A 114,354-nucleotide genomic window follows, 5' to 3' on the forward strand; every position below is an offset into this window, starting at 1 on the left:
CATTGCAGTTTCAGACTACAACAAAAAATGAGATAGGCAACCCTTTCGGGGAAGTCTATCTCATTTTTTTCATTTTAGGCTATTTTGCAACAGCCCCTTTTTTGTACCCGCGCTTATTGCGGCGAAAAAGTTACAAATGATTTTGCAAAAACCGGGAGTTTTTGTCCAAACAGGGAGAAACTGTCGCGCAATTGCTGCAAAAAGATGTGGCAATCCCGTGAAAAAATCATGAAAAAAGACAAAATTTTTACAAAGACAAAAATACACTTGCACTTTTTTGGGATAAAGTGCTACAATGTTACCAAGCCAATCGCAGCGGACACAATTGTTCGCAGTGAAAAAACACTTCGCTCCGGCCCTTGCGGGGCAGAGCGGAAAAGGGTAAAACCAAATTCAGGAGGAAAGCAACCATGAAAAAGATGTTAGCTCTCGTGCTGGCTGCCGTGATGGCGTTCAGCATGGCTGCCTGCGGCGGCGGCTCCGGCTCCACTGCAACCAGCGGCGCTACCAGCACCGATTCCACCGCGGCCAGCGGTTCTGCCACTGCCGCTACCGGCGTTACCGTTCAGGTAGGTCCCAACCCCGAGACTCTGGACCCCGCGCTGAACAGCGCCATTGACGGCGCCAACATGCTGATCACCGCTTTCGAGGGCCTGCTGATTGTGGACGAGAACAACCAGGTTCAGCCCGGCCAGGCCGAGAGCTATGAGGTCAGCGAGGATGGCCTGACCTGGACCTTCCACCTGCGTGAGGGCCTGAAGTGGTCTGACGGCACCGATCTGGATGCCAACGACTTCGTGTATACTTACAAGCGCGTTGCGGATCCCAACACCGCTGCTCCCTATTCCGCCACTGCCGTGGGCATGATCGCCGGCTATGAAGAGGCCATGAACGGCAATCCCGACGCTCTGCAGGTTGAAGCTCCCGATGCTCTGACCTTCGTGGTACACCTGAGCTACCCCTGCACCTACTTCGATAAGCTGGCTGCCTTCGCTACCCTGAGCCCCGTGCAGCAGGAGACCATCGAAGCCAATGGCGATTCCTGGGCCACCGCTCCCGAGACCTACGTCTCCAATGGCCCCTACTACATGACTGAGTGGACCGTTGGTCAGCAGATCGTGTTCAGCAAGAACCCCTACTACAAGGGCGGCTGGGACACCAGCAAGATCGTTTCCGAGACCATCACCTTCCTGCTGATGGAAGACTCCACCGCTGCTTACACTGCCTATACTACCGGCCAGGCCCAGCTGATCAAGGACGTTCCCACTGAGGAAATCCCCAGCCTGACCAAAGCCGAGGATGGCGGCGACTTCTATGTTGATCCCATCATGGGCACCTACTACCTGAGCATGAACGATCAGGTCGAGCCCTTCAACGATGTGAATGTACGTAAGGCTCTGAGCCTGGCCATCGACCGTGAGTATGTTGCCAACACCCTGATGCAGGGCACCTACTCCCCCGCTTACAAGCTGACCGGCCCTGGCATCACCGATGCTGACGGCAGCTCCTACATGGATAATTCCGATTACGATGTGATCCCCACCGATTACGAGGAAGCCAAGAAGCAGGCTCAGGAGGCTCTGGCTGAGGCCGGTTACCCGAACGGCGAAGGCTTCCCCACCATCACCTACTCCACCAACGATTCCGGCTACCACAAGGCCGTGGCTGAGTACCTGCAGCAGTGCTACAAGGATGTTCTGGGCATCAACCTGGAGGTTGAGGTTGTAGAATGGTCCTCCTTCACCCCGCAGCGTCGTGCTGGTGACTACCAGATGGCCCGTAACGGCTGGGTATTAGACTACAACGATCCCTCCAGCATGCTGGAGCTGTTCATGACCGGCAACGGCAACAACGATGGTAAGTACTCCAACGCCGAATACGACGAGATGATGGAGAACACCAAGATCGCCGATAAGGACGAGCGTTTTGCCAACCTGCACGCCGCTGAGAAGATCGCCATGGAAGATTACGCAATGATCCCCCTGGCCTTCTACAATGACTTCTGGCTGCAGAGCTCTTCCCTGAAGGGCAGCTGGCACAGCCCCTACGGCTACTGGTACCTGCAGTACGCCTACGTTGAGTAAGGCTGTATGAGCTTCGGCTCTTCCAGAGAGCAAAGTTTCTCTGTTCAACACACAGAAGAAAAAGACCCCGGATGCTTCCGGGGTCTTTTTCTGTTGTGAAGCAGGATTGTAGCCTTTGTCCATTTGGACAAAGGATTGTGAAAGGTGCATAAGTTAGAACATGTTCTGAAACATAGAAAATACAGGTTGACGAACAAAAGAAACAAAAAAGTTACAAACCGCACATACCCATTGCACTTTTTTGGGGTAAAGTGCTACAATTCGAATAAACACCCAAGAAATTTGAATATTTATTCAAACATTCAATGGGGAAAGGCTGCTGCCCGCATCTGGAATCTGCGGGAAAAACAGCAGCCCGCAGCCGGAAAACGAGCTTACCGCGGAGCGCGTAACCGGCCGCAGGAGAAACTTTGCAAACTGCTTGAGGAGGAATACCAATTATGAAAAAAGCCTTGTCTCTGGTGCTGGCTGCCGTGATGGCATTCAGCCTGGTGGCTTGCGGCGGCAGCAGCTCTTCCACTGCCAGCGCCGGCAACGCCGGCTCCGCTTCCGGAAGCGCCACCGCCAGCAATGTGACCGTACAGATCGGCCCCAACCCCGAATCCATCGACCCGGCGCTGAACAGCACCATCGATGGCGGCAATATGCTGATCACTGCCTTTGAGGGCCTGCTGATCGTGGACGAGAACAATCAGGTTCAGCCCGGTCAGGCCGAGAGCTGGGAGGTCAGTGAGGACGGTCTGACCTGGACCTTCCACCTGCGCGAGGGCCTGAAGTGGTCCGACGGCACGGATCTGGACGCCACCGATTTTGTGTATACTTATAAGCGCGTTGCCGATTCCGACACCGCTGCTCCCTACTCGCAGACCGCCGTGGGCATGATCGCCGGTTACGACGAAGCCATGGCCGGCAATCCGGATGCTCTGCAGGTGGAAGCGCCTGATGCCAACACCTTCATCGTGCACCTGAGCTACCCCTGCACCTACTTCGACAAGCTGGCTGCCTTCGCTACCCTGAGCCCCGTGCAGCAGGAGACCATTGAGGCCAACGGCGACGCCTGGGCCACCTCTCCCGAGACCTACATCTCCAACGGCCCCTACTACATGACCGAGTGGACTGTGGGCCAGCAGATCGTGTTCAGCAAGAACCCCTACTACAAGGGCGGCTGGGACAGCGATAAGATCGTGACCGATACCATCACCTTCCTGCTGATGGAGGACTCCACCGCTGCCTACACCGCTTACACCACCGGTCAGGCCCAGCTGATCAAGGATGTTCCCACCGAGGAAATCCCCAGCCTGACCAAGGCCGAGGATGGCGGTGAGTTCTATGTGGATCCGGTTATGGGCACCTACTATCTGACCATGAACGATTCCATCGAGCCCTTCAACGATGTGAATGTGCGTAAGGCTCTGAGCCTGGCCATCGATCGTGACTACATTGCCAATACCCTGATGCAGGGTACCTACTCCCCCGCTTACAAGCTGACCGGCCCCGGCATCACCGATGCGGACGGCAGCGCCTACATGGACAAGTCCAGCGGCGAGTGGATTCCTGAGGATTACGAGACCGCCAAGGCCATGGCTCAGCAGGCTCTGGCTGATGCCGGCTACCCGAACGGTGAGGGCTTCCCAACCATCACCTATTCCACCAACGATGCAGGTTACCACAAGGCTGTGGCCGAGTATCTGCAGCAGTGCTACAAGGAAGTTCTGGGCATCAACCTGGAGATCGAGATTGTGGAATGGTCCTCCTTCACCCCGATGCGCCGTGCCGGTGACTACGAGATGGCCCGTAACGGCTGGTCCTTCGACTACAACGATCCTTCCAGCATGCTGGAGCTGTTCATGACCGGCAATGCCAACAACGACGGTCAGTACTCCAACCCCGAGTTCGATGCGATGATGGAAAACACCAAGATCGCCGACAAGGAGCAGCGTTTTGCCAACCTGCACGCTGCTGAGGAGATTGTCATGGCGGATTACTCCATGATCCCCGTGGCCTACTACAACGACTTCTGGCTGCAGAGCCCGGATCTGCAGGGCACCTGGCACAGCCCCTACGGCTACTGGTACCTGCAGTACGCTTACATCGGCGAGCCCGCTGAGGACACCACTGCCGAGAGTGAGAGTGTAGCCGACAGCACCGCTGCTGAGAGCGTCGCTTCCGAGGCCGCTTCTTCTGAGGCTGCCGAGAGCGCCGTGAGCGAGACTGCCGAGAGCGCTGCTTCCACGGAAGCTGCTGCCAGCGAGGGTGCCGAAAGCGCCTCCGCCAGCGCCGCCTGATTGGGCACGGAATACAAACACCAAAAAGAGCCCCGCAAACGCGGGGCTCTTTTTTCATACCAGCTGGCCTGTTGGCAAAAATCAGCACTCCTCTTGTTCAAACAAACAACGAGTTGTGAAAACTATATAAAAGAGGTGTGAAAAAAGAATCTTTCGGTGGAGAACTTTTCCAGAAAAGAAAACAAATTTTTTACAATTTTACAAGAGTCATTGAGCTTTTTTGGGGTAAAGTGCTACAATGCGTTCAAGACACCCGCTGCGCGCCGTGTATTTTATGAACAGACAAACAGCGGGGCCGGGGTTTGTATCTGGAACCTGCAAACCCGAAAAACGGCATGTGTGTTTGCCGGTTCTGCCTCTTCCGGGGTTGAATCGGCGCAGAGAAACTTTGCTTATCTGTAAGAGGAGGAACCGCAACATGAAAAAAGTGTTAGCACTGGTGCTGGCCGCTGCCATGGCGTTCAGCATGGTCGCTTGCGGCGGCAACAAGACTGCCACCAGCGGCTCTGCCGAGGGCACTGCCACCGGCAGCAGCAATGTGACTGTTCAGCTGGGCCCCAACCCTGAGACCCTGGATCCCGCGCTGAACAGCGCCATCGACGGCGGCAACATGATCCTGACCGCTTTCGAGGGCCTGCTGATTCTGGACGAGAACAACGAGATCCAGCCCGGCCAGGCTGAGAGCTACGAAGTGAGCGAGGACGGCCTGACCTGGACCTTCCACCTGCGTGAGGGCCTGAAGTGGTCCGACGGCACCGACCTGGATGCCAACGATTTCGTTTACACCTATAAGCGTGTGGCCGATCCCGCCACTGCCGCTCCCTACTCCGCCACTGTGGTGGGCATGGTTGCCGGCTACGACGAGGCCATGGCCGGTAATCCGGACGCTCTGCAGGTGTCTGCTCCCGATGCCAACACCTTCGTGGTGACTCTGGCTCATCCCTGCACCTACTTCGACAAGCTGGCTGCTTTTGCCACCCTGAGCCCCGTGCAGCAGGAGACCATCGAGGCCAACGGCGATTCCTGGGCCACCTCTCCCGAGACCTATGTCTCCAACGGCCCCTACTACATGACTGAGTGGACCGTGGGCCAGCAGATCGTGTTCACCAAGAACCCCTACTACAACGGCGGCTGGGATACCAGCAAGATCGTTACCGACACCATCACCTTCCTGCTGATGGAGGACTCCACCGCGGCTTACACCGCGTTCCAGACCGGCCAGGCCTCTCTGGTGCGTGACGTTCCCACCGAGGAGATCCCCAGCCTGACCGGCACCCCCGAGTTCCATGTGGATCCCATCATGGGCACCTCCTACATGAGCATGAACCTGCAGAACGAGCTGTTCCAGGACGTGAACGTGCGTAAGGCCCTGAGCCTGGCTCTGGACCGCGATTACATCGCCAACACCGTGCAGCAGGGCACCTACCTGCCTGCTTACGAGCTGACCGGCCCCGGCATCACCGATGCGGACGGCACCACCCCCTACATGGACAACTCCAACAAGGAGTGGATCCCCACCGATTACGAGGAGTCCAAGAAGCAGGCTCAGCAGGCTCTGGCTGACGCCGGCTACCCCAATGGCGAGGGCTTCCCCACCATCACCTACACCACCAACGATTCCGGCTACAACAAGGCTGTTGCTGAGTACATGCAGCAGTGCTACAAGGAAGTTCTGGGCATCAACCTGGAGATCGAGATCGTGGAATGGTCTTCCTTCACCCCGCTGCGCCGCTCCGGTGACTACGAGATGGCCCGCAACGGCTGGGTATTCGACTACAACGATCCCTCCAACATCCTGGAGCTGTTCATGACCGAGAACGGCAACAACGACGGTAAGTACTCCAACCCCGAGTTCGACGAGCTGATGAACAACACCAACATCGCCGACGTGGAGCAGCGCTTTGCCAACCTGCACGCTGCTGAGGAGATGCTGATGGGCGACTACGCCATGATCCCCATCGCTCACAACAGCGACTTCTGGCTGCAGAGCACCGATCTGCAGGGCACCTGGCACAGCCCCTACGGCTACTGGTACCTGCAGTACGCCTACATCGGCGAGCCCACTGAGGACACCACTGCCGAGAGCGAGAGCGTAGCCGACAGCACCGCCGCCGAGAGCACCGCTTCCGAGACCGCTTCTTCTGAGGCTGCCGAGAGCGCTGTGAGCGAGGCTGCTGAGAGCGCCACCTCCGAGGCTGCTTCCTCCGAAGCTGCCGAGAGCGCTTCCGCCAGCACCTCTGCTGCCGCCTGATTTGGCATCAAAACAAATCAAAGGACCTGCCCAAACGGGCAGGTCCTTTTTTGTCTGTTCAGGGAATCATGAAGTGGTTACCGGGATGACTGATTCCCCGATGGTGATGCTTTCGATGGTATCCAGCGGAAGGATTCGGTCAAATACGCCGCTGATCTCGCAGCGGGTGCTTTCCCCTTCCGGTCGAATACCGCCGCCAAAGCCGGTCAGATCGATTTGGCTGCCGTCGGTGAGGGTAAGATAGACCGGCTGCGGGGTAAGGGCGCTGTCCGGTGTGCCGGAGCTTTCGTTTTCGCGCTGCTGCAGCGGTGTGTTTACCGTGTAGTCGATTCGCAGAGACAGCGGCGAGATGGACACGCTGTTCAGCACGGCGGTTTCTCCGTTTACGGTGAAGCTCTGCCCGCCGGCCAGCTCCAGTGAACTGTCCTCAAAGGCAAAGTCGAACCGCAGCTCCCAGGTGCCCCGGGCCAGAAGTGCCGCATCCTCGCCGATTCCCTGCTTCAGGTCGGTCAGGCGCACGGTGGCGGTGCCCGGCTTCAGCGGGGCATCTGCGGTGAGCAGCTGCACGAACTGGACGGCATTGTCGGTGGGGTTCTCGTCAAAGAACCAGGCAGTTCCGTGTGTGCCGCCCAGGTGGCCCACGTCGGTGTCCCAATCGCCGAAGCGAAGCGCCAGCGCTCCATCCCGGTTGGGGTCCGGGTCCGCAGTGATGGGCGCACCGTCCTCCCGATAGAGGGAATAAACGATGGCGTAGCTGTAAGTGTCGCCGATGATGGCGTCGGCCTGGACGGTTACCCCGCCCACGGTGGTGCGGGCGTCCAGCGGGTGGCCGATCCGGTCGATGATTTCGGTCTGGGCGGGTGCGGTGCCGAACACCGCGCCAAAGGCCTGTGCCGCGGGTTTCAGTGCGCCGCTGGCAGCCGCACCCAGACAAAGGGCCCCGGCAAGAGCCGCCGCCGCACCCAGGGCGCAGACCCGGCGCAGTGGGATGGCCCGCCCTTTGGAGGGCTGGGAGGGCTGGGCCGATTGAGCGGATTGGGTCATCAGGCGATCAATCATTTCCTGTTTCTGCTGTGGGGAAAACCGCAGCTCGTTCATGGCGTCCTTATAGGTTTTCATGCCAGTTCCTCCTGTTCCAGCAGGGTGCGCAGCCGCGCCCGGCCCCGGTTCAGCCGGGTGGAGATGGTGGCCGGGTTTTCTCCCAGCAGCCGGGCGATTTCCTTTGCGGCGTAACCCTCATAATAGTACAGATAGATTACCGCCCGGTACTTGGGCGGCAGCAGCTGCACGGCGGCCAGCAGGCTTCCCTCCTCCGTCGGTGGGGCGGGTACCGGTGCGGCCTCATCCATGGCCACGGTGGTGCGTCGCCAGTGGCTCTTCAAAAGATCTTTGCAGGCGTTGGCGGTGGCGCGGATGATCCATGCTTTTTCGTGTTCCGGGCTTTCAAAGCTCCGGGGGCTGGTGAGCAGCTTGAGAAAAACGGTCTGGCAGATGTCCTGTGCGTCGGCGGTGCTTTTCAGGTAGGTATAGCTCAGCCGGAGGATCAGGTCGGAATAGGTATTTACCAGCCGCTCTGCCTGGCGGCGGTCCATGGGAGGATTCGTATCGCTCACTTCCTTTGCTGTGGTGTGGAAAAGCGCTTTCACCGGGAATACGACTGAGAGGGCGCGGATCTTTCAGTAAAAATAAAAAAATGCCCACTGGATGTTCCAGTGGGCACAATTGTTTGAAGAAATCAGCCGGGCACGCTGTCCAGCACGGCCTGAGCGATGGCGCCGCCCTCGGACCAGAGCCCCTCCAGCGTGGCGCAGCTCTCGTACTCCGCCGGGTTGCTCACGAAGCCCAGCTCCAGCAGCACCGCGGGGCAGATGTTGGATCGGGTCACATAGAAGGCGGAATATTTCGGCCCACGGTCGTTGCGGCCGGTGGTCAGGCTCACATTTGCCGAAAGGGCGGTGGCCAGCGGTTTGCCCTCGGTGTAGAACCAGTAGGCCTCGGTGCCGCCCACCTGATTTAGATCCGCGTTCATGGCGGCACTGTTGTGGTGGATGGCGATGAAGAAATCCGGTTTCTGGCTGTTGAGCATCTCCATCCGCTCGGCCAGCGTGTAGAACACATCGGTATCCCGGGTCATGGTCACGGTGGCGCCCAGCTGCTCCAGCCGGTATTTGGCGGCCAGTGCGGCGGAAAGGTTCAGCTCGCTCTCCTGGGGGAAATCCTCCACCGGCGAGCCGGGCGCGCCCATGTCGTCGCCGCCGTGGCCCGGGTCAAGCAGCACGGTCACACCGGCCAGCGGAAGAGCCGGGTCACTGCTGCGCACGGGCTGGTGCTTCAGGGCAATGCGGCTGCCGCCCTCCGCCGTGTAGTCCACAAAATAGCCCCACAGGGGATCGCTGTCCTGGAAGGTGAAGTGCAGAGAGAAGCCGTTTTCTTCCGGCTCCACGGTCACACTGGCGCCCTCAAAGCCAAAGTTCTGCGGAAGTTCACCGGAGAAGGTGGCGGAATAAAAATGCAGCGTAAACTCGTTGCCTTCCCAGATATGGGTGTAATAGGGCGTGCCGCTGCCCGTGAAGGTCAGATATTCGATTCCGTTCTCTTCGCTGGCAGAAAGGCCGGTGAAAGCGGCCTGCGCGGTGCCTTCCTCCAGCAGCTCACAGTCCGCCGCTTTTATGTAGTTGCCATCGGGCAGCTGATAGGCGTAGGTGCGTTTGCTGCCGCTCACAAAGGAAACGCTGTCTGTTACCTCTGCCACCGCGCCCTCATAGGCGGTCATGGCGATGGTGCTGGTATCCTGATAGTCGGGAAGGGCGCTGGCCAGCGTGGAGGTCACCCGCAGCAGCTGGCCGGGCTGTGCTGCCACCGAGCCATCGGAGACGATCTCCGGTGTACCGGAGCCGCCGGAACCACTGGTGGGTGCGGGCTTGGTCAGGGTGATGGAAACCGAGGATTCCCCCTGCTGGGCGGTGAACACATTGTCGCCCTCGGCAAGGCTCACTTCCAGGCCCCACATGCCGTAGGAGCTGTAGCGCTCCACATTCTGGCCGTTCACGGTCAGGGGTTGGTTGGGGTCGGAAGTGCCCATCAGAAAGATGGTGTCGGTGTAGACCTTGCTGGCCGGATCCGGGGAGACGATGGCCAGCGTCTGGGAAAACTGCTGCTGGGCAATTTCGGGCAGACCGTCGCCGGAAAGGTATTGCAGGGTCACTGCGGCGCTTTCGGTGCCGTTCACAAGGCCGGAAAGGCTGCCCAGCACCACGCCGGTGCCCGGCTGCAGCTGGCATATCGCGACGGCAAGAGCGGGGCTCTGCTGGGCCAGGGTCAGCTCCGGCTGGCCCTCGGCGGTGTAGCGGGCGGATACCCCCTCGCCGCTGGGCTCATACAGCGTCAGACCATACCGATCGGCGGTTTCGGTCATCCAGTCCTTTGCAGCCAGCTCTTCCGGCCGGTACAAAGCCACCAGCATGCCCCGCTGGGAAGCCTGCTGCATCAGGATTCGGATGGGGTCGAAGGAGGAGAACAGGCTGTCCGACTCGCTCACCATGGGGGCAGGCTCGGCGGAGTCCAGCTTGCGGGCCAGCACACCGCCGCCGGGGGTCTGGCCGGTGAGCAGCACCGTGTTGGCGCCCTGTGCGGCTGCCTCGTCCAGCGTGCTGGACAGGAAGGTCTCCTGCTCCTGACGGGTATGACTCTCGTCGAAATATGCGGCCCAGGCATCGTCCAGCAGAACGGCCCGGATCTGGTCCGGGGTCTGCATGTGGGGCATGGCCAGGCCGGCAACACCCCGGATCAAAAGAACGATGGCAAAAATCAGAGCCGCCAGCGCAGCAGCGGCAAGAACAATCATCCCCAGGGCAAAGGGGCGACGGGTTTTTACGGGCATAATGGTTCCCCCTCTCGTGGCTGCCCCGATTGGCGGGGCTTTGAACTCATTATAGCACGTTTGCGGAGGGCTGCACAGGAAAAGCATCTGCCAATTTTTGCGTCGGGGCTTGCGGGAATGTGGTATACTGAAAGGGATACTAGGGCAACCTCGCACAATTCACGCCTGCCGGCTCAGGCGGCGTATCACGCCAAAATTTTCCGTGCTATTTTCCAAAAATGCTCGCCAATCCACCAAGGATTGGCTGCGTTTTTTGGTTCATATCACAAAAAATTTTCTGGCGCACTCCACCACCTGGAATTGTGCGGGATTGCCCTGACAACAAGAGTGTGAGGATGGATTCCATGAGCATGCAAGTACCCAAAAACGGTTTTACCCACGGCGGCAAGTTCCACGCGGACGATGTGTTCAGCACCGCGCTGCTGCGCATCCTGCGGCCGGACTTCACCGTGACCCGTGGCTTCTCTGTGCCGGAGAACTTCGACGGCATTGTTTACGACATTGGCAACGGCCCCTTCGACCATCACGCGGCGGATCGGGCCGAGCGCCCCAACGGGGTGCCTTATGCGGCTTTCGGCTTGCTGTGGCGGGAGTTCGGCGCACAGCTGGTGGGGGAAAATCAGGCCCGTCTGCTGGACGAGAACTTTGTGCAGCCGCTGGATCTGAACGACAACACCGGCGAAAGCTGTCTGCTGGCGGATGCCATCGGCGGTTTCAATCCCCTGTGGGATCAGCCTCGGGATCCGGATGAGTGTTTTGCACGGGCAGTGGATTTTGCCCAGGTGATTCTGGAGAATAACATCGAAGCGGCCCGGGCGGTGAACCGGGCGGACGCGCTGGTGCAGAAGGCCTATGCGGAAAGCAGGGATGGCATTGTGATTCTGCCCTGCTATGCCCCCTGGAAAAACGCCCTCTACCGCAGCGACGCGCTGTTTGTGGTGTATCCCAGCCAGCGGGGCGGCTGGTCGGCCCAGTGTGTGAACGACCGGTTGACCAAGCGGCCCAAGAAGCCCTTCCCCATGGGCTGGGCAGGCCAGCCGGAGGAGCATCTGCGCAAATCCTCCGGCATTGCCACCCTGCGTTTCTGCCACGCCAGCCGGTTTCTGATCACCGCCGAGACCAAAGAGGACGCCATCGCCGCCTGCTATTTTGTGCTGCGGGGCGGCAAAAAATAAGTTTGCAGAATAAGGACGGAACCTTCCATGGAACAGAACAATCTGCCGGCTCCCGCCTATGTGTATATGATGCGCTGCGCCAACGGTGCGCTGTACACCGGCTGGACCAATGACCTGCTGCGCCGGCTGCGGGCCCACGCCAGTGGTAAGGGGGCAAAATACACCCGGGGTTTCGGGGGCGAGACGCTGGCCTATGCCGAGCTGCTGGAGGATAAAACCGCCGCGCTGCGCCGGGAAGCAACCCTCAAAAAGTGCAGCAAGGAGGAAAAGGAGGCGCTTGCCTCCGGGTTCGATCCGGCCCGCTTTGTGCTGCTGCGGCCGGCTCGCCCGGCGGACGCCGAGGCGGTGCTGGGCATTTACAGCCACTATGTGCTGCACTCCACCGCATCCTTTTTGTATCAGCCGCCCAAACTGGAGGATTACCGACGGGAGATGCGAGCCCTCTGCCGCCGCCTGCCCTTTTTCCTGGCGGAGAACGCACTGGGGCAGGCGCTGGGTTACGCCTGTGCCCATCCCTGGCGCTACGGCACCGGCGCTTACGCGTGGGACACCGAGACCACCATCTACCTTGCCCCGGAGGCCCGGCGGCTGGGTGTGGGCAGTATGCTGTATCACGCGCTGCTGGCGGCGCTGTGCCGCCAGGGCTACTGGAACGCCTATGCGGTGCTGGCGGATCCCAACCCCGCCAGCGAAGCCTTTCATGAGCGGTTTGGCTTTGTGTGCGAGGGGCGGCAGGCCCGCTGCGGGCTGAAAAACGGCTGGCAGGGTGTGAGCTACTGGCTCATGGATCTGGCCCCCGGCCGCACCGACCCGCCCGCAGAAGAGCCCCGCGCTCCGCTGCCCGGAGAGCTGGCCGCGCTGGCTGCCGCCACCCGTCAGGGCGCGGACTGGAAGCAGCTGGCCGGGCTGGAGCCGGATGAGAAGAATAAGGAGCAGTGAATCGGATGGAACGGGAAATTACGCCGGGGCGTTACCGGCACTTCAAGGGCAATTATTATCAGGTGGAGGGCGTTGCCCGTCACAGTGAGACCGACGAGCGGCTGGTGGTATATCGGCCGCTGTACGGCGAGGGTGGCCTGTGGGTGCGCCCCTACGAAATGTTTGCAGGCCCGGTGGACCGGGAAAAATACCCGGACGCGGACCAGACCTGGCGCTTTGAGCGGGTTGGAGACTGAGCCCTGCCCGAAAATGAAAAAAGCGCAAAAGCCATTTTGGCTTTTGCGCTTTTTGTCAAACCGATTCCTTCAGGATGCGGCCGTCCGTGCTGATCACGGCAACCTTCACATCCAGTGCCTTGCCGCTGGCGGCCACCGCCCGCTGCACGGCGTATTCCATCCCGCCGCAGCAGGGCACCTCCATGCGCACTACGGTCAGGCTGCGGATGTTGTTGGCCGCCAGAATGGCGCCCAGCTTTTCGGAATAATCCACCATGTCCAGCTTGGGGCAGCCGATCAGGGTTACCCGGCCGGCCATGAACCGGCTGTGCAGGCCTGCGTAGGCGTAGGCGGTGCAGTCGGCGGCGATGAGCAGGTCGGCCCCTTCAAAATAGGGGGCGTTCACCGGAGCCAGCTTGATCTGTACCGGCCACTGGCGCAGGCAGCTGGCGGGCTCCTCACTGGGCACAGCGGCTGCGGGCTGCGGGTTCAGCGCCCGGCTGCGGCTGCCGGGGCAGCCGGTGTGGGCGGGGGTGCCGGTCTTTGCCTTGTTGGCCAGTACGGCGGCTTCGTCGTAAGCGGCGGCCTCCCGCTCTTCAAAGGAGATGGCCCCGGTGGGGCAGGCGGGCAGGCAATCGCCCAGGCCATCGCAGTAGTCGTCCCGCAGCAGGCGGGCCTTGCCGTTTACCATGCCGATGGCTCCCTCGTGGCAGGCCGCGGCGCAGGCGCCGCAGCCGTTACAGGCGGCTTCGTCGATTTTAATGATTCTACGGATCATAGCAGCAGTTCCTTCCTTTCACGCCCACCGGGCGCAGCTCACAATCAGATTCTGTACCCAGTATACCCGGTGGATGTCAAATATTCTGTTTGAAATCAAACAAAATGAAAAGAATATAATCCTATTGACAAGATGGGAAATATGGCGTATCATATCGCTATCCTGAATTTTCCACGGAAAGGCGGCGTGTGCAATGAATCGGATGTATCTTTGCCCGGCGGCCGGAGGTCTGGCCCGATGTTGAACCGGCCGGGCGCGGGGCCCGTACCAGATGCAGTCCAATCGAACCAGAAACAGAAAAGGAGAATGAACCATGTCCAAGATCTACACCGCAGCGGATCAGCTGATCGGCCGCACTCCCCTGCTCCGCCTTGTCCGCCTGGAACAGCAACTGGGCCTGAATGCCGTGCTGCTGGCAAAGCTGGAATCCTTCAATCCCGCCGGTTCGGTGAAGGACCGGGTGGCCAAGGCCATGCTGGATGATGCCGAGGCGAAGGGCCTGATCGGCCCGGGCGGCACCATTATTGAGCCCACCAGCGGCAACACCGGCATCGGCCTTGCCTCGGTGGCGGCGGCCCGGGGCTACCGGGTGATCATCGTCATGCCGGACACCATGTCGGTGGAGCGTCGCCAGCTGATGATGGCCTATGGGGCCGAGCTGGTGCTCACCCCCGGCGCCAGGGGGATGACCGGCGCCATCGAAAAGGCAAAGGAGCTGGCGAGCCAGACCCCCGGCAGCTTTATCCCCGGCCAGTTCGAAAATCCCGCCAACCCGGACGCCCACTACCGCACCACCGGCCCCGAGATCTGGGAGGATACCGATGGCAAGATCGACCTGTTTGTGGCCGGTGTGGGCACCGGCGGCACCATCACCGGTGTGAGCCGTTACCTGAAGGAACAGAATCCGGCCATCCATGTGGCCGCGGTGGAGCCGGCGGATTCGCCGGTGCTGTCCGGCGGGAAGGCCGGCCCCCACAAGCTGCAGGGCATCGGCGCGGGATTTGTGCCGGATGCTCTGGATCAGAACGCCTATGATGAGGTGCTTACCGTGACCACCGAGCAGGCCTTTGAGGCCAGCCGGGCCCTGGGCCGGGCAGAGGGCGTACTGGCGGGCATTTCTTCCGGCGCGGCGCTGGCGGGCGCTATCCGGCTGGCAAAGCTGCCGGAGAATGCGGGCAAGACCATCGTGACCCTTCTGCCGGACACCGGCGACCGGTATCTGTCCACCGGGCTGTTCACCGCAGAGGGCTGAAAAACAGATTTTCCATAACAAAAAGGGAGGAGCGTTTTTAACGCTCCTCCCTTTTTGGTCCAAATGGCCCGCCGCACACAAACGGCCAGGAGGTCTTATGGCGGGCCTTACGGCAGAGAAAGAGAGAACAGAGACCGACGGCTCACAGCAGATGCACCGCAACCACCAGACCGGCAAACACGATGGAAACCATGCTGGTGAGCTTGATCAGGATGTTGATGGAGGGGCCGCTGGTGTCCTTAAAGGGATCGCCCACGGTGTCGCCCACCACGGCGGCCTTGTGGCAGTCGCTGCCCTTGCCCCCATGGGCGCCGCTCTCGATGTACTTTTTCGCGTTGTCCCACGCGCCGCCGGAGTTGGCCATCATCACGGCCAGCACAAAGCCGGTAACGGTGGTGCCTGCCAGCAGGCCGGCCACGCCTTCCACGCCCAGGATCAGGCCCACCACAACGGGCACGATCACCGCGATCAGGGCGGGGGCCAGCATCAGCTTCTGGGCGCTGCGGGTGCACATATCCACGCAGGAGGCATAGTCCGGTTCAGCTTTGCCTTCCATCAGGCCCTTGATTTCCTTGAACTGGCGGCGAACCTCCACCACGATGCTCTGGGCCGCCTTGCCCACCGCGTCCATGGTCAGAGCCGCGAACAGGAAGGGCAGCATGCCGCCGATGAACAGGCCGATCAGGGTGGTGGGATTGGTGATGGACAGATCCAGCACAATGTCCGGATCAATCTGGTGAACCTTGTCGATGTAGGAGGCAATCAGCGCCAGTGCGGTCAGGGCCGCGGAACCGATGGCGAAGCCCTTGCCGGTGGCGGCGGTGGTGTTGCCCAGGCTGTCCAGCGCGTCGGTACGCTGGCGAACCTGTGCGGGCATGTGGGTCATCTCGGCGATGCCGCCCGCATTGTCCGCAATGGGGCCGTAGGCGTCGGTGGCCAGGGTGATGCCCAGGGTGCTCAGCATGCCAACGGCGGAAACGCCCACGCCGTACAGACCCATGTTGAAGTCCTCGGCGCCGCCGCTGCAGAAGTAGCTCAGCAGGACGGAAATGCCCACGATCACAACGGGAGCCACGGTGGAAAGCATACCCAGAGACAGGCCGCTGATGATTACGGTGGCGCTGCCGGTCTCACTGGAGGCCGAGAGCTTTCGGGTGGGAGAATAGCTGTCCGAGGTGTAGTATTCGGTGAGCGCGCCGATGATCACACCGGCGGCCAGACCGCTGATCACCGCGATGAACACGCCGGTGGCGTGCTCGGCGGGCAGCAGCCAGTGGATGGCGAACCAGGCACAGATGGCGATCAGCACGCTGCTGATGTATGTACCGGTGCGCAGGGCGGTCAGCAGATTCTTCTGGCTGGCGCCCTCCTTGGTCTTTACGAAGAAGGTGCCCGCGATGGAGCACAGCACGCCCAGCGCGGCCAGCAGCATGGGAACGCCCACGCCCTGCATGCCGAAGCCGGCAGCCACGGCCAGCGCGCTGGTGGAAACGATGGAGCCCACATAGGATTCATACAGGTCGGCGCCCATGCCGGCCACGTCGCCCACGTTGTCGCCCACGTTGTCTGCGATAACGGCGGGGTTGCGGGGGTCATCCTCCGGAATGCCCGCTTCCACCTTGCCCACCAGGTCGGCGCCAACGTCCGCCGCCTTGGTGAAGATGCCGCCGCCCACACGGGCGAACAGCGCCATGGAGGAAGCGCCCATGCCGAAGGTGAGCATGTTGGAGGTGATGTTCTGAATCAGGATCTCCTGGCTGGCCACCGGATCAATGGCGGTGTACCAGAAATGGAGGAAGAAATACCAGACGCTCAGGTCCAGCAGGCCCAGGCCCACCACGGTGAAGCCCATGACCGAGCCGGCGCTGAAGGCCACCCGCAGGCCCTTGTTCAGGCTGTTCGAGGCGGCGTTGGCGGTGCGGCAGTTGGCCATGGTGGCGGTGCGCATGCCAATAAAACCGGACAGGCCGCTGAAGAAGCCGCCGGTCAGGAAGGCGAAGGGGGTAAAAAAGCTCAGAAAGCCCAGAGAAGCCATAATCAGCAGGATCACAAAGACCACCGCGAAGAAGATGGCCACGCCCTTATACTGACGCTTCAAGTAGGCGGTGGCACCGTTGCTCACCGCGGCCGAGATCTTTGCCATCTGGGCGGAGCCCTGAGGTTCTTTCTTTACCCGGGCAAACATGGCCGCCGCAAACAGCAGGGCAAGCACGGAGCCTGCCGTAACAAAGTACATCGCGCTCATGATCGAATGATCCCTCCTTGTTCAAAACACCGGCAAAGCCGGGGTGTACCACGCGAAAAACGCTTCAGGGGTAACGAAGCGAAAATTCCGCTGTTGCCTTCATTATAGAACGAAACCCCCGGAAAAACAAGAATGATGCACAAAATATTTTTTAAGCTATAAAATATTTTGTAAAAATAGTTGAAAACGTATTTCCTTTACTGCAGGAAAGGATTATAATAGACTAAACACAATGGACGACCATGCGATTCTGCCGTTTTTTACGGAAAAGCAGTTGCGTCCCCGGAAAGTTTTCTGCTACAATGTGTTAAAGCGAAAAAGTGAGCGAGGGCGAAAAGGCATGAAGCGAGGGCTAGTACTGGCGGGCGGCGGAGCCCGCGGCAGCTACCAGGTGGGGGTATATCAGGCGCTGACCGAGCTGGGCTGGCGGCCGGATGTGATTACCGGCACCTCGGTGGGCTGCCTGAACGGCGCCATGTTCGCCACCGGTCAGTGGGCCACCGCCCGGGACATGTGGCTCACCATCGACACCCGTCAGGTGATCACCGATCCGCCGGACCCGGAGCAGGGGGTGCTGAACTTCTGGCAGGAAACCATGCGCGGCGGCGGGCTGGATGTGACCCCACTGGAGAGCATCGTGGATCGGGTGCTGGACGAGGATGCGCTGCGCACCTCCCCCATTGAATTCGGTCTGGTCACCGTGAACAAGCGCAACCTGCGCCCGCTGGAGCTCACGGCGCAGCAGATCCCGCAGGGGCAGATGAAGGATTATCTTCTGGCTTCCGCCGCATGCTTTCCGGCCTTCCGGCCCCGGGCCATTGAGGGCGAGCAGTTCATCGACGGCGGCTATGCCGACAATATGCCTGTGGGCCTTGCCCGGCGTATGGGTGCGGAAGAAGTGGTGGCCGTGGATGTGGACGGCATCGGTATTACCCGCCGGATGCCGCCCCAGCTGCCGGTGATTCTGGTGCGCAGCCACTGGGAACTGGGCGCGATTCTTACCTTTGATCCCCAGCAGGCAAGGCAGAACATCGCCCTGGGCTACAACGATACCTACCGGGCCTTCGGCCGGATTCTGGGCATTGCATACAGCATACAGGCCGGCCAGGAGCGGGCGCTCACTGAGGGCTTTGTGCGCCCCTACGCAGAGCTGCTGCGGCGGGTGATGGGGGCGAACCCTGCCCTCACCTTTGCGGAACAGGCGGCACTGGGCGGGCTGGAAAAGCTGGCGGCCACCGCTGCCGCCCGGGCGCTTGCCCCTCTGGAGCGGGCCTGCGAGCTGGCGGGCGTTGCGCCGGAGCCGGTTTACACCGCCGGTGAGCTGTTTGAGGAATTTTTACAGCGGGTGGATCCCCAGATCTGCCTGCGTTTCGCACCGCTGTTCGAGGCGGATGCGGGCCTTTGTATCCGGGAGGCCGCTCAGGCGGCTGCCGCGCCCGGAGAGTTTTTGCAGGCACTTGTGGCGGCAAGCCTGCGCGGATCCCAGGGAGGTGAGGAGCCATGAGAAGATTTACAGGCATCAGTGCATCCAAGGGACTGGTCATGGGGCCGGTTCACCGGCTGCATCACGGCACTGCCGGTCTGGTGCGGGTGGTTGGTCTGCCGGTGCGCGAACAGGCTCTGTTCGATGCCGCTGTCATCCTGGCCAAGGAGGAGCTCCACGTTCTGGAGGAAAAGACCGACGGTACCCAGCAGGCCATTCTCATGTTCCAGCGGATGATGCTGGAGGATGCGGGCCTTCTGGCACAGGTGGCCCAGCGCATTGCCGATGGCGACGGCGCGGCCGCAGCCATGGAATGGGTGGGCCGGCATTACGCCGCCACCCTGGAAAATCTGGACGATGAATACATGAGCCAGCGGTCGGTGGATGTGCTGGACGTCTGCCGGCGGGTGGTGAACATTCTGGACGGTGAGCCCCGCAAGGCCCCCGAGCTGGAGGTTCCCTGCATTCTGGTGGGCGAGCGAATCTTCCCCAGCGACATCATCAGCATTGATCGGGCCAAGATTCTGGGCTTCGCCACCAGCGGGGGCAGCATCCAGAGCCACGCGGCCATCATGGCCCGCACCATGGACATTCCCGCTGTGGTGCAGCTGGGCAGCGAGATGCTGGCATACAGCGAGGGGCAGGCAGCCATTCTGGATGCCTACAACGGCGACATGATTATCAAACCGGACGCGGATGCGGTGCGCCATGCCCAGCGGCGGATTGTGGGCGAGGGCATGCTGAAGCGGCGTATGGCATTCCTGAAGGACCAGCCCTGTGTGACCAAGGACGGCACCACTGTTACCCTGCTGGCCAACTGCTCCAGCCCCACCGATATCCGGGCTGCGATGGATGCGGGCGCGGACGGCGTGGGCCTGCTGCGCAGCGAATTCGTGATCACCGGCGAGCACATTCCCGCCGAGGATGAGCAGTACTATTATTATATGACCTGCCTGGAGGCTGCTGCCGGCCACCCGGTAACCATCTGCACCTTCGACATCGGGGCGGACAAGCGGGTGGCCGGTCTGGAGGATACCACCAACTATTCCCCGCTGGGCATGCGGGGGGTACGGCTCCAGCTGAGCCATCCCGAGCTGTTCGTCACCCAGATGCGGGCACTGCTGCGCACTGCGCTCAAGGGCGATCTGCGCATCATGTTCCCCATGATCACCGGCCCGGCGGACTGGAAGGAAGCGCTGGAGCTTGTGGAGGTAGCCAAGAGCCAGCTGCGCCGGGAGGGAGTTCCCTTCAATGAAAAGGTACCCATCGGCGCCATGATCGAGGTGCCCAGTGCCGCGCTGCTGGCGGACGAGATTCTGGCGGACCGGTGCTCCTTTGTGCACATTGGCACCAACGATCTGATCCAGTACACATACGCGGCGGACCGGCGCGACAGCCGGATGTCCGGCTATTTCACCGGCTGGCCCCACGCGGTGGGCCGCCTGATCGATATGGTGGTGGCGGCTGCTTGGAGCCAGGAGCTGCCGGTGACCATCTGCGGCGTGAGCGCCACCGACCCGGACACTGCCGAGCGGTTCATCCGTCAGGGCGTGCGTGGTTTGTGTATGGAGGCCCGCAGCCTGATGCAGATCAAGGCCCACCTGCTGGAGCTGGATCTGAACGAACCGCCCCGCTTCCGGCGATAAATATCGGAAACACCTCTCTCCCCTGCATCCGAAACCGGGTGTTGGGGAGATTTTTTTGCGCATTTGAGCAGATTTGCGCGAAAATGCGCGGATGCAGGAAAAGAAAATGAAGAAATTTGATTATTTTTGATAGAAAATGCTTGAATTCGCCAAATATCTGTGTTATAGTGAAACCAGAACAAAAGAACGGAACAAAAAGGAGGCGGCGTGATGCTGGCAGAAAAACGGTTTGCGGTTATTCTGGAAGTGCTGGCCAAGCGCCGGGCGGCCACCGTCACCGAGCTGGCGCAGCGGCTGGATACCTCGGAATCCACGGTACGGCGGGATCTGATGATTCTGGCCGAGCAGGGCAAGCTGAACAAGGTGCACGGCGGCGCCACCGCAGTGGACGCCATGTTCGAGAGCACGGAGCCCACCATGAGCGCCAAGGAGCAGCTCAATCTGGACCAGAAGGACATGATTGCCCGCTATGCGGCGGCGCAGGTTCAGCCGGACGACGTGATTTTCCTGGATGCGGGCAGTACCACCCTGCGGATGCTGGAGTATCTGGAGCCCAGCGACGGGCTGCTGATCGTGACCAACGGTATCCTGCACGCCCAGCGGCTGGTGAACAAGGGCTTCAAGGCCTACATTCTGGGCGGCATGCTCAAGACCGGAACCGAGGCCATCGTAGGCTCCGGTGCGGTGCAGGCACTGGGGCACTACAACTTCACCAAGGCGTTTATCGGTATTAATGGTATCACCGTGGGCCAGGGCTACACCACCCCGGACGTGGAGGAGGCCGAGCTGAAGGCCACCGCGCTGCGTCAGGCCTACATCAAATATGTTCTGGCAGATTCGTCCAAGTTCGGGCGGGTATCGGCGGTCACCGTGGCCCCCATCGACCAGGCCTGCATTGTAACCGACCGCCTGCCGGACAAGAGTTATCGCAAGCACGCAGTGATCAAGGAGGTAGAAGGGTTATGATATACACCGTTACATTCAATCCCGCGCTGGATTATGTGGTGCGCATGGATGAGCTGGCTCTGGGCCAGGTGAACCGCACCGTCAGCGAGGACGTGCAGCTGGGCGGAAAGGGCATCAACGTGTCCTGGGTGCTGCGGGAGCTGGGCCATGAGAACGTGGCGCTGGGCTTTGTGGCCGGCTTCACCGGCAAGGCCATTGAGGACGGGCTGGCCGCCAAGGGCGTTGCCACCGACTTCATCCACCTGCCTGCCGGGCTCACCCGTATCAATGTGAAGCTGAAGGCCGGCGAGGAGACCGAGATCAACGGCAAGGGGCCGGACATCAGCGCCGAGGCGCTGGAGGAGCTGCTGCACAAGCTGGATGCCCTGGGCGAGGGCGATGTGCTGGTTCTGGCCGGCAGCATCCCCGCCAGCATGCCCAGCGATGTGTACGAGAGCATTCTGGCCCGGCTGGAGGGCAAAAAGGTGCTCTGTGCGGTGGACGCCACCCGGGATCTGCTGGTAAACGTGCTGAAATACCGGCCCTTCGTGATCAAGCCCAACAACCATGAGCTGGGCGAGATCTTCGGCCGCACCCTCACCACCGACGAGGAGATCCGGGAGTGCGCCGCCAAGCTGCAGGAGCAGGGCGCCCGCAACGTGCTGGTAAGCATGGCCGGCGACGGCGCGATGCTGCTGGACGAAAACGGCGTGTGCCACCGGCTGGCCGCCCACAAGGGCAAGGTGAAGAACTCGGTGGGCGCGGGCGACTCCATGGTGGCGGGCTTCCTGGCCGGCTATCTGGACAGCGGCGACTACGAGCAGGCCCTGCGCGTGGGCAGCGCCGCGGGCAGCGCCACTGCATTCTCGGATGTACTGGCCACCCGCCCCGAGATCGAGGCTCTTTTGAACAAGGCATAAGCGTGCGCCGCGGAACCACAGAACCGCACGCCTGCAAATAGATCGCACCCCTAGAAAAAAGAACGAGAGAAAGGATCGAGAATCATGCGTATTACGGATTTGCTCAGACCGGAAAGTGTGGAGCTGCACACCAGCGCAGCGAATAAGGAAGCGGCCATCGACAAGCTGATCGGCCTGCATGTGGCTGGCGACAATCTGGCAGATGTGGAGGCTTACAAGCAGGCCATTCTGGCTCGCGAGGCTCAGAGCAGCACCGCCATTGAGGCGGGCATCGCGGTGCCCCACGCCAAGAGCGAGGCGGTCAAGCGCCCCGGTCTGGCGGCCATGACCCTGGACACCGGCGTGGACTACGGCGCCATGGACAACAAGCCCAGCGACCTGTTCTTCATGATCGCCGCCCCCATGGACGGCAACCTGCATCTGGAAATCCTCAGCCGCCTGATGGTGCTGCTGATGGATGGCGACTTCACCGCCAGGCTGCGGGCCGCCACCACTGTGGAGGAGTTCATGAAGGCCATCGACGAGGCCGAAGGCGCCAAGTACGGCGAGCCCGCTGCGCAGGAGACCGCCGCTGAGGCTGCTCCCGCTGCCGAGGAAAAGGCCGCCGGTTACCGTGTGCTGGCTGTTACCGCCTGCCCCACCGGCATTGCGCACACCTACATGGCTGCCGAGGCTCTGGAGAAGGCCGGCAAGGCCATGGACATTCCCCTGAAGGCCGAGACCAACGGCTCCGGCGGCGCCAAGAACGTGCTGACCGCTGAGGAGATCGCCGCGGCCGACGGCATTATCGTTGCCGCCGACAAGAATGTGGAGACCGCCCGTTTTGACGGCAAGCGTGTGCTCTTTGTTCCCGTGAGCGAGGGTATCCATCATCCCGAAGAGCTGATCGGCAAGATCGTGGAGAAGCAGGTTCCCATCTACCACTACTCCGGCGCGGTGGAGACCACCGAGACTGCCAAGAACGAGAGCATCGGCCGTCAGCTGTACAAGCATCTGATGAACGGCGTTTCCCACATGCTGCCCTTCGTAATCGGCGGCGGCATTCTGATCGCCCTGGCTTTCCTGCTGGACGATTACTCCATCAACCCCGCAAACTTCGGCATGAACACCCCCGTGGCGGCCTTCTTCAAGACCGTTGGCGGCGTGGCCTTCAACTTCATGCTGCCCATCCTGGCGGGCTATATCGCCATGAGCATTGCCGACCGTCCGGGTCTGGCCGTTGGCTTTGTGGGCGGCAGCCTGGCCGCTGCCGGCACCAGCTTTGCCACCATTCTGGATCCCAACACCGCAGCCATTCCCGCCGGCTTCCTGGGCGCGCTGCTGGCCGGTTTTGTGGGCGGCTACTTCATGCTGGGCCTGCGCAAGGTCTGCGACAAGCTGCCGGACAGCCTGGAAGGCATTAAGCCCATTCTGCTCTACCCTGTAATCGGCGTGCTGTTCATGGGCCTGTTCATGTGCCTGGTAAACCCCATCATGGGCGCCATCAACAACGGTCTGATCGCTTTCCTGAACAGCCTGGGCGGCACCAGCAAGATCCTGCTGGGTGCGGTTCTGGCCGGCATGATGAGCATTGATATGGGCGGCCCCTTCAACAAGGCTGCCTATGTAACCGGTACCGGCGCCATTGCCACCGCCGCCGCTGCAGGCGCAGCGCAGGGCGCCATCGAATACCAGATGATGGCCGCCGTTATGGTGGGCGGCATGGTTCCCCCGCTGGCCATCGCTCTGTGCACCACCTTCTTCAAGAAGAAGTTCACTCAGGATGAACGCAAGTCCGGCGTGGTAAACTACATCATGGGCCTGTGCTTCATCACCGAGGGCGCGATTCCCTTCGCTGCCTCCGATCCCCTGCGCGTGATCCCCAGCTGCGTGGTTGGCAGCGCGGTGGCCGGCGCTCTGAGCATGTTCTTCGGCTGCAGCCTGATGGCTCCTCACGGCGGTATCTTCGTGTTCCCCGTGGTCACCAATGTGCTGGGCTATGTGATCAGCCTGGTGGTGGGCAGCCTGGTTGGCATGCTGCTGCTGGGTGTTCTGAAAAAGAACAAGGAGCAGTAATCCATTTGTTACAAAGCAGGCCCGCGTGCTGCGGTGCGCGGGCTCTTCAAAAACACAAACATAAAATAAAACAAAAGGAGAACAACTATTATGGTAAGCAAGATGACCAAGATCGTGAACCCCATGGGCATGCACATGCGTCCCGCCGGTATGTTTGCTCAGGAAATGATGAAGTTCAACAGCGACGTGGTGCTGGTGTTCAAGGATAAGGAGATCAACGCCAAGAGCATCATGAACCTGATGGCCGCCTGCATCAAGTGCGGCAGTGAGCTGGAAGTTCGCTGCACCGGCGACGACGAGCAGGCCGCTCTGGACAAGGCTGTGAGCCTGATCGAAAGTGGTCTGGGCGAGTAAGCAGCAGAACATACAACATGCGGCGCCCCGGTCCACCTGATGGGCCGGGGCGCGCCTGATAAAAAGCCGACGAGAGGGGCACAAAAACCATGTTAAAGGGTACAGGAGCGTCCGCCGGTGTGGGCATTGGCCATGCGCTGGTGGTAAAGGAACAGAATTTGGATTATTCCGCCGTGCAGTTTGCGGGGCAGCAGCAGGAGACCGAACGCCTGAAGGAGGCTGCAGCTGCCGTGAGCCAGCGGCTGAGCAACATGGCGGCCGAGATGACAGAAAAGGTGGGCGAGCATGCCGCCGAGATTCTGTCCGGCCAGATCATGATGCTGAACGACCCGTTCATGATGGGCCAGATGGAGGAGCAGATCGCTGCCGGCAACGTGGCCGAAGCTGCGGTGGATTCCGTCTGCCAGACCTTCATTGCCATGTTCAGCGGCATGGAGGATGAACTGATGCGCCAGCGCGCCACCGATATCGGTGACCTGCGCGCCCGGCTGCTCAAGCAGCTGCTGGGCCTGCCCGATGTGGATCTGGCCCACGCCCCCGCCGGCACCGTGATTGTGGCGCAGGACTTCACCCCCAGCATGACCGTGGGCATCAGCCGGGAGAATGTTGTGGGCATCATCACCGAGATCGGCGGCCGCACCAGCCATTCCGCCATTCTGGCCCGCGCGCTGGAGATTCCCGCCGTGCTGGGTGTGCCCGGTGCAGCCGACACCATCCAGAACGGTGATGAGATCGCCATGGACGGCGAGTTCGGCCATGTGTATGTGAACCCGGATGAGCGCACCCTGAAGGACTATGAGGAGCGCCGCGCCGAGTTTGAGCATCAGCGTCAGATGCTGAAGGCCTATCTGGGTAAACCCACCGTGAACGCGGACGGCCGCGCCGTGGGCCTGTATGCCAACATTGGTAAGCCCGAGGATGCCCAGGCTGCGCTGGAAAAGGGCGCCGAGGGCATCGGCCTGTTCCGCACCGAGTTTTTGTTCATGGACCGGGACAGCCTGCCCACCGAGGAGGAGCAGATGAACGCCTACCGTCAGGTGGCGGCGCTGTTCGCAGGCAAGGAGGTCATCATCCGCACCCTGGACGTGGGCGGCGACAAGGAGATCGACTACCTGCACATGAAGAAGGAGGAGAACCCCTTCCTGGGTCACCGGGCCATCCGCTACTGCCTGGATAACCCCGAGACCTACATGATCCAGCTGCGCGCTCTGCTGCGCGCCGGCGCGGACCACAAGAACATCAAGATCATGCTGCCACTGGTCACCGGTCTGGAGGAAATCCGCGCCGCTAAGGCCATGCTGGAAAAGGCCAAGAAGGAGCTGGCCGCCGAGGGCCTGCCCTTCGACGCCAACGCCCAGGTGGGTGTGATGATCGAGACCCCCGCCGCCAGCCAGATTGCTGATCTGCTGGCGCAGGAGGCCGCCTTCTTCAGCATCGGCACCAACGACCTGACCCAGTACACTCTGGCTGTGGACCGGGGCAACCCGGATGTGGCCTCTCTGTACACCCACTTCCATCCGGCTGTGCTGCGCAGCATCGCCAACGTGATCAAGGCTGCCAAGACCGCCGGCATTCCCGTGGGCATGTGCGGTGAGGCCGCCGCCGACCCGGCTCTGATTCCCCTGCTGCTCAGCTGGGGTCTGGATGAGTTCAGCGTGAGCGCCAGCGCCGTGCTGGCCACCCGCCGCACCATCAGCCTGTGGAGCCAGCAGGAGGCGGACGACGTGCGCGCCGAGGCCATGAACCTTTCCAGCGTGAAGGGCATTCAGGGCTACCTGGCTTCCATGATCAAGAAGTAACCATCTGAAATGCGGGCTCCGTTCGGGGCCTGCATTTTTTTGTGCCGCATCCGCCCTGTTGTGCTATACTGGTAACATGCAAAAGTAAACTGTCTGAAGGAGAATCCTGCCCATGCGCCTGCCCATGAATCCGGCCGTCACCGGCCTTACCCTTTCCGGCATTCGCCGGTTTACCGCTCTTGCCGCCCAGACCCCCGGCTGCGTGAAGCTGACGCTGGGCGAACCGGAGTTTGACACTCCCCTGCCCATCCGGCAGGCTGCCCAGCAGGCGCTGGAGCAAAGCGATACTCACTACCCGCCCAACAACGGTCGCCCGGAGCTGCTGGCCGCCCTTTCCGAATTCAGCAAAAAGCAGGGGCTGGACTATACGCCGGAGGAATTCGTGGTCACCTGCGGGGCCACCGAGGCGCTGCTGTGTGCCCTGTCCGGCGTGGTGGATGTGGGCGACGAGGTGCTGGTGCCCATCCCTGCCTTTGGTCTGTATGAGTCTCTGATCGGCCTGTGCCGGGGTGTATATAAGCCGGTGGATACCGAGCCTTACGGCTTCCAGCTGAATGAGCAGGCCCTGAACGCCGCGGTGAGCGAGCGTACCAAGGCCATCATCCTGACCAGCCCCAACAACCCCACCGGCTGCGTTTATACGAAAGAGAGTCTGAACGCGGTGGCGGAGCTTGTCCGCCGCACCGGAATCTATGTGATCTGCGATGACGTGTACTGGCAGCTGAGCTACACCGATTCCTTTGCCCGCTTTGCCGCCCTTTACCCGGATCTGCGGGAGAACATCATCGTGGTGGAGAGCTTCTCCAAGCCCTATGCCATGACCGGCTGGCGGCTGGGCTGGCTTGCGGCGGATGCGCCGGTGAAGCAGCAGCTGCAGAAGGTGCACCAGTACAGCGTGGTCAGTGTGACCAGCTTTTCCCAGACTGCCTGCATCGCTGCATTGGAGAGCGATGTAAGCGCCATGCGCCGGAGCTACCGGCGGCGGCGGGATTTTGTCTATAAGCGGCTGTGCGAGATGGGCCTGCCGGTGAACAAGCCGGAGGGAGCGTTCTACATCTTCCCCTGCATAAAGCAGTTCGGCATGAGCAGCGAGGAGTTCTGCACCCGCCTGATTCAGGAAGGCGGGCTTGCGCTGGTGCCGGGCAGCTGCTTCGGCTCCGAGGGCTATGTGCGCCTTTCCTACTGCTGCGCGGATGATCAGCTGGAAGAGGGCCTTGACCGTCTGGAGGCATTTTTGAAAACGCTGGCCTGAAAACTGAATGAAAAAACGAAGGAACGGCCGGCCCCTTGCATGGGGTCGGCCGTTCCTTCGTTTGTATCAAAAGAGAGGATCGCAAAAGAATGAAAATCAGGCGCGGGCGGTCCAGCGGGCCAGCTCCTCGTCGGTGGCCAGCACATAGTGAGTGCCGCCCAGATGCTGCTGTTTTCCCGCCAGATAATCCACGCCGGCAGTGCGGTAGTCGTAGCTCTTGGCCACCCGACCCCGCTCGGTGCGGGGGTCCGGCTGAGGAATGGCGCTGAGCAGGCTCTGGGTGTAGGGGTGCACCGGATTCGAGAAGATCTCCTCGGTGGTGCCGGTCTCCACCAGATGGCCCAGATGCAGCACGCCGATCCGGTCGGAAATGTATTTCACCATGGAAAGGTCATGGGCGATGAACAGATAGGCGGTGCCGGTCTCCTCCTGAAGATCCTTCATCAGGTTGACCACCTGCGCCTGAATGGAAACATCCAGCGCACTGATGCACTCGTCGGCAATGATCAGCTTGGGATCCATGATCAGGGCACGGGCAATGCCCACGCGCTGACGCTGGCCGCCGGAGAACTGGTGGGGATAACGATCCGCATGCTCGGGGGCCAGACCCACCTTTTTCAGAATCGCCGCCACCTTCTCCTGCCGCTCGGCGCGGCTGGAATACAGATGATGAATGTCCAGACCCTGGGCAATGATCTCCCCCACCTTTTTGCGGGGGTTCAGGCAGGCCATGGGATCCTGAAAGATCATCTGCATCTGGGTGCGCAGCTGCTGGTTCTGCTGGGCGTTCAGATCGCCGGAAATATCCATCCCGTTGAACAGAATCTGCCCGGCGGTGGGCTTGTACAGGCGGATCACGCTGCGGCCGATGGTGCTCTTGCCGCTGCCGCTCTCGCCCACCAGACCGTAGGTTTCGCCCGGGTAGATCACGAAGTCCACACCGTCCACCGCCTTCACGGTGAACTGGTGGCTGCCCTTGAAATACTGCTTCAGACCCTTGACTTCCAGAAGGGGTGTTCTTTCTTCCATTGTCAGATTCCCTCCTTCTTCATGCGTTCAATGCGGGCCTTCAGCTCCGGCGGCATCTCCACCTTGGGAGCCCGCTCATCCAGCAGCCAGGTGGCTGAGTAGTGGGTCTCGCTGATCTGGAACATGGGGGGATCCAGCCGTTCGTCGATGTTCAGCGCATAGGCGTTCCGGGGCGCAAAGGCGTCGCCGGGCACCGGATGCAGCAGGTTCGGAGGCGAGCCGGGAATGGTGTAAAGCCGGTCGTCCTCGGTATCCAGATCTGGCATGGCGCTGAGCAGGCCCCAGGTGTAGGGGTGGCGGGGATCGTAGAAAATTTCGTCGATGGTGCCTGCCTCCACAATACGGCCCGCGTACATCACGTTTACAAAATCCGCTACCTTGGCCACAACGCCCAGGTCGTGGGTGATGTAGATGACGCTGATGCCGCGCTCGGCCTGAATGCGCTTGATCAGTTCCAGAATCTTGGCCTGAATGGTCACGTCCAGCGCGGTGGTGGGCTCGTCACAGATCAGCACATCCGGATCACAGGCCAGCGCGATGGCAATGACCACGCGCTGCCGCATGCCGCCGCTGAGCTGATGGGGATACTGACGCATCCGTTTTTCCGGCTCTTCGATGCCCACCTCGGTGAGCAGCCGAACGGCTTTTTCCCAGGCTTGCTGCTTGGGGGTCTTGTAGTGCCAGATCATGCCTTCCATGATCTGCTTGCCGATGGGCATGGTGGGATCCAGACTGGTCATGGGATCCTGAAAGATCATGGCGATCCGCTTGCCGTTGATGTGGCGGCGGATGTCACGGGTTTTCATGGTCAGAATGTCCACGGTGGCGGGGGTGCCGTCGTTGTGGCGGTAGTTGTACACGATGCTGCCGCTGTTCACCACGCTGTTGGAGGCCAGAATGCCCATGGCCGCCTTGAAGGTGACGGATTTGCCGCTGCCGCTCTCGCCCACCACCGCAAGGGTGGTGCCACGGGGCAGGTCGATGTTCACGCCGCGGATGGCGTTCACCGGACCTGCGCCGGTTTTAAAGGTGATGGACAGATCCCGAATGGACAATACGGTTTCTTTGGCATTGTTTTCCATGGTCTGTCACCTCACATTTCCTTCAGTTTGGGGTCAAAGGCTTCCCGCAGGCCGTCGGCCAGCATATTGAAGCAGAGCATCAGCAGCGACATCACCACGATGGGAGGAACGATCTGATAGGGGTGGGTGGTGAAGCTGTTGAAGGTCTCGCTGATCAGGCTGCCCAGGCTGCACTGGGGAACGGGAATGCCCAGACCCACGAAGCTCAAAAAGGCCTCGGTAAAAATCGCGGTGGGAATGCTGAACATCAGCTGAGTGATGATCTGGCCGATGATGTTGGGCAGCACTTCCTTGAAGATGATCAGAAAGCTGCCGGCGCCCAGCGTACGGCTGGCCAGAACAAATTCCTGTTCCTTCAGTTTCAGCATCTCAGCACGGGCGATACGGCTCATGTTGATCCACTCGGTGATGACCAGCGCGATAACGATGGTGGTGAAGCCGGGCTTGACCACCAGAAGCAGCAGTGTCACGATCACCAGACGGGGAATGCCGTTGTTGATCTCCACGAACCGCTGCATGATGGTATCCACCCAGCCGCCGAAATAGCCGCTGATCAGGCCGTAGCACATGCCGATGGTCATGTTGATTACCGCGGACACGATGGCGATGCCCAGGCTGACCCGGGTGCCTTCCCATACACGGGTAAAGATGTCGCGGCCCAGAGTGTCGCTGCCGAACCAGTAGTAGGTATCGGTCAGGCCCTTTTCCTCGTATTCGTTCACCACCCGGCTGCCGGTGGTGGTGGTAAGTACCTCGTCGCCGTTGAAAATACCCAGATTTTCAATTACCGGGATACGGGGTGCAAAGTTCTTTTCGCTCAGTGTCTGGCTGGAATAGCTTCGGCCGCTCAGGCTGGGGCCGATCACCGCCATGACCACAATGATGAGAATGAGGATCAGGGCAATTACAGCGCCCTTGTTGGAAACAAAGCGGTGCAGCACATCGTGCCAGTAGCCCTGGCTGGCGAAGTTGGTGTCCAGCTGATCTTCGTGGCTTCCCCGCAGGGTAAAGTCATCTGGCCGCAGGTCAGCGATTTCGACCCGGGAGCCGGCGGGAATAGTTTGAATCTGGTTCATGCCTTCGCCCCCTTCTTTTTACCGAACAAGACCAGACGCCAGCGGGCAAAGAAGCCCATGTGACCGCCATCGCCGGTTACCCGGATGCGGGGATCGATCACGCCATAAAGCAGGTCCACCACCAGCATGATGCCGATGTACATGGCGCTGTAAATAAAGCTCAGAGCAATGACCACGTTGTAGTCGTTGGACTGAATGGCCGTGACCAGCAGACTGCCCACGCCGGGAATGGAGAAGATTTTTTCCACCACCAGGCTGCCGGTCATCAGATCCACGATCAGAGGAGCCAGCACGGTGATGATGGGAATCAGTGCATTGCGCAGCGCATGACGCAGAATCAGCGGCGCCCCGTTGATGCCCTTGCTTTCCGCCAGCAGCATGTACTCGCTGCCCAGCACCTCCATCATCTCGTTGCGGGTGAAACGGGCAATGGAGGCCATGGTGAACATGCTCAGCGCAATGCTGGGCATCACGCTGGAGAGAAAGGGCGTGTTGGCGGAATACAGCATGGGCAGCCATTTCAGCCGGAAGCCCAGCGTGTAGCTTAATGCAAGTGCAAACACATAGCTGGGCACCGAAACACCCAGCACCGAAATGGCGGTGCACAGGCTGTCCAGCCAGGTGTTGTGGTTCAGCGCCGCGATCACGCCCAGAATCAGCCCCAGCACCGCGCCCAGTGCAACGGCCATGCCGCCCACCTGAATGCTGATGGGAAGCCGGGTCTGGATGAGCTGGCTGATGGGGGTGTTTTTGCTGATGTTGTAGCTCACGCCGAAATCACCCTGCACCAGATTGGCCACATACCGCCCGAACTGAACCAGCACCGGCTGATCCAGACCATACTTTTCGTTCAGGACGATGCGCTGGTCATCGGTGAGCTTTTCGTCGTTGAAGGGGGAACCGGGCATGAGCTGCAGCAGGCAGAACAGCACCAGTGTAATGGCCAGCAGGGTGAATACCGAGATGAGCACTCGTTTCAGAATATAACTTTTCACAAGCGATCTCCCTCTTTTGATACAGTCTTTTGATACAGAAGCCCTGAAGAGGCAGGCGCCGCAATGCGCACTGCCGAACAGAAAAACCGCACAAGCTTCCCTTGCCTTGCAAAGCCAAGGGAAGCTGTGCGGCATAAAATTCAGGGGGTTATCGGAATTGTCCCGCCTGCGCAAAAGGCGGGTGGTTCAAAGGGCAATCAGCCCTTGGTGGCGCTCTTGAACACCCGGTTCAGAGCAACGGGGTGGAAGTCCACGCCGGTCACGTTGGACTTGATCACGCAGGCGTCGGCCTTGGTGTAAACGGGCACGATAACGGCCTCGTCCATGATGATCTTTTCGGCGTCGTACAGGGCCTGCCAGCGGGCGGAAGCGTCGCTCACATACTGGCCGGTGGTGCAGTCGGCAATGATGGCGTCGTACTCGGCGTTGCTCCACTTGCCGTAGTTGTTGTTGTTATCGGTGATCCACATGTTCAGGTAGGTCATGGGATCGGCGTAGTCGGGGCCCCAGCGGGTCAGGCAGACTTCGTAGTTGCCTTCCTGAATGTCCTCGACGCGCTGCTTCTTGGGCTCAACCTTGATTTCCATGGTCACGCCGGGCAGGTTGGTCTCCACCTGCTCCTTGATAACAGCGGCCACGTTCTGGGACTCGGTGGTGTCCTCCACCAGCAGCTGGAAGGTGAAGGTATCCTGGCCCAGCTCCTCCTTGGCGGCCTCGAAGTACTCGGCAGCCTTGGCGGGATCGTCGCTGCATACATCCCGGAACATGGTCTGATCTTCCGAGAAGTCGCTGCCATCCGGGCCGGTGGCGAACTGTGGGGGAACAGCGGTGTAGGTGGCCAGAGAGCCATCCTTCACAACGTCCTCAACAATGGAGGTACGGTCGATGGCGTGGGTCAGGGCCAGACGCAGATTCTGGTTGGCCAGAGCGGGTACGCCGTCCATGTTCAGGGTCAGGTACCACAGGTAGCCGGCGCCGTGAACACTCAGTTCAGGATCGCCCTGAACCTGATCCACCTGGTCACCGCTCAGCTTGACGATGTCCAGATCGCCGTTCTGGTAGCTCATGAAGGCCTGCTGGCTGTCCTTGATGACCTGATAGTTCAGGCCGTCCAGAGAGACCTTGTCGGCATCATAGTAGTCGGGGTTCTTCACCAGGCTGAAGGACAGAGCCGCGGGCTCGTAGCTGTCCAGAATGAAGGCGCCGTTGCTCAGCACGGTGTCCGGGCTGGTGCCGAAGGTGCCTTCGGCCAGACCTTCATAGAAGGCCTGGTTGACCGGGTAGAAGGTGGGGAAATACATCAGATTCAGGAAGTAGGGAACGGGAACGGTCAGCTCCACCTGCAGGGTCTTGTCATCCACTGCGGTGACACCCAGCTCGCTCTTGTCCATCTCGCCGGCGATGATCTCGGCGGCGTTCTTGATCTGGCCGATGTCGCTCATCATGTAGCTGTACTCGGAGGCGGTGGCAGGATCAGCCGCACGCTGCCAGGCGAATACGAAGTCGTTGGCGGTCACGGGATCACCGTTGGACCAGTTGGCATCCTCCCGAAGATGGAAGGTGTAGGTGCAGCCGTCCTCACTCACCTCGTAGCTTTCGGCAATGGCGGGAACGGGCTGACCGTCCGCATCCATCTGCATCAGGCCGTCGGTAAAGTCGGCAATTACCTCGAAGCTGGTGCCGTCGGTGGCCAGCTGGGGATCCAGCGAGGCAACCTCGACCTCGGTCATTACGTTCAGCACGTTGCTGCCGGTGGCAGCTGCGGCGCCGGAAGAGGACGCCGCGGTGGAAGTGCCGCTGGTGGCTGCGTTGCCGCCGCCGCAGGCGACCATGCTCAGCGCCAGCGCGCCGGCCAGAGCGGCGGCGCCCATGCGTTTCCAAAGTTTCATGTGTGTGTGCTCCTCTCTTTTTGGATTGGATCTTCGCAAACCCCTTGAAACGAAAAAAGATCAGCTGGCCTGGCGGGAATCCGCTGCCGGGCCCTGACCTCTCTGTCGTTGTTTAGCATTATACTGCGTCAAAGTGATAAAGTCAAACAGTGAGAAAGTATTTTGTGACAATGCACAGGAAAGAAAGTGAAAAAAGTGTGAAATACAGCGATTTGTCAGAGATTTGTCTTTAATGGAAAAACAAAAAATCCCACAAAACCGCTTGCATTAAGAAAAGCAAGCGGTTTTGTGGGAAATGCGAAAAAAAGAAGTGTCCTCAGTTCAGGAACAGAAGCAGTTCATCTGCCGCAAGGCCGGCGGCCAGAACGCTCTCGTCGAAGTCGAAGGTGTCTGCGTGCAGGGGGATGCCGGTGCCGGTGCCCAGCAGCAGGAACAGGCCGGGCAGCCGCTGCTGATAGAAGGAAAAATCCTCCGAAATCATCAGTGGGTTTTCCAGAACCTGAAGCTGCGGCAGTGCGGCGCGGGCGGTTTCAAAGAGAGTCGGGTCATTGCGTACCGGCGGATACCCGGCAGAAAAGGCGATTTCGAACCGGCAGCCGGTTTTACGCTCGATGGCGCCGGCCAGATCCCGCAGCATGGCTTCGGTGGCAGTGAACATCTCGTCGGAATAGACCCGCAGGGTGCCCAGCAGCAGGCTGGAATCGCTGATGGCGTTGCGGGCCTGACCGCTGGTCAGCTTGCCGAACTTCAGAAGGCGGGGTTCCTCCGGCCGACCCAGCAGCTCGATCAGCCGGTAGCTTTCGTACAAAAACGCCGAGGCGGCAAACAGGGCGTCCCTGCCCTCGTGGGGCTTGGCCACATGGCTGCTCTTGCCGGTTACCGTCACGGTCACCTCGCTGGAGCGGGCCAGCAGCGGGCCGGGGCGGCTGGCAATGGTGCCAGCGGGCAGATCCGGCCACAGGTGCCAGCCGAAAATCCGGTCGCAGCGGTATTTCTCGAATACCCCGCTTTCGCACACCAGCTTTGCGCCGCCGGTGGTCTCCTCGGCGGGCTGGAACACCAGCAGCACATTCCGGGGCAGCTTGTCCAGCATCTGGCTCACCCGGCCTGCCAGCGCCAGAACCATGGCCATGTGGCCGTCGTGGCCGCAGGCGTGCATCTTTCCTTCATGACGGGAGACATAGTCGCAGCTGCTGCGCTCGGCAATGGGCAGCGCGTCCATATCTGCCCGGAAAGCGGCGGTATGCGGTTTGCCCGCATCGAAATAGGCGCACAGGGTGCTTTTGCAGGGCGAAAACAGGGTGCAGGGATACTGCTCCAGCACCCGGCGCACATAGGCCAGGGTCTCGGGCAGGTCGAAGTCGGTTTCCGGGATCCTGTGCAGATCCCGCCGGTATTGGGTCAGCAGCTGCTGTGTCATAAAATTCTCTCCCCCTCTTTGTGGTTGCGTTTTGCTCCTATTATAAGCCAGCCGACGCGGATGCACAAGCGCGCCGGGATGCGGGAAAAGAAGGAAAAATCCGTTGACTTCACTGCAATAGCGTGCTATGATGCAGATATATGGATAGAGGCGCGGGCGCGATGAACCCCACAGGAGCCGGCAGGCACAGAGCGTGGGGCGGGGCAAGCCCGCCGAATCGGCACAGCCGGGCACGGCGGCGCCGATGGGGCCCCGGGAAAGACCCGCGGCACTGTCCGCGGAAGGACCGCGGGGGCGCTATCTTACCCGTAAGCGGTGGTGTTTTTTCCACGCGCCGGTAAGGCCGCAGCGCCCTTCCGGCGCGTTTTTTGTTGCCTGACAATCTGAAACAAAGAGAGGAGCAGCCGTTATGACCGCAAAGAATCTGAAGGGCTCCATCGTGGCCCTGATCACCCCCTTCCACGAGGATGGAAGCGTTAATTTTGAAAAACTGGCCCAGCTGGTGGATTTCCACCTGGAAAACGGCACCGATGGTCTGCTGATTCTGGGCACCACCGGCGAGAGCTCGGCCATGAGCCACGAGGAGGACGACGCGGTCTGCGAATTCGTGGTCAAGCGGGTGGCCGGCCGGGTACCGGTGATTGCCGGCAGCGGTTCCAACTGCACCCAGACCATGCTGGAAAAGAGCCTGAGCTTTGAAAAGCTGGGGGCGGACGGCCTGCTGCTCATCACCCCCTATTACAACAAGACCAACGAAGAGGGTATGTACAACCACTTCAAGACGGTGGCAGACGCGGTGCATATCCCCTGCATCCTGTACAACGTGCCCGGCCGTACCGGCTGCGGTATCTCCGAGGATGTGGTGCGCCGGCTGTCGGTACATCCGAACATCATGGGCATCAAGGAGGCTTCCGGCAACCTGAGCTATACCGCAAAGATCGCCCGTTATGTGAACGAGGACTTTGCCCTGTATTCCGGCAACGACGACATGGTTCTGCCCATTCTGTCTCTGGGTGGCAGCGGCGTGATTTCGGTGCTGGCCAACATTCTGCCCCGCCAGACCCACGATATGGTCATGGATTATCTGAACGGCGACCGCCAGAAGGCGCTGGAAGCCCAGCTGGGTCTGCTGGACGTGATCAACGGCCTGTTCCTGGAGGTCAACCCCATCCCCGTGAAGGAGGCCATGAACCAGATGGGCATGGAAGTGGGCGGCTACCGCCAGCCTCTGGGCCCCATGGGCGAGGCTGCCAGGGCCAAGCTGACCGCCGCGCTGAAGGCTGCCGGTCTGGTGTAAGACCGGGGTTTGAAAAATGGTCGCGGATATGGCATAATAGAACGGCCAAAACAAAGCAATAAGGTGGGAAAAGAAACGTGAACGCAGAACAGATCATTCAGTACATCGCAAACGCAGAGAAAAAGACCCCGGTGAAGATCACCATTCAGGAAAAGGAGCCTCTGGATTACGGTTCCGCAAAGGTGTTCGGCACCGGCGCCAAGATCGTGTTTGGCGACTGGAAGGAGCTTGGCCCCATTCTGGAGGCCAATGCCGACAAGATCGAGGATATGGTGGTGGAGAACGACTGCCGCAACTCGGCCATTCCCCTGCTGGACATGAAGGGCATCAACGCCCGCATCGAGCCGGGCGCCATCATCCGCGAGCAGGTGGAGATCGGCGACGCGGCGGTGATCATGATGGGCGCCATCATCAACATCGGCGCGGTCATCGGTGACGGCACCATGATCGACATGGGCGCTGTGCTGGGCGGCCGTGCCACCGTGGGCAAGCATTGCCATGTGGGCGCTGGCGCGGTGCTGGCCGGTGTGATCGAGCCCGCCAGCGCAAAGCCCGTCATTCTGGAGGACGACGTTCTGGTGGGCGCCAATGCGGTGGTCATCGAGGGCGTGCATGTGGGCGAAGGCGCGGTTATCGCCGCCGGCAGCGTGGTCATCGAGGACGTACCCGCGGGCGCGGTGGTGGCCGGTGTTCCCGCCCGGGTCATCAAGCAGAAGGACGAAAAAACCACCCAGAAAACCGCTTTGCAGGACGCACTGCGCACCCTGTAAGCCAAAGGCCCGGCGTTGCCGGGCCTTTTTTATAAGATTAACAAAATGTATAATGAGACGTGTCTTATACAGATAAGGAGGCCGTCATGGATAAGAAAGTGTTGGTGATCAGCGCCAGCCTGCGGCCGGGCAGCAATTCCCATGCACTGGCGGAGCAGTTTGCGGAAGGCGCGAGGGAGGCGGGCCATGAGGTGGAGCTGGTCAGCCTGCGGGGCAGGGAGATTCAGTTCTGTCGGGGCTGCACCGCCTGCCAGAAAACCGGCAGCTGCGTGATTCGGGACGATGTGGCCCCGCTGCTGGAAAAGCTGCGCGCCGCGCAGGTGGTGGCGTTTGCCACGCCCATCTATTATTATGAGCTGTGCGGTCAGCTGGAAACCTTTCTGGACCGCACCGAGCCGCTGTACGGCCGGGAAAATGCCTTCCGGCAGGTGTATCTGCTGAGCGCTGCCGCCGAGACCGAGGACTTTGTTCCCAAGCGGGCGGAGAGCGGCATTCAGGGCTGGATCGACTGTTATGAAAATCTGGAGCTGGCGGGCACCGTGTTTGCGGGCGGTGTGCAGGGGCCGGGCGAGATGGCCGGCCATCCGGCGCTGGAACAGGCCCGGGCCATGGGCGCGGCCATCCGGTAAAGAGAAAACAGGCGGGCGGGATCGAAAGATCCCGCCCGCCTGCTTATTTGATGAGAAATGAACTTACCGTTTCTCTGCCCGGAAGAACAGAGCAACGGTGCCGGGGCCGGAATGGGCGCCGATCACCGGGCCAATGGTGGAGATGCACACCCGCTTGACGCCCAGCGCGGCGATCTTGTCGGCCACATACTGGCAGTCCTCCAGGCAGTCGCCGTGGCTCACAAAGACCACCTGCTCGCTGCGGTCGTAGGTGCTGGCGGCGAAGTGCTTCACCAGCGCGTCCAGGCTGGCGCGGCGGCCGCGCACCTTTTCCATGGGGATCAGCTTGCCTTCCTCGTCCACATGAAGCACCGGCTTGATGCCCAGCAGAGTGCCTGCCACTGCGGCAGCGCCGCTCACACGGCCGCCCCGCTTCAGGAACATCAGATCATCCACCGTGAACCAGGCGCAGATGGACTGGCGGTTTTCCACAAACCAGTCCGCCACTTCCCGCAGGCTCTTGCCTTCGTTCTTCAGGCAGGCGGCATAATACACCGCCAGGCCCTCGCCCATGCTGGCCTGCAGGGTGTCGATCACCTCGATGGTGCGTTCCGGGAACTGTTCCCGCAGATCCTCAGCGGCCAGCCGGGCCGAGTTGAAGGTGCCGGAAAGCCCGCTGGAAAAGGCCAGATACAAAATGTCTTTCCCCTGCTCCAGAACGGGGGTAAAGGTATCCAGAAAATCTGCCTGGTTAATCTGGCTTGTGGTGCTCACCTCGCCGGCCCGCAGCCGGTCGTAGAATTCTTTGGGGGAAAGCTCCCGGTTATCCGGATAATTGCGGTAATTTTTGCCGCCCAGCGTAAAGACCAGGGGCATCACTTCCACCTGCATCTCCTGCACCAGTTCCACCGGCAGATCGGTGGTGGAATCGGTGAACAACACATATTCTGCCATGAAAAACCACTCCATTTCCTGTTTGCGGGTATCTGCCCGCTGGTGACTTGCCCCGCCAAACGATGCAGAGGCAATCCGTCACTGTTAAAAAAATTGTAGCATACAGAAACGGAAATTTCCAGACCGAACACAAAACACGCCCTTCCCGGGAGGATGCCCCGGGAAGGGCGTGGATGCAATTGACGTCAGGATTCCCGGCGATGATGCAGCCGGTCCAGAATGCGCTGTTCACCATACAGGCAGGCCAGCCCAAGAGCGCCCATGACCACAAAGATCACGATGGGCACCAGCAGGCCGCCGTCCGCCAGGCTGCTGCCGGCAATGGTGCTGGTGACCACGCTGGGAATGCGGGCCAGCGTGCAGATGAAGAAGAATTCCCCCGGTTTCACCGGCAGAAACGGGCCGATATAGGTGAGCATATCCTTGGGGGTGCCGGGCAGGAAAAACAGCAGATACAGCGCCCGCCGCGCCCGCTGCTCATCCTGCAGAAAGCGATATTTGTGAAAGGCCTGGGCGGGAACGGCCTTTGCCCCAAGCAGCTTCATGGCGGCATAAATGAACATGCTGCCCAGCAGAATGCCCGCAAGGCAGATGAGCAAACCGCCCACCGGACCGAACAGAGCGCCGGCCATCAGCTCCACCGGCTCGCCGGGCAGAACGGCCACCACCACCTGCAGAATCTGCAGGGCAAGAAAGACCAGAATGCCCCAGATTCCCTTGCTCTGCACCCAGCCGATGAACTGGTCCCGGGCGGCCTGGCTGGTGAGGATGGCCCACAGCTCCTGGCGGAACGCAAGCACAGCCGCACCGCCCGCCACACAGACCAGCAACAGAGCCGCGGCAGCGGCCCAGCGGCGGGCGCGGGGGGATACAGAGGGGTGATTCATAAGGCACTGGTCTCCTTTCGCAAAGGGTACGGATTATTCCAGATCGCCGGTCAGAGTCATCACCGCAGCCAGTGCGGCAATGGGCGCGGTTTCACAGCGCAGAATGCGGGGTCCAAGGCCCACGGGGGTGGCGCCCGCAGCGATGAGCGCCTGGGCTTCCTCCTCCGAGAAGCCGCCTTCCGCCCCGGTGATCAGGGCGATGCGGCCGCCTTCGGCGGGGACACACTGACGCAGGGGCCGCCCGCCCTTTTCGTAGAAGAAAAGGATCGCGTCGAATTCCGAAAAGCGCCCGGGCAGCTGGCTGATGTTCAGCGGCAGCTCCACTTCGGGTAAAATACCCCGGCCGCACTGCTTGGCGGCCTCGGCGGCAATGCGGGCATAGCGCTGGTTTTTCTGGTCCTCCTTTTTGGGGGTGACCACGCAGAACCGGCTGAAGAAGGGTACAATGCGCTCGGCGCCCAGCTCCACCGATTTTTGCAGAATCAGCTCCAGCTTATCCTGCTTGGGGTAGCCCGCAAATACGGTCACCTTTGCCTTTGGCTCGGCGGTGCAGGGCCGTTTGTTCGCAACGGAAAACTGCACCTGATCCGGCTCGATGGCGGTGATTACACCGTCATAGTCAAAGCCTGACCCGTCGCACAGGATCACCTGCTCGCCGATTCTGGCCCGCATCACCTTGCCCAGATGATGGGCGTCCGCGCCGGTGAGGAGGGCGGTGTCGCCGGAGATCTCGCTGGTAAAATAGCGGTGCGGCATCTTACGCTTCTCCCCCGTTTTTGCACAGGATGGCAACCCATCCGTTCTGCTCGCGCACCTCCACCACGTTCAGGCCGGCGGCGCGCAGGCCCTCCACCACCTCGTCCCGGCGGGTATCGATGACGCCGCTGGCGATGAAGGTGGCGCCGGGAGCCATCAGGGCGGGCACATGGGGCGCAAGGCTCAGAATGGCGTTTGCCACGATGTTGGCGGTGATGATGTTGTAGGTGCCGGTGGCCTTGTCGGACAGATCGCCGATCAGCACCTTCAGCTTGTCGTCCACCCCGTTCAGGGAGGCGTTCTCACCGGCGGTGCGCACGCACATGGGGTCGATGTCCACGCCCTCGGCGCTGGCCGCGCCCAGCTTCAGGGCGGCAATGGCCAGAATGCCGCTGCCGGTGCCGATGTCCAGCATCCGCTCGCCGCCCTTTACCAGACTGTCCAGAACCTCCAGGCACAGAGCAGTGGTCTCATGGGTGCCGGTGCCGAAGGCCATGCCCGGATCCAGTTTGATGACGACCCGGTCGGTGTCGAACTCCTCCCAGCTGGGCACGATGGCCAGGCGGTTGCCGATGGTCAGGGCATGGTAATAGGCCTTCCAGCCGTTTTCCCAGTCGTCCTGCTCCACGCCTTCGGCGGTCAGGGTGTAGTCCACCTCGGCGGCGGCCAGGCGGCTGCGCACCAGCTCCACCACCTCGGCGGGGTTTTCGTCCGGAGCCAGATACAGATGCACGATCACTTTGGTGCGATCCTTATCCAGCAGATCCTGCTCGATCAGGTCCACATGGGCGATCTGCTCCACCTGGGTCTCCAGGTCGGAATAATCCTCGATGTAGATGCCGCCGCCGGAGATGCCGGTGGCGATGGCCTCGGCGGTGTCCGCCTGAGCCTTGGGTACGGTGATGCGGATGTCGGTCCACTGCATAGCTCAAAACCTCGGTTTCTTAATAGTATTCTATATTATAGCATTTTTTATGGCCGGTTCGTGAACAGCCGGTAAAAAAATACGCCTGCCCGGCCAACGCCGGGCAGGCGCGAAGGCGCGTCAGCCCTGATACTCGTGCTCACAGTACACGCAGCGGCACACACCCTTTTCGTTGCGGGTGTACAGCCGGGGCAGCGAATCCTCCATCTGCGTGATGCAGTGGGGGTTCTGGCAGTTGCCCAGCACTTCGGTGTTTTCCGGGATGACCCGGTTATCGGTTTTGCTTTCCAGCATGGTCAGAATCAGCGCCATGCGCACAAAGCGGCCGAAGTTGGCCTGCTTGAAGTAAGCTGCACGGGGGTCGTCGTCCACCTCGGTGGCAATCTCGTTTACGCGGGGCAGCGGATGCATCACGATCATATCGGGCTTTGCCAGCTTCATCTTGGCGGCGTCCAGAATGTAGCGATCCCGCAGGCGCAGGTATTCCTCCTGATCGGCAAAGCGTTCGCCCTGTACGCGGGTCATGTAAAGAATGTCCATTTCACCGATGGCGTCTTCCAGATTCTCCACTTCACGGAAGGGATATCCGGCGGCGATCATCTCTTCCCGCACATAGTCGGGGATCATCAGTTCCCTGGGGCTGACCAGAACGAACCGGATGCCCTCGTAGCGCATCATGGCACGGATCAGGCTGTGCACCGTGCGGCCGAATTTCAGATCGCCGCACAGGCCGATGGTCAGATTGTTCAGCCGGCCCTTCAGCCGATGGATGGTGAGCAGGTCGGTGAGGGTCTGGGTGGGGTGCTGATGGCCGCCGTCGCCCGCATTGATCAGCGGGCATTCAATCTTGGCGGCTGCGGCGGTAGCGGCGCCCTCGCGGGGGTGGCGCATGGCAATGATGTCCGCATAGCACTGCACCATGCGTGCGGTGTCGGCAACCGTTTCACCCTTGGCCGCGCTGGAGGCATTGGCCGAAGAAAAACCCAACACCTTACCCCCTAACCGGAGCATGGCGGATTCGAAGCTCAGGCGGGTACGGGTGCTGGGTTCAAAAAACAGGGTGGCGAGGATTTTGCCGTCACATTTGTGGGCATAGGCAGCAGGATCATCGATGATACGGTCGGCCAGAGCGAGCAGCTGGTCGATTTCGGTAGTGGAAAGATCCAGTGGGCTGATCAGTTTTTTCACAAGGTGGTCCCCCTTTGTTATTGTCGTTCCTATTCTACACCAGGCGACGGGCGCTGACAATAGCTCCCGGCCATTTTTGCCCGTTTTCCCGCATAGCTGAACCCGGCGAAGGAAATACTACCGGAAAGACCACCAGAAAAGGAGAAATCTGCCATGAAAATTACGCCCCGGGAATACGACGAAATGAACCGGCGGGCCAGCCCCCATTCCAAACTGGGAAAGGACTGCCTGTGGTCGTTTTTTGTGGGTGGAGGCATCTGCCTGGTGGGTGAGGTGTTGCGCCGGGCCTATCTTGCGAAGGGATTTGTGCTCAGCGACGCCTCGGCCATGACCAGCGTAACCTTGATTCTCATCAGTGCGGTGCTCACCTCGCTGGGCTGGTATCAGAAGCTGGCCGCAAGGGCCGGCGCGGGCACGCTGGTGCCCATTACCGGCTTTGCAAATTCGGTGGTGAGCAGCGCCATTGAGTACCGGTCGGAAGGGTTTGTGCCCGGCGTGGGCGCCAAGATGTTTGTGATTGCCGGGCCGGTGGTGGTTTACGGGCTGGCTGCCAGCGCGGTGTGGGGGCTTGTTTATCACCTGCTGCGGCCGTTTATATAAGAAGAGCAAGGGGAAGGAATGAGAATTATGACGAACGCCGTGCGTACCGGCGATACCATCTGTTTTCGCAACCCGCCCTCAGTGTCGGCCTTTGCAGCGGTGGGCGGCAAGCGGGAAAGCGAGGGCCCGCTGGCTGCAAAATTTGATCTGCTGTTTGAGGAGAACACCCTGGGAGAGCTCACCTGGGAAAAGGCCGAGAGCCGGCTGCAGCGCTATTGCCTGGATCTGGCGCTGAAAAAGGGCCGCTGCACGCCCGGAATGCTGGATCTGGTGCTGGGGGGTGATCTGCAGAACCAGTGCACCGCCACCGGCTACACCATGCGGGAGCTGGATGCGCCCCTTGCCGGGCTGTATGGCGCATGCAGCACCATGGCCGAGGCGGTGGGGCTGGCGGCCTGCCTTGCGGCGGGCGGCTGTGTAAACCGGGCGGCGGCCATGGCCAGCAGCCATTTCTGCGCGGCGGAGCGGCAGTTCCGCACCCCTCTTACCTACGGGGGCAAGCGCACCCCCACTGCCCAGTGGACCGCCACGGCCGCGGGCTGCTGCCTGGTGGAACCGGAAGGGAACGGACCCTTTGTGCGGGCGGTGACCTTCGGGCGGGTGCGGGATTACGAAATCTGCGACATCAATAATATGGGGGCGGCCATGGCGCCCGCCGCCGCCGAGACCATCCTGCGTTACTGCGAGGATACCGGCAATACCCCAGCCCGGTTCGACGCGGTGTACACCGGTGATCTGGGTATCGTGGGCACCCGCCTGTTGAAGGAGCTGCTGGAAAAGGAGGATGTGGACCTGAAAAACCACCGGGACTGCGGACTTACCTTATATGATGTGGAGCATCAGGATGTGCAGGCCGGAGGCAGCGGCGCGGGGTGCTCGGCCGGCGTGCTGTGCGCCAGTGTGCTGCCTGCACTGCAAAAGGGCGAAATGAAACGTGTGCTGTTTCTGTCCACCGGGGCGCTGATGAGCCAGATCACCTTTTTGCAGGGCGAGAGCATTCCCGGCGTGGCCCATCTGGTGGAATTGACTTCACAACGGGAGGAAACGATATGATGGGCTATTTGTGGGCGTTTCTGGTGGGGGGCGTGCTGTGTGTGATCGGTCAGGTGCTGATTGATCTGACCAGCCTGACCCCTGCCCGGATTCTGGTGCTCTATGTGGTGAGCGGTGTGGTGCTTTCCGCCCTGGGGCTTTACGGTCCACTGGTAGAGCTGGCGGGAGCCGGGGCCACCGTACCGCTCACCGGCTTCGGCCATCTGCTGGCTCAGGGGGTGATCGATGCGGTGGACCGGATGGGACTTCTGGGCATTCTGGCCGGCGGGTTTGCCGCTGCCGGCGCCGGGGTGACCGCCAGCCTGATCTGCGGGGTTGCGGCCGCTGCGCTGGGGCATCCAAAAGACCAGAACTGACAATTGTGCAAAGAAAACCCGCTTTTTTGCACTGGAATGAAAAATCTATGTAAAGTTTTGCCCCGGTCTGTTGACCGGGGCTTTTCATTTACGGTATTTATATTATGGCACCATAAAATCTAAGTAAAAAAATCGAGAAACAGCAGAGGGGGTAACGGCGGGACGCCCGCCCCAAAGCAGGAGGAGAAATCATGCAGCTTGCAAATGTTCTGAGCCTTCTGGGAGGCCTTGCGCTCTTCCTTTACGGCATGCACATGATGAGCGGCGGCCTGGAGGCTGCGGCCGGAAACCGGATGAAGAGCATCCTGGAAAAGCTCACCGCAAATCGTTTCCTGGGCGTTGCAGTGGGCGCCGGTATCACTGCGGTGATCCAGTCGTCCAGTGCCACCACTGTTATGGTGGTCGGCTTTGTAAACAGTGGCCTGATGAGCCTGCGCCAGGCGGTGTGGATCATCATGGGCGCCAACATCGGTACCACCATTACCGGTCAGCTGATCGCCCTGGATGTGGGCGCGCTGGCTCCGCTTATGGCCTTTGCCGGCGTGGCGCTGGTGGTGTTCTTCAAAAACCCCAAGCTGCACAACTACGGCAGCATCGTGGCCGGTCTGGGCGTGCTGTTCATCGGTATGGATATGATGAGCGCCGCCATGAAGCCTCTGGCGGATGAGCCGGCATTCGTTTCCCTGATGACCCGTTTCGAAAACCCGCTTCTGGGCATTCTGGCCGGTACGCTCTTCACCGCGCTGATCCAGTCCTCTTCCGCCAGCGTGGGTATTCTGCAGGCGCTGGCCGCCAGCGGCGCAATCAGCTTCTCCAGCGCGGTGTTTGTGCTGTTCGGTCAGAACATTGGTACCTGTATCACTGCGGTGCTGGCCAGCATCGGCACCAGCCGGAACGCCAAGCGCACTACCCTGATCCACCTGATGTTCAACATCATCGGTACCATTATTTTCACCATCGTGTGTGTGCTGTTCCCGCTGCCTGCGCTGGTGGCGTCGCTCTCGCCGGAGAATATCCCCAGCCAGATCGCCAACATGCACACCCTGTTCAATATCGTAACCACCCTTCTGCTGCTGCCTCTGGGTACTCAGATGGCCGCACTGGCCGAGCACATCCTGCCTGAGCCTCCGGAAAAGACCGAGGAGGAGAAGCGCGAGATGATGGGCCTTGCCTATCTGGACAAGACTACGCTTGGTTCCTCCGCTGTATGGCTGGGCAAGCTGCAGCAGGAGCTGGGCCGTATGCTGGATCTGGCCAGCGAAAACGTGGATGCCGCCTTCCAGGCCGTGATCAGCGGCCCGGACGAAAAGACCGAAAAGGCCATTCACACCGAAGAGCTGGTGGACCTGCTCAACAAGGAGATCAGCCACTATGTGGCCAAGGCCATGGTGCGCGAAACCAACGCCGAGGATTCGGCGGCAGTGGCCTCCGGCTTCCGCATTGCGGGCAACATCGAGCGCATCAGCGACCATGCCATGAACATTCTGGGCTATGGCCAGCGGCTGGAAAAGGAGAATATCCAGCTGTCCGACGAGGCACTCAAGGAGCTGATGGAGATGCGCGCGGTCTGTGCCAAGGCGCTGCGCTATCTGCACGGCGAGTCCCGGCTGGACAACGCCGCTCAGCTGGAACAGACCATTGACGATATGACCGGCCGCTTCCGGGAAAACCACATGCGCCGGATGAAAAACGGTGAGTGCAGCGACGAGGGCTGCATCCTCTATTCCGAGATTCTCACCGACTTTGAGCGCGTGGGCGACCATGTGCTGAACATCGCTCAGGAGCTGAGCCGCACCTCTCAGGTTCTGGCATAACTCAAAGAACGAAAAGGGCCCCTGCCCGGCAATTGCCGGGCAGGGGCCCTTTTTCTGCCATCGGTTGGGCAGACAACCGATTTTAAACGCAAAGGAGCGTAGGATAGAAGATGTAAGAAATTTCCATTTCGATTTGAAATGAGGCGACTATGAAACAATTTTCCCGGATTAAACTTTTTCGATCGGCAGCAGCAATGGTTCTGGCGCTTGTGTTGACCGTGCCTGCGGGTGCGGCAAACCAGGATTCACCGGTGCAGTCTGCTCTTTCCGCCTATACCACAGTTACAGGGGAACTGCCGCTGGATGCGGCAACATTTCCCGACGCCGCATTCCTTGGCTATGTGAAAACGCTGGATCTCGACGCGAACGGCAGTCTGTCTGCCGAAGAGCGGGCGCAGGTGGTGCGGATGGATGTGCGCAATCGGGGCATTGCTTCCCTGCAGGGGCTGGAACAGTTCCCCAACCTGGAATATCTGAACTGCAACAACAATGCGCTGACTGAGCTGGATCTGGCGCTGGCACCCCGGTTGCAGACGTTATTCTGCAACGACAATCAGCTGACCGCGCTGGATGTTTCCGCGGCGGCGTCGCTTCAGATACTGCATTGCCACGCAAATCAGCTGACCGCGCTGGATGTGAGCGGCAATCCGGAGCTGAGCGATCTTGCCTGTGGCGACAATCCCATCCAGGAGCTGGATCTGACAGCGAACAGGAAACTGGAGTATTTTACCTATCTGGGCGGGCCGCTGACCCGGCTGGAGCTGGGGAACAATGAATCCATGATCTACCTGTGGGTGGGGTATACCCCCATGACAGAGATCGACATGAGCGGGCTGCCCAATCTGCAGACGGTGGGGCTGGACCACAACGAGTTCACGTTTCTGGATCTGAGCGGTAATCCGCAGGTGATTGATCTTCTGGCCCGGGAGAACCGGCTGCTGGGCATCGAGATGGGCACGGCGGCGCCAACGGCAGACCTGAGCGATCAGCGGCCGGTGGCGATTCATCTGCCGGCCGGTTCGGATCACTATACCCTGACCGATCTGGGAATTCCCCTGCAGCTGGAAGAGATCAGCGGCCTGACCGGTGCACAGATGGAAAAAGGGGAATTGTATGAAATTGCAGCCAACGGCACAGTGGACTATGTGTACACCGATGAAGGCGCTGCACTGACCGCGCATCTGCAATTTGACTGGACCGGGGCTCCCCTGCCCACGGCAACACCGGAGCCCACAGCAACGCCGAAGCCTACGGGAACCCCGGAGCCCACGGGAACCCCGGAGCCTACGGCAACCCCGGAGCCCACGGCAACACCGAAGCCTACGGGAACCCCGGAGCCCACAGCAACGCCAAAGCCCACAGCAACGCCGAAGCCTACGGCAACCCCGGAGCCTACGGGAACCCCGGAGCCTACAGCAACGCCGGAGCCTACGGGAACCCCGGAGCCCACGGCAACCCCGGAGCCTACGGGAACCCCGAAGCCCACGGCAACCCCGGAGCCTACAGCAACGCCGGAGCCCACAGCAACGCCGAAGCCTACGGGAACCCCGGAGCCCACGGCAGCGCCGGAGCCCACGGCAACACCGAAGCCTACGGGAACCCCGGAGCCCACGGCAACGCCGGAGCCTACGGGAACCCCGAAGCCCACGGCCACGCCGAAGCCTACGGGAACCCTGGAGCCTACGGCAACCCCGGAGCCCACGGCCACGCCGGAGCCTACGGCAACGCCGGAGCCTACCGCCACCCCAGAACCTGTAACGGAGGAAAAAGCAGAAGCGACCTCCAAACCCACCGGCATACCGGTGCCGCTGCCACCGACTCAGCCACCTTCCGGCCCGGCTTCGGGAGGAACCCTTCGTCCGGGCAGCACAGCGCCTACCGCCACCTCCTCTGCCACGGATTTGCCCACTTCATCGCCTGCGGCAATTCCCACGGCGGAACCGACGCAGACCCCGACCCCTGTACCCGTCCAGGAACAGGAAAAGCAGGAAAAGGGCTGGCCCTGGTGGCTGCTGCTGGTTCTTCTGATCCTTTTGATTCTGGCCGCAGTGATTGGGATTCGCCGCGCGCTGGCGCAGGAACAGGCGGACAGGAGCACTTCTGAAAAGTAACCTTCACCTGAGCCCATAAAATAGAATACGCCCGCAGGGAAACTTCCCTGCGGGCGTATTTGCTTGCAAAAAAGCAAAAACAAAAGGCCCGCTCAAATTGAGCTGGCCCTTCTGTTTTGTCGAAAATCAAGCATTCGCCTTGTTAGCGCGCTTCGCCATACGGCTGATCTTGCGGGAAGCGGTGTTCTTGTGCAGTACACCCTTGCTCTTAGCCTTATCAATAGCGGAGATAGCAGCAACAACGACGGCTTCCTTATCAGCTGCGTTCGCAGCGATGGCAGCGTCTGCCTTCTTCACGACTGTTTTCAGGTTGGACTTAATCGCCTTGTTGTGAAGGGCTTCCTTCTTGGACTGAACGACACGATCCTTCTGCGATTTAATGTTAGGCATTCGTACCACCTCCTTGTCCCCCATAACAGTGCAACTTATAATATCACATTTGAGCGGACGTTGCAAGCCTTTTTTCATACTTTTTTCGGAGAATTTTTTGAAATCCGGTGGTCAACACTGAGAAAAGACCCTCCGCGGGCAAAATTTTCCGTCCGCGGCAGCAAAAAAGGAGGACTGAGCATGAACATATACACCGATATGGCCGACGAGCTGTTCCGTCCGGGCAGGGGCACGGTGCCCCCCGGGGTGCAGGTGCGCACCGCCAGCAGCGGGCCCATCCGGCTTACCCGGGTGCAGATCACCCGGCAGGGGCTGGCCCGCCCGGCGGGGCGGTATTCCACGCTGGAGACCCCCAGTCTGGCCGCGCTGGATCGGCGGGACGAACGGCTGATCAGCGCCGCAGCGGCAGAGCTGCGGGCCATGCTGCCCGCGGTGGGGCTGGTGCTGGTGGTGGGCGTGGGCAACCGGCGGGTCACGGTGGACGCGCTGGGCCCCCGAACTGCAGCGGGGATTCTGGTGACCCGGGGCCTTACAGCAGATGCCCGGGCCGACGGTCTGGGCCTGCGGGAGGTGGTCTGCGTGAGCCCCGGCGCGTCCGGAGCCACCGGTATCCCGCTGGCCCAGCTGCTGGCCGGGCTGGTGCGCACCCTGAAGCCTGCCGCGATTGTCTGTGTGGACAGCCTGTGCACCTCCGACCCGGCCCGGCTGGGCCGAACCATTCAGATCAGCGATACCGGCCTCTCCCCCGCCCGGCCAGATTCCGGCCGCTGTATCACCCGGGCCATGCTGGGGGTTCCGGTGCTGGCGGTGGGCGTGCCCACTCTGATGGAAGCGGACGAATGCGTGGAAGGGGCCAAAGGGCTGATTCTCACCTGCCGTCAGTTGGATGGAGTGATTCGCAGCGGCTCCGAGCTGCTCAGCGCGGCCATCAACAAGGCGCTGCAGCCCTCACTGAGCATCGCAGAGCTGTGTTATCTGGCCAATTAAGGCATAACCCTGCCGCCCGGGTGCATATCCTTTGAGCAGGACTCAAAACGGAAAGGGGGCGGCAGGATGGGCCGATCAAGCTGGCTGCGCCGGGTGGGCGCGGGAGCTTTGGCTGCGGGCGTGAGCCTGCTGGCATGGAACGCCGCCCGGCAGTTGGGGCCGCCCAGCGTCACCGCCAGCCTGACGGTGGCGGGCGCGGCTCTGGCCGATCCGGCGGCGGCATTGCAGGCGGTGCGGCAGCTGGCGGATGAGGACGCACAAGCCCAACCGGCGGCGGCCCGGCCGATGCCAACCCCGCAGCCTGCCCCGGCCCCGGCGGCCCAGAGCCAGGTGGCGGAACAGGCCGCTGCATCCGAGCCAAAGCCTGCCGCCAGCGAAGAACCGGTCCCGGAACCCACGGTGCAGCCCCAGCCCCGGCCGGCAAATGCCGGCCAGATCGTGACCGAGCATTATGAGCAGGGCGAGGGCGGGCTGTATATCCCCTGCGGGGCGGGTACCATCAAGAACTGCACCAGCCTTTCCGCCGCGCAGGTGGCGCAGGCGGCGTCTGCCGGGCTTCCCTTCTCCATTGAGCCGGGCAGCAGCGAGCCCCAGGTGCTCATTATGCACACCCACACCACCGAGACCTACGAGCTGGAGGAAAAGGACTGGTATGACCCGAACTTTACCTGCCGCAGCACCGATCTTTCGGTGAACATGGCGGCGGTGGGCGAGGAGATTGCCGCCCAGCTGAACGCGGCGGGCATTGTAACGTTGCACGACACCACCCTCCACGACTATCCCAGCTACAACGGCAGCTACGAGCGCAGCAACGAGACGGTGCGGGCTTATCTGGAGCAGTATCCCAGCATCAGGGTGGTGCTGGATGTTCACCGGGACGCCATCGAGCCGGCCAGCGGCCAGCGGGTGAGTGCGGTGGCCGAGATCGACGGCCGGACCGCCGCCCAGGTGATGATCATCTGCGGCGCGGACAACGGTGGTAACCTGCCCAATTTCCAGCAGAATCTGGCCTTTGCTGCTGCTTGGGAAAACGCCATGGAAAGCCGGTATCCGGGCCTGACGCGCCCGGTGCTGTTTGATTACCGATATTACAATCAGGATCTGACCACCGGCAGCCTGCTCATTGAGATCGGCAGCCATGGAAACACGCTGGAGCAGGCCAGATACTCGGGTCAGCTGGTGGGGCAGGCGCTGGCGGCGCTGCTCAGTGGGCAATAGGCGGGTTGGCCGTTGACAAACCCGCCCGGCGGGGGTAAAATACCAATTACAATGGCTGAGAAAAAGAAAAGTAAGCGGGAGCCTTGGCCCCAGCGAGCGCGGGATGGTGCAAGCCGCGCGCACAAGACCCGCCGAACGAACCCTTTGGAGCTGCAGCCCCAACGCCTGCCCGCCGGATTCTGGCCGGGCAAATGGTCAGTAGGGTGAGCCGTGGGCGGCGCGTTAAGCCGCAGCGCTTGGCTTTGAGCGTGAAAAGTGGCCGCGATCAGGCGGCAAGTTAGGTGGCACCGCGGATCCGGCAGCGATTCGTCCTAAGAAAAGGACGGGATCGCTGCCGGATTTTTTCATTTTCAAAGGAGAGAAAACATGAAACGCATCGACATCAAGGCGCTGTTCAGCGCCCCCCCGGCGGACGGTACCGTTGTGACCGTGTGCGGCTGGGCCAAGACCGTGCGGGATTCCAAGAACATCGGCTTCATTGAGCTGAGCGACGGCACCTGCTTCAAGAACCTGCAGATCGTGTTCGAGGCTGCCAAGCTGGAAAACTACAAGGACGTGGCCAAGGCCGGCGTGGGCACCAGCATGCAGGTTGTGGGTCGTGTGGTACTGACCCCCGGCGCCAAGCAGCCTCTGGAGATCAACGCCGACAGCGTGGAGCTGCTGGACGTATGCCCCTCCGATTATCCCCTGCAGAAAAAGCGCCACAGCGTGGAATTTCTGCGCACCATGCCCCATCTGCGTCCCCGCACCAACACCTTTGCGGCGGCGTTCCGTGTGCGCAGCACCGCGGCTTATGCCATCCACAAGTTCTTCCAGGAGAACGGCTTTGTGTATGTGCACACCCCGCTGATCACCGGTTCCGACTGTGAGGGCGCCGGCGAGATGTTCCGCGTGACCACTCTGGACCTGAACAACCTGCCCCGCACCGAGGACGGCAAGGTGGATTTCAGCCAGGATTTCTTCGGCCGCAGCACCAACCTGACCGTGTCCGGTCAGCTGGAGGGCGAGGCCATGGCGCTGGCCTTCGGTAAGATCTACACCTTCGGCCCCACCTTCCGCGCCGAGAATTCCAACACCCCCCGCCACGCCGCCGAGTTCTGGATGATCGAGCCCGAGATGGCCTTTGCGGATCTGACCGATTACATGGATAACGCCGAAGCCATGGTGAAGTATGTGATCGGCTATGTGCTGGAGCAGTGCCCGGACGAGATGGCCTTCTTCAACCAGTTCTTCGACAAGGGTCTGCTGGAGCGGCTGAACGCTCTGGTGAACGCCGAGTTTGCCCGCGTCAGCTACACCGACGCCGTGGAGCTGCTGAAGCAGCACAACGACCAGTTCCAGTACAAGGTGGAATGGGGTGTGGATCTGCAGACCGAGCACGAGCGCTACCTCACCGAGCAGATTTTCAAGAAGCCCGTGTTCGTGACCGATTATCCCAAGGAGATCAAGAGCTTCTACATGCGCCAGAACGAGGACGGCAAGACCGTTGCTGCGGCGGATATGCTGGTGCCTGGCGTGGGCGAGCTGATCGGCGGCAGCCAGCGTGAGGAGCGCTACGATCTGCTGAAGGCCCGCATGGATGAGCTGGGCATGGACTGCACCGATTACACCTGGTACATGGATCTGCGCCGGTTCGGCAGCGCCAAGCATGCCGGTTACGGTCTGGGCTTCGAGCGCCTGATCATGTACTTGACCGGTATCCCCAACATCCGCGACGTTCTGCCCTTCCCCCGCACCGCCGGCGGCTTTTAACGACTCGACCGGTAGTCGGGTGCGATACGCAAACGGGTACGCACCGGGTTTTCCTCAGCGAGGTACGCCGGCACCCTTTTGAGCGGACTCGACCGGCAGCCGGATGCGGTACGCAAACGGATACGCACGGGGTTTTCCTCAGCGAGGTACGCTGACTGCTCTGACCGGACTTGGCTGAAAACGGGAAGAGCGGCACAACAAAAACCAATCAGGCCGGATGCACGCTGCGCGGTGTGCATCCGGCTTTTTGTGTGCGGCAAATCCGCCCCGGGGCTTGCCGGGGGTATCCGGTGCGCGGTATCATAACAGTGAAAAACAAAAACAGGGAGGGATTACGGAAATGAAACGATGGATGGCTGCGGCGCTCTGCATTCTTCTGGCATTCAGCCTGACCGGCTGTTCCCTGCTGGATCAGGCTTATGGTCGGGTCGGCGAGATACTGTGGCAGCTCCAGCAGACCTTTTCCGCTGCGGCACAGCCGGAGAACCAGCCGGAGCCCACGCCGGAGCCCCGCTGGGTGGAGCTGGAATCATACGATCTGGTGGAACAGGGATTTGATCCGTTCATCGCGGCCACAGAGGAGTGGCTGCGCCAGGGGCTGCAGGATGCGGAGAATCTGAGCTGGAACATTCACTCCCTGCATCTGACCCTGGGCACGGACGGTATGCCCCTCACGCTGACGGCGGATTTGTATGCCTATCGGGACGGCCAGTTCCGGCAGGGCTGCCGGATGGAATGGGATGCCGCCGTCGGCCGGCTACATCAGGAGGTGAACAATGTGGGAACCCTGATGGAAAGCGATGCCGAATCCGGCGCGGATAACACCGAAAATCCCAATCTGCGGCCGGATCTTGTGGCCGAGCGGCTGCGCGCCTTGCCATGCGACGATCTGCAAACAGCGCTGGGCACGCCGCTGGCGGTGGAATTTTCCGCCTATTCCCGCCCGGAGGCAGGCCAGACCGTGGTGGATATGGCAAACGACCCCGGCGGCTTTGATCTGGCCCTCTATCAGGCGGGGCAATACGGCAAGGCGGACGGTTCCCCCGCCTGGATGATTACCGTGCGTCAGACGGAGGATGAGGACCGGGCAGGCACCCGAACCGCCCGCTTCTGCTTTGACCCGGTGGACGAAAGCTGCTGGGTGGGCAATCCGGAACTTTATGCACAAACCGACATTCAGGTTACAAACGAGGGCCACCTGTTCTACACCCGGGACTGGGGCGAAAACTGGAGCGCTCTGCCCAGCCGGTTTGAGGGGCAGCTGGCCGAGTGTATCGAAATCTGTACCGCGATCACCCGCAGCAGCTGGTATGTTTCCCCCCAGCCGGACGGCCCGGTGGGCTTTGTGCTGGGCGGAAATCTGCCGGTGGTGGTGTACAGTATGGATGGCGGCGCCACCTGGCAGGAGCAGGATCTGGGCAGCTACCCCCATAAGCCGGACCGGCGTGCGCTGTGCGGCGCGCCGGATGGCTCCCTGTATGCGGCGGTGGGCTGCGACTGGAGCATGGGCGCCGGTGGTGGCACCGGGCTGTTCCGGTGTGCGCCCGGTGCCCAGAGCTTTGAAGCGCTTGCCCTGCCTGCCGAACTGGATGAACACTACCCCATCTGTGGTGTGACGGCTGGCGGATCGGGGGAAGTGATCATCTCGGCGGAGACCTCCAGCGAAAACAACTGGCCGGCGCTCTATTACACCGCCGATGAGGGCGGCAGCTGGCAGGCACTGGAGCTGCCCTGGGAGGATGTGCAGGCGGATGGCGTGAGTTTTCTGTATCGGGTTTCCTGGCTCCGGCAGCAGGAGGATGGAGCCTGGCAGCTCTGCCTGACCCAGGAGCCTACCGCCGTAAAAGGCTACGACTGGTGTGCGGTATTCACCGCGCCGCAGCCGGAAGGCCCCTGGAGTTTTCTGTCCACCGGGCAGGACCCGGCTTCTCTTTGAGCAAAAGCGGCTGAAAATGCACAAAAGGTATATAAAAATAAGAAAAAAGCCGTTGACAATCGGACATCAGCGTTTTATTATAGGAAAGTAAATTGAATACCACACAATAGAGGCGCGAACCGTATGGTACCGCGAAGGGAGGCCTGCCGGCCGGGGATCTTTGCGGGAAGAGACGGTTTGCCGAAACAGGCTCTCTCGCGGCAGCGGGGTGTTTGTTGGGGTGCCGTCCAGCGGGCGGTGCACTCTCACTTGAACAAAGTGGTGGCGCTATTGGGGTTTTGTTCCGTTCTTTCGAGGGGCGGCGATGCAAATTCCAGCGTCGCGGCCCCTCTTTTTTATTTGTTTGCGGCGTCGGTGGGGCGTGACGGGTGGTTGTGATGGTATCCGATGGAAAACAGAGGAGGAATCACAATCATGACGAACTTTCTGAACGCCCTGAACAACATCATCTGGGGCCCGCCGCTGATCATTCTGATGATCGTGACCGGCGTGTACTTCACCCTGCGCACAAAATTCTTCCAGGTGCGCCATCTGGGCTACATCTTCAGCCGCACGCTGGGCCGGCTGTTCCACCGCACCGATGAGAGCGCCGATGAAAAGGGCCTGCTCACCCCCTACGAAGCCATTGCCACCGCCGTGGGTGGCTCGGTGGGCTTCGGCAACATTGCCGGCGTGGCCACCGCGGTGACCACCGGCGGCCCCGGCGCAGTGTTCTGGATGTGGCTCACCGCCTTCCTGGGCATGCTGATCAAGCAGGTTGAGGTGACGCTGGCGGTGTACTACCGCCGCACCGATGAAAACGGTGTGCCCTACGGCGGCCCCACCTATTACATGGAGCGGGGCCTTGGCGAAGAGCGCCACTGGGGCAAGCTGTGGCTGCCGCTGGCCTTTGTGTTCGGCATCGGCATCTTCTCCACCTTCTTTATCAGCGCATCCACCTTCACCACCTCTGAGGTGGTGGCCCAGTCTCTGGGCATTCCCCAGGCCATTGCGGCGCTGATCATGGTGGCGATCCTGTATTTCATGATCTGGGGTGGTGTGAAAAAGCTGGGCCAGATTCTCACCAAGCTGGTGCCTGTCATGAGCCTTTCCTACCTGATCCTGGGCATCGTGATCATTTTCATGCACCTGGATAACCTGCTGCCCACCCTGGCCTCCATCTTCGGGGAAGCCTTCACCGGTTCCGCGGCGCTGGGCGGTTTTGCGGGCGCCAGTGTTTCCAAGGTGATCTCCACCGGTATGGCCCGCAGCGTGTATTCCAACGAGGCCGGCTGGGGCAGCAGCCCCATGATCCACGCCTCCAGCCAGACCCGCCACCCGGTGGAACAGGGTCTGTGGGGTTCCTTTGAGGTATTTGTGGACACCTTTGTGGTATGCACCATCACCGCGCTCACCGTGCTGGTTTCCGGCGAGTGGACCAGCGGCGCCACCAATGCCACTCTGGCGCTGAACGTGTTTACCCACAATTTCGGTGTGTTCGGCACCGTGGTTCTGACCCTGATCATGGTGGTATTCTCGGTGACCACCTCCGGCGGCTGGTATGCCTATTACGAAGTGGTGCTGCGCCATCTGGCAAAGAACCATCCGAAGGTCAAGAAGTATCTGCTGCTCATGTTCAAGTACTTCTATGCGGTGCCTCCCTTCTTCCTGACTCTCTACCTGATCTATGTGGGCGATCTGAGCATCTGGACTCTGGTGGACATCACCAGCGGTATCCCCACCTTTGTGAACGTGGCGGTAATCCTGATTCTGTCCGGCCAGTACTTCAAGCTGCTCAAGGACTACAAGGCCCGTTACATGCACATCGGCCAGGTGGATCCGGATATGGCCATCTTCTACGAGGACAAGCCCGAGGTCAAGGCGGCGCTGGAAAAGGAAAAAGCCGCCCAGAAATAATCGAAAGCAGAACAATGCAGGCCGGGGCCTTTTGAAAGAAGGCCCCGGCTTTTGACCAATGGAGGAACTTTTTATGCGTACTCTTTATGAAAACGGGCGGGTCTACACCGGCCAGCTGCCCCTGACCGAAGCCTTTGTGGTGGAGGACGGCCGGTTTGTGTTCGCGGGCGGCGCGGAGCAGGCCCGCCTGGCGGCAGGGCCGGACGCCCAGGTGGTGGATCTGGAGGGAGCTTTTGTCTGTGCGGGCTTCAACGATTCTCACATGCACCTGCTCAACTACGGCTATGCGCTGCAGGTGGCGGATCTGTCCAGCCATACCGGTTCTCTGGCCGAGGTGCTGGACACCATGCGCGCCTTTTTGAAGGAAAAGAACTTCGCCCCCGGCCAGTGGGTGCGGGGCCGTGGCTGGAACCATGATTACTTCACCGATGAGCAGCGCTTCCCCACCCGGCAGGATCTGGATCAGGTGAGCCGGGAGCATCCGGTGTGCATCGTTCGCACCTGCGGCCACACCTGCGTGGTGAACACCAAAGCGCTGGAAATGATCGGCGTTACCGCCGCCACCCCCCAGCCGGAAGGCGGCTGCTTTGAGCTCGGGCCGGACGGCGAGCCCAACGGCGTATTCCGGGAAAACGGCATGGAGCTGGTGTATTCCAGGCTGCCCAAGCCCAGCGTGGAGGATCTGAAAACCATGCTGCTGGATGCGCAGAAGCATCTGAACGCCTACGGCGTGACCTCCTGCCAGACCGATGATTTCGACGCCTTCGCCACCGTTGACTGGCGGGAGGTGATGGAGGCCTATGCCCAGCTGGAGGCCGAGGGAAAAATGACCGTTCGCATGTACCAGCAGGCCCAGCTCACCAGCGTGAAGGCGCTGGAGGAGTTCTTTGCCGAGGGCTACAACACCGGCTGGGGCGACGAATGGGTCAAGGTGGGCCCGCTGAAGATTCTGGGCGATGGTTCTCTGGGCGCCCGCAGCGCCTACCTGAGCCGGGATTATGCGGACAAGCCCGGTTACCGGGGCATTGCCATCTACACCCAGCAGCAGTTTGATGACCTGATCGGCTGCGCCAACAATCACGGCATGCAGGTGGCAGTGCACACCATCGGTGACGGCATTCTGGACCGGGTGCTGGAATCCTACGAAAAGGCGCTGGCGGAGCATCCCCGGGCCGACCACCGCCATGGCGTGGTGCACTGCCAGATCACCCGCCCCGACCAGCTGAAAAAGATCGAGGAGCTGGGCCTGCATGTGTATGCCCAGCCCATCTTCTTGGATTACGACATCCACATGGTCACCGACCGGGTGGGCGAGGAGCTGGCTTCCACCAGCTATGCCTTCCGCACCCTGATGGACGCGGGGGTCTGGGTGTCCAGCGGCACCGACTGCCCGGTGGAGCTGCCCCGGGCGCTGGCCTGCATCCAGTGTGCCGTGACCCGCAGTACTCTGAAGGGCGACGCGGGCCCCTACCGGCCGGAGGAGGCCTTCACCGTGCAGCAGGCCATTGACAGCTACACCATTCACGCGGCCCACGCTTCTTTTGAAGAGAACGAAAAGGGCCGCATTGCACCGGGTTATCTGGCGGACTTTGTGGTGCTGGGGCAGGACCCCTTCGCCGTCGAGCCCACCGCCATTCAGAACATCCCGGTGAAGGCCGTGTATGTGGGCGGCAGATGCGTGCACCGGGCATAAGGAACCCTCGCCCCAGCTGGCAATTCGGGCCGGGCTGTGTTATAATTGGCGGGATATGAAGGCATCCAATGGCAGCAGGTCAGGATGAGAAAGGAACCGCATCATGGAAAAGGTTGTTGTTTTAACAGCGGCGCACAAAAGCTTTGATCAGCTGGGGCTGGAGGGCTATCTTCCGGTGCAGGTGGGCGCGGCGCTGGCCGCGCAGGATCTGGGCTTCCAGCGGGATGATGAGGGCGACAACATCTCGGAAAAGAATCCCCAGTACTGTGAGCTCACGGCCCAGTACTGGGCGTGGAAGAACCTGACCGATGCCCAGATTATGGGTCTGGTGCATTATCGCCGCTATTTTACCACCGACCTGTATACGAAAAACTGGAAGGATGCGATTCTCACCGCGGACCAGATCCGGCAGCTGCTGAGGCAGTATACGATCGTTCTGCCAAAGCCTGTTTACAAGCTGCCCCACAACGGCACGCTGTATCACGACCGGCCCCGACAGGGGCAAAACCGGCATCTGCTGCTGCTGGAGGAAATTCTCCAGCGCCGGTGCCCGGAATATATGCCCTCCTTTGAAAAGTTCGCCTATGGGCGCAGAGTGAGCTTCGGCAACATGCTCCTGTGCTCCCGGGAGGTGTTCTGTGCGTACAGTGCATGGATGTTCCCCCTGCTGGAGGAATTTGAACAGCTGGGCGAACAGGAGGGTATCCTGATCCCCCGCCTGTGCGGCTTTATGTCGGAGTATCTGCTGTGCATCTGGGCCGACCACAATATCCCGGCGGAAAAAATCCTGTTTCTGGACGTGGTGAACACCGAGGAGAATCGTTCCTCCCGCGGCTTCCTGCTGCGCAAGCTGCTGGTTAAGCTGGGGATTTTTGAACCGGTTGCCCGGGTGGGATTTGCCCTCTATTACAAGCTGAAGGGCTGCTGATTTGAAAAGAAAAGGCACGGATATTCGTCTGGAATATCCGTGCCTTTTTGCGTGTATGGATCAGTCTGCCCGCTGGCTGCCCCTCTGACTGTAAAGATACAGCACCAGCCCGGTGGCGCACAGCGCGAAGCCGAAGCCCATGGCCAGCGGCAGGGCGAAATCCGCCGCCCGGCCGAACACCAGATTGGTGAACACCGCCACCAGATCCATGAGCAGGGCGTTCAGGCTCAGGGTGGTGGCCCGGTCAGCAGTGCGAACCTGCCGGTTTTGCAGGGTGGTCTGCAGGGGTGTGAACAGGCTGTGGCAGACCCGCAGCAAAAGGATTGCCGCCACCGAGAGCACCGGCCCGCAGGTGAGGGTGAGCGTCAGGCAGGCCACCGCCGCCAGCGCCAGCAGCACCGCACCGGTGCGCTTCTCCCCCAGCCAGCCGGTGAGCCGGGCGGAGAATCCGCCGCAAAGGCCCAGCAGCGTCATGACCACATAGATGACGGCGATGACGCTGGCGGAAAGACCCGCCCGGGTGTATTGCACCTGATTCAGAAAGGTGGTGATGGTCTGGTGCGCCTCGTTCAGGAATGCCGCCCCCAGCACCAGAAACAGCAGACGCGGGTTTCGCACCAGCTGCCCCAGCAGCACCTTGAATTCTGCCAGCTGGTGGCCTGCCGGCCGGGGCTGGCTGGAGCGGACCTCCCGCAGAAAGAGCGCCAGCAATGCCGCAGCCCCGTAGCTGAACACGGTGAGCAGGCCCGCCAGCCGGTAGTTTTCGCCCACGAACACCGCGTAAACGGCGCTGGCCGCCAGCAGACCGGCCATGCCCAGATTGTTATAAATACCAAAGACCCGGTGGCTCTCCTCCTCCGGGCAGGAAAGATACAGAATGCTCACATCCAGGCCGGAAAGCCCGGCGCAGACCACGCTCAGCATCAGACGCTCGGCCAGAAAGCCGCCGAAGCTGTCTGCCTGCCAGAACACGATCTTGGACACAAAATAAAGCCCACAGCACAGGATCATGGACCGGCGATAACCGATCCGATCCGCCAGAATGCCCCAGGGTACCTCCAGCGCCAGTGCCAGCGCCAGCGAGATGCTCTCGATCAGAGTGATATGAAAGACGCTCACCCCCGCCGCCTGGCGGTAAAGGGTGGCGATCGGCCCGTAGAACACCATGCCCTGCAAAAGAGCAATGGCGTACATCAGCCGGATGTTCCGATTGTTTTTCATAGCAGCAAAAAAACCGTCCTTTGTCTGAAAATACCGCACAGCAAACACCCGCCCCGCGCGTTTGCGCAAAGCGGCCGTCAGCCTGTGTGGTGTTTTCAGATGGGACGGTTCATGGCGGATTCTCCTGATTGCAGGCCAAAAGCAGCCTTTGAATTTACTTTATTCTAGCACAGTGAAAAATTGTTTGCAAGGCTCTTTTCCGTATGTGGGAATTGACAGGAAAACGAAAAATGCCCCGGTCTTAGCCGGGGTGACATAAGAAAACAACGCCGGAAAAGGCCCGCTTTTGCGGGATTGCAGCGTCAAAGCCCCTTGACAACCACCAAGGGTGCCTGCGAGGCTTTTCCTTGCACTCCCATCAAAATCGGGCCTTTTCCGGTGCTTCGCAGTTCTGCCCCAGGATTTTGGATGCAGAAAGTGCGAAAAGGGGCAGAGCAAGCCTTGGTGGCTTGCCTGCCCCTTTGAACATTTTGTGCGCCAAAATCCTACGGCAGAACCGTCGTTTTCTTGTGCCACACCGGCTTTAGCCGGGGCATTTTCAGTATCAGAGGGAAAAATCAGTCCTCGCGGTTCTCCGCATCCCGCTGGGCCTGCTGCTGGCGGAAGCGCTCCTCCAGACCGAAGCATTTGTCCATTGCGGGATAGATGATCATCAGCACGATCAGCTCCACCAGCGCGAAGCCGAACAGCACCACCCACAGCGCGGTGTAGGGCAAAAACGAGATGATCACGATCCAGTATATGATCTGAATCAGCGCCGCTGCAATGGAGCGGGGCGCAAAGGAAAGCGCCAGAAGCAGGCTGTTCTTCACCAGCGTGCCCAGAGGCAGATCCATCAGCACCAGCTGGCTGAACAGATAGGGGAAGATCATGGCGGTGAGCAGCACATTCATGCAGATCAGCGCTGCGCTTATCACATCGGTCTGGCCGCCGGCCAGCAGGAAGTAGCCCATGAACAGCTGGCTTGCCAGCAGAAAGCCCAGCACTGCGCCGGGAATCAGGCTCTGGCGCCAGTTGCGGCGAAAGGCCTTTTTGTAAACATGCCACCAGTAGCCCGGCTCATCCCGCATGGCACGCAGGATGGTGTCGTGCAGGCCTGCATAGCAGGGCCCCAGAAGAATACCGCCCAGAATACCGCCCGCTGCGGCCAGCAGTACCGTACGGCCCAGAATGCCCAGGAAAATCAGAATCAGTGCAGGCAGAAAGCCCAGAGTGCACAGCAGATTTGCCCGGAACAGATCGCCCATGTCCCGGCCAAGGATTTCGAAAAAGCGGGCCGGTCCCTTTTTGCGGGGTTCATCCTTGCGCACACCGGGGCCGGGTGTGTTGTAGTTGGGGTGAAAAAGACCCATGTTGAATCAACGCTCCTTTTGATGATGGGGGCACGGCGCGCCCCGTTTCTCTGCTTCTATTTGTAACATATTTTGAGGCGGATTACAAACACCGGCGGCCGGTTTGGCGCATGAATCATGGAAACGTTTCCGGGAATTTCACACAAAATGCAAGCAAAGCGCACAAAACTTTTTCCGAAGTAAGGTAAATATCGATGAAAATAACGAAAGATGGTTGAAAGTGCAAAAAATCAAGCATATAATATAAGCGTCGAAAACGTTTCCGGCAACGTTTTCGAAAATCTGCGGAAGGGGTGGCGAGCGTGACCATCAAGGACATTGCCCGGGAAAGCGGTTATGCGATCAGCACCGTATCCCGTGCGCTGAACGACCACCCGGACGTGAGCGAGGAGGCCAAGGCCCGCATCCGTCAGGTGGTGGAGGCCCGGGGCTTTGTTCCCAATGCCAACGCCCGCAAACTCAAGCAGACCGAAGCAAAAACCATTGTGTTCTTGGTCAAAAGCACCGCGAACATGTTCTTCGCAGGCATGCTGGTTCAGCTGCAGCAGCTGGTGAGCCGGGCCGGTTACGACGGCGTGGTTCAGTATCTGGATGAAGACGGCGACGAGGTGGTGCTGGCTCAGCGATTGAGCCGGGAGCTCAAGCCCCGGGGAATTATCTTTCTGGGCGGCAGCGCCGAGCATTTCCGCAAGGGGTTTTCCTCCATCCGCCTTCCCTGCGTGCTGGCAACGGTGGTCAGCGAGGAGCTGGCCTTCGACAATCTCTCCATGGTTGGTGTGGATGACCGCAAGGGCGGCGCCGCCGCCATCGATCACCTGCTGGCCAACGGCCATAAGGACATTCTGATCCTGGGCGCGGATCCCGCTTACAGCAACCCCAGCTACAAACGGCTGCAGGGCTGCAACGACAGCTTCACCGCCCATGGCATGGAGCTGGCCCCCCGGCGGTATCTGAAAACCAGCTTCAGCTTTGAGGCCGCCTATCAGGCAATGGACGCCTGGCTGAAGGAAGGCCAGCGGCCCCAGGCGGTATTTGCCATGAGCGATACCACCGCCATCGGCGCCATCCGGGCGCTGAACGACCATGGGCTTCGGGTGCCGGAGGATGTGTCGGTGATCGGCTTCGACGGCATGGAGCTGTCGAACTTTTACACTCCCCGGCTGTGTACCATGCGTCAGCCCTCCGAGCGCATTGCTCAGGCCAGTGTGGAACTGCTGCTGGGCTGCATCGAAAAAAAGCAGCCGGCCCGCACCCTCATGCTGGAGGCGGAGCTGGTGTTCGGTGAATCGGTGGCCGAACGCAAATGAATCTGTATCCCGGGCGGGAGCGACCCGCCCTTCAATCGACAACCATCAAGCATCAAAAAAGGAGAAACACACTATGAAAAAGGCACTTGCACTTGTGCTTGCAGCGGCCATGGCGCTGAGCTTTGTGGCCTGCGGCGGCTCCGGAACGACGACCAGTACATCCCAGACCGGCGAAAGCACCTCCACCGGTGCAGCCTCCACCACCGGAAACGCTTCCGGCGGCAGAGTCTACTATCTGAACTTCAAGCCCGAGCAGGCAGACCAGTGGGTGGAGCTGGCTGCCAAGTACACCGAGGAGACCGGCGTTCCCGTGGACGTGGTCACCGCCGCCTCCGGCACCTACGAGTCCACCCTGAAGGCCGATATGGCCAAGACCGACGCACCCACCCTGTTCCAGGTGAACGGCCCCGTTGGCCTGGCTGCCTGGAAGGACTACTGCTATGATCTGTCCGACACTGAGCTGTACAAGCAGCTTACCAGCGATTCCTTCGCCCTGAAGGACGGCGACAAGGTTGCCGGCGTGGCATACGTAATCGAGACCTACGGCCTGATCTACAACAAGGCGCTGCTGAACGAGTACATCGCCAAGGATTACGCGGTGATCGAGGATGCCGCCGAGATCAACAACTTCGACACCCTGAAGGCTGTGGCCGAGGACATCACCGTCCATAAGGACGATCTGGGCTTTGCCGCCTTCACCAGCGCCGGCATGGACTCCTCTTCCGACTGGCGCTTCAAGACCCATCTGGCCAACCTGCCCGTTTACTACGAGTACCAGGCCGACGGCATCACCTCCACTGAGGCCATCAAGGGCACCTACCTGGAGAACTACAAGAACGTGTGGGATCTGTACATCAATAACGCCACCTGTGAGCCTGCCATGATCGGCTCCAAGACCGGCGACGACGCAGCCGCCGAGTTCGCCATGGGCGAAGCCGTGTTCTACCAGAACGGCACCTGGGGCTACGGCCAGGTAACCGGTTACGAAGTGGCCGACGAGGACATGGGCATGATGCCCATCTACATCGGCGTTGAGGGCGAAGAGAATCAGGGCCTGTGCACCGGTTCCGAGAACTACTGGTGCATCAACGCCAAGGCCAGCGAGGAAGACATCCAGGCCACCATCGACTTTGTGGAATGGTGCATCACCAGCGAGACCGGCAAGACCGGTATGAAGGACATGGGCTTTGTGTGCCCGTTCACCGGCTTCACCGATGAATACCTGCCCGAGAACCCGCTGGTTCTGGCCGCCAACGAGGACGTGGCTGCCGGCCACAAGACCGTGGACTGGTGCTTCACCACCATGCCTTCCGAAGAGTGGAAGAACGGCGTGGGCGCCGCCCTGCTGGAGTACGCTCAGGGTACCGGCGACTGGAGCGGTGTTGAGACCGCTTTCGTGGACGGTTGGGCCACCGAGTATGCAGCTGCCAACGGCTGAGCCGCACAGCACTGAATTGTATCCGTAAAACCGAAGGGGGCGGGCAGGTTCTGCCCGCCCCCGCTGCGGTTTTTGCGCATGCCTGCCGGTCTGCTTCCGGCCCGGCGCAGTGCCGTCCCCTGCGGGGGGCGGACCGGCGGGCATGACGGCCCCGGGCGGCCCGATCCGATTTTTCATCCATCACAACAAGGAGGGAACTGTTTATGGAACGCGCGGTCAAAAAATACTTCCCCATCTTCGCGCTGCCCACCCTGCTGGCCTTTGTCATCGGCTTTATCGCCCCCTTTATCGAGGGCGTGTATCTTTCGTTCTGCGAATTCACCACCATCTCGGATGCCCGGTTCGTGGGGCTGAAAAACTACGGCCGCATCTGGTCCGACCCCACCTTCCTGCATTCGCTGTGGTTCACTGCTCTGTTCACGGTGGTCACGGTAATCCTGATTAACGTGCTGGCCTTTGCGGTGGCACTGCTGCTCACCAAGAGCTTCAAGGGCACCAACCTGTTCCGGGGCGTGTTCTTCATGCCCAACCTGATTGGCGGCATCGTGCTGGGCTATACCTGGCAGCTGATTCTGAACGGCATCTTCGGGCTGTTCGGCCGCACCCTTACTTACAGCGCATCCTACGGCTTCTGGGGTCTGGTGATCCTGATGTGCTGGCAGCAGGTGGGCTATATGATGATCATCTACATCGCCGGCCTGCAGAGCATTCCCGGCGATCTGTACGAGGCGGCCCGCATCGACGGCGCCAGCTCCCGCCAGTGCCTGTGGCGCATCACCCTGCCCATGAGCATGCCCTCCATCACCATCTGTACCTTTCTGACGCTGACCAACGGCTTCAAGCTGTATGACCAGAACCTGGCCCTCACCAACGGCCAGCCCTCGGATATGACCGAGATGCTGGCGCTGAATATTGTGAACACCTTCTACGGCCGCAACGGCTGGGAGGGCGTCGGCCAGGCAAAGGCTGTGATCTTTACCATTCTGGTGGCGATCCTGGCGCTGGCCCAGAACCGCCTGACCCGTTCGAAGGAGGTGCAGCAGTAATGACCGACAAGACAAAACATGGCTGGATTTACACGCTGGTGTTTTCCATCGTGAGCCTTGTTTACATCTCGCCCATCCTGATGATCTTCATGAACAGCTTCAAGAAAAAGGCATACATCAACCGGATGCCCTTCGCGCTGCCCAATGAAAAGACCTTTGTGGGGCTGGAAAACTATGTGGAGGGTCTGCGCAAGACCGGTTTCTTCAGTGCCTTCGGCTACAGCCTGTTCATTACCGTGGCCAGCGTGGCGGTGATTCTGCTGTGCACCTCCATGTGCGCCTGGTATATCAGCCGGGTTCACACCTGGTACACCAGGGCCATCTACATGCTGTGCCTGATCTCCATGGTGGTGCCCTTCCAGATGGTCATGTATCCCCTGTCCAAGATCAGCGACTCCATGCACCTGGGCAACCCGGTGGGCATTATCCTGATTTATCTGGGCTTCGGTGCCGGTCTGGCGGTGTTCATGTTCACCGGCTTCATGCGCAGCGTGCCCATCGAGGTGGAGGAAGCCGCCATGATCGACGGCTGCAATCCCCTGCAGACCTTCTTCCGGGTGGTTCTGGCCATGCTCAAGCTCACACTGGTGAGCGTTGGCATTCTGGAGACCATGTGGATCTGGAACGACTATCTGCTGCCCAGTCTGGTGCTGGATCTGCGCAAGTACAAAACCATCCCCATCGCCATTCAGTATCTGAAGGGCGGCTACGGCTCGGTGGACTGGGGCGCCATGATGGCCATGCTGGTGCTGGCCATTGTGCCCATCATCCTGTTCTATCTGGCCTGCCAGAAGCACATCATCAAGGGCGTGGCCGCGGGTGCGGTCAAGGGTTGATCCAACGGGAAAGGAGCGATCGTGTTGAAGCGAGCAAGCGGCATCCTGCTGCCGGTTTCCAGCCTGCCGGGCCCCTGGGGGATCGGCACGCTGGGCAAAGAGGCCAGGCAGTTTGTGGATTTTCTTGCTGCCGCGGGCCAGACCTACTGGCAGATTCTGCCGGTGGGGCCCACCGGCTACGGCGACAGCCCCTATCAGAGCTTTTCTGCCTTTGCGGCAAACCCTTATTTCATTGATCCGGACACCCTGATCGCCCGGGGCCTGCTCACCGAAGAGGAAGCCGGAGCGGACTGGGGCGTAAATCCGGCCCGGGTGGACTATGGTGCGCTGTATGCCCACCGCCACGCGCTGCTGCAAAAAGCGGCGGACCGGCTTCCGGCCGGGGATGCAGGCTTTGCCCACTGGCAGAAAAAACAGAGCGCTTGGCTGGAGGACTACGCCCTCTTCATGGCACTCAAGGAGGAAAACGATCAGCAGAGCTGGACCTGCTGGCCGGATGAGGTGCGTCTGCGCCGCCCCGATGCACTGGAGCGGGCCCAAAAGCGGCTGGCCGGACGGGTGGACTACTGGAGGAAGATCCAGTATCTGTTCTACTGCCAGTGGGCCGCGCTTCTGGAATATGCCCATGGGAAGGGCGTGCAGATCATCGGAGACATTCCCATCTATGTTTCGCCGGATTCCTCGGACATCTGGGCTGCGCCGGAGCTGTTCCAGACCGATGGGGATCGGCGGCTCACCCGGGTGGCGGGCTGCCCGCCGGATGCCTTCGCCGCCGACGGTCAGCTGTGGGGCAATCCCCTGTACGACTGGCCCCGCCACAAGGCCACCGGTTACGCCTGGTGGCTGCGGCGGCTGCGCCATGCGCTTACCATTTACGATGTGGTGCGCATCGACCATTTCCGGGGCTTCGAAAGCTATTATTCCATCCCCGCCCGGGACACCACCGCCCAGAACGGCAGCTGGCAGCCCGGCCCGGGCATGGATTTCATCGGGGCCATCCACGCAGAGATGCCCGGTGCACAGATCATTGCCGAGGATCTGGGATATCTGACCCCGCAGGTGAAGGAGCTGCTGGAGGGCAGCGGCTACCCGGGGATGAAGGTGCTTCAATTTGCCTTCGACCGGCGGGAAGCCGGGGACTATCTGCCCCACAACTATCTGCACAACTCGGTGGTCTACACCGGCACCCACGACAACACAACCACCGCAGCATGGGAAACTGACGCCCACCCGGAGGATGTGGCCCGCGCCCGCGCCTATCTGCACGCCGAGGGCGAGCCGCTGGTGGAGGGCTTTATCCGGGCTGCAATGGCCAGCGTGAGCGCCACCGCCATCATCCCCATGCAGGACTGGCTGGGGCTGGGCGCAGAGGCCCGGATGAACGTGCCCAGCCGCCCCTGGGGCAACTGGCAGTGGAGGCTGGAACCCGGCGCACTGACCCCGGCCCTTGCTCAGCGCATCGCGGCTCTCACCGAGCTGTACGGCCGGTAAACTGGAAAATTATCCAAACACCTTCCAGACGCCTCTCCGAATGGAGAGGCGTTTTTGTTAGTTTTAGGCAAAGAATGGGGTGGCAAGCTTTTTCTTTTGGGCCGATTATGGTACAATAAGCCGTAATGACGCAGCCCGTTCGGCTGCCCGAAACTGCAAGGAGAACTGTTATGCGCACCATTGTTTGGTTTATCTATTTCTGGCTGTATCTGCTGTTCAAGCTGCCCCTTCTGCGCAGGGGCCTGAAGGCGCTGGATGCAGGCGACTGGGCCACCGCCGACGCACTGGCCGCCCGCTGGGTGCCGGACTGGGCGGGCAAGCTGCTGCGGCTGGCCGGTGTGACCGTTACTGTAACCGGCAGGGAGAACATCCCCGAGGGACGGCCCTGCGTGTTTGTGGGCAACCACCGCAGCTATTACGATATTCCCCTCGTGCTCACCCAGCTGGACGCGCCCCACGCGCTGGTTTCCAAAAAAGAGGTGGGCAAAATCCCGCTGGTGCGGGGCTGGATGCGCCTTCTGCACTGCGTTTTTCTGGACCGGGAGGATCCCCGCAAGGCCATGGAGGCGCTGAACGAAGCCATTGCCAACGTGAAAAAGGGTTACTCGGTAACCATCTTTCCGGAAGGCACCCGCAACAAGGGCGAAGAGGGAAGCCTGCTGGAATTCAAGGGCGGCGCCTTCCGCATTGCCACCAAGACAAAGGCTCCGCTGGTGCCCATCGCCATTCTGCACAGCCGGGACATCATGGAAAACAACGGCGGCTGGATGAAGCCTGCTCATGTGACCATTCATATTCTGCCCCCCATCGAGACCGGGGATCTGAGCCGGGAAGAGCTGAAGGAACTGCCCCAGCGCACCGCGGCCCTGATCGGAGCTGCACTGAAGGAAGAAAAGGAGGCATAAAGCCATGGCAAGCGCACGTTATACCCTGAACATCGATCCGGAGGATCTGAAACCGGACGAACCCATTGAATACACCAAAAAACAGAAGGCTACCAACTGGTGGCACTATAACTGGAAGATCGTGGCGGTGATTGCCGTCGTGGTGGCTGTGGTGGGCTATTATGCCTGGAAGGCGCTGACCGCTGTGCATCCGGATCAGCAGATCGCGCTGGTCAGTGCCGAAGCTCTGCCCGAAGAGGTGAGCGATGCCCTGGGGCGGGCGCTGAGCGGTCTTGTGGAGGATGCCAACGGCGACGGTCAGGCACTGGCGCAGGTTCGTTCCTACCAGCTGGACCTGGAGGGACTGGACGCCAGCATCAATGCCGGCAGCACCGGCACCAGTACAAGCACCAGCACTGTGCAGGATGTGGGCGGGGCCATGAACGAGCTGACCAACGGTTATATGCAGATGGCCCAGTCTACCGTGCTGAATGCGGACCTGACCACCGGCGAAGCGGTGATCTTCCTGGTGGATGAGCCGGAGACATTCCAGAGGACCTACGGCGTGCTCAGCGCGGCAGATGGTACCACGGTTTCCGAAGAGGATCCTCTGAACGGGGTGGAATGGTTTGCCTGGAGCGACTGCCCGGTGCTGGCCTCGCTGGATCTGGGCGAATACACCACCGCCACCGGTGAGACTATGGACTGCCAGGAATACATGAGCCGCTTTGTGGTGGCCCGCCGCGGATATGGCGACAAAACGCCCCCCTATCTGGATGCCGGTGTGGCGCTGTTTGAGACCATCACCGAAGGGGCAACCGCCCAGTGAAAAAGATTCTGATCCGGCTGAAGGAACGGTTTTCCGGCAAAAAGAAGGCGGATACTCCGCCACGGCCTCCGCTGGAAAACCCCTACCGGCGTTTTTATACCCCGGAGCGCAGCTTTGAGCAGCTGGCGCGGCAGGCCCGGGAGCAGCAAAAGCGGGAGCCGAAGGGCTGACCGCAGCGGAAAAAGCCGAACCGGGCCGAAAAAAGAGCCCCGGAACGGTTGTGCCGAACCACGGGATATGGTATACTTTATCACATTAATGTGGCAGGAGGGTGTTGCATGGAACCGGAACAGAGCATCGCACAGTCCGCAGAGGAATTGGATCGGCAGCTGGCCCGGCTGTTTTACCGCCGGATGGAGCTGGCGGCCCTTAAGGCCCGGGAGCAGGGCGAGGCCCGGCCCGTCTTTGAAGGCGAGCAGGAGCCGGCGCTGCCGGCGGAGCTGGTCGGGCAGGATCCGGCGCTGGAGCGGTATTACCGGGCCTTCCGGCAGACCGGGCGGCAGCTGGCGGCCCAGTATCAGCTGGAGGTGCTGGGGCGTGACCAGGTAGCCTATCAGGGCGTGGAGGGAGCCTTTTCCCACATTGCGCTGCGAAAGCTGTTCCCGCTGGCAAAAGCAAAAAGCTACCCCACCTGGGCGGCGGTGTTCGATGCGGTGGAGAGCGGCGAGGCGGCATACGGTGTGCTGCCCTTTGAAAACAGCAACGCGGGGGATGTGTCTGCGGTGCTGGATCTCTGCTTTGCCCACCCGGAGCTGCACGTCTGCAGGGTGTATGATCTGCCGGTGCGCCAGAATCTGCTGGCGCTGCCCGGGGCAAGGCTGGCGGACATTCGCCGGGTGGTCAGCCACCCCCAGGCCATTGCCCAGAGCGCCCGGTTCCTGAACAGCCTGGGCCTTGCCTCCACCGAGTGCCTGAACACCGCAGTGGCGGCCAAACAGGTGGCTGAAAGCGGCGACCTTACGCTGGCGGCCATCGCCAGCGCCGAGACTGCCGAGCTTTACGGGCTGCAGGTGCTGGCGGCGGGCGTCAACTCGGACGGCGACAACACCACCCGCTTTATCGTAATTACCCGGGAAAATCCCGCCGAGGGCGACCGGTTCAGCCTGCTGTTTACGGTGGACCACAAGGCCGGGCAGCTGGCCCGGGTGATTCAGGCCATCGGCGCGGCCGGGTTCAATATGGAATGCATCAAAAGCCGGCCGATGCCCGGCGTACCCTTTGAATACTATTTTTATGTGGAACTGGAAGGCCAGCCCGGCAGACAGGAAAGCAAGACCCTGCTGGAGGCGCTGGGGCAAATCTGCAACACACTGCGGGTATTGGGGGTCTATACAAAATGAGCAACGAGCAGACAAGGAGTACCGACGGAATGAAACTGACCATGCGGCTGGGCGAGCGCAGCTACGACATTATCTTAAAGCGCGGCGCGCTGCACAACCTGGGCCTTCTGGCCAATCTGAACCGGAGGGTGCTCATCGTGACCGACAGCGGCGTGCCCGCCGAATACGCCGAGATCGTGCGCGCCCAGTGCAGGGAGGGCCACATTGAAACCGTGCCCCAGGGCGAGGGCAGCAAATGCCTGAAGGTGTATGAGGGCCTGCTGCGCCGGATGCTGGAGCTGGGCTTTGACCGGGGCGATCTGGTGGTGGCCGTGGGCGGCGGCGTTGTGGGCGATCTGGCCGGCTTTGTGGCCGCCACCTACATGCGCGGTGTGGACTTCATCAACTGCCCCACCACCACCCTTTCCCAGATCGATTCCTCCATCGGTGGCAAGGTGGCGGTGGATCTGGGCGCGGCGAAGAACATCGTGGGCGCCTTCTGGCAGCCCCGGCTGGTGGTGGTGGATCCGGATACCCTGTCCACCCTGCCCCGCCGCCATTTCATCAACGGTCTGGCCGAGGCGGTGAAAATGAGCCTGACCAGCGACGCCGAGCTGTTCGAGATGTTCGAGAAGCTGGACGTGGACGCCGAGATCGAGACCATTATCTACCGCAGCCTGCTGATCAAAAAGCAGGTGGTGGAAAAGGACGAGACGGAAAAAGGCATGCGGGCCATTCTGAACCTGGGCCACACGCTGGGCCACGGCATCGAGGCGGTGAAGGGCATCTCCGGCCGCCGCACCAACGGCCTGTACCACGGCGAGTGCGTGGCGCTGGGCCTGCTGCCCATGATCGAGGATCGGCAGCTGGCCAAACGGGTGCGGGCCGTGTACCGCAAGCTGGGTCTGCCCGCCCGCACCGCCTACAACAAGGAAAAGGTGTGGGCCTACATGCTCCACGACAAAAAATTCCGCGACGGGCGCATCACGGTGGTGAAGGTGCCCGGCCTGGGCTGCTGGCGGCTGGACAAGCTGGACGAAGTCGGGCTGAAGGCGATCCTGATGGGGAAGTGATTGGGTGAAAAACACATACGGCAGCGCCATTGCGCTGACCATCTTCGGCGAGAGCCACGGCGCGGCCATCGGCGCGGTGCTGGACGGTCTGGCCGCGGGCATTCCGGTGGATGAGGAATTCATCGCCGCCCAGATGGAAAAGCGGCGGGCGAAAAAGGGCGGTCTTTCCACCAGCCGCATCGAGGCGGACAAGGTGCGTTTTTTGAGCGGCGTGTACAACGGCCGCACCACCGGTACCGCCATTACCATGGTGATCGAAAACACCAACACCCGCTCGGGTGATTACGCAAAGACCCTGGGCCTGTGCCGCCCGGGCCATGCGGACTACACCGCCCATGTGAAATACGGCGGCTTTGAGGACTTCCGGGGCGGCGGGCATTTTTCCGGCCGCATTACCGCGGCGCTGTGCGCGGCGGGTGCGCTGTGCCAGAGCATCCTGCTGGCAAAGGGCATCCGGGTGGCCACCCACGCGGCGTGCATCGCGGGCGTGGAGGACGAGGCCTTTGCTCTGGAGGAAGAGAAGCTGAACGCCCAGCTGGCTGCGCTGGACGCCTGCACCGGCCTGCCGGTGCTCAGCGAGGCTGCCGGCGAAGCAATGCAGCAGGCCATCCGGGCCGCCGCCTCTGAGGGCGACAGCGTGGGCGGCGTGCTGGAAACGGCGGTCACCGGTCTGCCTGCGGGCGCGGGCGAGCCCTTCTTCGACAGCGTGGAAAGCCAGCTGGCCCACCTGCTGTTCAGCATTCCCGCCGTGAAGGGCGTGGAGTTCGGCGCGGGCTTCGGCATGGCCGGGCTGCGGGGCAGCGTGGCCAACGATCCGATGACCATAAAGGACGGCCGGGTGGTAACCACCACCAACAACAACGGCGGCGTGAACGGCGGCATCACCAACGGCATGCCGCTGGTGGTGTGCACCGCGGTGAAGCCCACCCCCAGCATTTACAAGCCCCAGCAGACGGTGGACATGGGTTCGATGCAGCCCGCCGAGCTGCAGATTCAGGGCCGCCACGACCCCTGCATCGCCCACCGGGCTGCTATTGTGCAGACGGCGGCGGTGGCCTTCGGTCTGGTGGACCTGCTCACCCAGCGCTGGGGGCCGCTGTGGCAGGCAGAGGAGGAAGCACCATGGAATACGGACTGATCGGCGCAAAGCTGGGCCACAGCTACTCCAAGGCCATCCACGAGGCACTGTGCGGCTATCGCTATGAGTTGTGCAGCCTGCCCACCGAGCAGCAGGCACGGGAATTTTTGCAGAAAAAGGCCTTCAGGGCCATCAATGTGACCATCCCCTACAAGCAGCTGGTCATCCCCTACTGCGCCTGGCTGGAGCCGCGGGCCAAAGCCATCGGCGCGGTGAACACGGTGGTGAACCGGGACGGCATTCTCCACGGTTACAACACCGATTACGACGGCTTTCTGTATCTGGCCAACCAGCACGGGGTGGATTTCAAGGGCAAAAGCGTGCTGATTCTGGGCACCGGCGGCACCAGCCGCACGGTGCATGCGGTGGCGAAGGATCAGGGCGCGGCGGAAATTCTGTTTGCCAGCCGCACCGGCAAAGACGGCGCGCTCACCTACGAGCAGGCGCAGGTCCAGAGTCAGGTGCAGATTCTGATCAACACCAGCCCGGCGGGTATGTACCCGAACGCCGGCGAATGCCACATCCAGCCTGCGGGCCTGCCCCGGCTGGAGGCGGTGCTGGATGTGGTCTACAACCCCTTTAAAACCGAGCTGATTCTGCGGGTCGAGGAGGCGGGCATCCCCTGTGCCAGCGGCCTGGAAATGCTGGTGGCGCAGGCGCTGTATGCGGCCCGCCAGTTCACCGGTCGGCGTATCCCCTCCTCGAAAATTCAGCCCATCGTGCGCAGCATCCGGGCCCAGCGACTGAACGTCTGTCTGGTGGGCATGCCCAGCTGCGGCAAATCCACCATCGGCCGCCAGCTGGCCAGGGCACTGAACCGGCCCTTTGTGGATCTGGACGCCGAGATTGAAAAGGCGGCGGGCAAATCCATCCCTCAGATCTTTGAGGAGCGGGGGGAGGACGGCTTCCGTGCACTGGAGACCGAAACCGCGGCCCGCTTCGGCATGGGCAGCGGCCAGATCATCAGCTGCGGCGGCGGCGTGGTCAAGCGGCCGGAAAACGTGCGGGCGCTGCGCCAGAACGGCGTGATTGTGTTCATCGACCGGCCGGTGGAGCTGCTGAAGGTGGGCGGAAACCGTCCCCTCTCCACCAGTATGGACGGATTGAAACAGATGGAGGCCGAACGCCGGCCCCTGTACGAGGGTGCGGCGGACCTTTGTGTGAAAAACAGCGGCGAGCCCTTCAGCCGGGCGACAAAGGCCGCGCAGGAGGCGTTGTATGAAGCTTTTGGTATTGAACGGGCCCAACCTTAACCTGCTGGGCGTGCGGGAGCCGGGCCTGTACGGCACGGTGGATTACCAGGGCCTGCTGGATCTGATCCAGAAAAAATGCGACGAGCGGGGCGTGGAGGTGCGATTCTACCAGTCCAACCACGAGGGCGATCTGGTGGACGCCATTCAGCAGGCTCGCTTTGACTGCGACGGCATTGTGATCAATCCGGGGGCCTACACCCACACCAGCGTGGCCATTCTGGATGCGCTGAAGGCGGTGGCGCTGCCCGCAGCGGAGGTGCATATCACCGATGTGACCAAGCGGGAGCCCTTCCGCCAGATCAGCTATGCGGGTATGGCCTGTCAGGGGCATTTCATCGGTCAGGGGCTGCAGGGCTACCTGAACGCGGTGGATTTCCTCATTGAGACAGTCGAAAACAGCGAACAGAAGCAGTAAACCTGCAAAGGGAAACAAATACATACAGGGAAAGGGAAAGAACAGATTATGATTATCTCCACCAAGCGCGGCACCCCTCAGGAGGAGCTGCAGAAAATTATTTCGGAATTCGAGAGCCAGGGCCTTGAGGTCACTCTGATCCGTGGTACCGACTACAACGTGTTCGGTCTGGTGGGCGACACCACCAAGATCAACGAGAAGGTTGTGGCCGCCAACCCCTGGGTGGACAGCGTGACCCGTGTGTCCGCTCCTTACAAGAAGGCAAACCGCCTGTTCCATGAAGCCGACACCATTGTGGATGTGAACGGCATCAAAATCGGCGGCAACGAGCCGCTGGTGGTCATCGGCGGCCCCTGCAGCGTGGAGGGCGACGAGTCCACCCTGAAGATCGCCCAGGCCGTGAAGGCGGCGGGCGGCTGCATGCTGCGCGGCGGCGCTTACAAGCCCCGCACTTCCCCCTATGCCTTCCAGGGCCTGGGTACCGAGGGTATTCTGGCCATGGTGAAGGCCCGCGAGGCCACCGGCCTGCCCATCGTGAGCGAGCTGATGAGCGAGGATCGGATCGAGGAGTTCGAGGAATATGTGGACGTGGTGCAGATCGGCGCCCGCAACATGCAGAACTTCCAGCTGCTGAAGGCGGTGGGCAAGATGAAAAAGCCGGTGCTGCTCAAGCGCGGCCTTGCCAACACCATCGAGGAGTGGATCATGAGCGCCGAGTACATCATGGCCGGCGGCAACGAGAACGTGATTTTCTGCGAGCGCGGCATCCGCACCTTCGAGAAGTACACCCGCAACACGCTGGATCTTTCCGTTGTGCCCATCATCAAGCAGAAAACCCACCTGCCTATCATCATCGACCCCAGCCATGCCACCGGCGACTGGCGTCTGGTGGAGAGCATGAGCCGGGCCGCCGTGGCCGCCGGTGCTGACGGCCTGATCATCGAGGTACACACTGACCCCGAGCATGCCTGGAGCGACGGCGCCCAGACCCTGAAGCCGGATAAATTCCGCGAGACCATCGACCAGTGCCGCCAGATCGCGCAGGTGCTGGGCCGTGGTGTGCGCCAGCCTCTTGACTGAGCAGACCCAAAAGGAGGAACGTCCATGATCGCCCACATCCAAGCCCCGGCCGCCATCGGCGGCCGGATCACCGCGCCACCCTCCAAGAGCATGGCCCACCGGGCGGTGCTCAGCGCCGCGCTGGCCCGGGGGTGCTCCCGGGTGGAGAATCTGGAATTCAGCCAGGACGTGGACGCCACCCTCACCGCCGCCGCCCGGCTGGGCGCGCAGGTGGAGCGGGGGGAAGGCTGGGCGCGGATTACCGGCCATGGCTGTGTGGCCTGCCCGGACGGCCCGGTGGATTGCTGCGAAAGCGGCAGCACCCTGCGTTTTCTGATCCCGGTGTTCAGCCTGTGCGGCGGTCGGGTGGAATTTTCCGGCCGGGGGCGGCTGCTCCAGCGGCCCATGGGCGTGTATGAAAACCTGTTCCGGGCCCAGGGCCTGGAATTTGACCAGAGCGAAGGGGGCCTTGCCATCCGCGGGCCCCTTGCCGCCGGCGACTACACCATTCCGGGGGATGTGTCCAGCCAGTTCATCAGCGGGCTGCTGTTTGCGCTGCCCCTGCTGGAGGGCGACAGCACCCTCACCATCACCCCGCCCTTTGAAAGCCGCAGCTATGTGGAGCTGACGCTGGCGGCCCTGCGGGATTTCGGCGTGCAGGTGAACTGGGCGGACGAGACCCGCATGAAGCTGCTGATTCCCGGAGGTCAGTGCGGCCGCGGCCGGGATTACCGGGTAGAGGGCGATTACAGCCAGGCGGCCTTCTTCGCCGTGCTGGGCGCGGTGCTGGGCGGCGTGACCATCGAGGATCTTCGCCCGGATTCCCTGCAGGGCGACGGGGCCATTCTGCCCATTCTGGAGGGCTGCGGCGCCCGCTTTGTGCGGAATGGCAGCAGCGTGCGCTTTGAAAGGGCTCCCCTTTCCGGCACGGTCATTGATCTGGCCGACTGCCCGGATCTGGGGCCCATCCTGATGACGCTGGCCCTCTTCTGCGAGAGGGAAACAACGATCATCAATGCCGGGCGGCTGCGCATCAAGGAGAGCGACCGCATTGTCGCCATGGAAGAGGAGCTGCGCAAGTTCGGCGCGGACATTGAAAGCACACAGGATACCGTGACCATCCGCCCGGCGGCGCTGCATGCCCCGGCGGAGCTGGACAGCCACAACGACCACCGGGTGGTGATGAGCCTTGCCATGGCGGGCCTGTGCGCCGGGGTACCGGTGACCATCCGGGACGCGGGCGCGGTGGCCAAAAGCTGGCCGGACTTTTTCCGGGTACTGGAGCGCGTGGGTGCACGAATCGAGGTGCGGGATGAATAAGAACGACCGTTTTCTCATTGTGGGCCTGGGCCTGCTGGGCGGCAGCTACGCCCGGGGCCTTGCCCGCGCGGGTTTTGCGCAGGTATACGCCATCGACACAAACCCCGAAGCCATCCGGTTTGCCAAAGAAAAGGGCTATATTGCGGATGGCGCAAGCGAAAATTTTGAAGAGCTGGTGCGAATGGAGGATCGGGTGATCTTCGCCCTTTACCCCACCGCGCTGGAAGAATGGGTGGCCCGGTATGGCGGCCTGCTGCGGCCGGGCTGCATCTGCACCGATGTGTCCGGCGTGAAGGCCGGCCTTGTGGAAACGGTGCAGACCGCCCTGCCCGAGGGGGTGGAGTTCATTGCCAGCCACCCCATGGCGGGCAAGGAGGTCAGCGGTGTGGAGAATTCCCATCTGGTGGACTTCTCCCCCGCCAATTTCCTGATTACCCCCACCGACCGCAACACCCCCGAAGGGGTGGAGTTTGCCCGCTGGCTGGGCCGGACGCTGGGCTTTGCCCACATCCGGGTGCTCAGCTGCGCCGAGCACGACCGGATGATCGGCTATGTGAGCCAGCTGACCCACGCCATTGCGGTGAGCCTGATGTGCGCGCCGGGGGCGGAGCAGTTTGCCGACTACACCGGCGATTCCTTCCGGGATCTGACCCGGATCGCCCGCATCAACGAGACCATGTGGGCGGAGCTGTTTTTGTGGAACCGGGAAAACCTGATCGACGAAATCGACGGCTTTACCGCCCGGCTGCAGGCTTTGAAGGGATACCTGCAGCAGGGGGACCGGGCCGCGCTGGAGGAAATGTTCCGCCAGTCCACCCGGGCGCGGGCCGCCTTTGACAAGAAGGAAAAGGAGGAGTGAGCCATGCCCCGCAGCGAAGGTCAGAAGGGCAAGCTGGTGTGGCTGCTGCGCATTCTTGCCCGCTATACCGATGAGGAACACCTGATCAATGTGCCCCGCATTCTGGAGCTGCTGGCCGCCGAGGGCATCGCCGCCGAGCGCAAGAGCGTTTACGACGACATTGCCACCCTGCGGGCGCTGGGCTACGATATTGTGCAGCACCGGGGCCGGGGCGGCGGCTATCATCTGGCCAGTCGGCCCTTCCAGCTGCCCGAGCTCAAGCTGCTGGCAGATTCGGTGCAGGCCTCCCGTTTCATCACCCGCAAAAAAAGCGACCAGCTGATCCGCGCCCTGAGCCAGTTTGCCAGCCAGTGGGAGGCAAACGAGCTGCAGCGGCAGGTGTTCGCCTCCAGCCGGGTGAAGAGCATGAACGAGAGCATCTATTACAACGTGGATGCGCTGCACCGGGCCATCGCCTCGGACCGGCAGGTCCGTTTTGTGTACCAGGAGTGGAATCTGGACAAGAAAAAGGTGGCCCGCCGGGGTGGCGGAGCCTATCAGGTGAGTCCCTGGGCCCTTTTGTGGGAAGAGGAGAACTACTATCTGGTGGCCTTCGAGGAGGGCAAGGGCATGCGCCATTACCGGGTGGACAAGATGACCTCCATCACCACGCTGGAGCAGCCCCGCCTTGGCCGGGAGGAGTTCGACCCCCAGAAGATGCGCAACTACGCAAAACCCATGTTCGGCATGTTCGGCGGGCCGGTCAGCCGGGTGGAGCTGCGGTGCGAAAACAGCGTCATCGGCCCCATGCTGGATCGGTTCGGCACCGGTGTGACCATCATGCCCCAGCCGGACGGCCGGTTTACTCTGTATGCGGATGTGGTGGTCAGCCCGCCCTTTTTCGGCTGGCTGTGCGGCTTTGGCGGCCGGGTGGAGCTTGTGGCTCCGGCAGATGCCCGCCAGCAGCTGCGCCAGATGCTGGAAACTATCTCAAAAGCCTATCAGACAAAAGAGCCTGCACAATAAAATGCTGCAACCAGAGCCCCTCGAAAAAGAGGGGCTCTGGTTTTTTATGAAAAAATTTCCCTCAAAATGAAGAAAGGCCCGGTCATGATTCGTCTTTACGTTTGTAAAGAAAACGCCCGGCGCAAATTTTTTGAACGGTTTGTCCGCTGGCGACGAAAAACGGCAGAGGGCTGTTTTCCGTGCCCGGGTGTTTGGAACAGCAGCGGCCCTGCGGGGCCGCCATACAGATGAAATAAGAGGAGTCGATGAGGGATGAGCAGGATAACATCGTTTTTGGGCCGGCACAAAAAGGCGCTGATTGTGCTGGCGGTGCTGGCTGTGGCCGGCGCTGTGGGCTGGACGCGGATGAATCAGGCGGCCGCGGCCGCACAAAAGGCGGCAGCCCAGCAGGTACAGACCTTCACGCTGGAAAAGGGCGATCTGAGCCGGACCCTGAGCGTGAGCGGAAGCATCCAGTCTGCCCAGGTGACCCAGGTGGCCGCGGCCCAGACCTACCCGGTGGCCGAGGTGCTGGTAAGCGAAGGTGATGTGGTGGCCGAGGGCGATGTGCTCGCCACGCTGGATACCACCGATCTGGATGCCCAGATCAAGGTTCAGCAGGAGGCGGTGGCCGCCGAAAAGCAGCAGAACGACCTGAGCATTTCTCAGGCGCAGCGCCGGCTGGAGGATGCCCGCAACCAGAAAACCATCGACGAGGATGTGACTGCTGACTGGGATCAGACTGAGCGGGATGCCAAGCTCCGGCAGGACAGTCTGGCCATTGAGGATGCACAGGATGTGCTGGTGAACGCGGTGACCGCGGCGGATGCCCCCAGCGCGGCAGCCCAGCAGCTGAAAACCCTGCAGAATGCCAAAAAGCAGTGCACCATCACCGCGCCCTGCGCCGGAACCATCACGCAGGTAAAGGCTGTGGTGGGCGGCGCTGCGGGCGAGATCGCCACCATCGAGAACCAGAGCGCGCTGGAGGCACTGCTCAGCGTGCGGGAATACGACGTGAACCAGCTGAGTGTGGGCCAGAGTGTGACCCTGACCTCCGGCGCGAAGGATGTGTTCCACGGTTCCATCAGCTGGATCGCCCCCAAGGCCACCGTGAACGAGAATGGCGAAGCCAGCTATGCAGTGAAGGTTTCAGTGGACGATGCCACCGGTGCGCTGCGTCTGGGCATGACTGCCAAGGCCAAGGTTCTGCTGGAAGAGAAAAAGGGCGTGTTCAGTGTGCCGCTGGACGCAGTGGGCACCGATGAAAACGGCGAAGCTGTGGTTTACCAGAAGAACACCGACGCCGAGGGCAACGTGACCTTCACCCCCGTCCCGGTGACCACCGGCATGGAGACGGATCTGTCGGTGGAGGTGAGCGGCGAGGGCCTGACCGAGGGCATGGAGCTGCGCAGTCTGGCTGACCCGGAGGCAATGCAATGAGCGGCGAAAAGAAGCCCATCATCCAGCTGAGGGGCATCGTGAAGAAATTTTACATCGGCCAGCCCAACGAGCTGGAGATTCTGCATGGCATTGATCTGGATGTGTATGAGGGCGAGTTCGTGGCCATCGTGGGCGAGTCCGGCAGTGGCAAGTCCACCTTGATGAACATTGTGGGCGCGCTGGACAAACCCACCCGGGGCAGCTATTTCCTGGATGGCATCGACATGACTGCCGCAAAGGACAGCGAGCTTTCCGCGCTGCGCTGCCGCAAAATCGGCTTTGTGTTCCAGACCTTCAACCTGATCGGCCGCACCAGCGCTTTGAAAAATGTGGAGCTGCCCATGCTGTACAACGGCATCGGCGCGGCAAAGCGCACCGCCCGGGCAAAGGAGCTGCTGGAGCTGGTGGGCATGGAAAAGCGGATGGCGCACCAGCCCAACGAGCTTTCCGGCGGTCAGAAGCAGCGTGTGGCCATTGCCCGGGCAATGGCAAACGACCCGGCGGTGCTGCTGGCAGACGAACCCACCGGCGCGCTGGATTCCGCCACCGGCCGGGTGGTGATGGATCTGTTCCACAAGCTGCACAAGGAGCAGGGCAAAACCATCCTGCTCATCACCCACTCCCGGGAGCTGGCCGCCGAATGCGAGCGGATCATCACCATTCGGGACGGGCGCATTACCGGCGAAGTGAAAGGGGGCGCGGCGCAGTGATCTGGGAAAACATCAAGCTGGCCCTGGGCGGGCTGCGCAGCAACAAGATGCGTGCCCTGCTCACCATGCTGGGCATCATCATCGGCATCGGTTCGGTGATTGCCATCGTCACCGTGGGCAATTCCCTCACCAGTACGGTGAGCGAAAGCCTGGTGGCCATGGGCGGAAACAACCTGCAATTGAGTGTGGATCCCCGGCCGGATGAAAACGGCGACTACCCGAACAGTTACAGCTATCAGGAAAGCGACCTGCTGAGCGACGAGATGCTGCAGGCCTACGAGGAGCGGTTTGCCCAGCAGATCAAGGCGGTGGTGCTCACCGAAAGCGGCGGTGCGGGTAAGATCCAGATTGGCGCGAACACCGCAAAGGTGAATATCACCGGTGTGAATCAGGGCTACTTCGACGCGGAAAAATGCGAGCTGGTGGTGGGCCGCGCCCTGAACGAAAAGGATCAGGAGGGCGTGCGTCAGGTGGCACTGGTGAGTGACGTGCTGGTGGATAACCTGTTCGGCGGCGACGATCAGGCCGCGCTGGGCCAGACCATCGAGGTGACGGAATCCGGCGGTGCGGTGCATGAACTGTCCATCGTGGGCGTTTATGCCTACCAGACCATGAGCCCGCTGCTGGGCGGCAGTGCCACCGTGAACAAAAACACCACCACCGATCTGTATCTGCCCCTCACCACCCTGCACGACATGAACGGCATTGCGGGCGGCAGTTATTTCTGGTGTGAGGTGGTGCCCGCCGCCGGTGTGGACGCGGATGCGTTCCAGCTGCGCAGTGAGCAGTTCTTTGAGGAGCGTTATTACAAGAACAACGAGCAGTTTCTGGTTACCGTGTACAACCTGCAAAACGAGATGAGCTCCATCACCAGCGTGCTGGATACCATCTCGCTGGCCATCGGGGTGATTGCGGGCATCAGCCTGCTGGTGGGCGGCATCGGCGTGATGAATATCATGTTGGTGAGCATCACCGAGCGCACCCGGGAGATCGGCGTGCGCAAGGCGCTGGGCGCCACCAACGGGGCCATCCGCACCCAGTTTATCGTGGAATCGGTGGTCATCTGTCTGGTGGGCGGCGCACTGGGTATTCTGGTGGGCTTCGGTCTGGGCAGTCTGGGCGCCTCCCTGATCGGTGCGCCCGCCCGGGTGGATCTGGGCACTGTGCTGGTGGCGGTGGGCTTCTCCATGGCCATCGGCGTGTTCTTCGGCTATTACCCGGCCAACAAGGCCGCCAAGCTGGATCCCATCGAGGCACTTCGTTACGAATAAGCAGAAAAACACCCGGGCTTTGCCCGGGTGTTTTTTGTATGCAGACGTGCTATAATCAGAAAAAAGCGGGCCTTACCCGGCCCGCTGCAAAAAGGAGGCATTCCCCATGAACCCTACCCAACAGGGAATTCAGGACCGCAAGAGTGTGCGGGTCTTTCTGGATCAGTCGGTCACCCCCGCCATGAAGGAGCAGCTGCTGGAAGCAGCATTTCAGGCGCCCACCGCCGGCTGCCAGCAGCTGTATACCATTCTGGACATCACCGACCCGGAGCGCAAGGCCCGGCTGGCCGAGCTGTGTGACCATCAGCCCTTTATCGCCACCGCTCCGGTGGTGCTGGTTTTTCTGGCGGACTGCGCCCGCTGGCCCGGCGTCTACCGGGAGGCAGGCTGTGCGCCCCGGCCTGCCGGTGCGGGGGATCTTTTCCTGGCGCTGGCGGATGCCTGCATTGCCGCCCAGAATGTGGTGGTGGCGGCCCATAGCCTGGGGCTGGGCAGCTGCTACATTGGAGACATTCTGGAAAACTGTGAGCAGGTGCGCGAGGAACTGGCTCTGCCCGCTCAGGTAGTGCCGGCGGCCATGCTGGTGATCGGCTGGCCCACCCGCCAACAGCAGCAGCGCAAAAAGCCCGCCCGATTTGCCCGCAATTACATTGTGGCGGAAAATCAGTACCCGGAATACACCGGCGAGCAGCACCGGCAGGCGCTGGAGGAGCGGGCCACCCGGGGCGGAAATGAAACCTTCGATTTCGATCAGTGGGTCAAGGCCTTTGAGCAGCGCAAATACGGCAGCGACTTCTCCCGCGAAATGAGCCGCAGCGCCGCGGAGTACCTAAAGGATTTTCTGAACGAAACGGAATAAGAGCAAAAACGCCCGGGGCTGTATCAGCGGCCCCGGGCGTTTTCGTCTGAGGAAGGAGAAAGCAGTTCTGATTTCGTCAGCAGGCGGAGCGAAGACGGTAATAGTTGCGCCCGAACAGCAGGCCTGCCAGCAGCAGCGAAGCGCCCAGACCGGAATAGAACACCGCGATAAACACCTCCGGCCCCACGCCGGAAGCCCGCAGCCAGATGCCGCCGGTCATCATCACCGCCATAATGGCGAAGGAGCGCAGGTCGAAAAACTTCAAAAAGAAGTGCCGTTCGGCCTCGTAACCGGTGATCCGGCCGGTGTGCTTTTTCACCAGCGGCCCGAAAATGAACCGCTGAAAGACCGCGAACACCACCGCGGACAGCACCAGATTCAGAACCGACAGATAGGCCGAATAGGCAGCCAGACCAATGCGAAGAATATTTGCCCCGGCACAGCCCCATACCAGGCAGGCGATGAGCAGAAGAGTGGAGCGTTTTACCATAAAAAGCCCGTCCTTTCAAAACAGTTAATAATGAACGATGTTCATGAATTCGGAAAAAGAAAGTGCGGCACACCGAAATGAACAATGTTCATTATATGCCGGTGAATGTATTCTGTCAACCCCGGCGGCAAAATATTCATAAAAAGAGCACCCCTTCCCGCCACAAAAAGCGGAAAGGGGTGTTTTGCTTGTATGAATCAGGATGTTATGGGTTTTCCCGGCTGCGGGGCGGGGCTACCCGCAGGGCCTTGCGTCGGCGGCGAACCGCTGCCTTATGGGCAAGCAGACGGGCCAGCAGTACCAGCCCGATCAGCAGGGCAATCCCCACAGCGGCCAGAAGAGGCAGCCATGGGCGCACCAGATCCTTGGCGTAAAGCCAGAAACTGCGTTCATAGTCCTGCAGAACCACCAGCTCGGTGGAGCCCACGGTCTCGCCGTTCACCTGAACGGTCAGCCGCCCCAGCACCGTGCCGGCCTGCACCGGAGCGGAGAGGGAATCCACCGTGGTTTCGATGCGGGTTTCCAGCGTGCTGGAATCGGTCTCCGCCAGAACCACCAGCGGATCTCTGGCATACAGCCCCACCGTGTCGGCTTCGGTGCACCAGCGCAGCGGAAGCTGGGTGGCCGGGGTCTCGGTGTTCACGGCGGCGGTGGGTGCCAGCGCTTCCAGCGCCCAGTCGTACAGATCTGCCGTGGTGTGGAAGGCGTAGTTCACGCCGTCCTCCGCAAGGCCATCCTGTGCACCCATCACCACCAACAGCCAGTTGGCCCCGCCCTGCTGCGCGCCGGACACAAAGCACCGGCCCGCCTCGTCGGTAAAGCCGGTTTTCATGCCCCGAATATAGTCCCGATACAGGGGGGAGTCCGGGTTCTGCATCACCACGGTGCTGCGAATCCGGTAGCTCTTCCCTTCCGGCGCGCCGGCGTCGGCCTGAGTGTGCAGCTCGGTCAGGGGCATCCAGTATTCGGTGGAGCACATGACCTCCATCAATGTTTCGTTTTCCATGCAGGCCCGGGCAATCCGGAACATGTCCTGCGCGGTGCTGTAATTTCCCTGATCCATGCTGTCCAGCCCATGGGGACAGCTGAAATGGGTGTCGGTGCAGCCAAGTTCGGCGGCCCACCGGTTCATCTGATCCAGAAAGGCCGCCTCGTCTCCGTCGCCCAGATACCAGGCGATGGCGCTGGCCGCGTCGTTGCCGCTGGGCAGAAGGCAGCCGTAGAGCAGATCCTGCAGGGTTACGGTCTCGCCGCAGAGCAGCCCCGCCCGGGTGCCGTAATTCGCCAGAATTTCATTGAACTCCGGCTGCAGCCCGTCGGGAATGGTGAACGGTGTGTCCAGCGGCTGGCCGCTCTCCACCAGAAGCAGTGCGGTCATCAGCTTGGTCAGGCTGGCCGGGGCCCGCCGTTCGTTCTCGTTTTTTGCATAGACCAGGGTCTCGGTGTCCAGCTGATACAGATACACCGCCTGCGCCTTGTCCGTTGTGCCCTGGGGCGGATCCCACTGGGCGGCGGCGGGCATCGCCAGGCCGATGGCCAGCGCCAGCAGCATCACCGCGCACAAAAGTCTGGTTTTCAACCACGTTCCTCCCTTGTTGTTGAATTCTTTCCGCGACTATTATACCGGCTGCTGCCTGCCGTTGTAAACGGTATGGGAAGAAATACAGCTCAGGAATCGGAAACCGGCCGCAGCAGTCCCCACAGACCGCCTTCTTCTGCCCAGACAAGGCCGCCCGGCGCCGGGGCCAGTGCCTGATAGGCGCCGAAGCCGATCTGCTTCTGGCCGTCGCTGCTCAGCAGAGCGTATTCCCCGCCCTTGCGTACCACCACGCCTGCTTCGAGGCAGGGCGCGGGCCATACCCGCTGCCAGACGGCGCTGTCGTTGCCCTGAACGTCCCGGTCGGTGCTCTGGCCCCATACACCGTCGTATTTGCAGGGGATCACCAGCTGGCCCTGTTCGTTCAGATAGCCCCATTTCCCCTTTTTCTCCACCGCAATCAGTCCGCCGCTGCCGGGCCGGGCCTGTTCATAAACAAAATCTGTGAGCAGGGTTCCATCGGCCGAGGCTACGGCGTAAAGGCTTTTTGGCTGCGCTTCCATCACCTGGGCGCCCTCCAGCTGGCTGTATTTCCAGCTGCCCTGTCGGATCGGGAGCAGCTCGCCGTTCCCGGCGGACGGGTCCAGGAGCGGGCTTTGCGCACCGCTCTCGTTCCAGCTGTGGCGGCGCACCTGACCGGCTTCACCGTCCCACACATATTCCACACCAGGGCCTCCGTGGCCCGGCTCCAGGCGAAGCGCCGGAGCATAGGCGGTCAGCTGCCGGTCCAGTTCCGGGTCGTCAATCAGTGTGCCGTCCGGCCCGGTGGCAAGCAGGTGCCCGGCGGGACACAGGGCGGGAGCCTGAGAAAAACAGGGCTCCACCACCCACTCGCCGGTCTGACCGTCCACAAGGCCCCACAGCTCGCCCTGCTGGGCCGCGCAGAGGGTACGCAGTGCCTCGTCCTCCGGCAGGCTGCCTTCCAGAATACCGCCGCCGCTTACGGCCAGCGGTTCGATTTTATCTGCCTTCAGCCGGGGCTCCACCGCCCATTCATACCCGCCGCGCCCGGCACCGCAGCCGGCCAGCGCCGCCAGCAGCAGCCCGGCGGCGATCACTCTGCACACCGCTTTCATGCCGTTCCCTCCTTTTCGCTTTCGAGAAAAACAAAACGGGCCCGGAAATACCGGGCCCGCTGGCTCAATTGAATCGATTCTGCGCCTCGCTCAGCTTGCCCGCAAGAATCAGCCGCACCGCGGCTTCCACATCGTTCAGACGGCTCTCGAAGGCCTTTCGATCCTCGCCGCCCAGTTTGCCCAGCACCCAGTTGGCCAGGTCGTAGTCCGGGCTGGGCTTTTCGCCCACGCCCAGCCGCACCCGGGCAAAACCATCGGTGCCAAGGCAGGCGATGATGTCCTTCAGGCCGTTGTGACCACCGGCCGAACCGCTGGGCCGGATGCGAATTTTGCCCGGCTTCTGGGTCACATCATCGCACAGGATGATCACATGCTCCGGCGGAATCTTGAAAAACTCCGCCGCCGCCTGTACGCTGTGGCCGGAAAGATTCATAAAGGTCTGGGGCTTGAGCAGCAGCACCTTGCCTTCGGCCAGCGCCGCCTGCCCGCACAACCCTTCAAACTTGGCCTTGGTCACGCTTACGCCCCATTCTTTGGCCAGATGGTCGATGGCATCAAAGCCCACATTGTGGCGGGTGCCATCATATTTTTTGCCCGGATTGCCCAGGCCCACCACCAGCCAGTCGGCTCCGGTGGTCTGTTTTTTGAAAAACATAAATGATCCTCATCACCCCGGCTTTTGCAGAACATATTCTAATATATGAAGCGCAGCCGGAAAATCTAAAAATTACACCAATTATAAGCATACCAACTTTTTGAAAAATTTCAAGTGCAGGAACGAATCTTACTATGCCTGCAAACCGGCTTTTCACCGTATTTTGTCGAATTTTACAGTGATTTGACACAAAAAGTTTCCAAATTCTGAAAAAAGTTCTGGTATTTTTTTCTCGAATCTGTTATAATGTGTTCATCACAAACGGAATATCGGCATCGCCCGAGGCTCTGCCCCGCCCGGTGCTACCATTGGAGGTTGAAGATTTTGAACAAGAAAAAATACCTTTATCTGTTCAGCGAGGGTAACCGCGACATGCGCGACATCCTCGGCGGCAAAGGCGCCAACCTGGCCGAAATGACCAACGCTGGTATGCCTGTTCCCCAGGGCTTCACCATTTCCACCGAAGCCTGCACTCAGTACTACAAAGACGGCCGTCAGATCAACCATGAGATCATGGCCGACATTTACGAATACATCGGCAAGATGGAAGACATCACCGGCAAGAAGTTCGGCAACGTTGCCAACCCCCTGCTGGTATCCGTCCGTTCCGGCGCCCGTGCTTCCATGCCCGGCATGATGGACACCATCCTGAACCTGGGCCTGAACGACGAAGTGGTTGAGGGCCTGGCCGCCAAGACCGGCAACCCCCGCTTCGCATACGACAGTTACCGCCGTTTTGTGCAGATGTTCAGCGACGTTGTTATGGAGCTGCCCAAGTCTGAGTTCGAAGAGATCATCGACCAGATGAAGGCTGAAAAGGGTGTCAAGATGGACACCGAGCTGGACGAGAACGATATGAAGGCTCTGGTATTCAAGTTCAAGAGCCTGTACAAGAGCCACATGGGCACCGACTTCCCCACCGATCCCCGCGTTCAGCTGATCGAGGCAGTCAAGGCCGTGTTCCGCAGCTGGGATAACCCCCGCGCCAACGTATACCGCCGCATGAACGAGATCCCCTACGAGTGGGGTACCGCCGTTAACGTGCAGGCCATGGTATTTGGCAACACCGGCCCCAACAGTGGCACCGGCGTGGCCTTCACCCGTAACCCCGCCACCGGCGAAAAGGCTCTGTTCGGCGAGTACCTGATCAATGCGCAGGGCGAGGACGTTGTGGCCGGTATCCGTACGCCTTCTCCCATCGCACATCTGCAGGAGCAGATGCCCGAGGTTTATGCCCAGTTCGTGGACATTGCCAACCGTCTGGAAAATCATTATAAGGACATGCAGGATATGGAGTTCACCATCGAGGATGGCAAGCTCTACATGCTGCAGACCCGTAACGGCAAGCGCACCGCTGCCGCCGCTCTGAAGATCGCTGTCGACCTGGTGGACGAGGGCATGATCGACGAGAAGGAAGCGGTTCTGCGCGTTGATCCCAAGCAGCTGGACAGCCTGCTGCATCCCCAGTTTGACCCCGAGGCCCTGAAGAATGCCGAAGTCATCGGCAAGGGCCTGGCTGCCTCCCCCGGCGCTGCCTGCGGCCAGGTGGTATTCACCGCTGAGGACGCCAAGAACGCCGTGGAGAGCGGTGAGATGAAGAAGGTTATCCTGGTTCGTCTGGAGACCAGCCCTGAGGACATCGAGGGCATGGCCGTTGCACAGGGCATCCTGACCGTGCGCGGCGGTATGACCAGCCACGCTGCCGTTGTGGCCCGCGGCATGGGCACCTGCTGCGTATCCGGCTGCGGCGAGATCGTTGTGGAATACGACAAACAGCAGTTCACTCTGGGCGGCGTGACCTATAAGCGCGGCGACTGGATCAGCCTGAACGGCTCCACCGGTAACATCTACGGCAAGGCTCTGCCCACCGTGGACGCTTCCATCAGCGGCGACTTTGGCCGCTTCATGAGCTGGGCCGATGCTGCCCGTCAGCTGAAGGTCTTCACCAACGCCGACAACCCCCGCGACGCCAAGCAGGCTGTGGAGTTCGGCGCCGAAGGCATCGGCCTGTGCCGTACCGAGCACATGTTCTTCGAGGCTGACCGCATCAAGGCCGTTCGCGAGATGATCGTGGCCGAGAACGTGGTGGACCGCAAGAAGGCTCTGGCCAAGATCATGCCCTATCAGCAGGGTGACTTCGAGGCCATGTACAAGGTTCTGGGCGAGCGTCCCATGACCATCCGTTATCTGGATCCGCCTCTGCACGAGTTCCTGCCCACCAAGGAAGAGGATATCGTGGAGCTGGCCGCAGATCTGGGCATCACCGTTGAGCATCTGCACAACGTGATCGACAGCCTGCATGAGTTCAACCCCATGATGGGCCATCGTGGCTGCCGTCTGGCCGTTTCCTATCCTGAAATTGCCGAGATGCAGACCACCGCTGTGATCAACGCTGCCATCAACGTAAGCCGTGAAACCGGCGTGAAGATCGTTCCCCACATCATGATCCCCCTGGTAGGCGAGGTCAAGGAGCTGAAGTTCGTTAAGGACGTGGTGGTTGCTACCGCCGATAAGCTGATTAAGGCTGCCGGTGTGGACATGAAGTATGAAGTGGGCACCATGATCGAGATTCCTCGCGCTGCTCTGACCGCAGACGAGATCGCCAAGGAAGCCGAGTTCTTCAGCTTCGGCACCAACGACCTGACCCAGATGACCTTCGGCTTCAGCCGTGACGATGCCGGCAAGTTCCTGAACTACTACTACGACAACAAGATCTACGAGAACGATCCGTTCGCCCACCTGGATCAGAACGGCGTAGGCAAGCTGGTTGAAATGGCTGTAACTCTGGGCCGCAAGACCCGCCCCGAACTGGGTCTGGGCATCTGCGGCGAGCACGGCGGCGACCCCACCAGCGTGGAGTTCTGCCACAAGGTTGGCCTGGACTATGTGTCCTGCTCTCCCTTCCGTGTACCCATCGCCCGTCTGGCCGCCGCTCAGGCAGCCATCAAGAACCCCCGGAAGTAATCCGATCGGGCTCATGCAGATGACGCTGCACTTTGAGGACGCCCATGCGTTCCAGAAAGCGCGAAATTGCGTGGTAAAGCCCAGTCGATGGCATGACATCGACCTGGAAGTATACCTGTAATACGCCAATCCCCCTGCCGCTGGAAACAGCGCAGGGGGATTTTTTCTGCCCATTTTTCACAAGGCTTAGGGGCCACGGCCCGTATTTTCAAAAATGTACCCACTTTGCGGTGTACATTTTCGGGCCCATTTCCCCCTTTGCAGCGCATCATTTTTGCAGATATAAGGAGCGTGTTACAGATGAACGAAACCACACAAAAGACCTCTGATTCTCAGGTGGTGACCATGCTGGATGCCGGGGTACTGGTGCCTTTTCAAAACCAGCCGTTCCGGGTAGCCACTGGAGAAGAAATGGACCAGCTGAAGGAAAGCATTCAGGAATACGGGGTGCTTTCTCCCCTGCTGGCCCGCCCGCTGCCGAACGGAAGTTATGAGATCGTGAGCGGCCATCGCCGCAAAGCTGCCTGCGAGGCGCTGGGCATCACCCGACTGCCGGTGCTGGTGCGCCCGATGACCGACGATGAAGCAATCATCCTTCTGGTGGATAGCAACATCCAGCGGGAACATATCCTGCCCAGCGAAAAAGCCTTTGCATACAAAATGAAGATGGAGGCGATCTGCCATCAAGGGCGAAGCACTTCTCGCCAAGTTGGCGAGAAGTTATGGAGCATCGAAGAAGTGAGTAGGAACACGAGTGACAGTCAAAGGCAGATTCATCGGTACATCCGCCTGACCCACCTCATTCCCTCTATTCTTCAGATGGTGGACGAAGGCCGAATCGCCTTCAATCCGGCGGTGGAGATTTCCTATCTCACCGAGGAAGATCAGCAGCTTTTGAAAGACGAAATGGATGCCTGCCAGGCTACGCCTTCCCTCACCCAGTCCCGTACCCTTAAGCAGATGAGTCAGGCCGGAACTCTGACGCGGGAATACCTGCACCATCTGCTCACTGAGGAAAAGCCCAATCAGCGGCAGAAGTTCTTTCTGAATCAGGAGGACGTGAAGAAGTTCTTCCCGCCCAACTACACACCGGAACAGATGCACAATACCATCCTGCTTCTGCTGCGCAACTGGCAGCACAAACGAGGCTACAACAAAAATCAACCCGAGCGATAACGGAGGTCTTACCATGCAATACACAAACGTCAACGGATATTTACTGCCCAACCTGATTTCTACCGATACGGTCCGCCCCATTGGCCGCTACGGCGAGATGCGCCGTCAGTTTCTGGAAAACCACCGCCCCGATATGCTGGACCGGTTGCTGCTGGAGGACCGGCTCAACCGCCACCTGTCCCAGGTGGACGAAGAGGCCCGGCAGGCAGTACAGGAATGTGTGGCCCGGATGGCCCGCCAGCAGCAGGTGGACGAAGCTCTCAAGCGCGCAAATCCCATGGAGTGGGTGCGCCGGATGAACCTGATCCGGGATGCTGTGGAGCAGGCGATTCTGCCGGAGTTTCTCTATCCGGAAGCTCTGGAATGACCGGACAGAAAAACGCCTGTCCACAGGGGGAACGAGCACTGGCTTTGTATAGCTTTTTGGAAGCCATACGCCGCCGCAGAGCCTTGCTCTGCACAGGGGGAAATACCCCTGTAACCCCCGATCAACCCAACAACGCAACAACACAAAAGGATCGGGCCAGACCGCCCGGTCCTTTGTTATTGAAGGCACCACCGCACAATTCACGCCGATTGGCTCAGGCGGCGTATCGCGCCAAAATTTTCCGTGGAATTTTCCAAAAATGCTCGTCAAGCCACCAAGGCTTGCCTGTGCTTTTTGGTTCATTCCGCAAAAAATTTTCCGGCGCGCTCCACCACCTGGAATTATGCGGTGCCGCCTTAGAAAGGAGAAAACACATGCTGAACCGAACCATCCAGCTGAATATCCGCGTGACCCAGGAAGAAAAACAGCGGTTTGAGCAGGCCGCCAAAGCCTGCGGATTGTCCCTGTCCCGCTATGTGCGGATGCGGTTGAGCGGGCGAGTACCCCAGCCCACTCCGCCGCTGGAATACCAGCAGATTCTCACCCGGCTCACTGAGCTTTACCAGCGGGAGAATACCCCGCAGGTGCAGGCAGAACTGCTGAATACCCTGTTGGCCATCCAGGCCGCTACCCTGCCCAGAAAGGAGAGCTGACCTGTGGCCGTGACCAAAATCTGGCCGGTGAGGGGCCGTCTGGATTCCCTCATCCGATACGCCGAAAACGAAGAGAAAACCCGAATGCCGGACCTGACGGGCCTGGCTCCGGCAAAGGATGATCTGGCCGAGGTGCTTCAGTACGCAGCCAATCATTCCAAAACCACACAGGATCGCCAGCTGTTTGTGAGCGGAGTGAACTGCCTGCCCGAGATCGCCCGCCAGCAGATGGAACTGACCAAACGGCAGTTTGGCGACACGGCAGGCATCGTAGCATTCCATGCCTACCAGAGTTTTCCGCCCGGAGAAGTCACCCCGGAAGAATGCCATGCCATCGGGGTGGAGCTGGCCCGCAGGCTCTGGGGCGACCGGTTTCAGGTGCTGGTTGCCACTCACCTGAATACCGATTGCTGCCACAATCATTTCGTGCTGAACTCCGTCTCCTTTGTGGACGGCAAACGATATAACGATTGCCGGAAAACCTATCGGGCGCTGCAAAAGGCATCGGATATGCTCTGCCGGGAGCACGGGCTTTCGGTGGTGGAAGACCCCTCCCGTCACCGCACACCCCGGAATCTTTTTCAGGCGGAAAAGGCGGGCGAACCCACACGCTACAACGTGATGCGGCAGGACATTGACCGGGCAGTCCTTGAATGCAACCATTTCCGGGAGCTGCCCACCCGCCTGAGGAAAATGGGCTATGAGGTGAATTTTAACCCGAACCGCAAGTACGCCACCATCAAAATGCCCGGTGACGCACATGCCGTCCGTTTCAAAACTCTGGGCGAACGGTACACGGAAGAGGCCCTCTTTGACCGCGTCTGCGAAAACACAGTGTATTCTTCCCTCTCTACGCGGCAGGAACGGTACCGCAGATGCTATCCCCCGGTTCATCCCCACGACCGGTGGAAACAGGAGGAGTTCAAAAAGGCCCTGCTCAAAACGCTGGGCATCTACCGCACCTATCTGTACTATTGCTACCTGCTGGGCAGATTGCCCGAGAAGATCCCCAACCATCGCCCGCCCCATCCGGCCATGCGGGAGGACCTGCGCCACTGGGAGCAGATCGAAGCCCAGCTGCATCTGTTGGAGCGATATTCGCTGCAAACCCGGGAGGAAGTGGAGCAATTCATCACGCAGAAAACCGAGGAGCTGCAAACTTTGGAAGCCCGGCGCACCCATTGTCGCAACCGGCTGCGCCGCTGTCACGATCCGGCGGAATGCACCGCCCTACATGCCGAGAAAGACCAGCTCACCGAAAAAATCTGTGCGGTGCGCAAAGAGCTGCGCACCGCACAAAAAATCCCGCCCCGGGCAGACCGGATGCGGGAGAGAATTCGGTTGATGGCGGAGCGAGAACATAGAAATATCAATACCTGCGCGGTATGGCGTTAAAAGTGGGAGAATTGCTGGAGATGAATAATACGGTCAGACAAAAAACAGGTTAACATGCAGATAACTAAATATAATGATATACAAAAGTCCGGAAAATCGAACATATACTATGCTATAATAAATATACAGAAATCGTAGATTGCAGAAGTCAAGTAAACAATAATCGCTCCGATCATTAAGATGCATTATGGCTGTTTTATAGATTTTAAAATTGGAGGGAATAAAAATGGCACTTGTAAATCGTGAAAATCAACTGTTGGCAAATGGATTTTATTATCGTTTGAACGAAAATGGTGAAGCAATCATCTGCGGCGCGGAAGTCTGGCCGGAAGTTCTGATTATTCCGGAAGCGCTGGACGGGCATACCGTTGTAGAAATCGGGGATTACGCATTTGACACCGACAATGCGGCAGACAGCGTATGTTTCTGCAACGGACCGGTCTCCATGGCTCAAATCAGTGCAAACTTTATGGATATTATGGTTGCGGACATGGTGCGTAATCGATTAAAGAAAGTTGTCCTTCCAGAAAGCATCCGGAGAATTGGAAGCTGTTCGTTCTATCAGAACAACGGAATTACAGAAATTAACATTCCTCGCAACGTAAGGGAGATCGGTGCCTTGGCATTTGCAAATGTTTGGGGTGTAAAGCGTTTTGAAATTCCAGTGGGAGCTAACGTGTATAAAGAGTATCCTGATGATGAATGGTGGGATGACCAGGCAGCCTTTGAGGGTTGCGAAGGCGCAGAAATTGTGTTCGTGTAATGGACGTTCGCCGATCAAAGAAAGCGAGGGAGTACAATGGCAGCCACAAAAGAAGGTCTTTCTTATCAATACGTCAATGGAAAATTGATGTTTACAACATGTCCTAAAGAGATTGCAAAGTTGGACCTGTCCGCATCTGTTCCGGAGGGAGATGTGAATGAAATTGAAATTTGCTTTCGCTCAACTGGTGCAGCTGGACGGCGTTTTTTTGCAATCCAAGAGCTAATTTTGCCGGAAACTCTGAAAAAGTTTCCGAATTTTGATATGCCTTTTGAGTCTATCAAACAACTGGTACTTCCGAAATCCTGTAGTAAAATTCCTATTGGAGCATTTAATGGATGGAAGAAGCTGGAGAAAATTCAGCTTCCAGAAAATCTCAAAGAAATTAGCGACCGTTTATTTTATGGCTGTGTTGCTTTAAAAAACGTCGCGCTCCCTCAGAGTGTTTGCAAAATCGGGGAGTCAGCGTTTCGCAACTGTAAAACATTGAGTCACATTATCATTCCAGATGGTGTTCAGGAAATCCGTGAGAGCACGTTTTCCGGTTGCAAGGAACTTGTGGAAATCAAATTTTCAGAGAACCTAAAGCGAATCAAAAAAGATGCATTCAAGGGATGCAAAAAACTTCTGTGTGTGGATCTTCCAACGCAAATCACTTATGACAAGAGCAGTTTTTTTCCTTCGACAAAAATCTTTATAAATGGGATAGAACAAAAACCTCCGGCAGAAGAGTTCTGCATCAAGCTGTCAAATATTACCCTGCGTGACATAGATACAAAAGAAATCCACTCCCGGTTACAGGACGGACAAATCGTGGAAGTGCATAGCATGATCCACCGTTTCACGCCCCGATTGGAAGTAATGACCTTGAAAGGAGAACATATAGGTTTTTTGGCGGCAACTGCCGTACAAAAAGAAGCAAAACTTCGAAAAATTCCGACAGGAGAAGCTTTTCGTGCAAAAATAAAATTCTCATCACTCCGGAAAATAGAGATTGCCTTTACCGAAGATGAGAAACGTTACATAACTCCTTTTCAGGAACATCTGAATCGCTTAAACTGGGTACGTGACCCTCTGGATGAAGCTGCACTGCCACTGAACGGAGCTATTTACACTGCAAATCTGGAAGTAGATGCCTATGCATTCGCCAGTGAGTACGATGCATTAACTCAGCGAGAAGAATATGCAGAAGTATTTTCCGAGAAAGAAGCAGATCTAGTTTATACAGAAAACAATAACTGGAAAACAGCTGGAGACGAAGCGAGTTTCTTTAGTAGTCATGATGTCAGTTTTACTTTATTGGAACATCTCCCTCTGGGAACTGAATTTCAAGTGAAAATTGACACAGTGTATGTGCAGGTAGATAATTTTTCCCGAGCTTACCGACATGCTGGGGGAGCAGAAGATTATGCATACCCGGTTCCAGCATTTGTTCTGTTTTATAAAGGAATTCGGATAGCGAATGTTCCCTTGATGGTTGATAAAGATAAAAAAGAAGATAGCTATCAGGTTTTTCGTTCGTTTTGGGAATGGAGTAAAAAACCAACTTTACAGCCGCGCGCATGGCTTACAGATATCACCAAAGCCAAGGAGTCCTGGCGGTCCGATACCTGCCGAATCTGCATGGGGTTCTTCCCTGGGGAAACGATACCGAATGAAAGGCTCGATTTAAAAGACGCATTGGATTACTATGGTTACTGGGAGGAGGATAAGCGATATTTGCCAGTAACACAACTGATGAGTTTTTTTGACTGGGCAGAAGAACTCAACCTGAGCGAATCGGAGCATAGCGCTGAAAGCAGCGTGTGGCTTAAAAAGGCTGATGAAACAAAGGTGCTTTCCGCTGCTCTGTACATGGATAATTTAGAGTCCCATAATCATACCCCAGAGGCAACTGAGTGGTATAGTCTGAAGCAGTTGGAAGCTGGAGCATTCATCAAAGCGCCAGAACCTCCTGAACCTCCCTATTTTATGCTTGGAACCGGTAGTTCCACATTTGTATTCATTGCAGCAGGTACTCACCTAGTAGAACGCAAGGCAGTCTGCTCGACTATGCGTAGTGGTCAACCGCTCCAGCTGGAACGAGAGCCAGAAAACGCATATGATTCCAATGCACTCGCAATCCAAACGCAAGATCATCAAATGTGTGGATATATTGCTGCAAAACAGGCAAAGTGGATTTCGCCTCTTCTGGATGCTGGGATCATTTCTCTTGGGAAAGTTGCCGTGGAAGAGGTCGGTATATGGGGAAACAGCATTCAACTTGAAATCAACGTTGAAATTCAGTGGGATGAACAAAAATATGTTCTTTTAAGAAAACGTGGAGAATCGGAGATTCCGTTCGTGATACTGGCGAATGCTTCGGATGATACCGATCGAGTTTTCTTGCTTGAGCGATATAAAGAGTTCTCCGGTTGCTGGAAAGAATATGAGAAACTCTGTGATGATCTGTTGGAAGGAATTGAGCAGAGATAATAGGTAGGAACAAGTGAAAACAGCTGGGCATCACATCCAAATATGATGCCCAGCTATTACCTTATTTAGGCAATTTTTTTGGAATCGAAAATAATAAGTTATATATATTTGTGTTCAACAGACGGATAAAAGCAGAGATAGCCCAACACATTGTTGAAAAGTCTAAACAATATTAAACTAGACAAGGTACCGATGATTTTAACTTGTGTTTTGAAGCTGTCGGTGAAAGCAAAGCAACTAAAGTCGAACTTGTTGTTTTACTAGTAAGAGTTTCGGTGTAGTGATAAGGAAGATGAGCAATAGCTTTTATTATACTAGCTATCAGAAATGATGCATATACGAACTTGAGTAGAAGATTGGATTCCGAAAATTTGGATTGAAAAACTCAAGGATTAATTGAAAATAAAAAGTGCATATGGTATGCTATTCTAGTAATATTACCTTGAATGGTCATTTTTTGAGAGCGCGGTGAAGACTATGACTGTAAATTATAATAAACTTTGGAAGTTGCTGATTGATAAGAATATGATTAAAAAGGATCTACGAGAAATGGCGGGTTTGTCAACAAACGTAATTGCAAAGATGGGAAAAGGGGGGGATGTGTCAACAGAAGTGTTGCGAAAGATATGTATGGCTTTGGATTGCAAAATTGAAGAAATAGTAGAAATAGTTCCAGACGAAGAGAGTAAAGACTGAATTTTGAATAAATTATGATATATACTTTTATATGAAAAATGGAAAGGGGGGGACATAAATGTGGTGCAGAGATTGTGCTATAGAAACCAATGAAAAAAATTGTCCTATTTGTGGGCGCACAACGGAGGAGGATACTCCTATTGAGATTATGTGGTGCTCTAACTGTAGAGTTCCGATTATTCGAACTGTAAATGATCCGGCAAAATGTGAATGCCCATTGTGTTCGAAGCAGGCTCACTATTTATCTGCTGATCTGCGTCCGGTGTTTCCTGAAGAGCGTTTGTTACTTGAATTTCTTCTTGATAAGAATGCAAATGAGTTTATTGATAAATCAGTTTGGGCATCTAATGGCAGGTACTATATCGATGGAATGTCTGTTACATTGGCGAGCTCTGTTTTCCAAAAGGCAGATACAGATCTGCTTATTCAGAAATTAGAGAAGCATACAGCTCAAAATTCTTATGAAAGTTTTAATAAACATATATCGCATTTTGTTGAAGCTAATAGAGAGCGGCTGCACTTTTTAAAAGATGAAGCGTTTAGTTTTGTTAGACGTGCTGCAGAAAAATTTGATGAAGAAAAAATTGTTATATCCTTCTCTGGGGGGAAAGATTCTACGGCAACAGCCGATGTAGTAGTGAAGGCGCTCAGCAATCCTAATTTAGTACATATTTTTGGAGATACAACACTAGAATTTCCCTCTACTATAGAATACGCGAACCGTTTTAGAGTAAATCATCCTCAAGCAATTTTTGAGATTGCAAAGAATGATGAACAGGTTTTCTATGATGTGTGTGAGGATATTGGACCACCCGCCAGAATGATGCGATGGTGCTGCTCCATGTTCAAAACAGGTCCGATCACTAGAGTTATTAATGGTTTTTATCGTAACCAACAAATTCTCACTTTCTATGGGATTAGAAAATCTGAATCTGTAAGTAGAAGTAAGTATAATCGAATTGAGGATAATGCAGCGACTGTTAAAATTCAACAACAGACAGTTGCTTCTCCTATTTTCTTCTGGAAAGATATTGACGTGTGGCTGTACATTTTCGCAGAAGAAGTTGATTTTAATGATGCATACCGTTTAGGTTATGATCGTGTTGGATGCTGGTGCTGCCCCAATAATAACCAGAGAGCTCAGTTTCTATCAAGAATATATATGCCGGAGCAATCCAAAAGATGGAGATCTTTTTTGATAAAATTTGCAGAAAAGATCGGAAAACCTGATCCAGAGGTATATGTTGACTCAGGAAAATGGAAAGCACGCCAAGGAGGAAATGGCCTTGCTTCTGCTGGTGATGTAAAGATTCGATTTACAAATTGTACTGCTGAAGAACATGCAAAAATTTATAGACTTGTAAGGGCTTTTGATGAAGAACTTATAGGTATGTTCGTACCGTTTGGACGGATTGCTCCTGAACTAGGAAAAAAACTTCTTAAAGAAGTTATTGTTCTAGATAATAGATCAAATGTCCCAATATTGTCGATTCAACCTTTCAGCCAGGACGGGTATGAGTTTGCAGTTAAGGTCAAGACGATGAATGTGGCAGATCATGAGGAACTTCAAAGGATGGTTTCTTATCAGATTCGCAAGTTTAATGCATGTCGGAAATGCTTGAAGTGTGAATCAATTTGCCGCGCTGGCGCAATCGCAATTGTTGGTGATAGATATTATATTGATTCTAACAAATGTGTGCATTGCAAAATGTGTATGACAGCAAAATATTTAGACGGCGGATGCATGATGGATAAGTATCTGCGTACCAAATAGCGGAGGGCTTGAAAATGGCAATGAAATTTCGCGCACATGATACATTTTTCATTCGAAAAGGCTGGTTAAGCAAAGGCATGCGAAATGTCATTGCGAATCAAGATGTATTTGTAACTAAAGATAAAGATCGAAATCCGATGGATGTTTTAGGGATTGGAGCTAATATGGTTAAAGCTCTTCGTTATTGGCTGCAAGCGGTCGGACTAACAGAGGAAAGATCTAAAGGACAGCGCGTTCAAGTTCTTACGCCTTTGGGTGAATTAATTTATGAACATGATCCATACATTGAGGAATTAGGAACACTATGGTTACTGCAATATCAGCTTGCAAAGAATAAGAATGAGGCTACGGCATGGTACTTCTTCTTCAATGAATTTAACATGAGTGAATTCACAAGAGAGGATTTTGTTAAGGCGTTGCAAAACTATATCGTTATGTCACAGGAACAAGCTGCAATCCGTTCTCTCAATGACGATTTTTCTTGTATTATTAATACATATATTTCAAGAGGAAAGATATCCACAGTGAGAGTATCACCGGAAAACAATATTGATTGTCCATTTGGCGAGCTTGGACTTATCGATATCCTGAGCAAAAAGAGCAATGATACGACTTATAAAAAGAGTATCCCAACAGCAGATACCATCGATCCTTGGGTTGCTTTAGCGGTTATTTATGATCAAGCAGGATTTAACACCGAAATCAGCTTAAATACATTACTATCTAGCCCGTGCAATATCGGTAAGGTTTTTAACTTGGATTCAATAACTATGATTGAGTTACTGCACCGTGCAGAAAGAACAGGTGTGTTAAAAATTGTACGAACGGCTGGCCTGGATTATATAAAACTTGAACCAGGCTATGACTTTTTCACTTGTATACAAAAATATTACAATGAGATCATTCAGTAGGAGTAAGACATGAGCAAAATGATTTCTGTTGCATCAGGATTTCAGTATTCGGTTAATATCGGTTATGACCTGAACAACGAGACAAAAATAAAAAACTTTATACCAACGACATCTGCAATGAATCTGCTTGAGGATGTTTTACTTAGTACTCAGGTTTCTTCTACTGAAAGAGCACGGGTGTTAATTGGTGCATATGGAAAGGGAAAGTCACATATTATGTTGACGATTCTTTCTATTTTGATGAAAAAGGATTTTTCGTTATTTGAAAGAACGCTGTCAAAATTAGCTGGCACAAAATTACAGAAACTTATTGAGAATTACTACGATAGTGATAATAAAATTCTTCCGGTTGTAATAACTGGAAGTAATACGAGCTTAAATCAAGCGTTTTTGCTCGCGTTACAGCGCACGCTTGCTAGCAACGGCTATCTTGATATTATGCCTGAAACTAACTATAAAGCTGCGGTTTTCATGATTGACAGATGGAAAAACGAATTTCCCGAAACCTACAATAAATTCTGCGAGCGAATTTCGAAGCCAATTAATACTTTTACTGAGGAACTATGTGCGTTTAACGTAAACGCGTATGAGGAGTTTGAAGCTATTTATCCGGATCTTACAGCTGGTAGTATATTCAATCCATTTTTGGGATTTGACGTAGTAGAACTTTATGAAAATGTGGCAAAGGGATTGCGGAAGAAAGGCTACACCGGAATATTTGTTGTATATGACGAGTTTAGCAAGTATCTTGAAGCTAATATTGCCACTGCGTCTGTAAGTGACACAAAAATGTTACAAGATTTTGCAGAGAAATGCAATAGAAGCGGTGCTACACAGATGCACATAATGCTGATTTCGCACAAAGAAATTGCAAACTATATTGACGTACTACCAAAGCAAAAAGTCGATGGATGGCGCGGCGTTTCTGAGCGTTTCTTGCATATTCGATTGAGTAATAATTTCACTCAGACATATGAGATTATTGCATCCGTTATTCAAAAAAACGCATTAATGTGGAAAGAATTTACAGAAAAAAATCGTCAACGTTTTGTGGCACTTCAAGAAAGATATTGCGTCCACCCTATTTTTGGAGGAATGTCTGAGGCGGAAATTAAAAAGAATATTGAAGATTGTTATCCTCTTCATCCAGTTTCAATGTTTATCTTACCACGTTTATCAGAGCGTGTAGCACAAAACGAACGAACGCTGTTTACTTTTTTGTCGGCTAATGGAGTCTCAACACTTCCGGCGTATCTTGAATCTTATGATGACCTGGAGTTTTTATTAATTACCCCGGATCAAATCTATGATTATTTTGAGCCGCTGTTAAAGAAAGAAATTTATTCTGGTTCTCTTCATGAAATTTATGTTTTGACAGAAGTTATTCTTAGTCAGTTAGAGAACAGAAGTCTTGAAAGTAAGATTGTTAAGACTATATCACTAATTTATGTTCTTGAACAATTCGAAAAGCTTCGCCCAACAAAAGAAGAGTTGTATGGAGTGTTTTCTGTTTCATATTCTCATGAACAGATTGAATCTGCAATTGAATCATTAATTAAAAATGATTATGTGGTTTACCTGAAGAGGAGCAATAATTATCTTCAACTCAAACAATCCTCGGGCATTGATATTCAGCAAAAGATATCCAATTTTGTGGAAGCGAAACGGCGCACAATCTCTATTGAAGATGCACTGAATGATGTGAATTTGGAAAGTTATCTGTATCCCTCCAGATATAATGATGCTCATGAGATGGTTCGATATTTTGACTTCACTTTTATTACAGAAGATGCGATTTTCAAACCGCAACGATTAAAGGAAATTATAGACAAGACTACAGCTGATGGCGTGGTCTTTGGAGTGTTACGCCATAATATGGAATCTTTTTCAAGCGTAAAAAAAGTCCTTATGGAGATATCTGCCAATATGGAACGGGCAGTGTTTGTTCTGCCCAAAACATACAAGGATATTGAGCCTGCTGTTCGAGAGTTTAATGCGGTCACTGAACTAAGGGAAGAAGCAATCGATGATAAGGTGCTTTTTAATGAATATGAAGTTATCTATGAAGATTTGAGAGATTTGATAGGGGACTTTATTTCGTCCTATACACATCCGGAACTATATGAGGCTTGCTATATTTGTTGTGGATCTGAACAGATAATAAATAGAAAAGCAGCATTGACGGGATTGCTTTCTGCTATTTGTGATAAATGTTATGCGAGAACTCCTGTTGTTAACAATGAGGCTCTAAATAGAAATGAAGCGACCTCGATGGCTCGAAATAGTAGGAATAAGATTGTGGCTGCGCTTCTTCGGACTGAACTTGAACCAAATCTTGGATTAATAGGAACGGGTCAGGATGTTTCTATTATGCGAAGCACATTAGTTCGTACAGGGGTGCTTGAAAATGTAAGCAGTAATATTACTGTGAACTTAAACCCTCAAGGTAATCCGAATATGGCGTATATGTTGGACGAGATAAAGAATTTTATCTCGAGTACAAGAATAAATGGTAGTCAGCCTTTCAATTTGCTATATGAACGCCTATGTACTGCTCAAAGTGGTATTGGGCTCAGAAGAGAATTGGTACCGATTTATCTCGCAGCTGTATTGCATGAATTTAAGCAACAGGTTGTCATTGAAAATCGGTTTGGACAGGTTCCTATCAATGCGGATGTATTACTTCAAATAAATGTGCATCCAGAAAACTTTAATATCAAGTATTTAAACTGGACATCAGAAAAAGGTGACTATATCCTGAGATTAGAAAGCATCTTTTTGGATAAAATTGTCACTAGTGAGAAAAGTAGCAACCTTTATGACTATATTATTTCTGCGATGAAACGATGGTATGTTTCTTTACCAAAATATGTTAAGGAAATGAAGAGCGCTCCAAATGGAAAAGAAATTGACCGAGGATATGTAGGGTTCATTCAACTTTTACGGCAGAATCCATCAGGCTATGAGTTTTTATTTGAGCAGATACCACAAGCGTTCGGATATACGAGTTTTGTCGAAGGGGTTGCGGATAATATTCGAGCGGCGAAAGAGTTTTATGATAATGCTCTTTCGGATTTGCGAGACATTTTGATACTTAGAGTAAAAAAGCTGTTTGCTGGTGAACATAAGAACAGAGCGGTAAACCAGATGTCGCTTTCATCGGTTATCAAAGATTGGTGCGAATCGCTGGATCAAAATGTTTTTGAGCAATTGTTTGTGGATGGAACAGACAGATGTCTGGGACTCCTAAAAACGGCGTCTAATGATGAGAGGGCTTTTATTGCAAGACTCGCTAAAATAACAACCGATCTCCGTATGGAGGATTGGAATGATTATACCCTCGAAAAGTGCCTTATAAATCTTGAACGTTACAAAGAAACTGCTGAAGGATTTCGCAAAGAGCCAGATGCGGTTGATTCTAGTCAAAAGTTAATTCAGGCAGATTCCTACCAAATTTCTTTTGTGTTAGATAACGGTGAATTTGAGATTAAACGATTTGATCGAGTTATGACAAGCAATAGAGGTAAGCTGCTTTATAACAAAATTGTTTCTGACATCGAATCATTTGGCCAGGCGATAACTGAGTCCGAGAAGCGACAAATACTTATGGATGTACTTAAGAAGCTCTGTTAGGAGGGATGATATGGCATACTTTGATAATGCGTCAACAACTTTCCCAAAGCCAGAAATTGTTTATTCTGAAATGGATCGTTTTTACCGTTCTAATGGTGCGAGTATTGGAAGAGGTGGTTATAAAAAAGCTGTCTCAGCTTATCAAATGATTGCAGATACTCGCAAAAGAATTCAAAGATTGCTAAAGTGCCCTGCAAAACAGGTGGTTTTTACTCCTACTGCAACTATTGCACTGAACATAATTTTGCAAGGCTTGATGACTAATGAGAAGCAGACGGTTTATATTACTCCGCTTGAGCATAATGCAGTTACTAGAACATTGCATTTTCTTATGCAGGCTGGAAAAATAAATATCAAGAAGCTTGAACTGGATAGTAATCTTCGCTACGATATGCCTGCAATCGAAAATCAATTTAAAAAGTGTCATCCTGACATTTTAATTATGAGTCATGCTAGTAATGTGTGTGGCCTTATTGCACCTGTTGAGGAGTTATCGATTATGGGTAAACGTTACGGGGCTACTGTGATTATAGATATGGCTCAAACTGCTGGTTTAGTTTCTTGCAATACGGGTCTGGAAACAATTGATTTTGCAGTATTTGCTGGACATAAAACGATGTACGGACCAACAGGGGTTTCAGGATTTGTAATGAACCCAAGTGTACAGCTCAAACCAGTCATTTTCGGGGGAACTGGTTTTGAATCTGCGAATCAAGACATGCCTACAGCTATTCCGGAACGTTTTGAAATGGGAACACTGAATTCGGTTGGAATCGCTGGACTAAATGCAGCGCTTCGTTGGATAGATGAAATTGGAATAGAAAAGATTCGTGAAGTTGAAAAAAAGAATCGAAAAAAATTAATTGAGATATTATCGAGATATGAGTTCATTCATATTGTTGGAGAGAAACAAGGGAATGAGTATGTTGGGGTGGTATCTGTATTAATTGACGATATCAGTAGTGACAGTTGTGCTAGTGTTTTTGATCGTCTAGGTATTTCCGTAAGAACAGGTTTACAGTGTGCGCCATTGGCGCATATGTTTTTAGGTACCTATCCAGCAGGAACGGTTAGATTTAGTGTAGGTTACTTTACATCTCATAAAGATTATGTCGAGCTCGAACAAGCTCTTGACTATATTGCGGAAAATATTTGAAAGGAGGAACTGTCGTGAGTTTACCAGATGTCGGCGTCAAAAACGAATACAGGTCACTTATTGATAATGTCGTAACAGATTTCTATATCCCGGTATTACAAGAATCTGTGCTTTATCAAAGAGCGGTAGGTTTTTTCTCCTCATCCGCACTTGTTGCGATATCAAAAGGTGTTGAAGGACTTATTGGAAATGGCGGAAAAATTCAAGTAATTGCTTCGCCTAAGTTATCACAAGAAGATATTGATGAAATTAGTAAAGGATATGAAATTCGAAAAATATTAGAACGAGCATTACTTCGCGGCATTGAGTCTCCTTTATCCTTGACAGAGTCAAAGAGATTGTCATATATTGCGGCACTGATCGCAGAGGGTATTTTAGACATAAAAATAGCTTTTGTTTCGTCAAAAAATGAAATTGCTATGTACCACGAAAAAATGGGCCTTATGAGTGATAGCGAGGGGAATACTCTTGCGTTTTCAGGTTCTATGAATGAAAGCGAGAATGCATTCTCTTCCAACTATGAATCATTTGATGTTTTCTGTTCTTGGACAAATGATAGAGAACGTGTTTTTCAGAAGCAAATGGCTTTTCAGGCAATTTGGAATGATTATGAACCTGGAATCGAGACGATAGATTTTCCTAAAGCAGTAAGGGATCGAATATATGCGTTTAATGATACTCTACGTCTGCATTCAGCTGCTGCTAAACCAGAGGTTGAGGACCAGTTGATAGGGGAAATGTTTTTGCCAAAAGATTTTACAATCAGACCATATCAGGAGACTGCAATACAAAACTGGAGAGCGAACGGATATTGTGGGATTTACGATATGGCAACTGGTACCGGAAAAACACTTACGGCATTAGCGAGTATCGAACAATTGTTCCAAGATAATAATAAAAGATTAGGTATAATTATTATCTGCCCGTATCAACATTTAGTTGAACAATGGGTTGAAGATATTGTTCGATTTGGAATTAAGCCAATTATTGGTTATTCTAGTTCTCCTCAAAAAAAATGGAAGAAAAATCTTGAACAGGCGGTGCGTTCGTTTAATCTGAATGTATCAAATTTCTTTTGTCTTATAACTACAAATGCGTCGTTTGCGACTAAAAGTGTTCAGGAACAAGTAAAACTCCTTTCTAATGATGTGGTTTTTGTTGTAGATGAAGCTCATAATATGGGGGCGACAAACTACAGAAGATACTTACCAGAGAATATTAGATTTAGATTGGGGCTATCAGCAACGATTGATAGACATAATGATGAAGCGGGCACTGCGGCGTTGTCAGAATATTTTGGTGAAAAATGTATTAGTTACTCTTTGCGGGATGCTATTGATAACGGAATGCTTACCAGATATTACTACTATCCAGTATTAACATATCTAGATCAAGATGAATTATCAGAATATCTTATGTTCACTGGTCAATTGGCAAAGGCAATACATAAAAAGAATGGTAAAATAATTTTGACAGAGTATGCCAAGCAGCTTCTGATTAAACGATCTAAAATAATTGCGGGAGCGAAAGATAAGCTCTCTAAATTGGAAGAGCGAGTCATTCCATTTGTCAATGATAAACATATTCTTGTGTATTGTGGAGCTACGACTGTACGAGATGAAGACGATGATTTTGGTAAAAGACAAATAGATCTCGTGGCAGAATTATTGGGGAATACTCTTCAGATGAGGGTAGGGCGTTTCACATCACAAGAGTCAGCTCAAGAACGCGCACAAATTCGTGCAGCATTTTCAGAAGGAGAAACACTCCAAGCGCTAGTGGCAATTAAATGTCTTGATGAAGGAGTTAATATTCCTAGTATAAAGACTGCATTTATCCTTGCGAGCAGTACAAATCCAAAAGAATATATCCAAAGGAGAGGTAGAGTGTTACGAAAATTTCCGGGGAAAAACTATGCAGTGATTTATGATTTCGTAACTTTGCCGTTTCCGTATGAATCGGTCTCCTCTCAAAGCAATGCTGTTATTGAGTCAACAAAAGGACTTGTTAAAAGAGAGCTTATACGGATGATGGATTTTGCAGATATTGCAGAAAATCCGTCTGTTACCTTTGATTTATTGTATGAGCTTAAGCATGGCTTTAATATATCAGAAAAAGAACTATTGGGTGAGGAGGATAATGGAAATGTTATCTGATGAAATTAAAAAAGTATCCATTAGTGATCAGAAATTATCGCAAATGAAACGATTGATTATCTCGGCTGAACGTCAAAATCTTAAAACTGGTGAATATGCCACACAGGATATGGTTAAAGCGATTCGTAAAATTATAGAAAAGAATGCTGATTAAGGAAGTGTTATCAACATGTTGATCGAAAGCATTACGCTACATAATTTTCGGCAATTTAAAGGAAAGCAACGACTGGAGTTTTCCAATGACCCCCAGAAGAATGTTACTGTTTTGCTTGGCGATAATACCTTTGGAAAAACTACTATTCTGCAAGCTTTTAACTGGTGTTTGTATGGTGTTGCCGATTTCCCAAAAGATAGCAACCCAGATTTCTTATTAAATCTCGAAATTGCAAATGAGTTTGCAGGTGTTCAGCAAAAAAGTGAAGTGTATGTTGAATTGATGCTCATCCACAAAGATATGGAATATATTATTCTTCGAAAACAACCATATGTAGATCGTGGATATGGAAATTGGACGGCATTACAGCCTCAGATTAATGTTTCCTACAAAGAAAATGGAATTACGAAGCCGGTTCGAGAAGGAGAAGAGCAGCGGATTATTAACAGCATACTTCCACAATCTCTATCAGGATATTTTTTCTTTGACACAGAACGCGTGTCTGATATTAGTTCTAGAAAGGATTTGTCAGATGCAGTTCGTGGCCTTCTAGGACTTGCGGCAGTCGGTAATGCAAGGAAGCATTTGGGGGCACGTACATTAAAGGCAACAGCGATTGGACAGTGGAGTGCATCGTTGGATTCATCTGGGGATGAACGTGCGAAGAGAGCCCAAGAAACTATTGCACATGAAACTGAACGAATGGAAGCTCTTGAAAATGAGATAAAAAGAGCCGAAAAGGAACTGGTTTCGCTGAACGCCCAAAAAGAACGAATTGCCGAGATTCTTCGAGATAATCAAAATACTGCTGAGCTGCAACGAAAGAAGCAAGCGATAGAAAGCAACCTTGAAAGTGAACGAATTGAGTTGGAAAAGTGCAATAAGCTGTTTTTAGGATACTTTAGTAATTCAGCAATTACATATTTTATGCTTCCGCTGATGGACCAAGCAGAGAATTGCCTTGTTAATGCGAATGTAGATGATCGCGGTATTCGTGATATGACCGAATCGTCAATTCGTGATATTATTAAGCGGGGACGGTGCATTTGCGGTGCAAAAATTGAAGTAGGTGACGATGGACAAACCGGTAATAGCGCTTACCTCCATATCCTTGAAGAACTTCGCTTTTTACCGCCTGCACATATTGGTACGGCGATACAGAATTTCAAACAGTTAGTTTCAACCGACCGAAGAAACATAGCTTTGTTTTATCCAATGATAGAGCAAAAATATAAAGATATCCAAAGACACCGTGATACGATTGCTTCTCTCGAAGATGAAATTACACATATTGACAAAAGTATCTTTGGAAAAGAAAACATGGGAAGCTATGAAGCTGACATGAACCGTATAAAAGACAACATTAAGCGAATGACCGAAAAAAAGGCTAAATGCGATAGAGATATTGGGGCTTGCCAAAGCGCTATCGAGTCGGCACAAAAGGTGTACGATAGTCTGGTTTCTACTTCTGAGAGGAACCAAAAGCTCATTACTTATATTGCCTATGCAGAACAGATTTGTAACTGGATTGACGAAACCTATGCTGAAAAAGAACAAGAAATGCGAGTTCGTTTGCAAGAACGTGTTAATGACATTTTTGGTAAAATGTATCACGGTCAACGTAAGGTTCAGATTGATAAGCAGTATCATGTAACACTATTTGCACAGCTGAATGGAAAAGAAATTATTACAGGTGAATCAGAAGGCTTGAAGCGTGTTAAAAATTTTGCCTTTATTGCCGGGTTAGTAGATTTGGCAAAAGAAAAGGCTACCATGGGACGCAACACCTCCGATTCAATTACGTGGGATAATGAAGCGTATCCTCTGGTTATGGATGCTCCATTCTCAAACGCAGATGAAACACATATCAAGAATATTTCTGCGGTACTTCCTGAGGTAGCAAATCAGGTTATTATGTTTGTTATGGAGAAAGACTGGCAGTATGCTGAGCCAGTAATAGCTGGAAGAGTAGGGAAATATTGTAAACTCAATAAACGATCGGAATCACATACACAGATTATAGAGTGAGGTGATAAGTAATGTTTGAAGGAGATTACACAATTTATGGCAAACATGCCACCTACATTAAATATCTCGTAAATGATGTTAAAGCGTTTCAACGATATATAGATGTTTATATGGCTGGTGCGGCTTTGGGAGCCTTGTATGAAAGGCAAGCAAAACAATCAGATTCAACAGATAGAGCAAGAATTTATTCGGATGCATTTAATACTGAACACGTGAAGTGTAATGAGCTTTTTAAAACTATAATTTTAGCAGATACTAGCAAATCATGGACGCCAGAAGACCGTGTAAATATCTGTTTTCGTTATAGAGACAAACTGGACGAGACGGCAGTACCTCCAGTTACTCAAACGGAAGTTGATACGATGCAAGAAGCGTTTGCTCTCTTTAATGCATATGCATTGGGGGGCATAGAGATTTTGTATGATAGTTTTTCTAGTAGTGTAACTATAAGTGCTGATGAAACTGTTGATTACGCATATAAAGCCATTTTTGACCAGAGATCTCTTATTGAGAGCCGAGATGGCAGTGAAAGTGATGATCAACTATTTCGTCCTGAGTATTAAATAATAGACGGTGATAAAAATGGCTGAAACACCCATTGAACAATTACAGTTATCTGTTCGCGCAAGAAATGTATTGCGTAGAATGGGAATTTACTCCGTCGAGGAATTGCTTTCGACTCCAATTGAAAACATTGCACAACAAAGGAATGCAGGACAAAAAACAATTGATGAAATACGATGTGCGATTGCACATAAAGACATTATTGTTGAGGACGTTGTTGTTAGTGAGGAGTCATCGAATTATCGCTTGCCTGAAAACAATATCTCTATGTCGTTTTCAGACGAGCAATTGTACGAAATGTCTAAGCACTCCATAACAGAACTTGGGCTTTCGACACGTCCCTATAATATACTTTATCGTGAGGGTTATTCAACAATTGAGGATGTGGCTCAACTATCGGAAGCGGATTTTGGAAAGATAAAAAAACTTGGTAGGAAGTCTGCTGTTGAAATCCAAGAATCTATTGATTCTTGGATTCGAGAAAATCTTGTGTTTAGAAATGATATTCCACGGGACGATATTGATTCAAATATCAAAGCAATTCTCCAAAAGCTAACAATGGATCTCGAGCCTATTGTGCGTATATATTGGAGAAGACTAGCTGAGTATATGAAGTCAGCGGATTTAGACGAACAGATTTTAACTAATGATTATGATGAGGCCTTAAAGGAGATTCTTCTCCTTCCACAGTTTCGAAAGGAAATTACAAATTTCTGGGAGTCAATATCGAACCAAGGAGTCATCACCGAAGTGATGATGGTTACTGCGCTGAATGATCTTAAACTTGGTTTTCAGCCGAGCATTCTGCTTAATGCTGCACTTGAAAGTAAAATTATTACTCGTTACAAAGATGTTTTTATGCTTTCCCGAGACACAGTGTTTGAGCTGTTTAATAAAGAGTGTGATCCTAATGATAGGGCATTTCAAATCCTTCAATTAAGAGTTGCGGGAGAAACGTTTCAAGATATTGGAAGCGTGTATAGTCTAACCCGTGAACGAGTAAGGCAAATATGTATTAGAGCAGTATGTAAATTGCCCCTGCTTTTTGAAGATTATTTCCATGAACCATATACATATTTCCATCTCTCTAAAACGGAATTCTGTAGAGCTTTCCCACAAATGACGGAAGAAGGTTATGAGTTTTTATCAATTCGATATATACGAGGTAAAGTTGAATTAACAAGTGAGTCTTTAAATAAGTATACGGGATTATGGAAAGAACAGCTCGATGAATATTTATGTGAAAAGAAAGAAGGCAATGAGAGACGAAAAATAACGAAAACCGAAATGGTAATGAGAGTATTAATTAGTAACGCTGATAATCCTCTTAGCCTTGATGAGTTTGCAGATGAGTATTATAACTATATTGAAAGAAAAGATTATCCTATAAATCGTTTGAAAATAAATTTACGAAGTGTAGGGAATTATCTAAGAAATTCAAAAGGCATAGTATTTAATAAGAATAATAAAGTTAGATTTTGCGATGCAGATCCGCATGTTATATGGACGGAGATAGACTTTAACCAATATAAGAATACTGTCATTTCGTCTGAATTAATTTTTCGCGATTATCAAGATATAATGGAAGAACTAGATATTCGCGATGGCTATGAATTGTTTTATGTGATTAAATCATCGCTTCACATGTGGGGAGAAGAGCAGTTTACGATTCGGTGTCGAAGAGTGCCGATAATTGTGATGGGGGATGCTTCTGAAGAGATGCAGGCCATAAGACTCTTAAAGGAGCTATCACCTGTTACATATTTGGACTACTTTGAGGCCTATGAAGAGAGATACGGCGTAAGAGCTCAGGGAAATTCTGTTATTGCAGATGCGGTTGGTGCATATTATGTCGACGGCAAGTATGTTATAGATGCACCTATTGTAAACGAAAACGATGTTCAATCAGTTTGTGAAGCGTTGCAGAAAAAACCATTGTGGTTTATTGAGGATATTGAGAATCTATTTGCAAGAGTTTGTAAGTATACAACACATGATGCAATTAATGCAGTTGCATTTCGGAGGATGGGTTATATTCTTAACACATCATATGCATATGATGCTTCATATGGAACGGCGCTTAATTTATTTGATAGAATAGTGTTTTCACAGGACATTGTGGATCTCAGCCTTCTTGATCGGCGTATACTCAATCTTGGAATGTTTGCTGCAGCTCTTGATAAAAACAAAAAGTCATTAGAGTATATAGAGACTGCCCCGAAAATTTTGATGTCAAAAGCAAAGGTTTATGAAGTATATGGGCTGAGTGTAAATGAGATTAGAGAAATTCAGGGAATGGTTTCTCTTTTTAAAGATAAGCCATTTTTCAACGGCCGAAGCATCTGGAGTGAGATTGAAAACCTTTCGATTATTCAGAAGTTGCAAGGAAACGACTGGATGTTGACGTGCATAATGAGGCAACAGGAAGCAGTAGGTTCCCTTTCTGTGGCAGGGGGAATCATTCTCTCTTTAGAGAATACTTTGTTGAAGATAAGTCAAATTTGCGAATGGATATCCTCTGTGTATGGTGTTATGACTGTTAAAAGTCTGGAAAAAAAGTTTAATGAGATTTTTGGCACTAGAATTCGAGCAGATAAGATTGCAGAAAAACTCAGAACAAGTGGTTCATGGGATAAAGTGGTAACTGATTCTATGGATGAATATATCGATAATTTGGTTGATGAGGGGATTTCTAGCATGGAGGTTGATGATTTCTTTCAAGAAGAATTTTTCTAACTCATTTAGGACATAGTTAAAAACATACAACATAGAAGAAACTGGAATTTGACAAACATCGATGTAAAGATGAAAGGCGATGATATAACTTCAATTTCCATCATAACTAATTATAGAAAAATATCGACTGTTTTAAAATGCATCCCAAAAAGTGGACACGCAAATAGTAGGAATGAGACTTGAAACACGAGTCCGTTACGAAGCATTCGAGGTGGACAGGCGAACTGAAACATACCTCCGGATTCTAACATCTCTTTTGGATTTGCTGTATTTTGGGTTGTATCTTCTGCAAATTCGGCGTATACTGATATTAACTAGTATCAATTTATATCAGTTTTGGAGGGGCTTTCGATGGATGCTTCCTTGTTTGCGAAAATGCTTTCAGACAAAAGCATAACCGATCTAAAAAAACTGGGCTACAAATATCCTAAAGCGGATCTTCAGGAGTTTGTGGCACTTCTAAAGGAGAATTTCTATCATGAGTTGCCGCTGAATGATTTCGACGGAGAACGTATTGTTTTTTTGGAAAGCGTCACCCAAGTCTCCTTGTCCGCGGTGCGCATTCTGCTGACACCACAGCGCAGCGACCAGTTGTTTGGAGCAAAAGCAATGGAGGATGAAATCCTTTCCACTTTCCGGATTGAACAAATCAATACTACGCGCGACAGTGTACGGCGAGTTCTGGCGGGGCACTCCCCTCGCAATGAAGACGAGCACCGCGTTTATGGGATGAAACGCGGCTTGGAATTTATTGCAGATCCATCGCACACGATCACCGAGGGAAATCTGTATCGGTTGTATCAGATGACGATTGGAGAGTTTTTGCCGGAAGAAGATCAGCTTCTTCCAGGAAACAGATACCGGCACGATGCGGTGTATGTGGTAGGGGCCAAAGTAGAACACACTGGTTTGCCGTGCTCCAAACTGCCGGAGTACATGACGGCGCTGATCAAGTTTGCCCAGGAGGATTCCGAAACGAATGCCCTGCTAAAGGCGGCGATTCTTCATTTCTATCTGGCATATCTTCATCCCTATTTTGATGGAAACGGACGGATGGCCCGGCTTTTACACCTGTGGTATCTAGTACAGCAGGGATATTCGTCTGCATTGTTTGTGCCCCTTTCCCGTTATGTGGAGGAAAGCCGCAATCGCTACTACAATGCATTTTCTCTGGTGGAGCGAAATCAGGAAATCAGTGGTATTGTGGATCTGACCCCTTTTCTTACCTATTTCATTGAACAGGTGTATCGTCCGCTTGGCGAAAACAAGATGGGTGGTCATGCAATGGATTCCTTCAAAGAGGCTTTAGCGCAAGGGAAAATCACGGAAAAAGAAGCAGCTCTGTGGCAGTTTGTCTTTTCCTGCTATGGGGATGAAGAATTCTCTACCAAACAGCTGGAAAAGGATTTCGGCAATGCTGCCTATGCCACCATCCGTGGTTTTGTACTGAAGTTTGAATCTCTGGGGATGTTGGCTTCCACACGATACGGAAACCGAGTGAAATACCGAGTGATATAGTAGCCGAACCCTCAACACTCTGCTCATAGGAAACCTGCTCCGCCTTTTATTGAACTGCTACCCGTCAAGAGGACAGTGAAAAAATATAAAGTTTTCCCGGCCAGCAGCCAGTAGGTTGCTGGCCACTTTTTATGCAGCGAAAAAC

92 protein-coding genes and 2 riboswitches are annotated in these 114,354 nt (G+C 56.9%); of the genes, 69 read left to right on the plus strand and 23 right to left on the minus strand.

The features are described 5' to 3' along the window. Positions 1-410: 410 nt before the first annotated feature. The 3 genes from EDD77_RS07630 to EDD77_RS07640 all read left to right on the plus strand — a co-directional run bounded on the left by EDD77_RS07630 (position 411) and on the right by EDD77_RS07640 (position 6,620). Positions 411-2,084 carry a peptide ABC transporter substrate-binding protein gene (locus tag EDD77_RS07630; RefSeq protein WP_058963403.1) on the plus strand — a complete coding sequence of 558 codons (1,674 nt, stop codon included), beginning with the start codon at positions 411-413 and terminating at the stop codon, positions 2,082-2,084. 440 nt (positions 2,085-2,524) lie between these two features. After that, entirely contained in the window at positions 2,525-4,369 is a 1,845-nt protein-coding gene (locus EDD77_RS07635) for a peptide ABC transporter substrate-binding protein (protein ID WP_077138498.1), read from the plus strand. 418 nt (positions 4,370-4,787) lie between these two features. Next, positions 4,788-6,620 carry a peptide ABC transporter substrate-binding protein gene (locus tag EDD77_RS07640; RefSeq protein ID WP_077138497.1) on the plus strand — a complete coding sequence of 611 codons (1,833 nt, stop codon included), beginning with the start codon at positions 4,788-4,790 and terminating at the stop codon, positions 6,618-6,620. Between the two features lie 66 nt (positions 6,621-6,686). Here EDD77_RS07640 and EDD77_RS07645 read toward each other — a convergent pair whose 3' ends face one another. The 3 genes from EDD77_RS07645 to EDD77_RS07655 all read right to left on the minus strand — a co-directional run bounded on the left by EDD77_RS07645 (position 6,687) and on the right by EDD77_RS07655 (position 10,500). Further along, entirely contained in the window at positions 6,687-7,739 is a 1,053-nt protein-coding gene (locus EDD77_RS07645; protein WP_058963402.1) for a hypothetical protein, read from the minus strand. Continuing rightward, entirely contained in the window at positions 7,736-8,212 is a 477-nt protein-coding gene (locus EDD77_RS07650) for an RNA polymerase sigma factor (protein ID WP_058963401.1), read from the minus strand. The genes EDD77_RS07645 and EDD77_RS07650 overlap by 4 nt, the downstream gene beginning before the upstream one ends. A 143-nt stretch (positions 8,213-8,355) precedes the next feature. Further along, on the minus strand, positions 8,356-10,500 hold the full coding sequence (locus tag EDD77_RS07655) for an N-acetylmuramoyl-L-alanine amidase (RefSeq protein WP_058963400.1): 2,145 nt from the start codon (positions 10,498-10,500) through the stop codon (positions 8,356-8,358). Positions 10,501-10,850: 350 nt separating this feature from the next. Between EDD77_RS07655 and EDD77_RS07660 the strand changes: the two genes are divergently transcribed. The 3 genes from EDD77_RS07660 to EDD77_RS07670 are packed head-to-tail and all read left to right on the plus strand — an operon-like array spanning position 10,851 to position 12,850. Continuing rightward, positions 10,851-11,675 carry an MYG1 family protein gene (locus tag EDD77_RS07660; RefSeq protein ID WP_058963545.1) on the plus strand — a complete coding sequence of 275 codons (825 nt, stop codon included), beginning with the start codon at positions 10,851-10,853 and terminating at the stop codon, positions 11,673-11,675. Positions 11,676-11,702: 27 nt separating this feature from the next. Next, positions 11,703-12,614 carry a GNAT family N-acetyltransferase gene (locus EDD77_RS18030; RefSeq protein WP_058963399.1) on the plus strand — a complete coding sequence of 304 codons (912 nt, stop codon included), beginning with the start codon at positions 11,703-11,705 and terminating at the stop codon, positions 12,612-12,614. 5 nt (positions 12,615-12,619) lie between these two features. Continuing rightward, positions 12,620-12,850 (plus strand): DUF1653 domain-containing protein, encoded by a 231-nt coding sequence (locus EDD77_RS07670; protein WP_058963398.1) that lies wholly within the window; start codon positions 12,620-12,622, stop codon positions 12,848-12,850. A 55-nt stretch (positions 12,851-12,905) separates the two neighbouring features. On the opposite strand, the gene EDD77_RS07675 is transcribed toward EDD77_RS07670, so the two are convergent. Beyond that, a complete protein-coding gene (locus tag EDD77_RS07675; protein ID WP_058963397.1) occupies positions 12,906-13,607 on the minus strand; it encodes an ATP-binding protein in 702 nt (233 codons plus the stop codon). A 313-nt stretch (positions 13,608-13,920) separates the two neighbouring features. On the opposite strand from EDD77_RS07675, the gene cysK reads away from it, so the two are divergent. Next, entirely contained in the window at positions 13,921-14,859 is a 939-nt protein-coding gene (gene cysK, locus EDD77_RS07680) for a cysteine synthase A (protein ID WP_058963396.1), read from the plus strand. A 142-nt stretch (positions 14,860-15,001) separates the two neighbouring features. On the opposite strand, the gene EDD77_RS07685 is transcribed toward cysK, so the two are convergent. After that, positions 15,002-17,104, minus strand: coding sequence for a sodium-translocating pyrophosphatase (locus tag EDD77_RS07685; RefSeq protein WP_058963395.1), 2,103 nt, complete (start codon positions 17,102-17,104; stop codon positions 15,002-15,004). Between the two features lie 340 nt (positions 17,105-17,444). Here EDD77_RS07685 and EDD77_RS07690 point away from each other — a divergent pair, with 340 nt between their 5' ends. The 8 genes from EDD77_RS07690 to EDD77_RS07725 all read left to right on the plus strand — a co-directional run bounded on the left by EDD77_RS07690 (position 17,445) and on the right by EDD77_RS07725 (position 27,558). Continuing rightward, positions 17,445-18,608, plus strand: a complete 1,164-nt coding sequence (locus EDD77_RS07690) for a patatin-like phospholipase family protein (RefSeq protein WP_058963544.1) — start codon at positions 17,445-17,447, stop codon at positions 18,606-18,608. Then, positions 18,605-20,233, plus strand: coding sequence for a phosphoenolpyruvate--protein phosphotransferase (gene ptsP / locus EDD77_RS07695; protein WP_058963394.1), 1,629 nt, complete (start codon positions 18,605-18,607; stop codon positions 20,231-20,233). The genes EDD77_RS07690 and ptsP (EDD77_RS07695) overlap by 4 nt, the downstream gene beginning before the upstream one ends. Before the next feature lie 210 nt (positions 20,234-20,443). Beyond that, positions 20,444-21,199 (plus strand): DeoR/GlpR family DNA-binding transcription regulator, encoded by a 756-nt coding sequence (locus EDD77_RS07700; protein ID WP_058963393.1) that lies wholly within the window; start codon positions 20,444-20,446, stop codon positions 21,197-21,199. Further along, entirely contained in the window at positions 21,196-22,098 is a 903-nt protein-coding gene (gene pfkB, locus EDD77_RS07705) for a 1-phosphofructokinase (protein ID WP_058963392.1), read from the plus strand. The genes EDD77_RS07700 and pfkB overlap by 4 nt, the downstream gene beginning before the upstream one ends. Before the next feature lie 84 nt (positions 22,099-22,182). Next, positions 22,183-24,153 (plus strand): PTS fructose transporter subunit IIABC, encoded by a 1,971-nt coding sequence (locus tag EDD77_RS07710; RefSeq protein ID WP_058963391.1) that lies wholly within the window; start codon positions 22,183-22,185, stop codon positions 24,151-24,153. A gap of 90 nt (positions 24,154-24,243) precedes the next feature. Continuing rightward, entirely contained in the window at positions 24,244-24,507 is a 264-nt protein-coding gene (locus EDD77_RS07715; RefSeq protein WP_058963390.1) for an HPr family phosphocarrier protein, read from the plus strand. Positions 24,508-24,596: 89 nt separating this feature from the next. Then, positions 24,597-26,306 carry a phosphoenolpyruvate--protein phosphotransferase gene (ptsP, locus tag EDD77_RS07720; RefSeq protein ID WP_058963389.1) on the plus strand — a complete coding sequence of 570 codons (1,710 nt, stop codon included), beginning with the start codon at positions 24,597-24,599 and terminating at the stop codon, positions 26,304-26,306. A 112-nt stretch (positions 26,307-26,418) separates the two neighbouring features. Next, positions 26,419-27,558: a pyridoxal phosphate-dependent aminotransferase gene (locus EDD77_RS07725; protein ID WP_058963388.1), complete on the plus strand. Its 1,140-nt coding sequence runs from the start codon at positions 26,419-26,421 to the stop codon at positions 27,556-27,558. A gap of 96 nt (positions 27,559-27,654) precedes the next feature. On the opposite strand, the gene EDD77_RS07730 is transcribed toward EDD77_RS07725, so the two are convergent. The 6 genes from EDD77_RS07730 to EDD77_RS07755 all read right to left on the minus strand — a co-directional run bounded on the left by EDD77_RS07730 (position 27,655) and on the right by EDD77_RS07755 (position 35,049). Continuing rightward, positions 27,655-28,587, minus strand: coding sequence for an ABC transporter ATP-binding protein (locus EDD77_RS07730; RefSeq protein ID WP_058963387.1), 933 nt, complete (start codon positions 28,585-28,587; stop codon positions 27,655-27,657). 2 nt (positions 28,588-28,589) lie between these two features. After that, positions 28,590-29,669 (minus strand): ABC transporter ATP-binding protein, encoded by a 1,080-nt coding sequence (locus EDD77_RS07735; protein ID WP_058963386.1) that lies wholly within the window; start codon positions 29,667-29,669, stop codon positions 28,590-28,592. A gap of 11 nt (positions 29,670-29,680) precedes the next feature. Next, positions 29,681-30,745, minus strand: a complete 1,065-nt coding sequence (locus EDD77_RS07740) for an ABC transporter permease (protein WP_058963385.1) — start codon at positions 30,743-30,745, stop codon at positions 29,681-29,683. Then, positions 30,742-31,740: an ABC transporter permease gene (locus EDD77_RS07745; RefSeq protein WP_132587361.1), complete on the minus strand. Its 999-nt coding sequence runs from the start codon at positions 31,738-31,740 to the stop codon at positions 30,742-30,744. The genes EDD77_RS07740 and EDD77_RS07745 overlap by 4 nt, the downstream gene beginning before the upstream one ends. A 197-nt stretch (positions 31,741-31,937) precedes the next feature. Next, entirely contained in the window at positions 31,938-33,629 is a 1,692-nt protein-coding gene (locus EDD77_RS07750; protein WP_058963384.1) for a peptide ABC transporter substrate-binding protein, read from the minus strand. Positions 33,630-33,945: 316 nt separating this feature from the next. Further along, on the minus strand, positions 33,946-35,049 hold the full coding sequence (locus tag EDD77_RS07755) for an amidohydrolase (protein ID WP_058963383.1): 1,104 nt from the start codon (positions 35,047-35,049) through the stop codon (positions 33,946-33,948). 137 nt (positions 35,050-35,186) lie between these two features. Then, positions 35,187-35,357, plus strand: a riboswitch (Lysine riboswitch). A 101-nt stretch (positions 35,358-35,458) separates the two neighbouring features. Between EDD77_RS07755 and dapA the strand changes: the two genes are divergently transcribed. The 3 genes from dapA to EDD77_RS07770 all read left to right on the plus strand — a co-directional run bounded on the left by dapA (position 35,459) and on the right by EDD77_RS07770 (position 37,745). Continuing rightward, positions 35,459-36,346, plus strand: a complete 888-nt coding sequence (gene dapA / locus EDD77_RS07760) for a 4-hydroxy-tetrahydrodipicolinate synthase (protein ID WP_058963382.1) — start codon at positions 35,459-35,461, stop codon at positions 36,344-36,346. A 77-nt stretch (positions 36,347-36,423) separates the two neighbouring features. Beyond that, positions 36,424-37,116, plus strand: a complete 693-nt coding sequence (gene dapD, locus EDD77_RS07765) for a 2,3,4,5-tetrahydropyridine-2,6-dicarboxylate N-acetyltransferase (RefSeq protein WP_058963381.1) — start codon at positions 36,424-36,426, stop codon at positions 37,114-37,116. Positions 37,117-37,202: 86 nt separating this feature from the next. After that, complete coding sequence (locus tag EDD77_RS07770) at positions 37,203-37,745, plus strand: flavodoxin family protein (RefSeq protein ID WP_058963380.1); 543 nt, start codon at positions 37,203-37,205, stop codon at positions 37,743-37,745. Between the two features lie 63 nt (positions 37,746-37,808). On the opposite strand, the gene EDD77_RS07775 is transcribed toward EDD77_RS07770, so the two are convergent. The 5 genes from EDD77_RS07775 to pyrB form a co-directional block, all read right to left on the minus strand. After that, positions 37,809-38,678, minus strand: a complete 870-nt coding sequence (locus EDD77_RS07775) for a DegV family protein (protein WP_058963379.1) — start codon at positions 38,676-38,678, stop codon at positions 37,809-37,811. Between the two features lie 185 nt (positions 38,679-38,863). Continuing rightward, positions 38,864-39,565, minus strand: a complete 702-nt coding sequence (locus tag EDD77_RS07780; RefSeq protein ID WP_058963378.1) for a TVP38/TMEM64 family protein — start codon at positions 39,563-39,565, stop codon at positions 38,864-38,866. A 33-nt stretch (positions 39,566-39,598) separates the two neighbouring features. Next, entirely contained in the window at positions 39,599-40,321 is a 723-nt protein-coding gene (locus EDD77_RS07785; protein ID WP_058963377.1) for an RsmE family RNA methyltransferase, read from the minus strand. Between the two features lies 1 nt (position 40,322). Continuing rightward, positions 40,323-41,246, minus strand: a complete 924-nt coding sequence (gene prmA, locus EDD77_RS07790) for a 50S ribosomal protein L11 methyltransferase (RefSeq protein WP_058963376.1) — start codon at positions 41,244-41,246, stop codon at positions 40,323-40,325. Positions 41,247-41,366: 120 nt separating this feature from the next. Further along, a complete protein-coding gene (pyrB, locus tag EDD77_RS07795) occupies positions 41,367-42,434 on the minus strand; it encodes an aspartate carbamoyltransferase (RefSeq protein ID WP_082669522.1) in 1,068 nt (355 codons plus the stop codon). Positions 42,435-42,587: 153 nt separating this feature from the next. Here pyrB and spoVAC point away from each other — a divergent pair, with 153 nt between their 5' ends. The 5 genes from spoVAC to EDD77_RS18675 all read left to right on the plus strand — a co-directional run bounded on the left by spoVAC (position 42,588) and on the right by EDD77_RS18675 (position 48,368). Then, positions 42,588-43,034 carry a stage V sporulation protein AC gene (spoVAC, locus tag EDD77_RS07800; protein ID WP_058963375.1) on the plus strand — a complete coding sequence of 149 codons (447 nt, stop codon included), beginning with the start codon at positions 42,588-42,590 and terminating at the stop codon, positions 43,032-43,034. Between the two features lie 27 nt (positions 43,035-43,061). Beyond that, a complete protein-coding gene (locus tag EDD77_RS07805) occupies positions 43,062-44,087 on the plus strand; it encodes a stage V sporulation protein AD (protein ID WP_058963374.1) in 1,026 nt (341 codons plus the stop codon). Next, a complete protein-coding gene (spoVAE, locus tag EDD77_RS07810; protein ID WP_058963373.1) occupies positions 44,087-44,443 on the plus strand; it encodes a stage V sporulation protein AE in 357 nt (118 codons plus the stop codon). The genes EDD77_RS07805 and spoVAE overlap by 1 nt, the downstream gene beginning before the upstream one ends. Before the next feature lie 191 nt (positions 44,444-44,634). Next, positions 44,635-46,257 carry a Na/Pi cotransporter family protein gene (locus tag EDD77_RS07815; RefSeq protein WP_058963372.1) on the plus strand — a complete coding sequence of 541 codons (1,623 nt, stop codon included), beginning with the start codon at positions 44,635-44,637 and terminating at the stop codon, positions 46,255-46,257. A 149-nt stretch (positions 46,258-46,406) separates the two neighbouring features. Next, positions 46,407-48,368: a leucine-rich repeat domain-containing protein gene (locus tag EDD77_RS18675; RefSeq protein WP_132587362.1), complete on the plus strand. Its 1,962-nt coding sequence runs from the start codon at positions 46,407-46,409 to the stop codon at positions 48,366-48,368. A 126-nt stretch (positions 48,369-48,494) separates the two neighbouring features. On the opposite strand, the gene rpsT is transcribed toward EDD77_RS18675, so the two are convergent. Then, entirely contained in the window at positions 48,495-48,758 is a 264-nt protein-coding gene (gene rpsT / locus EDD77_RS07825; RefSeq protein WP_058963370.1) for a 30S ribosomal protein S20, read from the minus strand. A gap of 180 nt (positions 48,759-48,938) precedes the next feature. On the opposite strand from rpsT, the gene gpr reads away from it, so the two are divergent. The 7 genes from gpr (at position 48,939) to EDD77_RS07860 (ending at position 59,168) form a co-directional block, all read left to right on the plus strand. Further along, positions 48,939-49,745 carry a GPR endopeptidase gene (gene gpr / locus EDD77_RS07830; RefSeq protein ID WP_058963369.1) on the plus strand — a complete coding sequence of 269 codons (807 nt, stop codon included), beginning with the start codon at positions 48,939-48,941 and terminating at the stop codon, positions 49,743-49,745. 66 nt (positions 49,746-49,811) lie between these two features. Then, complete coding sequence (gene spoIIP, locus EDD77_RS07835; protein ID WP_058963368.1) at positions 49,812-50,963, plus strand: stage II sporulation protein P; 1,152 nt, start codon at positions 49,812-49,814, stop codon at positions 50,961-50,963. Between the two features lie 366 nt (positions 50,964-51,329). Further along, positions 51,330-52,715, plus strand: a complete 1,386-nt coding sequence (asnS, locus tag EDD77_RS07840; RefSeq protein WP_058963367.1) for an asparagine--tRNA ligase — start codon at positions 51,330-51,332, stop codon at positions 52,713-52,715. A 340-nt stretch (positions 52,716-53,055) separates the two neighbouring features. Beyond that, a complete protein-coding gene (locus tag EDD77_RS07845; protein WP_132587363.1) occupies positions 53,056-54,651 on the plus strand; it encodes a WD40/YVTN/BNR-like repeat-containing protein in 1,596 nt (531 codons plus the stop codon). A 99-nt stretch (positions 54,652-54,750) separates the two neighbouring features. Then, positions 54,751-54,929, plus strand: a riboswitch (Lysine riboswitch). Between the two features lie 136 nt (positions 54,930-55,065). Next, positions 55,066-56,547, plus strand: coding sequence for an alanine/glycine:cation symporter family protein (locus tag EDD77_RS07850; RefSeq protein ID WP_058963365.1), 1,482 nt, complete (start codon positions 55,066-55,068; stop codon positions 56,545-56,547). Positions 56,548-56,620: 73 nt separating this feature from the next. Next, complete coding sequence (locus EDD77_RS07855; protein ID WP_058963364.1) at positions 56,621-58,240, plus strand: amidohydrolase; 1,620 nt, start codon at positions 56,621-56,623, stop codon at positions 58,238-58,240. Between the two features lie 103 nt (positions 58,241-58,343). Continuing rightward, positions 58,344-59,168, plus strand: a complete 825-nt coding sequence (locus EDD77_RS07860; RefSeq protein ID WP_058963363.1) for a DUF4422 domain-containing protein — start codon at positions 58,344-58,346, stop codon at positions 59,166-59,168. Between the two features lie 60 nt (positions 59,169-59,228). On the opposite strand, the gene EDD77_RS07865 is transcribed toward EDD77_RS07860, so the two are convergent. Together EDD77_RS07865 and EDD77_RS07870 are read right to left on the minus strand one after the other, a co-directional pair. Beyond that, on the minus strand, positions 59,229-60,389 hold the full coding sequence (locus EDD77_RS07865) for an MFS transporter (protein ID WP_058963543.1): 1,161 nt from the start codon (positions 60,387-60,389) through the stop codon (positions 59,229-59,231). Positions 60,390-60,946: 557 nt separating this feature from the next. Continuing rightward, positions 60,947-61,741, minus strand: coding sequence for a hypothetical protein (locus tag EDD77_RS07870; RefSeq protein ID WP_058963362.1), 795 nt, complete (start codon positions 61,739-61,741; stop codon positions 60,947-60,949). Between the two features lie 302 nt (positions 61,742-62,043). Between EDD77_RS07870 and EDD77_RS07875 the strand changes: the two genes are divergently transcribed. The 21 genes from EDD77_RS07875 (at position 62,044) to EDD77_RS07970 (ending at position 83,272) form a co-directional block, all read left to right on the plus strand. After that, positions 62,044-63,048: a LacI family DNA-binding transcriptional regulator gene (locus tag EDD77_RS07875; protein WP_058963361.1), complete on the plus strand. Its 1,005-nt coding sequence runs from the start codon at positions 62,044-62,046 to the stop codon at positions 63,046-63,048. Positions 63,049-63,121: 73 nt separating this feature from the next. After that, the gene (locus EDD77_RS07880; RefSeq protein ID WP_058963360.1) at positions 63,122-64,486 is read left to right on the plus strand and encodes an ABC transporter substrate-binding protein; all 1,365 of its coding nucleotides are present in this window, start codon (positions 63,122-63,124) and stop codon (positions 64,484-64,486) included. A 203-nt stretch (positions 64,487-64,689) separates the two neighbouring features. Continuing rightward, a complete protein-coding gene (locus EDD77_RS07885) occupies positions 64,690-65,532 on the plus strand; it encodes a carbohydrate ABC transporter permease (protein ID WP_058963359.1) in 843 nt (280 codons plus the stop codon). Then, complete coding sequence (locus tag EDD77_RS07890) at positions 65,532-66,368, plus strand: carbohydrate ABC transporter permease (RefSeq protein WP_058963358.1); 837 nt, start codon at positions 65,532-65,534, stop codon at positions 66,366-66,368. The genes EDD77_RS07885 and EDD77_RS07890 overlap by 1 nt, the downstream gene beginning before the upstream one ends. Positions 66,369-66,392: 24 nt before the next feature. Then, positions 66,393-67,859 carry a 4-alpha-glucanotransferase gene (malQ, locus tag EDD77_RS07895; RefSeq protein WP_058963357.1) on the plus strand — a complete coding sequence of 489 codons (1,467 nt, stop codon included), beginning with the start codon at positions 66,393-66,395 and terminating at the stop codon, positions 67,857-67,859. Between the two features lie 170 nt (positions 67,860-68,029). After that, positions 68,030-68,764 carry a lysophospholipid acyltransferase family protein gene (locus tag EDD77_RS07900; RefSeq protein WP_242868312.1) on the plus strand — a complete coding sequence of 245 codons (735 nt, stop codon included), beginning with the start codon at positions 68,030-68,032 and terminating at the stop codon, positions 68,762-68,764. A gap of 4 nt (positions 68,765-68,768) precedes the next feature. Next, a complete protein-coding gene (locus tag EDD77_RS07905; protein ID WP_058963355.1) occupies positions 68,769-69,572 on the plus strand; it encodes a hypothetical protein in 804 nt (267 codons plus the stop codon). Next, complete coding sequence (locus tag EDD77_RS18040; protein WP_156417370.1) at positions 69,569-69,742, plus strand: hypothetical protein; 174 nt, start codon at positions 69,569-69,571, stop codon at positions 69,740-69,742. Before EDD77_RS07905 ends, EDD77_RS18040 begins: the two co-directional genes overlap by 4 nt. Before the next feature lie 108 nt (positions 69,743-69,850). Further along, positions 69,851-70,912: a prephenate dehydratase domain-containing protein gene (locus EDD77_RS07910; protein WP_058963354.1), complete on the plus strand. Its 1,062-nt coding sequence runs from the start codon at positions 69,851-69,853 to the stop codon at positions 70,910-70,912. 29 nt (positions 70,913-70,941) lie between these two features. Beyond that, positions 70,942-71,964: a 3-dehydroquinate synthase gene (locus EDD77_RS07915; RefSeq protein WP_058963353.1), complete on the plus strand. Its 1,023-nt coding sequence runs from the start codon at positions 70,942-70,944 to the stop codon at positions 71,962-71,964. A gap of 4 nt (positions 71,965-71,968) precedes the next feature. After that, positions 71,969-73,102 (plus strand): chorismate synthase, encoded by a 1,134-nt coding sequence (gene aroC, locus EDD77_RS07920; RefSeq protein ID WP_058963352.1) that lies wholly within the window; start codon positions 71,969-71,971, stop codon positions 73,100-73,102. Then, on the plus strand, positions 73,087-74,355 hold the full coding sequence (locus tag EDD77_RS07925; protein ID WP_058963351.1) for a shikimate kinase: 1,269 nt from the start codon (positions 73,087-73,089) through the stop codon (positions 74,353-74,355). Before aroC ends, EDD77_RS07925 begins: the two co-directional genes overlap by 16 nt. Next, on the plus strand, positions 74,321-74,770 hold the full coding sequence (gene aroQ, locus EDD77_RS07930; RefSeq protein WP_058963350.1) for a type II 3-dehydroquinate dehydratase: 450 nt from the start codon (positions 74,321-74,323) through the stop codon (positions 74,768-74,770). Before EDD77_RS07925 ends, aroQ begins: the two co-directional genes overlap by 35 nt. Positions 74,771-74,818: 48 nt before the next feature. Further along, positions 74,819-75,850: a 3-deoxy-7-phosphoheptulonate synthase gene (aroF, locus tag EDD77_RS07935; protein WP_058963349.1), complete on the plus strand. Its 1,032-nt coding sequence runs from the start codon at positions 74,819-74,821 to the stop codon at positions 75,848-75,850. Positions 75,851-75,874: 24 nt separating this feature from the next. After that, positions 75,875-77,149, plus strand: coding sequence for a 3-phosphoshikimate 1-carboxyvinyltransferase (gene aroA, locus EDD77_RS07940; protein ID WP_058963348.1), 1,275 nt, complete (start codon positions 75,875-75,877; stop codon positions 77,147-77,149). Further along, a complete protein-coding gene (locus EDD77_RS07945) occupies positions 77,142-78,008 on the plus strand; it encodes a prephenate dehydrogenase (protein WP_058963347.1) in 867 nt (288 codons plus the stop codon). The genes aroA and EDD77_RS07945 overlap by 8 nt, the downstream gene beginning before the upstream one ends. Positions 78,009-78,011: 3 nt before the next feature. Further along, the gene (locus EDD77_RS07950) at positions 78,012-79,013 is read left to right on the plus strand and encodes a helix-turn-helix transcriptional regulator (protein WP_077138496.1); all 1,002 of its coding nucleotides are present in this window, start codon (positions 78,012-78,014) and stop codon (positions 79,011-79,013) included. Positions 79,014-79,265: 252 nt separating this feature from the next. Then, entirely contained in the window at positions 79,266-80,432 is a 1,167-nt protein-coding gene (locus EDD77_RS07955; RefSeq protein ID WP_082669521.1) for an efflux RND transporter periplasmic adaptor subunit, read from the plus strand. Next, positions 80,429-81,142, plus strand: a complete 714-nt coding sequence (locus tag EDD77_RS07960) for an ABC transporter ATP-binding protein (protein WP_058963345.1) — start codon at positions 80,429-80,431, stop codon at positions 81,140-81,142. The genes EDD77_RS07955 and EDD77_RS07960 overlap by 4 nt, the downstream gene beginning before the upstream one ends. Further along, the gene (locus tag EDD77_RS07965) at positions 81,139-82,413 is read left to right on the plus strand and encodes an ABC transporter permease (protein WP_242868311.1); all 1,275 of its coding nucleotides are present in this window, start codon (positions 81,139-81,141) and stop codon (positions 82,411-82,413) included. The genes EDD77_RS07960 and EDD77_RS07965 overlap by 4 nt, the downstream gene beginning before the upstream one ends. 106 nt (positions 82,414-82,519) lie before the next feature. Continuing rightward, positions 82,520-83,272, plus strand: coding sequence for a nitroreductase family protein (locus tag EDD77_RS07970; protein WP_058963344.1), 753 nt, complete (start codon positions 82,520-82,522; stop codon positions 83,270-83,272). Between the two features lie 76 nt (positions 83,273-83,348). Here the strand turns inward: EDD77_RS07970 and EDD77_RS07975 are convergent, their stop codons facing one another. From EDD77_RS07975 to pth, 4 genes are all read right to left on the minus strand, one after another. Beyond that, a complete protein-coding gene (locus tag EDD77_RS07975; protein ID WP_058963343.1) occupies positions 83,349-83,762 on the minus strand; it encodes a hypothetical protein in 414 nt (137 codons plus the stop codon). 205 nt (positions 83,763-83,967) lie between these two features. Beyond that, positions 83,968-85,341, minus strand: a complete 1,374-nt coding sequence (locus tag EDD77_RS07980) for a D-alanyl-D-alanine carboxypeptidase family protein (RefSeq protein ID WP_058963342.1) — start codon at positions 85,339-85,341, stop codon at positions 83,968-83,970. 89 nt (positions 85,342-85,430) lie between these two features. Then, entirely contained in the window at positions 85,431-86,435 is a 1,005-nt protein-coding gene (locus EDD77_RS07985; RefSeq protein WP_058963341.1) for a WG repeat-containing protein, read from the minus strand. Between the two features lie 64 nt (positions 86,436-86,499). Then, positions 86,500-87,090 (minus strand): aminoacyl-tRNA hydrolase, encoded by a 591-nt coding sequence (pth, locus tag EDD77_RS07990; protein WP_058963340.1) that lies wholly within the window; start codon positions 87,088-87,090, stop codon positions 86,500-86,502. Positions 87,091-87,411: 321 nt separating this feature from the next. On the opposite strand from pth, the gene ppdK reads away from it, so the two are divergent. The 18 genes from ppdK (at position 87,412) to EDD77_RS08075 (ending at position 114,209) form a co-directional block, all read left to right on the plus strand. Further along, positions 87,412-90,054 (plus strand): pyruvate, phosphate dikinase, encoded by a 2,643-nt coding sequence (ppdK, locus tag EDD77_RS07995; RefSeq protein WP_077138504.1) that lies wholly within the window; start codon positions 87,412-87,414, stop codon positions 90,052-90,054. Between the two features lie 300 nt (positions 90,055-90,354). Next, the gene (locus EDD77_RS08000) at positions 90,355-91,230 is read left to right on the plus strand and encodes a ParB/RepB/Spo0J family partition protein (protein WP_058963339.1); all 876 of its coding nucleotides are present in this window, start codon (positions 90,355-90,357) and stop codon (positions 91,228-91,230) included. A gap of 13 nt (positions 91,231-91,243) precedes the next feature. After that, positions 91,244-91,597: a TnpV protein gene (locus tag EDD77_RS08005; RefSeq protein ID WP_058963338.1), complete on the plus strand. Its 354-nt coding sequence runs from the start codon at positions 91,244-91,246 to the stop codon at positions 91,595-91,597. A gap of 374 nt (positions 91,598-91,971) precedes the next feature. After that, positions 91,972-92,250, plus strand: coding sequence for a plasmid mobilization protein (locus EDD77_RS08010; protein WP_058963337.1), 279 nt, complete (start codon positions 91,972-91,974; stop codon positions 92,248-92,250). A 3-nt stretch (positions 92,251-92,253) separates the two neighbouring features. Beyond that, on the plus strand, positions 92,254-93,645 hold the full coding sequence (locus EDD77_RS08015) for a relaxase/mobilization nuclease domain-containing protein (protein ID WP_058963336.1): 1,392 nt from the start codon (positions 92,254-92,256) through the stop codon (positions 93,643-93,645). 226 nt (positions 93,646-93,871) lie between these two features. Then, positions 93,872-94,408, plus strand: coding sequence for a leucine-rich repeat protein (locus EDD77_RS08020; RefSeq protein WP_058963335.1), 537 nt, complete (start codon positions 93,872-93,874; stop codon positions 94,406-94,408). Between the two features lie 36 nt (positions 94,409-94,444). After that, the gene (locus EDD77_RS08025; protein ID WP_082669518.1) at positions 94,445-96,883 is read left to right on the plus strand and encodes a leucine-rich repeat protein; all 2,439 of its coding nucleotides are present in this window, start codon (positions 94,445-94,447) and stop codon (positions 96,881-96,883) included. Positions 96,884-97,360: 477 nt separating this feature from the next. Then, positions 97,361-97,579 (plus strand): helix-turn-helix domain-containing protein, encoded by a 219-nt coding sequence (locus EDD77_RS08030; protein ID WP_058963333.1) that lies wholly within the window; start codon positions 97,361-97,363, stop codon positions 97,577-97,579. Positions 97,580-97,637: 58 nt separating this feature from the next. Beyond that, positions 97,638-99,353 carry a phosphoadenosine phosphosulfate reductase domain-containing protein gene (locus EDD77_RS08035; protein ID WP_058963332.1) on the plus strand — a complete coding sequence of 572 codons (1,716 nt, stop codon included), beginning with the start codon at positions 97,638-97,640 and terminating at the stop codon, positions 99,351-99,353. 14 nt (positions 99,354-99,367) lie between these two features. After that, the gene (locus EDD77_RS08040; RefSeq protein ID WP_132587364.1) at positions 99,368-100,264 is read left to right on the plus strand and encodes a DUF4007 family protein; all 897 of its coding nucleotides are present in this window, start codon (positions 99,368-99,370) and stop codon (positions 100,262-100,264) included. 9 nt (positions 100,265-100,273) lie between these two features. Next, positions 100,274-103,897, plus strand: a complete 3,624-nt coding sequence (locus EDD77_RS08045) for a hypothetical protein (RefSeq protein ID WP_058963331.1) — start codon at positions 100,274-100,276, stop codon at positions 103,895-103,897. A 10-nt stretch (positions 103,898-103,907) separates the two neighbouring features. Next, positions 103,908-105,053 carry an aminotransferase class V-fold PLP-dependent enzyme gene (locus tag EDD77_RS08050; protein WP_058963330.1) on the plus strand — a complete coding sequence of 382 codons (1,146 nt, stop codon included), beginning with the start codon at positions 103,908-103,910 and terminating at the stop codon, positions 105,051-105,053. Between the two features lie 14 nt (positions 105,054-105,067). Then, complete coding sequence (locus EDD77_RS08055; protein ID WP_058963329.1) at positions 105,068-107,209, plus strand: DEAD/DEAH box helicase family protein; 2,142 nt, start codon at positions 105,068-105,070, stop codon at positions 107,207-107,209. Continuing rightward, entirely contained in the window at positions 107,199-107,363 is a 165-nt protein-coding gene (locus EDD77_RS18045; RefSeq protein ID WP_156417369.1) for a hypothetical protein, read from the plus strand. The genes EDD77_RS08055 and EDD77_RS18045 overlap by 11 nt, the downstream gene beginning before the upstream one ends. 15 nt (positions 107,364-107,378) lie before the next feature. Beyond that, entirely contained in the window at positions 107,379-109,391 is a 2,013-nt protein-coding gene (locus tag EDD77_RS08060; RefSeq protein ID WP_058963328.1) for an AAA family ATPase, read from the plus strand. 11 nt (positions 109,392-109,402) lie between these two features. After that, complete coding sequence (locus EDD77_RS08065; RefSeq protein ID WP_058963327.1) at positions 109,403-109,954, plus strand: hypothetical protein; 552 nt, start codon at positions 109,403-109,405, stop codon at positions 109,952-109,954. 19 nt (positions 109,955-109,973) lie between these two features. After that, entirely contained in the window at positions 109,974-112,691 is a 2,718-nt protein-coding gene (locus tag EDD77_RS08070) for a DNA-directed RNA polymerase subunit alpha C-terminal domain-containing protein (protein WP_077138495.1), read from the plus strand. 351 nt (positions 112,692-113,042) lie between these two features. After that, on the plus strand, positions 113,043-114,209 hold the full coding sequence (locus EDD77_RS08075; RefSeq protein WP_058963325.1) for a Fic family protein: 1,167 nt from the start codon (positions 113,043-113,045) through the stop codon (positions 114,207-114,209). The last annotated feature ends 145 nt before the right edge of the window (positions 114,210-114,354 follow it).

Source organism: Allofournierella massiliensis, from assembly GCF_004345265.1.
Taxonomy (GTDB): domain Bacteria; phylum Bacillota; class Clostridia; order Oscillospirales; family Ruminococcaceae; genus Allofournierella; species Allofournierella massiliensis.

Excerpts from the sequence above, each read along its gene's own strand:
- EDD77_RS07630 (WP_058963403.1), top strand. The coding sequence starts at position 411 with ATGAAAAAGATGTTAGCTCTCGTGCTGGCTGCCGTGATGGCGTTCAGC.
- EDD77_RS07635 (WP_077138498.1), top strand. The coding sequence starts at position 2,525 with ATGAAAAAAGCCTTGTCTCTGGTGCTGGCTGCCGTGATGGCATTCAGC.
- EDD77_RS07640 (WP_077138497.1), top strand. The coding sequence starts at position 4,788 with ATGAAAAAAGTGTTAGCACTGGTGCTGGCCGCTGCCATGGCGTTCAGC.
- EDD77_RS07645 (WP_058963402.1), bottom strand. The coding sequence starts at position 7,739 with ATGAAAACCTATAAGGACGCCATGAACGAGCTGCGGTTTTCCCCACAG.
- EDD77_RS07650 (WP_058963401.1), bottom strand. The coding sequence starts at position 8,212 with ATGGACCGCCGCCAGGCAGAGCGGCTGGTAAATACCTATTCCGACCTG.
- EDD77_RS07655 (WP_058963400.1), bottom strand. The coding sequence starts at position 10,500 with ATGCCCGTAAAAACCCGTCGCCCCTTTGCCCTGGGGATGATTGTTCTT.
- EDD77_RS07660 (WP_058963545.1), top strand. The coding sequence starts at position 10,851 with ATGCAAGTACCCAAAAACGGTTTTACCCACGGCGGCAAGTTCCACGCG.
- EDD77_RS18030 (WP_058963399.1), top strand. The coding sequence starts at position 11,703 with ATGGAACAGAACAATCTGCCGGCTCCCGCCTATGTGTATATGATGCGC.
- EDD77_RS07670 (WP_058963398.1), top strand. The coding sequence starts at position 12,620 with ATGGAACGGGAAATTACGCCGGGGCGTTACCGGCACTTCAAGGGCAAT.
- EDD77_RS07675 (WP_058963397.1), bottom strand. The coding sequence starts at position 13,607 with ATGATCCGTAGAATCATTAAAATCGACGAAGCCGCCTGTAACGGCTGC.
- cysK (WP_058963396.1), top strand. The coding sequence starts at position 13,921 with ATGTCCAAGATCTACACCGCAGCGGATCAGCTGATCGGCCGCACTCCC.
- EDD77_RS07685 (WP_058963395.1), bottom strand. The coding sequence starts at position 17,104 with ATGAGCGCGATGTACTTTGTTACGGCAGGCTCCGTGCTTGCCCTGCTG.
- EDD77_RS07690 (WP_058963544.1), top strand. The coding sequence starts at position 17,445 with ATGAAGCGAGGGCTAGTACTGGCGGGCGGCGGAGCCCGCGGCAGCTAC.
- ptsP (WP_058963394.1), top strand. The coding sequence starts at position 18,605 with ATGAGAAGATTTACAGGCATCAGTGCATCCAAGGGACTGGTCATGGGG.
- EDD77_RS07700 (WP_058963393.1), top strand. The coding sequence starts at position 20,444 with ATGCTGGCAGAAAAACGGTTTGCGGTTATTCTGGAAGTGCTGGCCAAG.
- pfkB (WP_058963392.1), top strand. The coding sequence starts at position 21,196 with ATGATATACACCGTTACATTCAATCCCGCGCTGGATTATGTGGTGCGC.
- EDD77_RS07710 (WP_058963391.1), top strand. The coding sequence starts at position 22,183 with ATGCGTATTACGGATTTGCTCAGACCGGAAAGTGTGGAGCTGCACACC.
- EDD77_RS07715 (WP_058963390.1), top strand. The coding sequence starts at position 24,244 with ATGGTAAGCAAGATGACCAAGATCGTGAACCCCATGGGCATGCACATG.
- ptsP (WP_058963389.1), top strand. The coding sequence starts at position 24,597 with ATGTTAAAGGGTACAGGAGCGTCCGCCGGTGTGGGCATTGGCCATGCG.
- EDD77_RS07725 (WP_058963388.1), top strand. The coding sequence starts at position 26,419 with ATGCGCCTGCCCATGAATCCGGCCGTCACCGGCCTTACCCTTTCCGGC.
- EDD77_RS07730 (WP_058963387.1), bottom strand. The coding sequence starts at position 28,587 with ATGGAAGAAAGAACACCCCTTCTGGAAGTCAAGGGTCTGAAGCAGTAT.
- EDD77_RS07735 (WP_058963386.1), bottom strand. The coding sequence starts at position 29,669 with ATGGAAAACAATGCCAAAGAAACCGTATTGTCCATTCGGGATCTGTCC.
- EDD77_RS07740 (WP_058963385.1), bottom strand. The coding sequence starts at position 30,745 with ATGAACCAGATTCAAACTATTCCCGCCGGCTCCCGGGTCGAAATCGCT.
- EDD77_RS07750 (WP_058963384.1), bottom strand. The coding sequence starts at position 33,629 with ATGAAACTTTGGAAACGCATGGGCGCCGCCGCTCTGGCCGGCGCGCTG.
- EDD77_RS07755 (WP_058963383.1), bottom strand. The coding sequence starts at position 35,049 with ATGACACAGCAGCTGCTGACCCAATACCGGCGGGATCTGCACAGGATC.
- dapA (WP_058963382.1), top strand. The coding sequence starts at position 35,459 with ATGACCGCAAAGAATCTGAAGGGCTCCATCGTGGCCCTGATCACCCCC.
- EDD77_RS07770 (WP_058963380.1), top strand. The coding sequence starts at position 37,203 with ATGGATAAGAAAGTGTTGGTGATCAGCGCCAGCCTGCGGCCGGGCAGC.
- EDD77_RS07775 (WP_058963379.1), bottom strand. The coding sequence starts at position 38,678 with ATGGCAGAATATGTGTTGTTCACCGATTCCACCACCGATCTGCCGGTG.
- EDD77_RS07780 (WP_058963378.1), bottom strand. The coding sequence starts at position 39,565 with ATGAATCACCCCTCTGTATCCCCCCGCGCCCGCCGCTGGGCCGCTGCC.
- EDD77_RS07785 (WP_058963377.1), bottom strand. The coding sequence starts at position 40,321 with ATGCCGCACCGCTATTTTACCAGCGAGATCTCCGGCGACACCGCCCTC.
- prmA (WP_058963376.1), bottom strand. The coding sequence starts at position 41,246 with ATGCAGTGGACCGACATCCGCATCACCGTACCCAAGGCTCAGGCGGAC.
- spoVAC (WP_058963375.1), top strand. The coding sequence starts at position 42,588 with ATGAAAATTACGCCCCGGGAATACGACGAAATGAACCGGCGGGCCAGC.
- EDD77_RS07805 (WP_058963374.1), top strand. The coding sequence starts at position 43,062 with ATGACGAACGCCGTGCGTACCGGCGATACCATCTGTTTTCGCAACCCG.
- spoVAE (WP_058963373.1), top strand. The coding sequence starts at position 44,087 with ATGGGCTATTTGTGGGCGTTTCTGGTGGGGGGCGTGCTGTGTGTGATC.
- EDD77_RS07815 (WP_058963372.1), top strand. The coding sequence starts at position 44,635 with ATGCAGCTTGCAAATGTTCTGAGCCTTCTGGGAGGCCTTGCGCTCTTC.
- EDD77_RS18675 (WP_132587362.1), top strand. The coding sequence starts at position 46,407 with ATGAAACAATTTTCCCGGATTAAACTTTTTCGATCGGCAGCAGCAATG.
- rpsT (WP_058963370.1), bottom strand. The coding sequence starts at position 48,758 with ATGCCTAACATTAAATCGCAGAAGGATCGTGTCGTTCAGTCCAAGAAG.
- gpr (WP_058963369.1), top strand. The coding sequence starts at position 48,939 with ATGAACATATACACCGATATGGCCGACGAGCTGTTCCGTCCGGGCAGG.
- spoIIP (WP_058963368.1), top strand. The coding sequence starts at position 49,812 with ATGGGCCGATCAAGCTGGCTGCGCCGGGTGGGCGCGGGAGCTTTGGCT.
- asnS (WP_058963367.1), top strand. The coding sequence starts at position 51,330 with ATGAAACGCATCGACATCAAGGCGCTGTTCAGCGCCCCCCCGGCGGAC.
- EDD77_RS07845 (WP_132587363.1), top strand. The coding sequence starts at position 53,056 with ATGAAACGATGGATGGCTGCGGCGCTCTGCATTCTTCTGGCATTCAGC.
- EDD77_RS07850 (WP_058963365.1), top strand. The coding sequence starts at position 55,066 with ATGACGAACTTTCTGAACGCCCTGAACAACATCATCTGGGGCCCGCCG.
- EDD77_RS07855 (WP_058963364.1), top strand. The coding sequence starts at position 56,621 with ATGCGTACTCTTTATGAAAACGGGCGGGTCTACACCGGCCAGCTGCCC.
- EDD77_RS07860 (WP_058963363.1), top strand. The coding sequence starts at position 58,344 with ATGGAAAAGGTTGTTGTTTTAACAGCGGCGCACAAAAGCTTTGATCAG.
- EDD77_RS07865 (WP_058963543.1), bottom strand. The coding sequence starts at position 60,389 with ATGAAAAACAATCGGAACATCCGGCTGATGTACGCCATTGCTCTTTTG.
- EDD77_RS07870 (WP_058963362.1), bottom strand. The coding sequence starts at position 61,741 with ATGGGTCTTTTTCACCCCAACTACAACACACCCGGCCCCGGTGTGCGC.
- EDD77_RS07880 (WP_058963360.1), top strand. The coding sequence starts at position 63,122 with ATGAAAAAGGCACTTGCACTTGTGCTTGCAGCGGCCATGGCGCTGAGC.
- EDD77_RS07885 (WP_058963359.1), top strand. The coding sequence starts at position 64,690 with ATGGAACGCGCGGTCAAAAAATACTTCCCCATCTTCGCGCTGCCCACC.
- EDD77_RS07890 (WP_058963358.1), top strand. The coding sequence starts at position 65,532 with ATGACCGACAAGACAAAACATGGCTGGATTTACACGCTGGTGTTTTCC.
- EDD77_RS07900 (WP_242868312.1), top strand. The coding sequence starts at position 68,030 with ATGCGCACCATTGTTTGGTTTATCTATTTCTGGCTGTATCTGCTGTTC.
- EDD77_RS07905 (WP_058963355.1), top strand. The coding sequence starts at position 68,769 with ATGGCAAGCGCACGTTATACCCTGAACATCGATCCGGAGGATCTGAAA.
- EDD77_RS07910 (WP_058963354.1), top strand. The coding sequence starts at position 69,851 with ATGGAACCGGAACAGAGCATCGCACAGTCCGCAGAGGAATTGGATCGG.
- EDD77_RS07915 (WP_058963353.1), top strand. The coding sequence starts at position 70,942 with ATGAAACTGACCATGCGGCTGGGCGAGCGCAGCTACGACATTATCTTA.
- EDD77_RS07925 (WP_058963351.1), top strand. The coding sequence starts at position 73,087 with ATGGAATACGGACTGATCGGCGCAAAGCTGGGCCACAGCTACTCCAAG.
- aroQ (WP_058963350.1), top strand. The coding sequence starts at position 74,321 with ATGAAGCTTTTGGTATTGAACGGGCCCAACCTTAACCTGCTGGGCGTG.
- aroF (WP_058963349.1), top strand. The coding sequence starts at position 74,819 with ATGATTATCTCCACCAAGCGCGGCACCCCTCAGGAGGAGCTGCAGAAA.
- aroA (WP_058963348.1), top strand. The coding sequence starts at position 75,875 with ATGATCGCCCACATCCAAGCCCCGGCCGCCATCGGCGGCCGGATCACC.
- EDD77_RS07945 (WP_058963347.1), top strand. The coding sequence starts at position 77,142 with ATGAATAAGAACGACCGTTTTCTCATTGTGGGCCTGGGCCTGCTGGGC.
- EDD77_RS07950 (WP_077138496.1), top strand. The coding sequence starts at position 78,012 with ATGCCCCGCAGCGAAGGTCAGAAGGGCAAGCTGGTGTGGCTGCTGCGC.
- EDD77_RS07955 (WP_082669521.1), top strand. The coding sequence starts at position 79,266 with ATGAGCAGGATAACATCGTTTTTGGGCCGGCACAAAAAGGCGCTGATT.
- EDD77_RS07960 (WP_058963345.1), top strand. The coding sequence starts at position 80,429 with ATGAGCGGCGAAAAGAAGCCCATCATCCAGCTGAGGGGCATCGTGAAG.
- EDD77_RS07970 (WP_058963344.1), top strand. The coding sequence starts at position 82,520 with ATGAACCCTACCCAACAGGGAATTCAGGACCGCAAGAGTGTGCGGGTC.
- EDD77_RS07975 (WP_058963343.1), bottom strand. The coding sequence starts at position 83,762 with ATGGTAAAACGCTCCACTCTTCTGCTCATCGCCTGCCTGGTATGGGGC.
- EDD77_RS07985 (WP_058963341.1), bottom strand. The coding sequence starts at position 86,435 with ATGAAAGCGGTGTGCAGAGTGATCGCCGCCGGGCTGCTGCTGGCGGCG.
- pth (WP_058963340.1), bottom strand. The coding sequence starts at position 87,090 with ATGTTTTTCAAAAAACAGACCACCGGAGCCGACTGGCTGGTGGTGGGC.
- EDD77_RS08000 (WP_058963339.1), top strand. The coding sequence starts at position 90,355 with ATGAACGAAACCACACAAAAGACCTCTGATTCTCAGGTGGTGACCATG.
- EDD77_RS08005 (WP_058963338.1), top strand. The coding sequence starts at position 91,244 with ATGCAATACACAAACGTCAACGGATATTTACTGCCCAACCTGATTTCT.
- EDD77_RS08010 (WP_058963337.1), top strand. The coding sequence starts at position 91,972 with ATGCTGAACCGAACCATCCAGCTGAATATCCGCGTGACCCAGGAAGAA.
- EDD77_RS08020 (WP_058963335.1), top strand. The coding sequence starts at position 93,872 with ATGGCACTTGTAAATCGTGAAAATCAACTGTTGGCAAATGGATTTTAT.
- EDD77_RS08025 (WP_082669518.1), top strand. The coding sequence starts at position 94,445 with ATGGCAGCCACAAAAGAAGGTCTTTCTTATCAATACGTCAATGGAAAA.
- EDD77_RS08030 (WP_058963333.1), top strand. The coding sequence starts at position 97,361 with ATGACTGTAAATTATAATAAACTTTGGAAGTTGCTGATTGATAAGAAT.
- EDD77_RS08035 (WP_058963332.1), top strand. The coding sequence starts at position 97,638 with ATGTGGTGCAGAGATTGTGCTATAGAAACCAATGAAAAAAATTGTCCT.
- EDD77_RS08040 (WP_132587364.1), top strand. The coding sequence starts at position 99,368 with ATGGCAATGAAATTTCGCGCACATGATACATTTTTCATTCGAAAAGGC.
- EDD77_RS08045 (WP_058963331.1), top strand. The coding sequence starts at position 100,274 with ATGAGCAAAATGATTTCTGTTGCATCAGGATTTCAGTATTCGGTTAAT.
- EDD77_RS08050 (WP_058963330.1), top strand. The coding sequence starts at position 103,908 with ATGGCATACTTTGATAATGCGTCAACAACTTTCCCAAAGCCAGAAATT.
- EDD77_RS18045 (WP_156417369.1), top strand. The coding sequence starts at position 107,199 with ATGTTATCTGATGAAATTAAAAAAGTATCCATTAGTGATCAGAAATTA.
- EDD77_RS08060 (WP_058963328.1), top strand. The coding sequence starts at position 107,379 with ATGTTGATCGAAAGCATTACGCTACATAATTTTCGGCAATTTAAAGGA.
- EDD77_RS08065 (WP_058963327.1), top strand. The coding sequence starts at position 109,403 with ATGTTTGAAGGAGATTACACAATTTATGGCAAACATGCCACCTACATT.
- EDD77_RS08070 (WP_077138495.1), top strand. The coding sequence starts at position 109,974 with ATGGCTGAAACACCCATTGAACAATTACAGTTATCTGTTCGCGCAAGA.
- EDD77_RS08075 (WP_058963325.1), top strand. The coding sequence starts at position 113,043 with ATGGATGCTTCCTTGTTTGCGAAAATGCTTTCAGACAAAAGCATAACC.